At 72.3% G+C, this 91,739-nt stretch carries 90 protein-coding genes, 1 tRNA gene and 2 pseudogenes; 39 read left to right on the plus strand and 54 right to left on the minus strand.

Annotated features, from left to right (window positions below; all coding sequences use genetic code 11):
• A pseudogene (locus tag ACWD0Y_RS12400) lies at positions 1–97 on the plus strand (serine hydrolase); the annotation flags it as partial.
• 31 nt (positions 98–128) lie between these two features.
• Here the strand turns inward: ACWD0Y_RS12400 and soxR are convergent.
• Positions 129–623, minus strand: a complete 495-nt coding sequence (soxR, locus tag ACWD0Y_RS12405; protein ID WP_450260303.1) for a redox-sensitive transcriptional activator SoxR — start codon at positions 621–623, stop codon at positions 129–131.
• A 120-nt stretch (positions 624–743) separates the two neighbouring features.
• Here soxR and ACWD0Y_RS12410 point away from each other — a divergent pair, with 120 nt between their 5' ends.
• Entirely contained in the window at positions 744–1,205 is a 462-nt protein-coding gene (locus ACWD0Y_RS12410) for a MaoC family dehydratase (protein WP_450260304.1), read from the plus strand.
• Between the two features lies 1 nt (position 1,206).
• On the opposite strand, the gene ACWD0Y_RS12415 is transcribed toward ACWD0Y_RS12410, so the two are convergent.
• From ACWD0Y_RS12415 to ACWD0Y_RS12430, 4 genes are all read right to left on the minus strand, one after another.
• On the minus strand, positions 1,207–1,845 hold the full coding sequence (locus tag ACWD0Y_RS12415; protein WP_450260305.1) for a TetR/AcrR family transcriptional regulator: 639 nt from the start codon (positions 1,843–1,845) through the stop codon (positions 1,207–1,209).
• Between the two features lie 81 nt (positions 1,846–1,926).
• Positions 1,927–2,214, minus strand: a complete 288-nt coding sequence (locus ACWD0Y_RS12420; protein ID WP_450260306.1) for a YiaA/YiaB family inner membrane protein — start codon at positions 2,212–2,214, stop codon at positions 1,927–1,929.
• Positions 2,215–2,275: 61 nt separating this feature from the next.
• Complete coding sequence (locus ACWD0Y_RS12425) at positions 2,276–3,232, minus strand: D-2-hydroxyacid dehydrogenase family protein (RefSeq protein WP_450260307.1); 957 nt, start codon at positions 3,230–3,232, stop codon at positions 2,276–2,278.
• A 39-nt stretch (positions 3,233–3,271) separates the two neighbouring features.
• Entirely contained in the window at positions 3,272–4,423 is a 1,152-nt protein-coding gene (locus ACWD0Y_RS12430; protein ID WP_450260308.1) for an acyl-CoA dehydrogenase family protein, read from the minus strand.
• Positions 4,424–4,496: 73 nt separating this feature from the next.
• Here ACWD0Y_RS12430 and ACWD0Y_RS12435 point away from each other — a divergent pair, with 73 nt between their 5' ends.
• On the plus strand, positions 4,497–5,162 hold the full coding sequence (locus ACWD0Y_RS12435; protein WP_450260309.1) for a TetR/AcrR family transcriptional regulator: 666 nt from the start codon (positions 4,497–4,499) through the stop codon (positions 5,160–5,162).
• A 14-nt stretch (positions 5,163–5,176) separates the two neighbouring features.
• Entirely contained in the window at positions 5,177–5,932 is a 756-nt protein-coding gene (locus ACWD0Y_RS12440) for an ArsR/SmtB family transcription factor (protein WP_450260310.1), read from the plus strand.
• Positions 5,933–6,014: 82 nt separating this feature from the next.
• Here ACWD0Y_RS12440 and ACWD0Y_RS12445 read toward each other — a convergent pair whose 3' ends face one another.
• Positions 6,015–6,749, minus strand: a complete 735-nt coding sequence (locus ACWD0Y_RS12445) for a transporter substrate-binding domain-containing protein (RefSeq protein WP_450260311.1) — start codon at positions 6,747–6,749, stop codon at positions 6,015–6,017.
• 122 nt (positions 6,750–6,871) lie between these two features.
• Between ACWD0Y_RS12445 and ACWD0Y_RS12450 the strand changes: the two genes are divergently transcribed.
• Both ACWD0Y_RS12450 and ACWD0Y_RS12455 read left to right on the plus strand, forming a co-directional pair.
• Positions 6,872–7,045: a hypothetical protein gene (locus ACWD0Y_RS12450; protein ID WP_450260312.1), complete on the plus strand. Its 174-nt coding sequence runs from the start codon at positions 6,872–6,874 to the stop codon at positions 7,043–7,045.
• Entirely contained in the window at positions 7,042–7,833 is a 792-nt protein-coding gene (locus ACWD0Y_RS12455) for an isocitrate lyase/PEP mutase family protein (RefSeq protein WP_450260313.1), read from the plus strand. Before ACWD0Y_RS12450 ends, ACWD0Y_RS12455 begins: the two co-directional genes overlap by 4 nt.
• 22 nt (positions 7,834–7,855) lie before the next feature.
• Here ACWD0Y_RS12455 and ACWD0Y_RS12460 read toward each other — a convergent pair whose 3' ends face one another.
• Positions 7,856–11,047, minus strand: coding sequence for a BTAD domain-containing putative transcriptional regulator (locus tag ACWD0Y_RS12460; protein WP_450260314.1), 3,192 nt, complete (start codon positions 11,045–11,047; stop codon positions 7,856–7,858).
• A 150-nt stretch (positions 11,048–11,197) separates the two neighbouring features.
• Here ACWD0Y_RS12460 and ACWD0Y_RS12465 point away from each other — a divergent pair, with 150 nt between their 5' ends.
• From ACWD0Y_RS12465 to helR, 5 genes are all read left to right on the plus strand, one after another.
• Positions 11,198–12,226 (plus strand): NADP-dependent oxidoreductase, encoded by a 1,029-nt coding sequence (locus tag ACWD0Y_RS12465; RefSeq protein ID WP_450260315.1) that lies wholly within the window; start codon positions 11,198–11,200, stop codon positions 12,224–12,226.
• Positions 12,223–12,795 (plus strand): NAD(P)H oxidoreductase, encoded by a 573-nt coding sequence (locus tag ACWD0Y_RS12470; RefSeq protein ID WP_450260316.1) that lies wholly within the window; start codon positions 12,223–12,225, stop codon positions 12,793–12,795. Before ACWD0Y_RS12465 ends, ACWD0Y_RS12470 begins: the two co-directional genes overlap by 4 nt.
• 70 nt (positions 12,796–12,865) lie before the next feature.
• Positions 12,866–13,483: a cysteine hydrolase family protein gene (locus tag ACWD0Y_RS12475; RefSeq protein WP_450260317.1), complete on the plus strand. Its 618-nt coding sequence runs from the start codon at positions 12,866–12,868 to the stop codon at positions 13,481–13,483.
• Positions 13,484–13,636: 153 nt separating this feature from the next.
• Positions 13,637–14,851 (plus strand): glycosyltransferase, encoded by a 1,215-nt coding sequence (locus ACWD0Y_RS12480; protein WP_450260318.1) that lies wholly within the window; start codon positions 13,637–13,639, stop codon positions 14,849–14,851.
• 240 nt (positions 14,852–15,091) lie between these two features.
• On the plus strand, positions 15,092–17,263 hold the full coding sequence (helR, locus tag ACWD0Y_RS12485) for an RNA polymerase recycling motor ATPase HelR (protein WP_450260319.1): 2,172 nt from the start codon (positions 15,092–15,094) through the stop codon (positions 17,261–17,263).
• A 101-nt stretch (positions 17,264–17,364) separates the two neighbouring features.
• On the opposite strand, the gene ACWD0Y_RS12490 is transcribed toward helR, so the two are convergent.
• The 3 genes from ACWD0Y_RS12490 to ACWD0Y_RS12500 form a co-directional block, all read right to left on the minus strand.
• Positions 17,365–18,699 carry an MFS transporter gene (locus tag ACWD0Y_RS12490; RefSeq protein WP_450260320.1) on the minus strand — a complete coding sequence of 445 codons (1,335 nt, stop codon included), beginning with the start codon at positions 18,697–18,699 and terminating at the stop codon, positions 17,365–17,367.
• Positions 18,700–18,934: 235 nt separating this feature from the next.
• The gene (locus ACWD0Y_RS12495; protein WP_450260321.1) at positions 18,935–20,023 is read right to left on the minus strand and encodes a Zn-dependent alcohol dehydrogenase; all 1,089 of its coding nucleotides are present in this window, start codon (positions 20,021–20,023) and stop codon (positions 18,935–18,937) included.
• A gap of 19 nt (positions 20,024–20,042) precedes the next feature.
• On the minus strand, positions 20,043–21,437 hold the full coding sequence (locus ACWD0Y_RS12500; protein ID WP_450260322.1) for an aldehyde dehydrogenase family protein: 1,395 nt from the start codon (positions 21,435–21,437) through the stop codon (positions 20,043–20,045).
• A 137-nt stretch (positions 21,438–21,574) separates the two neighbouring features.
• Between ACWD0Y_RS12500 and ACWD0Y_RS12505 the strand changes: the two genes are divergently transcribed.
• The gene (locus tag ACWD0Y_RS12505) at positions 21,575–21,736 is read left to right on the plus strand and encodes a carbohydrate-binding protein (RefSeq protein ID WP_450260323.1); all 162 of its coding nucleotides are present in this window, start codon (positions 21,575–21,577) and stop codon (positions 21,734–21,736) included.
• Here the strand turns inward: ACWD0Y_RS12505 and ACWD0Y_RS12510 are convergent.
• Complete coding sequence (locus tag ACWD0Y_RS12510; protein ID WP_450260324.1) at positions 21,733–21,930, minus strand: DUF397 domain-containing protein; 198 nt, start codon at positions 21,928–21,930, stop codon at positions 21,733–21,735. The genes ACWD0Y_RS12505 and ACWD0Y_RS12510 overlap by 4 nt on opposite strands.
• A complete protein-coding gene (locus ACWD0Y_RS12515; protein WP_450260325.1) occupies positions 21,927–22,757 on the minus strand; it encodes a helix-turn-helix domain-containing protein in 831 nt (276 codons plus the stop codon). Before ACWD0Y_RS12515 ends, ACWD0Y_RS12510 begins: the two co-directional genes overlap by 4 nt.
• Before the next feature lie 158 nt (positions 22,758–22,915).
• On the opposite strand from ACWD0Y_RS12515, the gene ACWD0Y_RS12520 reads away from it, so the two are divergent.
• Positions 22,916–23,362: an ATP-binding protein gene (locus ACWD0Y_RS12520; RefSeq protein ID WP_450260326.1), complete on the plus strand. Its 447-nt coding sequence runs from the start codon at positions 22,916–22,918 to the stop codon at positions 23,360–23,362.
• Here the strand turns inward: ACWD0Y_RS12520 and ACWD0Y_RS12525 are convergent, their stop codons facing one another.
• Complete coding sequence (locus tag ACWD0Y_RS12525) at positions 23,363–23,812, minus strand: DUF3574 domain-containing protein (protein WP_450260327.1); 450 nt, start codon at positions 23,810–23,812, stop codon at positions 23,363–23,365.
• A gap of 118 nt (positions 23,813–23,930) precedes the next feature.
• Positions 23,931–24,374 carry a class F sortase gene (locus tag ACWD0Y_RS12530; protein ID WP_450260328.1) on the minus strand — a complete coding sequence of 148 codons (444 nt, stop codon included), beginning with the start codon at positions 24,372–24,374 and terminating at the stop codon, positions 23,931–23,933.
• On the opposite strand from ACWD0Y_RS12530, the gene ACWD0Y_RS12535 reads away from it, so the two are divergent.
• Positions 24,355–24,624, plus strand: a complete 270-nt coding sequence (locus ACWD0Y_RS12535; RefSeq protein ID WP_450260329.1) for a hypothetical protein — start codon at positions 24,355–24,357, stop codon at positions 24,622–24,624. The genes ACWD0Y_RS12530 and ACWD0Y_RS12535 overlap by 20 nt on opposite strands.
• 135 nt (positions 24,625–24,759) lie before the next feature.
• Here ACWD0Y_RS12535 and ACWD0Y_RS12540 read toward each other — a convergent pair whose 3' ends face one another.
• The 5 genes from ACWD0Y_RS12540 to ACWD0Y_RS12560 form a co-directional block, all read right to left on the minus strand.
• The gene (locus ACWD0Y_RS12540; RefSeq protein WP_450260330.1) at positions 24,760–25,404 is read right to left on the minus strand and encodes a hypothetical protein; all 645 of its coding nucleotides are present in this window, start codon (positions 25,402–25,404) and stop codon (positions 24,760–24,762) included.
• A 180-nt stretch (positions 25,405–25,584) separates the two neighbouring features.
• Positions 25,585–26,808, minus strand: coding sequence for an MFS transporter (locus ACWD0Y_RS12545; protein ID WP_450260331.1), 1,224 nt, complete (start codon positions 26,806–26,808; stop codon positions 25,585–25,587).
• Complete coding sequence (locus tag ACWD0Y_RS12550; protein WP_450260332.1) at positions 26,808–28,214, minus strand: CitMHS family transporter; 1,407 nt, start codon at positions 28,212–28,214, stop codon at positions 26,808–26,810. The genes ACWD0Y_RS12545 and ACWD0Y_RS12550 overlap by 1 nt, the downstream gene beginning before the upstream one ends.
• Positions 28,215–28,334: 120 nt before the next feature.
• On the minus strand, positions 28,335–30,560 hold the full coding sequence (locus tag ACWD0Y_RS12555; RefSeq protein ID WP_450260333.1) for a molybdopterin-dependent oxidoreductase: 2,226 nt from the start codon (positions 30,558–30,560) through the stop codon (positions 28,335–28,337).
• 90 nt (positions 30,561–30,650) lie between these two features.
• Complete coding sequence (locus tag ACWD0Y_RS12560) at positions 30,651–31,259, minus strand: TetR/AcrR family transcriptional regulator (RefSeq protein WP_255306158.1); 609 nt, start codon at positions 31,257–31,259, stop codon at positions 30,651–30,653.
• A gap of 117 nt (positions 31,260–31,376) precedes the next feature.
• On the opposite strand from ACWD0Y_RS12560, the gene hmgA reads away from it, so the two are divergent.
• The 4 genes from hmgA to ACWD0Y_RS12580 all read left to right on the plus strand — a co-directional run bounded on the left by hmgA (position 31,377) and on the right by ACWD0Y_RS12580 (position 36,073).
• Positions 31,377–32,705, plus strand: coding sequence for a homogentisate 1,2-dioxygenase (gene hmgA / locus ACWD0Y_RS12565; protein ID WP_450260334.1), 1,329 nt, complete (start codon positions 31,377–31,379; stop codon positions 32,703–32,705).
• Between the two features lie 21 nt (positions 32,706–32,726).
• On the plus strand, positions 32,727–33,476 hold the full coding sequence (locus ACWD0Y_RS12570) for a GntR family transcriptional regulator (protein WP_450260335.1): 750 nt from the start codon (positions 32,727–32,729) through the stop codon (positions 33,474–33,476).
• Positions 33,477–33,509: 33 nt separating this feature from the next.
• Positions 33,510–34,742 (plus strand): type ISP restriction/modification enzyme, encoded by a 1,233-nt coding sequence (locus ACWD0Y_RS12575; RefSeq protein WP_450260336.1) that lies wholly within the window; start codon positions 33,510–33,512, stop codon positions 34,740–34,742.
• Between the two features lie 128 nt (positions 34,743–34,870).
• The gene (locus ACWD0Y_RS12580; RefSeq protein ID WP_450260337.1) at positions 34,871–36,073 is read left to right on the plus strand and encodes a CaiB/BaiF CoA transferase family protein; all 1,203 of its coding nucleotides are present in this window, start codon (positions 34,871–34,873) and stop codon (positions 36,071–36,073) included.
• A gap of 28 nt (positions 36,074–36,101) precedes the next feature.
• Here the strand turns inward: ACWD0Y_RS12580 and ACWD0Y_RS12585 are convergent, their stop codons facing one another.
• Positions 36,102–36,365 carry a hypothetical protein gene (locus tag ACWD0Y_RS12585; RefSeq protein WP_093801570.1) on the minus strand — a complete coding sequence of 88 codons (264 nt, stop codon included), beginning with the start codon at positions 36,363–36,365 and terminating at the stop codon, positions 36,102–36,104.
• A 310-nt stretch (positions 36,366–36,675) separates the two neighbouring features.
• Between ACWD0Y_RS12585 and ACWD0Y_RS12590 the strand changes: the two are divergent.
• Positions 36,676–37,077: pseudogene (locus ACWD0Y_RS12590) on the plus strand (protein kinase domain-containing protein); the annotation flags it as partial.
• Positions 37,078–37,117: 40 nt separating this feature from the next.
• Positions 37,118–37,396, plus strand: coding sequence for a hypothetical protein (locus ACWD0Y_RS12595; RefSeq protein WP_450260387.1), 279 nt, complete (start codon positions 37,118–37,120; stop codon positions 37,394–37,396).
• On the opposite strand, the gene ACWD0Y_RS12600 is transcribed toward ACWD0Y_RS12595, so the two are convergent.
• Positions 37,380–38,189: an SGNH/GDSL hydrolase family protein gene (locus tag ACWD0Y_RS12600; RefSeq protein WP_450260338.1), complete on the minus strand. Its 810-nt coding sequence runs from the start codon at positions 38,187–38,189 to the stop codon at positions 37,380–37,382. The two genes, ACWD0Y_RS12595 and ACWD0Y_RS12600, sit on opposite strands and share 17 nt — an antisense overlap.
• Positions 38,190–38,374: 185 nt before the next feature.
• Here ACWD0Y_RS12600 and ACWD0Y_RS12605 point away from each other — a divergent pair, with 185 nt between their 5' ends.
• The 6 genes from ACWD0Y_RS12605 (at position 38,375) to ACWD0Y_RS12630 (ending at position 46,816) form a co-directional block, all read left to right on the plus strand.
• Positions 38,375–38,782: a hypothetical protein gene (locus ACWD0Y_RS12605; protein WP_450260339.1), complete on the plus strand. Its 408-nt coding sequence runs from the start codon at positions 38,375–38,377 to the stop codon at positions 38,780–38,782.
• Between the two features lies 1 nt (position 38,783).
• Positions 38,784–39,893: a GNAT family N-acetyltransferase gene (locus tag ACWD0Y_RS12610; RefSeq protein WP_450260340.1), complete on the plus strand. Its 1,110-nt coding sequence runs from the start codon at positions 38,784–38,786 to the stop codon at positions 39,891–39,893.
• Positions 39,894–40,247: 354 nt separating this feature from the next.
• Positions 40,248–41,066 (plus strand): glycosyltransferase family 2 protein, encoded by an 819-nt coding sequence (locus ACWD0Y_RS12615; RefSeq protein WP_450260341.1) that lies wholly within the window; start codon positions 40,248–40,250, stop codon positions 41,064–41,066.
• Positions 41,063–42,091, plus strand: a complete 1,029-nt coding sequence (locus ACWD0Y_RS12620; RefSeq protein ID WP_450260342.1) for a glycosyltransferase family 2 protein — start codon at positions 41,063–41,065, stop codon at positions 42,089–42,091. The genes ACWD0Y_RS12615 and ACWD0Y_RS12620 overlap by 4 nt, the downstream gene beginning before the upstream one ends.
• Before the next feature lie 20 nt (positions 42,092–42,111).
• Positions 42,112–42,888, plus strand: a complete 777-nt coding sequence (locus tag ACWD0Y_RS12625) for a polysaccharide deacetylase family protein (protein ID WP_450260384.1) — start codon at positions 42,112–42,114, stop codon at positions 42,886–42,888.
• Positions 42,881–46,816 carry a lipopolysaccharide biosynthesis protein gene (locus ACWD0Y_RS12630; RefSeq protein ID WP_450260343.1) on the plus strand — a complete coding sequence of 1,312 codons (3,936 nt, stop codon included), beginning with the start codon at positions 42,881–42,883 and terminating at the stop codon, positions 46,814–46,816. Before ACWD0Y_RS12625 ends, ACWD0Y_RS12630 begins: the two co-directional genes overlap by 8 nt.
• A gap of 28 nt (positions 46,817–46,844) precedes the next feature.
• Here the strand turns inward: ACWD0Y_RS12630 and ACWD0Y_RS12635 are convergent, their stop codons facing one another.
• Positions 46,845–48,269: a xylan 1,4-beta-xylosidase gene (locus tag ACWD0Y_RS12635; RefSeq protein WP_450260344.1), complete on the minus strand. Its 1,425-nt coding sequence runs from the start codon at positions 48,267–48,269 to the stop codon at positions 46,845–46,847.
• A gap of 140 nt (positions 48,270–48,409) precedes the next feature.
• Between ACWD0Y_RS12635 and ACWD0Y_RS12640 the strand changes: the two genes are divergently transcribed.
• Positions 48,410–49,519, plus strand: a complete 1,110-nt coding sequence (locus ACWD0Y_RS12640) for a DUF5925 domain-containing protein (RefSeq protein WP_450260345.1) — start codon at positions 48,410–48,412, stop codon at positions 49,517–49,519.
• 55 nt (positions 49,520–49,574) lie between these two features.
• Here the strand turns inward: ACWD0Y_RS12640 and ACWD0Y_RS12645 are convergent, their stop codons facing one another.
• Positions 49,575–49,949, minus strand: a complete 375-nt coding sequence (locus ACWD0Y_RS12645; protein WP_450260346.1) for a GntR family transcriptional regulator — start codon at positions 49,947–49,949, stop codon at positions 49,575–49,577.
• A gap of 70 nt (positions 49,950–50,019) precedes the next feature.
• Between ACWD0Y_RS12645 and ACWD0Y_RS12650 the strand changes: the two genes are divergently transcribed.
• Positions 50,020–50,943: a GNAT family N-acetyltransferase gene (locus ACWD0Y_RS12650; RefSeq protein WP_450260347.1), complete on the plus strand. Its 924-nt coding sequence runs from the start codon at positions 50,020–50,022 to the stop codon at positions 50,941–50,943.
• Positions 50,924–51,412: a DUF402 domain-containing protein gene (locus tag ACWD0Y_RS12655; RefSeq protein WP_450260348.1), complete on the plus strand. Its 489-nt coding sequence runs from the start codon at positions 50,924–50,926 to the stop codon at positions 51,410–51,412. Before ACWD0Y_RS12650 ends, ACWD0Y_RS12655 begins: the two co-directional genes overlap by 20 nt.
• 7 nt (positions 51,413–51,419) lie before the next feature.
• Here the strand turns inward: ACWD0Y_RS12655 and ACWD0Y_RS12660 are convergent, their stop codons facing one another.
• From ACWD0Y_RS12660 to ACWD0Y_RS12685, 6 genes are all read right to left on the minus strand, one after another.
• Positions 51,420–52,076 (minus strand): hypothetical protein, encoded by a 657-nt coding sequence (locus ACWD0Y_RS12660; RefSeq protein ID WP_450260349.1) that lies wholly within the window; start codon positions 52,074–52,076, stop codon positions 51,420–51,422.
• Positions 52,073–53,194, minus strand: coding sequence for a methyltransferase domain-containing protein (locus ACWD0Y_RS12665; RefSeq protein ID WP_450260350.1), 1,122 nt, complete (start codon positions 53,192–53,194; stop codon positions 52,073–52,075). Before ACWD0Y_RS12665 ends, ACWD0Y_RS12660 begins: the two co-directional genes overlap by 4 nt.
• A 160-nt stretch (positions 53,195–53,354) precedes the next feature.
• The gene (locus tag ACWD0Y_RS12670) at positions 53,355–53,855 is read right to left on the minus strand and encodes a GNAT family N-acetyltransferase (RefSeq protein WP_450260351.1); all 501 of its coding nucleotides are present in this window, start codon (positions 53,853–53,855) and stop codon (positions 53,355–53,357) included.
• Complete coding sequence (locus tag ACWD0Y_RS12675) at positions 53,852–55,351, minus strand: tripartite tricarboxylate transporter permease (RefSeq protein ID WP_450260352.1); 1,500 nt, start codon at positions 55,349–55,351, stop codon at positions 53,852–53,854. The genes ACWD0Y_RS12670 and ACWD0Y_RS12675 overlap by 4 nt, the downstream gene beginning before the upstream one ends.
• Before the next feature lie 3 nt (positions 55,352–55,354).
• Positions 55,355–55,885: a tripartite tricarboxylate transporter TctB family protein gene (locus ACWD0Y_RS12680; protein ID WP_450260353.1), complete on the minus strand. Its 531-nt coding sequence runs from the start codon at positions 55,883–55,885 to the stop codon at positions 55,355–55,357.
• Positions 55,882–56,865 (minus strand): Bug family tripartite tricarboxylate transporter substrate binding protein, encoded by a 984-nt coding sequence (locus ACWD0Y_RS12685; RefSeq protein ID WP_450260354.1) that lies wholly within the window; start codon positions 56,863–56,865, stop codon positions 55,882–55,884. The genes ACWD0Y_RS12680 and ACWD0Y_RS12685 overlap by 4 nt, the downstream gene beginning before the upstream one ends.
• A 143-nt stretch (positions 56,866–57,008) precedes the next feature.
• On the opposite strand from ACWD0Y_RS12685, the gene ACWD0Y_RS12690 reads away from it, so the two are divergent.
• Positions 57,009–57,713 carry a response regulator gene (locus ACWD0Y_RS12690; protein WP_450260355.1) on the plus strand — a complete coding sequence of 235 codons (705 nt, stop codon included), beginning with the start codon at positions 57,009–57,011 and terminating at the stop codon, positions 57,711–57,713.
• Positions 57,714–57,847: 134 nt separating this feature from the next.
• Here ACWD0Y_RS12690 and ACWD0Y_RS12695 read toward each other — a convergent pair whose 3' ends face one another.
• Both ACWD0Y_RS12695 and ACWD0Y_RS12700 read right to left on the minus strand, forming a co-directional pair.
• Positions 57,848–58,411: a flavoprotein gene (locus ACWD0Y_RS12695; RefSeq protein WP_450260356.1), complete on the minus strand. Its 564-nt coding sequence runs from the start codon at positions 58,409–58,411 to the stop codon at positions 57,848–57,850.
• 4 nt (positions 58,412–58,415) lie between these two features.
• Positions 58,416–58,667: a hypothetical protein gene (locus tag ACWD0Y_RS12700; protein WP_450260357.1), complete on the minus strand. Its 252-nt coding sequence runs from the start codon at positions 58,665–58,667 to the stop codon at positions 58,416–58,418.
• 330 nt (positions 58,668–58,997) lie between these two features.
• Here ACWD0Y_RS12700 and ACWD0Y_RS12705 point away from each other — a divergent pair.
• The 3 genes from ACWD0Y_RS12705 (at position 58,998) to ACWD0Y_RS12715 (ending at position 62,601) form a co-directional block, all read left to right on the plus strand.
• Positions 58,998–59,072, plus strand: a tRNA-Trp gene (locus tag ACWD0Y_RS12705).
• A 1,172-nt stretch (positions 59,073–60,244) separates the two neighbouring features.
• Entirely contained in the window at positions 60,245–61,363 is a 1,119-nt protein-coding gene (locus tag ACWD0Y_RS12710; protein ID WP_450260358.1) for a lytic polysaccharide monooxygenase auxiliary activity family 9 protein, read from the plus strand.
• A 215-nt stretch (positions 61,364–61,578) separates the two neighbouring features.
• A complete protein-coding gene (locus ACWD0Y_RS12715; protein WP_450260359.1) occupies positions 61,579–62,601 on the plus strand; it encodes a DUF3533 domain-containing protein in 1,023 nt (340 codons plus the stop codon).
• 91 nt (positions 62,602–62,692) lie between these two features.
• Here the strand turns inward: ACWD0Y_RS12715 and ACWD0Y_RS12720 are convergent, their stop codons facing one another.
• From ACWD0Y_RS12720 to ACWD0Y_RS12735, 4 genes are all read right to left on the minus strand, one after another.
• Positions 62,693–63,775, minus strand: a complete 1,083-nt coding sequence (locus tag ACWD0Y_RS12720; protein WP_450260360.1) for a S1 family peptidase — start codon at positions 63,773–63,775, stop codon at positions 62,693–62,695.
• Between the two features lie 251 nt (positions 63,776–64,026).
• Positions 64,027–64,929, minus strand: a complete 903-nt coding sequence (locus ACWD0Y_RS12725; RefSeq protein WP_450260361.1) for a S1 family peptidase — start codon at positions 64,927–64,929, stop codon at positions 64,027–64,029.
• Between the two features lie 302 nt (positions 64,930–65,231).
• On the minus strand, positions 65,232–66,023 hold the full coding sequence (locus tag ACWD0Y_RS12730; RefSeq protein WP_450260362.1) for a DUF1684 domain-containing protein: 792 nt from the start codon (positions 66,021–66,023) through the stop codon (positions 65,232–65,234).
• Positions 66,024–66,081: 58 nt separating this feature from the next.
• On the minus strand, positions 66,082–67,284 hold the full coding sequence (locus ACWD0Y_RS12735; protein ID WP_450260363.1) for a DUF5685 family protein: 1,203 nt from the start codon (positions 67,282–67,284) through the stop codon (positions 66,082–66,084).
• A gap of 300 nt (positions 67,285–67,584) precedes the next feature.
• Here ACWD0Y_RS12735 and ACWD0Y_RS12740 point away from each other — a divergent pair, with 300 nt between their 5' ends.
• Positions 67,585–68,025, plus strand: coding sequence for a cell division protein SepF (locus tag ACWD0Y_RS12740; protein ID WP_093801549.1), 441 nt, complete (start codon positions 67,585–67,587; stop codon positions 68,023–68,025).
• A 13-nt stretch (positions 68,026–68,038) separates the two neighbouring features.
• Here the strand turns inward: ACWD0Y_RS12740 and ACWD0Y_RS12745 are convergent, their stop codons facing one another.
• Both ACWD0Y_RS12745 and ACWD0Y_RS12750 read right to left on the minus strand, forming a co-directional pair.
• A complete protein-coding gene (locus tag ACWD0Y_RS12745; protein WP_450260364.1) occupies positions 68,039–69,229 on the minus strand; it encodes an acyl-CoA dehydrogenase family protein in 1,191 nt (396 codons plus the stop codon).
• Between the two features lie 84 nt (positions 69,230–69,313).
• On the minus strand, positions 69,314–71,032 hold the full coding sequence (locus tag ACWD0Y_RS12750; RefSeq protein WP_450260365.1) for an MFS transporter: 1,719 nt from the start codon (positions 71,030–71,032) through the stop codon (positions 69,314–69,316).
• A 432-nt stretch (positions 71,033–71,464) separates the two neighbouring features.
• Between ACWD0Y_RS12750 and ACWD0Y_RS12755 the strand changes: the two genes are divergently transcribed.
• The gene (locus ACWD0Y_RS12755; RefSeq protein ID WP_450260366.1) at positions 71,465–72,499 is read left to right on the plus strand and encodes a phosphatase PAP2 family protein; all 1,035 of its coding nucleotides are present in this window, start codon (positions 71,465–71,467) and stop codon (positions 72,497–72,499) included.
• Positions 72,500–72,619: 120 nt separating this feature from the next.
• On the opposite strand, the gene ACWD0Y_RS12760 is transcribed toward ACWD0Y_RS12755, so the two are convergent.
• From ACWD0Y_RS12760 to ACWD0Y_RS12775, 4 genes are all read right to left on the minus strand, one after another.
• Positions 72,620–72,835, minus strand: coding sequence for an I78 family peptidase inhibitor (locus ACWD0Y_RS12760; protein WP_450260367.1), 216 nt, complete (start codon positions 72,833–72,835; stop codon positions 72,620–72,622).
• Between the two features lie 503 nt (positions 72,836–73,338).
• Complete coding sequence (locus ACWD0Y_RS12765) at positions 73,339–74,346, minus strand: helix-turn-helix transcriptional regulator (RefSeq protein WP_450260368.1); 1,008 nt, start codon at positions 74,344–74,346, stop codon at positions 73,339–73,341.
• 71 nt (positions 74,347–74,417) lie between these two features.
• A complete protein-coding gene (locus tag ACWD0Y_RS12770; RefSeq protein WP_450260369.1) occupies positions 74,418–75,263 on the minus strand; it encodes a transferase in 846 nt (281 codons plus the stop codon).
• Complete coding sequence (locus ACWD0Y_RS12775; RefSeq protein WP_450260370.1) at positions 75,260–76,543, minus strand: glycosyltransferase family 4 protein; 1,284 nt, start codon at positions 76,541–76,543, stop codon at positions 75,260–75,262. Before ACWD0Y_RS12775 ends, ACWD0Y_RS12770 begins: the two co-directional genes overlap by 4 nt.
• A gap of 781 nt (positions 76,544–77,324) precedes the next feature.
• Here ACWD0Y_RS12775 and ACWD0Y_RS12780 point away from each other — a divergent pair.
• Together ACWD0Y_RS12780 and ACWD0Y_RS12785 are read left to right on the plus strand one after the other, a co-directional pair.
• The gene (locus ACWD0Y_RS12780) at positions 77,325–78,113 is read left to right on the plus strand and encodes a hypothetical protein (RefSeq protein WP_450260371.1); all 789 of its coding nucleotides are present in this window, start codon (positions 77,325–77,327) and stop codon (positions 78,111–78,113) included.
• 154 nt (positions 78,114–78,267) lie between these two features.
• Positions 78,268–78,615 carry a hypothetical protein gene (locus tag ACWD0Y_RS12785; RefSeq protein ID WP_450260372.1) on the plus strand — a complete coding sequence of 116 codons (348 nt, stop codon included), beginning with the start codon at positions 78,268–78,270 and terminating at the stop codon, positions 78,613–78,615.
• Positions 78,616–78,637: 22 nt separating this feature from the next.
• Here ACWD0Y_RS12785 and der read toward each other — a convergent pair whose 3' ends face one another.
• The 5 genes from der to aroH form a co-directional block, all read right to left on the minus strand.
• On the minus strand, positions 78,638–80,098 hold the full coding sequence (gene der, locus ACWD0Y_RS12790; RefSeq protein ID WP_093801539.1) for a ribosome biogenesis GTPase Der: 1,461 nt from the start codon (positions 80,096–80,098) through the stop codon (positions 78,638–78,640).
• Between the two features lie 69 nt (positions 80,099–80,167).
• Entirely contained in the window at positions 80,168–80,755 is a 588-nt protein-coding gene (locus ACWD0Y_RS12795; RefSeq protein ID WP_450260385.1) for a lysophospholipid acyltransferase family protein, read from the minus strand.
• A gap of 53 nt (positions 80,756–80,808) precedes the next feature.
• On the minus strand, positions 80,809–81,516 hold the full coding sequence (gene cmk, locus ACWD0Y_RS12800) for a (d)CMP kinase (protein ID WP_093801538.1): 708 nt from the start codon (positions 81,514–81,516) through the stop codon (positions 80,809–80,811).
• 134 nt (positions 81,517–81,650) lie between these two features.
• Positions 81,651–82,736 (minus strand): prephenate dehydrogenase, encoded by a 1,086-nt coding sequence (locus ACWD0Y_RS12805; protein ID WP_450260373.1) that lies wholly within the window; start codon positions 82,734–82,736, stop codon positions 81,651–81,653.
• A complete protein-coding gene (gene aroH / locus ACWD0Y_RS12810; RefSeq protein WP_450260374.1) occupies positions 82,733–83,095 on the minus strand; it encodes a chorismate mutase in 363 nt (120 codons plus the stop codon). The genes ACWD0Y_RS12805 and aroH overlap by 4 nt, the downstream gene beginning before the upstream one ends.
• Before the next feature lie 107 nt (positions 83,096–83,202).
• Between aroH and ACWD0Y_RS12815 the strand changes: the two genes are divergently transcribed.
• Together ACWD0Y_RS12815 and ACWD0Y_RS12820 are read left to right on the plus strand one after the other, a co-directional pair.
• Complete coding sequence (locus ACWD0Y_RS12815; protein WP_450260386.1) at positions 83,203–83,856, plus strand: DUF6529 family protein; 654 nt, start codon at positions 83,203–83,205, stop codon at positions 83,854–83,856.
• Between the two features lie 18 nt (positions 83,857–83,874).
• Positions 83,875–84,576: a nucleotidyltransferase domain-containing protein gene (locus ACWD0Y_RS12820; protein WP_450260375.1), complete on the plus strand. Its 702-nt coding sequence runs from the start codon at positions 83,875–83,877 to the stop codon at positions 84,574–84,576.
• On the opposite strand, the gene ACWD0Y_RS12825 is transcribed toward ACWD0Y_RS12820, so the two are convergent.
• The 8 genes from ACWD0Y_RS12825 to ACWD0Y_RS12860 all read right to left on the minus strand — a co-directional run.
• Positions 84,565–85,398: a nucleotidyltransferase domain-containing protein gene (locus ACWD0Y_RS12825; protein ID WP_450260376.1), complete on the minus strand. Its 834-nt coding sequence runs from the start codon at positions 85,396–85,398 to the stop codon at positions 84,565–84,567. The genes ACWD0Y_RS12820 and ACWD0Y_RS12825 overlap by 12 nt on opposite strands.
• Before the next feature lie 3 nt (positions 85,399–85,401).
• Positions 85,402–86,403 carry an ADP-ribosylglycohydrolase family protein gene (locus ACWD0Y_RS12830; protein WP_450260377.1) on the minus strand — a complete coding sequence of 334 codons (1,002 nt, stop codon included), beginning with the start codon at positions 86,401–86,403 and terminating at the stop codon, positions 85,402–85,404.
• Complete coding sequence (locus ACWD0Y_RS12835; RefSeq protein WP_450260378.1) at positions 86,400–87,149, minus strand: NUDIX hydrolase; 750 nt, start codon at positions 87,147–87,149, stop codon at positions 86,400–86,402. Before ACWD0Y_RS12835 ends, ACWD0Y_RS12830 begins: the two co-directional genes overlap by 4 nt.
• Positions 87,146–88,225, minus strand: a complete 1,080-nt coding sequence (locus ACWD0Y_RS12840; protein ID WP_450260379.1) for an AAA family ATPase — start codon at positions 88,223–88,225, stop codon at positions 87,146–87,148. The genes ACWD0Y_RS12835 and ACWD0Y_RS12840 overlap by 4 nt, the downstream gene beginning before the upstream one ends.
• A complete protein-coding gene (gene pnuC / locus ACWD0Y_RS12845) occupies positions 88,222–88,875 on the minus strand; it encodes a nicotinamide riboside transporter PnuC (protein ID WP_450260380.1) in 654 nt (217 codons plus the stop codon). The genes ACWD0Y_RS12840 and pnuC overlap by 4 nt, the downstream gene beginning before the upstream one ends.
• A 127-nt stretch (positions 88,876–89,002) precedes the next feature.
• Positions 89,003–90,226: a pseudouridine synthase gene (locus ACWD0Y_RS12850; protein WP_450260381.1), complete on the minus strand. Its 1,224-nt coding sequence runs from the start codon at positions 90,224–90,226 to the stop codon at positions 89,003–89,005.
• Positions 90,226–90,852, minus strand: coding sequence for an SMC-Scp complex subunit ScpB (gene scpB / locus ACWD0Y_RS12855; RefSeq protein ID WP_450260382.1), 627 nt, complete (start codon positions 90,850–90,852; stop codon positions 90,226–90,228). Before scpB ends, ACWD0Y_RS12850 begins: the two co-directional genes overlap by 1 nt.
• Positions 90,849–91,739 (minus strand): segregation and condensation protein A (locus ACWD0Y_RS12860; RefSeq protein WP_450260383.1); only part of this gene is annotated, 891 nt, incomplete at its 5' end. The genes scpB and ACWD0Y_RS12860, both read right to left, overlap by 4 nt.

Below are 91,739 nucleotides of genomic sequence, written 5' to 3' on the forward strand. Positions count from 1 at the left end.
CAAGACCTTCACCGCGACCGTGGTGCTGCAACTGGTGGCCGAGGGCAAGATCGGGCTGGACGTCCCGGTGGCCGGCCACCTGCCCGAGTTCGGGCCGCCCACCGCGTCGCCGGCGGCGCTGCCGCGGCTCAGGCGCTCGGCTGCTTCCGGCAGTCCTGCGACGCGCTCCGGCGTTCGGGGAGCAGCCGGGAGCCGGCCATGCGCTCGCCGAAGACGTCGTCCGGGTTGGACAGCACACAGGTCTCCAGCGACAGACAGCCGCAGCCGATGCAGTCGGTGAGGTGGTCGCGGAGCCGGCCGAGCTGCTTGATCCGCTCGTCCAGTTCCGAGCGCCACGCCTCGGAGAGCCGTGCCCAGTCCTCGTGGTTGGGGGTGCGCTCCTCGGGGAGTTCCGCCAGGGCGTTCCTGATCGTCGCGAGCGGTATGCCGACGCGCTGCGCCGCGCGCACGAAGGCGACGCGGCGCAGCGCGTCACGGCTGTAGCGTCGCTGGTTGCCCGTGGTCCGGCGGCTGGTGATCAGGCCCTTGGACTCGTAGAAGTGGAGGGCGGACACGGCGGCGCCGCTGCGCGCTGACAGCTGGCCGACGGTGAGCTCGTGGATCTTCTCTGGTATCTGCGGCACTCCTCGAACCCTACTGGCCCCGTCGTTGACAGAACACTGGAGCCGAACCATGCTGAGCAAGCGCTTAGACAAGCTGTCGGAACGCGAGTATGCAGCCGCATGAGAGGCAGGGGCCGGGACATGGCAGAGCCGAGGATCTTCACTTCCGCCGAGGAGCTGCGCGCCGGGGTGGGCGAGCAGCTGGGGCACAGCGAGTGGCTGGACGTCGACCAGAAGCGGATCGACCTCTTCGCCGAGGCCACCGGCGACCACCAGTGGATCCACGTGGACCCGGAGAAGGCCGCGGCGGGCCCGTTCGGGACGACGATCGCGCACGGCTACCTGACGCTGTCGCTGCTGCCGGCGCTCGTCCCGCAGATCATGCGGGTCGAGGGCGCGAAGATGGGCATCAACTACGGCACCAACAAGGTGCGCTTCCCGTCCCCCGTGCCGGTCGGCTCGCGGCTGCGCGCGACGGCGGTGCTCAAGGAGGTCACGGAGGCGGGCGGCGGCGTACAGGTGACGGCCGTCGTCACGGTGGAGCGCGAGGACGGCGACAAGCCCGCGTGCGTGGCGGAGTCGGTGTCCCGCTACTACTTCTGAACTACTTCTGAGCGGTGACCATCCGCAGAACGAGGTCGGCGTACAGCGCGCCGACCTCGTCAGGCGTCCTGCGCCCCTGCGCGTTGAACCAGCGCGCCACGTCGATGCACAGCGACAGCACGGCGAGGGTGGTGCCCGGGACGTCCGGGACGTCGAACTCCCCCGCCTTCACACCGTCGTTCAGGATCCGGCGTACGGCGGCGTCGCTGCGGCGGCGCAGTTCGACGATCTCCGTGCGGTGCTCCTCGCTGAGCGCGTCGAGCTCGTACTGGACGACGCGCGCCGTGGTGTGCCGCTCCGCGTGCCAGCGGACGAAGGAGCGTACGGCGCCGTCGAGCCGCTCGGCGGCCGTGCCGGGGCCCTCCGCCGCGGCCTGGAGGATCTTCAGGGCCTTGTCGTGCCCGATGCGGCTGATCCGGTGAAGGAGCTCTTCCTTCGTCTTGTAGTGGATGTAGAGCGCGGCAGGGCTCATCCCCGCGCGGCCCGCGATGTCGCGGGTCGTGGTCGCGTGGTAGCCCCGCTCGGCGAACGCCTCGACAGCGGCGACCAGCAGCTTCCTGGCCGCCTCGGGGGTGACCTCGCCCCACGGCTTGTCCACGCCGCCGGCCGTCTCGCCGGCCGTCTCGTCCGCCGCACTCATGGCTCGCCCCTTCCGTCTTCCGTCCCGCAGGAACGAACACCATACCCCGAAGGTGAGCAAGCGCTTAGAGCTTGCCCGGGCTCAGAGCTTCTGGAACGGGTCGTGCTCGGCGAGGAGCTTCTCCAGGCGGGCCTGGTCGACGCGGCTCACGATCTGCCCGGCCTCCTGCCGGTCCCTGACCACCTTGGCGAGGGTGAAGGCGGAGGTCACCAGGTACAGGACGCCGACGCCGAGGAAGGCGCGCACCCAGGGGTCGGCGTCCATGGAGAGGATGCCCAGGGACACCGCGCCCAGGGCCGTCACGAAGGCGGCGACGGCCTGCCCGTAGTACGCCGTCGTGTTCTGCTGCTTCACCGGTGTGTCACTCATGGCCGCCAGCATGGGCGGGGGCGGCGCGGGCCGCATCCGCTCCCGTACTCACTTCGCGTACTCACAGCCGCCGGACCGGGTTCCCCTCCAGGAAGGCCGCGATGTCCTCCACCGCCTGCTCGTAGTAGGTGCGGTAGTTGCGTTCGGTCACGTAGCCGAGGTGCGGCGTGGCGAGCAGGTTCGGCAGCGAGCGCAGCGCGTCGCCGTCGGGGAGCGGCTCCGTTTCGAACACGTCCACGCCGGCGCCTGCGATCCACCCCTCGCGCAGCGCCCGGACGAGCGCGGCCCGGTCCACGATGGCGGCGCGCGAGGTGTTGACGAGGTAGGCCGAGGGCCGCATCCGCCTCAGCTCGTCCGGGCCGAGCAGCCCGCGGGTCCGGTCGCCGAGCACCAGGTGGACCGAGACGAAGTCGCTGGTTTCGAGCAGCTCCTCCTTGGTGGGCGCGAGCCGGACGTCCTCGGCCCGGGCCCGCTCGGCGGTCAGGTTCTGGCTCCAGGCCGTCACGTCCATGCCGAAGGCCCTGCCGATCCGCGCCACCCTGCTGCCGGTCCTGCCGAGTCCCAGCAGCCCCAGGCGGCGGCCGTACAGGTCGGTGCCGACGGTGCTCTGCCACGGGCCGTGCTCGCGCAGGGCCGTGCTCTCCCGGACCACCTGCCGGGCCAGTCCGAGGATCAGCGCCCAGGTGAGCTCGACCGGAGGCTCGGAGCTGCTCGCCGTCCCGCACACCGTGACTCCGTGGAGCGCGGCGGCGCCGAGATCGATGGAGGCGTTGCGCATTCCCGAGGTGACCAGCAGCCTGAGGCGGGGCAGCCGGGCGAACAGCCCGGCGGTGAACGGGGTGCGCTCCCTCATCACGACGACGATCTCGCAGTCGCCGATCGCTTCGGCCAGTTCGCCCTCGTCGGCGAAGTGTTGCCGCAGCGACGTCACTTCCACCGCGTCGGCCACCCGGGACCAGTCGGCGGTGGACAGCGCGACGCCCTGGTAGTCGTCGAGCACGGCACAGCGCAGCTTCATCGTCGTCCCTCCGTCACGGAGCTTGGAGCGTACGCCGGTTCAGAAAGCGGAGACCCCCGTCAGGGCGCGGCCGATGACGAGCTTCTGGATCTGGCTGGTGCCTTCGTAGAGCGTCATCACACGGGCGTCGCGCAGCAGCTTGCCGGCCGGGTACTCGTCGATGTAGCCGTAACCGCCGAAGACCTGGAGGGCGTTGTTCGCGGCGCGCACGGCGGCCTCGGAGGCGAAGAGCTTCGCCTTGGACGCCTCGGTGACGAACGGCTCGCCGCGGTCGATCAGGTCGGCGACGCGCCAGGTCAGCAGGCGGGCGGCGTCCACGTCCACCGCGATGTCGGTGATGAGTTCCTGGACGAGCTGGTGGTGGGCGATGGTCCTGCCGAACTGCTCGCGCTCGGTCGCGTACTTCACCGCCGAGTCCAGGGCCGCCTGCGCGATGCCGACACAGCCCGCCGCGACCGACATGCGGCCCTTGGCGAGGGCGGACATGGCGACCGAGAAGCCCTTGCCCTCGGGCGCCACCATCGCGGAGGCGGGGACCCGTACGTCCTCCAGGAACAGCTCCGCGGTGGCCTGGCCGCGCAGGCCGAGCTTGCCGTGGATCTCGCGGCGGGTGAGGCCGGGAGTGTCGGTGGGCACCAGGAAAGCGGAGACGCCCTTGTGGCCGGGGGCGTCGGTGGAGCGGGCGAAGAGCAGCACCACGTCGGCCCAGGTGCCGTTGGTGATGAACATCTTGGAGCCGTTGATGACGTACGCGTCGCCGTCGCGCACGGCGCGGGTGGCGAGGCTGCCCGCGTCGGAGCCCGTGCCGGGTTCGGTGAGCCCGAAGCAGCCGACCAGATCGCCGGAGGTGAGGCCGGGCAGCCACTGCCGCTTCTGCTCCTCGGTGCCCCAGTGCGCGACGGTCTTGGCGACCAGACCGAGCGATACGGACACGATGCCGCGCACCGAGGAGTCGCCGCGGCCGAGTTCCTCCGTGACGAGGCAGTACGCGAGGTGGTCGCCGCCGGAGCCGCCGTACTCCTCGGGGATCGTCAGGCCGAGGAAGCCGAGGGCGCCGAGCTTCTTCACGACGGCGCGGTCGACGCTCTCGGCCCGGTCCCAGGCGACGGCGTGCGGTGCGATCTCGCGGTCGGTGAAGTCCTTGGCGAGCTGCCGCACCGCGGTCTGTTCCTCGCTGAGCTCCAGATTCATCCCGGCACCCCACTTTTCATGAGCGTTTAATTAGCACTGCTAGTTTCTTGTTGGCACGCCTACTATGTGCCGCATGGCCCGACCGCGCAAGCCCCTCCTCAGCCGTGACCGCATCGTGGGCGCGGCAGGTGCGCTCGTGGACTCCGAAGGGCTCGACGCGGTCTCCACGCGCCGGCTCGCCGCCGAGCTCGGGGTCAGCGGGCCGTCCCTCTACAACCACTTCCGCAACAAGGACGAGATCCTCGACGCGGTCGCCGACACGGTCAGCGCCAAGGTCGACCTGTCGATGTTCGACCCGTCGGACGGCCGCGACTGGCGGACCGCGCTGCACGACTACGCCGTCTCCTACCGCGCGGCACTCACCGAGCACCCCAACATCGTCCCGGTGCTGGCCCGGGGGCCGGGGCGGCGGCCCGCGGGGCTGCGGGTCGCCGACGCCGTGTTCGGCGCGATGGTCAGGGCGGGGTGGCCGCCGGCCCAGGCGACGTACATCGGTGCGCTGATGCGGTACTTCATCACCGGCTCGGCGCTCGGCTCGTTCGCGAGCGGCTTCGTCGACGACGAGACGGCGTACGACCCGGCGGACTATCCGCACCTCGGCCAGGCCCATCTGCTCGCCGAGCGGCGGCAGAAGGTCGACGAGGGCGCCTTCGAGACGGGGCTGCGGGCGCTCGTCGACGGCTTGGCCCTCCAGTACGCGCAGTTGGGGACGGTCCGGCCCTCGCCGAACCGTTCCTGACGCACCCTGGGGCCATGGCGCACCACGACTCCCCCGCTCCTTCCCCCTCCCCCGCCGCCCGCCTCGCGGCGCTCGCCGCCCTCCTCGCCGACGAGACCCGGGCCTCCTTCTGCCTGGCACTGCTCGACGGGCGGGCCTGGACGGCCGGCGAACTGGCGCGCCATGCGGGGGTGGCCGCGTCGACCGCGAGCGAGCACCTCGGCAGGCTCGTCGGCGGCGGGCTCCTCGCCGAGGAGCGGCAGGGCAGGCACCGGTACGTCCGGCTCGCCGACGCGCGGGCGGCGCACCTCGTCGAGGACCTCGCCGCACAGGCGGCGCCACCGGCCGGCGAGCGGCCGGACCCGCCCCGTTCACTGCGGGCGGCGAGTGCGAGCGGCGCGATGGCCCGCGGGCGCACGTGCTACGACCACCTGGCCGGGCGGATCGGCACCGTGATCGTGGACGCGATGACCGCGCGCGGCCTGCTGCGGCAGGACGCCGGTTTCGCCCTCACGGACGGCGGAGTGGACTGGTTCGGCGCGCTGGGCATCGGCCTGGAGCGCACGGGCCGACGGCCGCTGGTGCGCGCCTGCCTCGACTGGACGGAGCGCCGGCCGCACCTGGCGGGGGTGGCGGGAGCGGCGCTGTGCCGTCATGCGCTGGACGCGGGGTGGTGCGTACGGATCGGTTCGGGGCGGGCGGTGAAGGTGACGCCGAAGGGGGAACGGGCGCTGCACGAGGCGCTGGGGATCGAGCCGGGGACACTCCTGCGGACGCCGGCCCGCGACTGAGGCGGGCCGGGTCCGGCCGTGCCCGGCCCCGCGCCCGCACGCGGGCGGAGAGCGCGTCCCCCTTGCCCGGCGGCTCGTCAGGTCATGCCACCGGAGGCCCGGGCGGGGCGACCAGGGCCTCGGACTGGTTCGCGCGCCGAAGGGCGTCGGCGACGAAACCGCCGGCCTTCAGCTCCTCGACGACGTCCCTGAGGAACTGGACGGTCCCGGGCCGTCGGGTCCTGGTCGTGCCCACCGCCTGCTGGATCCGCATGAACCGGTCCTCGATCAGCCGGACTCCGGGATGCGTCGCGACGAACTCGGTCATCGGCTGCCTGATGCCGGCCGCGGCCTCCAGACCCTGGGCGCGGAACACGTCGACTCCTTCCTCTCCGCGCACGACGCTCGCGTGCTGGAGGGTGCTGGAGAGGAAGAGGTCGTAGGCGGACCCGCGCTTCACGCCGATCCGCACCCCCGCACGGTCGACGTCGGCGGCCGTGACGCAGGGCGAGTCGCCGGGCACGGCGAACACCCCCTCGATCACGACGTACGGCGCGGTGAAGGCGACCTCGGCCTCACGTGCGGGCTCGACGGCCAGGAAGCACAGGTCGGCCCGGCCCGCCGTCATCGCCTCGTACGACTTGCGCGCCGCGTCGAAGCAGACCAGTTCCACCGGCACGCCCAGCCGCGCGCCGATCTCGCGGGCGATGTCGACCGTGACGCCGGCCGGCGCCGTCGGGGTGCCCCGGGCCAGGACCGGGTTGCCCAGATCGACGGAGGCGCGCAGCACGCCCTTCGGCGCCAGGTCCCCGGCTACGGCAACGTTCAGGATCGTCATGACGCGGAGTGCAGGGCGCCTTGTGACCGGGCGGCCGGCGCCCCCACCGGGGCCGGCGGGCGGGGAAGAGCTCCCGCACTCTTCGGTGAGCGCCGAACTGCCACGGCGTTACGTTCGGGGGCATGACAACGTCCGCACCGAACGCACGTGCCGTGCTCCGTGACTTCCGGTTCGTCGTGCCTGAGGCGCCCGCCGGCGGCGCACCCGGGACCGTGCGACGGCTGCGCGGCGCCGTGGCACCGGCGTGCGGCGCACTCGGCGCACTCGGCATACTGCTGGAGGAGACCGCCTCATGAACCGCTGGGAAGCGTTCCGCGCCCTGCACCACCGCCCCGGCGCCCCGCTGGTCCTCCCCAACGCCTGGGACCACGCCTCCGCCGCCGCGCTCGCCGAGGCCGGTTCCGCCGCCGTCGGGACGACCAGCCTCGGGGTCGCGTCGGCCGCCGGAAAACGGGACGCGACCGGCACGGCACGCGAGGAGACCGTCCGCCTGGGCACCTCGCTCGCCCGGCTGCCGGTACCGGTCACCGTGGACATCGAGGGCGGGTTCGGCATGGACCCGGCCGGGGTCGCGGAGCTGGCGGCGGATCTCCTGCGGGCGGGGGTGGCCGGGGTGAACATCGAGGACGGACGCCCCGGCGGCACGCTCGCGCCGGTGGCGTACCAGCAGGAGCTGATCGGCGCGGTGAAGGAGGCGGCGCCGGCGCTCTTCGTCAACGCCCGCACGGACACGTACTGGCTGCCGGGCCACGCGGACGGGACGGCGCGCCGGCTGTCCGCCTACCAGGAGGCGGGCGCCGACGGCCTGTTCGTGCCGGGGCTGCAGGACGAGTCCGTCATCGCCGCCCTGACGGCCGGGTACGAGGCACCGCTCAACATCCTCTACGCACCGGGGCGGCTGACGGTCGCACGGCTGGCCGGGCTGGGCGTGGCCAGGGTCAGCACGGGGTCCCTGCTGTTCCGGGCGGCCGTTCAGCACGCGGTGGACGTGGCGGGGGCGGTGGCCCGGAGCGGCGGGGTGGACGGGGCGGGCGTGCCGTCGTACGCGGTGGCTGACGGGTGGGCGGACTCGTACGGGAGGTAGGAGGCGAGCCCGCCCCGCGGGGTCAGCCGTGCGCTTCCGGCGACAGCCCTCGCCCCCGGGCCGTCGCTTCCCCGAACGCCCCCTCCCCCAGCGCCGCCGTCGCCAGCGCCCGCGCCCTGTCCACGTCGGCGCGTTCCGACAGCGGCAGGCTCGCGTCCACCGACTCGCGGAGGGCGGCGGCCGTGCCCAGGAGTTCGGCGGCGCGGGTTGCCTCGCCCATCGCCGCCCGCGCACCCGCCAGGCCCTCCAGGGCCAGGGCCACCGCGCGGGGATCCGCCGTCCTGCGGGCCGCCGCCAGGCCCTCCAGGTGCAGCGACAGCGCGCGCTCCGCGTCCCCGCGCTGTTCGGCGGCGTAGCCGAGCTGCGCGAGGATCAGCGCGGCGCCGGAGTCGACGCCGAGGCGGCGGTTCCACTCCAGCCAGGGGCGCAGGTGCTTCTCGGCGGTGTCGAGGTCGCCCCGGCGGCGGGCGCCGAGGGCGAGGCCGGTCTCGGCGAACTGTTCGGCGGGGCGGTGGGACTGCTCCGCCGCGAGCCGCCGCGCCCGCTCGTGGTAGTCGGTGGCGCGCGCGTCGTCGCCGGTCAGCAGTGCGACGCGGCCGAGGCGGGCCAGCAGGAAGGACACGTCGGTCCACAGCTGGAGTTCCTGCGCGCTGCGTACGCCCTCCTGGTGCAGGCGGGCCGCCTCCTCGTACGATCCGGCGATCTCCGCCAGTACGCCCAGGTGCTCCGAAGAGCGCAACTGGCCCCAGCGGTCGCCCAGTTCACCGAACAGCGCCGCGCTCTCCTCCGCGCTGGCGCGCATCGCGGGCAGGTCGCCCCGGTAGCCGGCCCTGGTGGCGCGGGCGACCAGTACCGCCGCCACGCCCCAGCGGTCGCCGGCCGCCCTGAACTCCTCCAGTATCGCGCCGAGTCCGCCGTCCCGGAGCTCCACGCTGTCGAAGCCGCACCGTGCGAACTCCAGCAGCAGACGGGCCCGCGGGTCCGCCGCGCCGAAGGACCCGTCCAGGTCTCCGCCCAGCAGCGAATCGTCCCCGGTGAGCAGGGCGAAGGCCGCGCGTCTCGCCCCGGCGCCGGCCCGGGCCCCCGCCGGTCCGCCCGCGCACCCCAGCGCGAGGTCCAGCGCCCGGCACGCCTCGCCGAGGCGCCCGCGCAGGAACCAGTACCAGGACATCGCGTTGACGAGCCGCAGCGCGAGCGCCGCGTCTGCCCGCTCCACCGCCGTGTCCAGCGCGGCGCGCACGTTGTCGGCCTCGCCGTCGATCCTGCGCAGCCACCGGTGCTGCTCGCTGCCGTAGAGGCGGGGCTCGGCCTGTTCGAGCAGGTCGGCGCAGTGGGCGGCGTGGCGGAGCCGTGCCGGCAGGGACTCGCCCGCCTCCTCCAGGCGCTCCCCGCTGTACGCCGTCACGGATTCGAGCATCCGGTAGCGGGCCTCGTACGCGCCGGACGGCACGTCCTCGACCAGGACCGGGACCACCAGCGAGCGGTCCACGAGGCGGGTGACCAGGTCGAGGACCTCGTCGGCCCGTACGTCCCCGGACGCGCACACCGCTTCCGCCGCGTCGAGGCCGAACCCGCCGCGGAACACGGCCAGCCGGCGCAGGACGCTCTGCTCGGGGGCGGTCAGCAGATCCCAGCTCCAGTCGATCACCGCGCGCAGGGTGCGCTGGCGCGCGGGGGCGTCGCGGCGTGCCTGGTTGAGGAGCCGGAGGCAGTCGTGCAGGCGGTCGGCGACTGCGTGGACGCCCAGGGCCCGTACCCGGGTGGCCGCGAGTTCCAGGGCGAGCGGGATGCCGTCGAGGCGGCGGCAGACGAGGGTGACGGCTTCGGCGTTGCTCTCGTCCAGGACGAAGCCGGGCGCGGCCGCCGCAGCGCGGGCCGCGAAGAGCCGTACCGCGTCGGCCTCGGTCAGTGGCGCCACCGCGTCCAGGGTCTCGCCCGCGATGGCCAGCGGCTCCTGGCTCGTGGCGATGATGTGCAGGTGCGGCGCCCGGCGCAGGAGTTGTTCGGCGAGGGCGGCGACGGGCCCGACGACGTGCTCGCAGTTGTCCAGGACGAGCAGCAGCCGCCGTGGACCGACCGCTTCGGCGAGACGGTCCGCCGTGGCTCCGGAACCGGCGCCGCCGCCTCCCCCGTCGCCCGGGATGTCGTCGCGTACGCCCAGGGCCGCCGCCACGCTCTCCACGACCGAGGCCGTCCCGCCGCCCCGCGCGCCCGCGAGTTCGACGAGCCACACGCCGTCGGCGAAGGTGCCCGCGAGCCGCGCCGCCGCCTCCAGGGCCAGGCGCGTCTTGCCCACCCCGCCGGGGCCGGTGAGCGTCACCAGACGGGCTTCGGCGGCCAGCGCGCACACCCGGGCCACCGCGTCGTCACGCCCGACCAGCCCGGTCACCGGCGCGGGCAGGTTCGTACGCGGCCGCCGGACCTCGGCAGGGGCCGGAGCGGACGCGGGGGCCGGCGCGGGGGCCAGCGCGGGGTCCTGCTCCAGGACCGCCTGGTGGAGGGCGGTCAGTCCGGGGCCGGGATCGAGCCCCAGCTCCTCGGCCAGCCGGTCCTTGAGGTCGCGGTAGGCGTCCAGCGCCTCCGTCGGACGCCCGGCGCGGTAGAGGGCCCGGATGTGGGCGGCCCGCAGCCGCTCCCGCAGCGGGTGCAGCGCGACCGGGCCCGCCAGCTCGTCGGCCAGTGCGCCGTGTTCGCCCAGCTCCAGGCGCAGTTCGGCGAGTTCTTCCACCGCCGTCAGCCGCTGTTCCTCCAGCCGGGCCGCCTCCGCCCGCACGAATCCGGTGTCACGGAAGTCGGCGTACGCGTCCCCGCGCCACAGGCCCAGCGCGTCCGCGAGCAGTGACGCCTTCGTACGCCCGTCACCGGCCGCGCGCGCACGGGCGGCCAGCGCCCCGAACCTGGCCGCGTCCACCGCCTCGTCCGCGACGCGCAGCGCGTAACCGGCCGGACCGTACGCCACCAGGGCCCTGGCTCCGGGCTCGGCCTTCTCCAGCGCCCTGCGCAGCTGCGAGACCTTGGTCTGGAGGGTGTTGCCGGGGTTGCCCGGCACGGCGCCCTCGCCCCACAGGTCGTCGATCAGCCGGTCCACCGGAACGGGCCGCCCGTGGTGCACCAGCAGACGGGCGAGCAGCGCGCGGACCTTGGGCTCGGGAATGACGACGGGTGAGCCGTCGTCCGTCGTCACGTCCAGCGGGCCCAGCACTTCGAATCGCATGGCGCCCACGCTAATGCGCGCGCCGGCACCGGAGCCGGGGCGGGCCGTGCGCCGCCGTGCGCGGTCCGTCAGCGGTCCGTGCGCGGCCCGCCCCAAGGTGGTCACATCAGCCCGACCCAAGCAGTACTGGCCGAAGAGGAAGCAGACACCATGTCCGACACCGCCCCCGTCTCCCGGGAGATCCGGCTCGTCTCCCGCCCCGCCGGCACCCCCGTCCCCGAGGACTTCGCCCTCGTCACCACCCCCGTTCCGGAGCCCGCCGAGGGCCAGGTCCTCGTCCGCAACACCTGGATGTCGGTGGACCCGTACATGCGCGGCCGGATGGACGACGTCCCCGCCTACATCCCGCCCTTCGCGCTGGACACCGCGATGGACGGCAGCGCGATCGGCGAAGTGATCGCCTCCCGCGACGCTTCCGTACCCGTCGGCGCGACCGTCTCGCACTTCCTGGGCTGGCGGGAGTACGCCGTCCTCGACGCGGCGGCCGCGACCGTGGTGGACCTGTCCCTGGCCCGCCCGCAGGACTACCTGGGCGCACTGGGCACCACGGGCCTGACCGCGTACGCCGCGCTCACCCGCACCGCCCCGGTCCGCGAGGGCGACGTGGTGTTCGTCTCCGCCGCGGCGGGGGCGGTCGGCAGTGTCGCCGGGCAGCTGGCGAGAAAGCTCGGCGCGTCCCGGGTGATCGGTTCGGCGGGCGGCCCGGCCAAGACCAAGAAGCTGCTCGACGGTTTCGGTTACGACGCGGCCGTCGACTACCGCCAGGGCGCCGTCGCCGAGCAGCTCGCGCAGGCCGCCCCCGAAGGCATCGACGTCTATCTGGACAGCGTGGGCGGCGACCATCTCCAGGCCGCGATCGGCGCGATGCGCACCGGCGGCCGGATCGCGCTCGTCGGCGCGATCAGCGGTTACGACGCCACCGGACCGGCACCGGGCCCCGACAACCTCTTCCGGGCCGCCGCCCGGGAAGTCACCTTGCGCGGCATGCTCGTCAGCAGCCACTTCCCGCTCTTCCCCGAGTGGACCGCCAAGGCGGCGGGCTGGCTCGCGGACGGTTCGCTGCGCACCGAGGAGACCGTGGCCGACGGCATCGAGCAGGCGCCGGCCGCTTTCCTCGGCATGATGCGCGGTGCGAACACCGGCAAGATGCTGGTCCGTCTCGAAGGCGGCCGGCGATGAGCAAGCACGCACTGCTGGTGGTCGCCCACCCCCGGCCCGACTCCCTCACCGCGCAGCTCGCGGAGCGGGCCCGCGTCCGTCTCGCGGCGGACGGCTACAGCGTCGACGTACTGGACCTGCACGCCGAGGACTTCGATCCGCGGATGGCCCCGGCCGACGAGCCCGACTGGGCGGACCAGGAGAAGGAGTACTCCCCCGAGGTACGGGCCCACATGCGCCGCGTCGAAGCGGCGGACACGGTCGTCGTGGTCTTCCCGCTGTGGTGGTTCGGGCTGCCGGCCGTCCTCAAGGGCTGGATCGACCGGGTGTGGAACCACGGCTTCGCGTACGGGCGGCCCGTTCCCCGCCTGCGCGGCAAGCGGATGCTGTGGCTCGCTCTGGCCGCCTACGAGGAGGAGGCGTTCACGGGGGCGGGGTGGGACGAGCTGGTCGGCCGTCAACTGCGGGTCGGGATCTCGGAGTACTGCGGCATCGAGGACGCGGAGGTGCACTTCGTGTACGACTCGCTCAAGGCGGGGGCGGACGCCCTGAAGGAGGCGGACGTGGCACTGGACGCGCTCGGCGCGTAGCGCGTGCGGGGGCAGGGCGGGGGCGCGCATCCATGTGGAGGTACGCGGCGCCGGCGGTCATGATGACCGCATGAGCAATCGCGTACTTCCCGTGGAAGCCCTGATCGTTGTGGACGTTCAGTCCGCCTTCGTCTCCGGTGACGGGGCGGTGCCCGGGGCCGCCCTGCTCCTGGACCGGACGGCGGACCTGATCGCACGGGCACGGAGGAGCGGGGCGCTCGTCGTCCACCTTCAGAACGACGGGCCGGCCGGAGCGGACGACGAGCCCCACACGCCCGGCTGGGAACTCCACCACCCCGTCGAGGCCGGCCCCGCCGAGGCCGTGATCCGCAAGGCCCACGACGACGGCTTCGAAGAGACCTCTCTGCGCGGCCTGTTGGACGGCGCGGGGGTACGGGCGCTCACCGTCTGCGGCCTGATGTCCGAGATGTGCGTCCAGGCGACGGCCCGCACGGCCCTGGAACTGGGGTACCGGGTCGTCGTCCCGCACGACGCCCACGCGACGCACGACATCCCCGCGGCGCCCGGAATCAGTGACGGGGTCCCTGCCGCCATGGTCGCGCGGGTCGCCGAATGGGCCCTCGGCAGCGAGGTCGAGATCACCGCTCACGCCGCAGACGTCACGTTCACCGCCCCGCCCTCGCGTCGCGAACCGACGGCAAGGGCAAGGGCGACGGCAACGGCCTGACAGCCTCCGGTACCGGCAAAAAGAAAAGGCAAGGAGATTACCCGCTCCTTGCCACTCTTAACTTATAGCGCACTGGGGGGCTTGCGGCAAGGCCCCCGTCGTGCCGCAGAATCATCGGCCGAAGCCAGGATCTGCGGAAATAGGAGTCTCTGAATGCGTGTGCTGTTGTCTACGTACGGGTCGCGCGGGGACGTCGAACCGCTGGTGGGACTCGCGGTGCGGTTGCGGGAACTCGGCGCGGAGGTGCGGGTGTGCGCGCCGCCGGACGAGGACTTCGCGCAGTTGCTGGCCGGTGTCGGCGTGGAGCTGGTGCCGGTCGGCCGGTCGGCGCGCGCGCTGATGACCGGGGCACCGCCGTCGCCGGCGAACCTGCCCCAGCGTGCGGCCGAGTTGATCGCCGACCAGTTCGAGGTGGTCACCGCGGCGGCCGAGGGGTGCGACGTGCTGGTGGCGACCGGCGCGATGCCGGCCGCGGCCGGCGCGCGGTCGGTGGCCGAGAAACTGGGCATCCGTTCGGTGTCCGTGACCTTCCAGCAGCTCACCCTGCCCTCGCCGCACCACCCGCCGCTGGCGTATCCGGGCCGGCCGTTCCCGCCGGAGGTGACCGACAACCGGGAGCTGTGGGACCTGGACGCCCGGAGCATCGACGCGCTGTTCGGCGAGGCGCTCAACACGAACCGGGTGTCGGCCGGCCTGCCCCCGGTGGACAACGTCCGCGACTACGTCATCGGTGACCGGCCGTGGCTGGCGACGGACCCGGTCCTGGACCCGTGGCTGGAGACGCCGGACCTCGACGTCGTGCAGACCGGCGCGTGGATCCTGCCGGACGAACGCCCGCTGCCGGCCGAGCTGGTGGCGTTCCTGGAGGCCGGCGAACCACCGGTGTACGTGGGCTTCGGCAGCATGCCGATGCGCGCCTCGCAGGACGCCGCCCAGGTGGCCGTCGAAGCGGTCCGCGCACAGGGCCGCCGGGTAGTCGTCTCCCGCGGCTGGGCCGGCCTGGGCCTGATCGACGACCGGGACGACTGCTTCGGCGTCGGCGAGGCCAACCACCAGGCGCTGTTCGGCCGGGTGGCCGCCGTCGTGCACCACGGCGGCGCGGGCACCACGACGACGGCCGCCGGGGCCGGCGCGCCGCAGGTGGTGGTGCCCCAAGGGGTGGACCAGCCGTACTGGGCCGGCCGGGTGGCCGCTCTGGGCACCGGCGCGGCGCACGACGGTCCGGTGCCGACCTTCGAGTCCCTGTCGGCCGCGCTCAGGACGGCCCTGGCCCCCGAGACCCGCGCACGGGCGAAGGCCGTGGCCGGAACCGTCCGCACCGACGGGGCGGCGGTGGCCGCGAAGCTGCTGCTCGACGCGACCGGCTGAGAAAGGCCGCCCGGGCCCGCGTGCGCCACGCGGGCCCGCCGGGCCGGGACCCGGAACACGCGGGCACGGGCCGGGGCCCGGGACACGAGAAACCGCACACCCTGGCGACCGGAACCGACCACGGCCGTGGGGACCACGTCGGGCAGAGCGCTGCCCGACGTGGTCCCCGGGTTCGTCACGCGGTCCAAACGTCTTGTCGCGCGCAACGGCCGCAAGCGGCCTCTTATCGGAGCTGATGACGTGAACCCCCTGACCACCAGTGCGTTCGACCTTCCCGACCGCCTCTCCCCCAAGGCCGACCCGACACTGATCGCCGGCGACGAGCAGCACTTCGCGGCCATCGCGGAGTGCCTCGAGCAGACGATCGCCGACCTGTCCGACCGCCTCGCCGCCGAGCGCAGGGCGCCCGGCGGTCTGGGCCGGCAGGCGATGGAGCGGGACACGGAGATCCACCGGCTGACCACTCGCCTGCGCGCACTGCGCCGCTTCGGCCTGGACCTGTGCCTCGGGCACATGGTCGGCGCGGACGGCTCCGAGCCCGTGTACGTCGGACGGCTCGGCCTGACGGACAGCGCGGGCCGCCGGCTGCTGCTCGACTGGCGCTCCCCGGCGGCCGAGCCGTTCTTCGGAGCCACCCACGCCAACCCGATGGGGCTGGCGAGCCGCCGCAGGTACCGCTGGACCCGCGGCCGGATCAGCGACTACTGGGACGAGGTGTTCACCCCGGACGGGTTCGCCGGGCACGCCGCGCTCGACGACCAGTCCGCCTTCATCGCCAGCCTGGGCAGCAACCGGTCGCCGCGGATGCGGGACGTGCTCGGCACCATCCAGGCCGACCAGGACGCCATCATCCGCGCGGGATCCCGCGGCGCCCTCGTCGTCGACGGGGGTCCGGGTACGGGCAAGACCGTCGTCGCCCTGCACCGCTCCGCCTACCTCCTCCACTCCGACCCCCGGCTCGGTCACCGCCGGGGCGGCGTACTGTTCGTCGGTCCGAGCCGGCCCTACCTGAACTACGTCGCCGACGTCCTCCCCAGCCTCGGAGAGGAGGGCGTGCAGACCTGCACCCTGCGGGACCTCGTCGCCGAGGGAGCCTCGGCAGTGGTCGAGGCCGATCCGGACGTGGCCCGTCTGAAGTCGTCCGCGAACCTGGTGAAGGCGGTCGAGACGGCCATCAGGTTCTACGAGGAGCCGCCCGCCAAGGGGATGACGGTCGAGACCCCCTGGTCCGACGTCTGGCTGAGCGCCGACGACTGGGCCGCGGCGTTCGAAGCGGCGGAGCCCGGCACTCCGCACAACGAGGCGCGCGACCAGGTCCGGGAGGAGCTGCTCACGATCCTGGTGGACAAGCACGACGAGGACGTCCCGGCCGACCCGCTCCGCACGTCGCTGCGGCAGAACAGGGAGCTGCTCACGGCCTTCGACCGCGCGTGGCCGCTGCTCGAAGCGGCCGACCTCGTCTCAGACCTGTGGTCGGTACCCGCCTACCTGCGGAAGTGCGCTCCCTGGCTCAGCCCCGACGAGGTCGGGAAGCTTCAGCGCAGGGAGGACCCCCAGGCCTGGACGGTGTCCGACCTGCCGCTCCTGGACGCGGCACGGCAGCGGCTCGGCGACCCGGAGACGGCCCGGCGCAGGCGTCGGCACGAGGCCGTCCTCGCCGCCCAGCGCGAGCGCATGGCGCAGGTCGTCGACAACCTGATCGAGGCCGCGGCCGACTCCGGCGCCGACGGTGACGACGGCGAAGGGCTGGTGACGATGTTGCGCGGCGAGGACGCCCGGGTCAGTCTGGTCGACGAGTCCGAACTGCCCGCCGCCGACCCGGACCTGCTCGCCGGCCCGTTCGCGCACGTCGTCGTGGACGAGGCGCAGGAACTGACCGACGCCCAGTGGCAGATGCTGCTGCTCCGCTGCCCGTCCCGGAGCTTCACCATCGTCGGGGACCGCGCCCAGGCCAGGCACGGGTTCACGGAGTCGTGGCGGGAACGGCTGGAGCGGGTCGGGTTCGACCGGGTCGGCCTCACCTCCCTGAGCGTCAACTACCGGACGCCCGAGGAAGTCATGGCGGAGGCCGAGCCGGTCATCCGGGCGGTGCTCCCGGACGCGAACGTGCCGGTCTCCATCCGCAGCGGCGGCGTCCCGGTCGTACACGGACCCGCTGCGGAGCTGAGCCAAGTCCTCGACACCTGGCTCGCCGCGCATGCCGAGGGCGTCGCCTGCGTCATCGGCGATCCCGCGTTCCGGACGACGTCCCGCGTCCGGTCGCTGACCCCGGAGCTGTCGAAGGGGCTCGAGTTCGACCTGGTCGTCCTCGTCGACCCTGAGGCGTTCGGCGAGGGAGTCGAAGGGGCGGTCGACCGCTATGTCGCGATGACCCGGGCGACCCGGCAGCTCGTCGTCCTCACGAGCTCCTGACGCCGCCCGGGCGGGCCCGGGGCCCCGCACCACGCCGGCCCACGCCCCGGGCCGCGCGCTTACGGCTTCGGGGCCCTCGCGAACCCCGCCGGGCCCCCGCCCTAGCCGGCGGCCGCCTCCCGTGCCCGGTTCGCCAGGATCCTGATGGAGATCAGGGCGATCACCGCGAGGCCGATGATGTACGCCGACACCGCCATCGACGTACCCGTCGCCTCCAGCAGCAGCACCATCATGAACGGGGCGAGCCCGCCGCCGAACACGGCCGCGATCTGGTAGCCGAGCGACGCGCCCGTGTAGCGCATCTCCGCCGTGAAGAGCTCGGCGAAGAGGGCCGCCTGGGGTCCGTACATGACGCTGAGGAAGCAGCTGGTCACGAACGTTCCGACGGCCAGCCACAGCAGTGACTTCGTGTCGATGAGCAGGAACATCGGCACCGCCCACACCAACAGCCCCACCGCGCCCGCCGCGTAGATCCGCAGCCGGCCGATGCGGTCGGAGAGGACGGCGGAGGCGGGGATCAGGACGAGCTGGGTGAGGCTGACGCACAGCGAGACGGTGAGGACCGCGCCGCGCTCCATGTCGAGTTCGCGGGTCGCGTAGTCCAGGACGCCGGTGATGATGATGTAGAAGGTCGCGGTGTTGACCGCGAAGGACCCGCCGGCCAGGAAGACCGTGCCGAGGTGCTTGGTCAGGATCGTACGGAGCGGCGAGCGGGCCGCTCCCTTCTCCTGCTCGGCCAGGGCGCGTTCGGCCTCGCGGAACGCGGGGGTCTCCTCGACGCGGGTGTGGATGTACCAGGCGAGTACGAGCACGAGGACGCCGACGAAGAACGGCACCCGCCAGCCCCAGGACGCGAAGGCGCTCTCGCTGGTCGTGGCGCCCGCGACGAGGAAGACCGTGTTCGCGGTGACCACGCCGATGGGGACGCCGAGCTGGACCAGGCTGCCGTACAGGCCGCGCTTGCCCTCGGGGGCGTACTCGGTGGCCATCAGCATCGCGCCGCCCCACTGGGCGCCGACGGCGATGCCCTGCACCACGCGGAGCAGGACGAGCAGGACGGGAGCGGCGATGCCGATCGTCTCGTACGTCGGCAGGAGGCCGATGCCGGTGGTCGCGAGGCCCATCATCGTCAGGGCCAGGACCAGCATCGGCTTGCGGCCGCGCTTGTCGCCGAGCTGTCCGGCGATGACGCCGCCGACGGGGCGGGCGAGGAAGCCGACGGCGAAGGTGGCGAAGGCGGCGAGCACGCCGGCCGACGAGCTGCCGGACGGGAAGTACAGGTCGCCGAGGACGAGGGCCGCGGCGATGCCGAAGACGAAGTAGTCGTACCACTCGACGGCGGAGGCGAGGGCGGCCGCGGTGGCCACCTTGCGCCGGTGGCGGTCGGCCGGTGCGGCTGCCGTGGCGTCCGTGAGCGGGGAAGGTGCCGTGTCCATGCGGTGCACACTCCGGTGGGTGCGGGGGACGAAAGAGGGGGTGGCGCCGTGATGTGCCGGGACCGTACCGACCGGATGGTACGGAGGTCAACGGGTCCGGCGGCAGGACTTTCCCCCGCCGCGCCGCCCGTACGGAACGGCGTGCGGGCAGCACGAGCGCCCCGGCCGCGTGGAAGCGGCCGGGGTGCTCGTGGGGGGGGTGCCCGTGGGCGTCCGCGTGCCGGAGGAGCCCGCTCTAGAAGACGACCAGGGCGCGGCCCCCCTTGCCCGCCAGCATGTTGTCGAACGCGGCGGGGATGCCGTCGAGGCCGATCTGTTCGGTGACCATGCTGCTCAGGTCGAGGCGGCCGGCGCGGATGTGTCCGGCCAGTACGGGCAGATCGCGCGCCGGGTCGGAGTTGCCGTAGACGCAGCCCGAGAGCGTACGGCCGAAGTGGAAGATCTCCAGGGCGTTGAAGGTGACCTGCTGGTCCTTGCCTCCGATGCCGACGACCGTGGTGCGTCCGCCGCGGCGGGTCGATTCCCAGGCCGTGCGGATGGTGACGGCCCGCCCCACGCACTCGATCGCGACGTCGACGCCCTGCGCGCCGCCGGTCAGCTTGCGGATCTCCTTCGCGGTGGTCTCCGAGGCGACGACGAAGTCGGTGGCCCCGGCGGCCCGCGCCAGCTCCTCCTTCTCCGGCGAGACGTCGACGGCGACGATCTGTCCCGCCCCCGCGATACGGGCCGACTGGAGGACGGCGAGGCCGACCCCGCCGGCTCCGAAGACCGCGACCGACTCCCCCGCGCGGACCCGCGCGCTGTGGTGGACGGCTCCGTAACCCGTGAGGACCGCGCAGCCGAGCAGCGCCGCGTCCGTGAGCGGGATGCCGTCGGGGACCGGCAGGACGCAGTTCGCGGCGACGACGGTCTCCTCGGCGAACGCCGCGACGTTCAGGCCGGGATGGAGGTCGGTGCCGTCGGCGGTACGGGCGTGGACGCCGCCGGCGCCGGACAGGGCATTGGCGCACAGCCACACCTCGCCGATGGAGCAGTGGTAACAGCTGCCGCAGGAGGGAGCCCAGTTGAGGACGACGGGGTCGCCGGGGGCGACGTGCGTGACGCCCTCGCCGACGGAGACGACGGTGCCGGCGCCCTCGTGGCCGAGTACGGCGGGGACCGGCACGCGCATGGTGCCGTTGGTCAGGGAGAGGTCGGAGTGGCAGACCCCGGCGGCGGCGAGCCGGACCCTCACCCGGCCGGGGCCGGTCTCCGGTAGCTCGATGTCGGTTATCTCCAGCGGAGCACCGACGGCGGACAGGACTGCGGCGCGGACACGGGCCATGGTGTGCGTTGCTCCCGGATCAGAACTGGAGGGACTTGGTCTGGAGGTACTCGGAGAGGCCGTGCGGTCCCAGCTCGCGGCCGACGCCCGACTGCTTGTAGCCGCCGAAGGGGGCGAGCGGGTTGAAGCGGCCGCCGTTGATGTCGACCTGGCCGGTGTCCATGCGGCGGGCGAAGGCGACGGCCTCCGCCTCGTCGGCCGCCCAGACGGCGCCGGCGAGACCGTAGACGGTCCCGTTGGCGATCCGCAGGGCCTCGTCCTCGTCGGCGTACTTCAGGATGCAGACGACCGGGCCGAAGATCTCCTCCTGGGCGACGGTCATGTCCGGGGTGACGTCCGCGAAGACGGTCGGGGCGACGTAGTAGCCCGTGTCGAGCGGGACCTCGGGGCCGCCCGCGACGAGGCGCGCGCCCTCTTCGACGCCCTTCTCGATGTAGCCGCGCACGCGCGCCTGCTGCTTGGCGTTGACCAGCGGGCCGACGCGGTCGCCGACAGTGTACTTCGTCACGGCGGCGGCGGCCGTGGCCACCGCCTCGTCGTACTGGTCCTCGTGGACCAGCATCCGGGTCCAGGCGCTGCACGTCTGGCCGGAGTTGCCCATGACGTTGGCGATGCCGACATTGACCGCCTTGGCCAGGTCCGCGCCCGGCAGGATGACGTTCGCCGACTTGCCGCCCAGTTCCAGGGCGACGCGCTTGACGGCGGCGCCCGCCGTCGCGCCGATCTTCCTGCCCACGGCGGTGGATCCGGTGAAGGACACCAGGTCCACGCCCTCGTGCCCGGCGAGCGCCTGGCCGGCGACCGGGCCGAGTCCGGTGACCAGGTTGAAGACACCGGCGGGGATGCCCGCCTCGTCCACGGCCTCGGCGAAGAGCTGGGCGGTCAGCGGGGTGTCCTCGGCTGGCTTGAGGACGACCGTGCAGCCGGCCGCGAGCGCGGGGGCCACCTTCGCGACGATCTGGTGCAGCGGGTAGTTCCACGGCGTGATCGCGCCGACCACGCCCACCGGTTCCAGGAACACGGTGGAGTTCCCGATCTTCTCCTCGAAGGAGTACGTCGCGGCCAGCTCGGCGTACGAGCCGGCGACCAGGACCGGCACGCCCGCGTGCACCGTCTGCGAGAAGGCGGGCGGCGCGCCCAGTTCGGCGGTGACCGTCTCGGCGATCTCGTCCTTGCGGGCCACGAGCACGTCGCGCAGCGCGGCGATCTTCGCGGCGCGCTCGGCGGGCGGGGTCCGCGCCCAGCGGGGGAAGGCGTCGCGTGCGGCGCGTACGGCCGCGTCGACGTCTTCGGCGGTGCCGGCCGGCACGTGGCCGATGACCTGCTCGTCGGCCGGGTTCACGACCGCGATCGTGTCCTGGCCTGCGGCTTTCTGCCACTGGCCGTCGATGTACATCGCGTCGCGGGGCTTCATCGCATTCCTCCAGGGGTGGCGTTTGACGTCCACACCCCAAACTAGCGCTGTTAGTTTTTGGGCGCCAGAGGTCCCGGCGCCATGGGACGATGCACCGGGGCCGGCAGCGAGCCGGTCCGGTGAAAGGACGTCGTCACATGGCAGCCGGGTTCTCGGAGTGGAAAGTCAATCGGCAGTACGCGGCGAACGACCGTGTCGCGCACCTGGGCAAGCAGTACCGCTGCCTGGTGGCGCACAGGTCGAATTCCGCGTCCAACCCGAAGACGGCCGTCACGATGTGGCAGAAGTACGCCGCCTAGCCGCCGTGGCCGCCGCGCGCGGCGAGGGTGAGGAAGTCCGTCCAGGCGCGGGGCGGGAGGGCGAGGGCGGGGCCGTCCTTGTCCTTGGAGTCGCGGACGTGGACGGTGCCGGGGCAGGCGGCTACCTCGACGCAGTTGTCGCCCTGGGTCCCGCTGTAACTGGACTTGAACCACGCCAGTTCCGTGGTGCTCATAGCGCTCCTCTGACTCGCTCCAGCAGGCCCACGGAGTCCAGAGGGCTGAGGGCCTGTGAGCGGAGTGTGGCATACCGATGGTGCAGCACGGCGGCCTGTTTCGGGTCAGCGATCAACCGCCCGGACTCCTGCCCCTCCGAGTAGGCGAAACGCCTACTGTCCGGAGTCTCCAGCAGAGCGAGGGGGCCGTCCAGCCCCGCGTGGTGCTCGCTGCGCGTCGGCATGATCTGCACCGACACATTCCGCAGCTGGGCGTACGCCAGGATGTGGTCGAGCAGCCCACGGGTGACTTCCGCACCGCCGAGCCGACGCTGGATGATGTGCTCGTCCATGACGAAACTGAAGGATGTGTTGGGCCGCTCACGCATCAGTCTCTGACGGTCCATCCGTGCGGCCGCTTGAGCCTCCAACTGCTCGTCCGACAACGGCGGGATGCTGTTCCCGAACGCCGCTCGCGCATACCCATCCGACTGCAACAACCCCGGCACCAAGCGGCACTCGTAGTTGCCCAAAGTGGTGGCCTGCTGTTCCAGCCGCGCCCACTTCCTGAACCACGCCGCCAGCCCCGGCTGCCGCGTCAGATGCCCGAACGCCCTGCGCAGCGCTCCCGTACCCCCCAGCGCCACCTCCGCCCGTTCCACGAAGTCCTTGTCCGGCATCCGCCTCCCCAGCTCGACCGACTCGATCGTGTGCTTGGAGAACTGCACCAGCGCCCCGAATTCCTCCCTCGTGAAACCCGCGTGTTCGCGCAACCCCTGGACGAACGCCCCGAAGGTCTTCAAGCTGTCCGACGATTCCGGCTCGTCGTGTTCCCAGTCCCCGGCCATGCCCGGCCACCTCCCAGTGAGCGGATCTCCCCGCACTCAGCTCACCCAGGGTTACGGCATGCCCGACCGTACTGCCCACAGCGCGCGTCCGTACGGTGACCCAGCGTACGGACGTGTCCGCTGGTGAACGGCGTCGGCGACCCGCCACGGCGGGGTCCATGCAGACCGAGACGCAGCAGCACGAGGCCCAACCTCCCACTACCGTACGTGTGTTCCAGCAGCGGTTCTCCGCCACCCGCAAAGCCGCCAGACTGGCGCGACTGCTGGCCGCGCACCAGCTCCACGCGTGGGGCATCCCGTACGGCAGCGACTCCTCCGACGTCGCCTCGCTGATCGTCGCCGAGCTGGCCGCGAACGCCGGCACCCACGGTCGCGTCCCCGGCCGCGACTTCGAGCTGCTGCTGGCGTTCGACGCCGACGGCCTCCTGCGCATCGAGGTCACCGACGCGCGCACGGAACGGCGGCTGCCCGCGCCGCCGCCCGTGACCCCGCCCTCCGACACGGAGACAGGCCGTGGCCTGCTGCTCGTAGCGGCACTGGCCGACACGTGGGGCGTCACCGGCCGGCAGGTCGGCAAGACGGTGTGGGCGACGCTCCGGCCGTGATCAGAAGTCGGCGCGGACCGGATCGTCGAGGCGCGCCACGGACTCCTGGGCGTACGCGCGCTCGTAGGCGTCGCGGATCCGCTCGATGTGCGGGTCGCGGGCCTTCGCCTGCGACGCCGGGTACAGCAGGATCAGCTCGTACGAACGCTCTCGCTCGATCGTGCCGTCGGCGTTCCGCCACTGCCCACGGCCGTCCTGCACGGTGAGCCCCTCCGGGAAGCCGCGCGTCACCTGCCGGTCGACGAAGTCCGCGAACTGCCGGTCGGTGACGTCCGGGCCGCCGCCGGGGCGCCCGGTCCCGAAGAACAGCCGCGTTTGCACGTACGCCTCGCCCCGGACAGCGGCGGCCGGGGCTTCGTCGCCCAACACGGCGTACGCGGCGGGGGCGCCGGCGGCGAGGAGTACGGCGCCGGTGGCGGCCAGGCGGGCGGATGCGGTCCGGAACGGCATGGTGAAACCCTTCGGTCGGGCAGAAGCCGCGGTACGGGAAAGCCCCCGGCCGGACCGGCGACCGGGCCGGCGACCGGACCGAGGGCTTTCCCGTACCGCGGGACCGGAACCGGACCCGTCAGGCGTATTTCACGTCCGTGAGGTGGGCGAAAACGACGACGTTGGAGCCGTAGCCGGTCTTCTTGTCGAAGTCCCCGCCACAGGTCAGCACCCGCAGCTCCGGGCGTCCGGTCTTGTTGCCGTACACCTCCCTGTCGGGGAAGGCGTCCTTCTTGTACGTCCGCACGGCGTCGACGGTGAACACCGCGGTCCGGCGGTCCTCCCGTACGACGTTGATGACGTCGCCGGGGTCGAGTGCGTTCAGGTTCAGGAAGATGGCCGGTCCGGTCCGGGTGTCCCGGTGACCGACGAGCAGGGACGTCCCGGCCTCCCCGGGGGTCGGGCCGTCCTTGTACCAGCCGACCAGGCGGGGGTTGTCCACCTGCGGGGTCGCCAGACGGCCCCCCGGGTCGAGTCCGAGACCGACGACGGGCGCTTCGATGGTGAGGTCGGGCACAGCCACCCTCAGCACGGGAGAGGGCGGCAGCGGCGGATGCGACGCCGGGGCCGGTCTCGGTGTCGGTTTCGGCGTCGGCGTCGGCGTCGATGTCGGCGTCGGCGTCGGCGGCTTGGACGGCGCGAGTGTCGCGACCGGCCGGTTCTCCAGCGGCGTTTCCGTCGGCGTCGGCGTCGGAGCCGCCGGCTCGGGCACCGGCGGCTCCGGACTCGGTGACCCCGGTTCCGGCGCCGGATTCTTGGCGGTCGTGTCGTGAGCGGCCGCGACCGGAGCTTCGGGGGGCGTGTCACCGCACCCCCGGACGACGCCGGTCACCAGCGACACCGTCGCGGCCGCCGTCATCGCCAGGCGGCAGCCCCGGCTCGGTCCGCGCCGACGGCTGTAGGGGGTGCTACGCGGCGCCATGGGCGCGGCGGCGGGCCCGTCGGACGAAGATCAGCCCGGCCACCCCGGCAGCGCCCGCGACCAGTGCGGGTGCCACGGCGCCCGACGAACCGGCGTCGGACCCGGTGCCCGTACCCGAGGCTCCGCCGCCGCCCGCGGGAACGGGGCCGCGCGGGGTGGGCTTGTCGGCGGGCTTCTCGGTGGGCTTCTCCACGGCCTTGTCGTCGTTCTTCGCGCAGTCGACCTTGAAGATCTTCTGCTTGGAGACGCCGCCCGGGAACGTCCAGTTGAGCTGGTAGTGCCCGTTCGGGAGCGAGAAGTCCGCGGTGTGCCCCTCGCCCTTCACCATGACGATGCCTCCCGTCAGGATGGGCTCGGCGGGCGCCTTCGGCTGCGGAGGGGTGATCGTCCAGTTGACCAGCTGCACCGTCTCGAAGTTGGAAGCGGCCAGGTTGAACGTGCAGACCTCGTAGTGGTCCTTGGTGTCGGAGAAGCTGGTTCCAGCCTTGTGGATCTTGATTTCTCCGCTGTCACCGGCCACGGCGAGAGCCGCCGACGCGCCCCACAGGGACACCCCTGCGAGAGCCAGCGTGGCGAGGGCGGCCGTGCCCGGACGGACACCGTGGGAGCGGAGAGATGCCGAGGTGGTCATGCGGGGCTCCTTCAAGCCGAGATGATTGTCGTACTGATCACTCGATCGCCTGATTAGATGTCACATATCGGGCGTGAAGAAGCGTCGAAACGCTGAGGAAATGTCAGATATGACCTGACTGGCCGACAGGAACCGTCTGCCACCCGAGGGACCGAAGCGTCCGCGCCCCCGCGGGATCCCCTACTGCGCCGGGGTACGGCGAGGCGCGGGCGCGGCCGGTGCGCCGGCGGCCTGCTGCGCGGGGCGGGGGCCCTTGTCACGTACCGCCAGGGCCGAGGCGCCCAGGAGCAGGACCGCCAGCATCACGAACGGGGCCGCCGTGCCCGCCACTCCGGCGACCAGGCCCGCCGACGCGGGTGCGGCGACCTGGCCGAGGCGGTTGCCGGTCAGCCGCAGCGCGAGCGCCGTCGAACGCGCCTCCGGCGGGGCCGCCCGGACCACCGTCGTCATCGACAGGGGCTGCCCCACCCCCAGGCAGAACCCGAGGACGGCCAGCATCAGCGCCATGGCCCACACCGGAACCGGCAGCGCGATGCCCGCGCACAGCAGCCCGGCCAGCAGACAGGTGACGGTCATCAGCGCGGTGCGGCCGAGCAGCCGGATCATCGGCGTCATCACCAGCCGGCAGGCGATCGTCGCCGCGGCCCGCAGGCTCAGCAACAGGCCGATGACCGAAGGGGAGATCCCCCGGTGTTCGCCGACGACCGGGAGGTACGCGGTGAGGACGTCGGTCGCGGAGAGCACGGCGAGGCTGATGAAGATCCCGGCCGGTACGCCACGGGTGCGCAGGATGCGGTGGACGGGCACCTTGGCGGGGTCCGTACGCTCCACGCGCTCCGCCCGGTGTTCGATCCGCCAGAGCGAGGTGAGCGAGACCGCCGCGACGCCCGCCGAGACGATCAGGGCGAGGGCGCTGGTGCGGGCCATCGCGCCCTCGTGTCCGTCGACCAGCAGTCCGGCGGCGACGGGGCCGACGAGCTGGCCGAGGGAGGCGCCGATGGTGAAGTGGCCGAAGTTGCGGTCCTGTTCGGCCGGGGCGGACTGGCGGGCGACGATCGACTGGGCGCCGATGACGAAGCACAGGTGCCCCAGGCCCATCACGCCGCTCCAGGCGGCCATCGCCGCAAGGGAGTTCGCCGTACCACTGGCCGCGCACCCGCCCCCGATCAGGAGGACGCCGACGGGCAGCAGGGGACCGCACCGCCCGCGGTCCGTCCTGCGCCCCAGCGGTACGGCGGCGAACAGGGGCAGCAGCGCGTACACGCCCGCGATCACACCGACCGCGCGCTCGTCCGCGCCCAGCGCGAGGGCCCGGTACGAGACGGCCGGGCGCGCCATCGACACCGCCGCCTGCGCGAAGCCGAAGGCGATGACGAGGCGCAGCAGCCACCCCCTGCCACGCATCAGATGATGCCGAAGAGGATTCCGGCGCCGAGCACCACCAGCGAGGTGAGCGCGGCCCATTTGACGGTGAACCTGGTGTGGTCGCCGAACTCGACCTTGGCCATGCCGACCAGGACGTACACGGCGGGCACGAGCGGGCTGGACATGTGCAGGGCCTGGCCGACGAGGGACGCGCGGGCGATCTCCAGCGGCGAGACGCCGTGCGCCGCGCCCGCTTCGGCGAGTACGGGCAGGACGCCGAAGTAGAAGCCGTCGTTCGACATGAAGTAGGTCAGCGGGAGGCTGAGCAGACCGGTGACGATCGCCATGTGCGGGCCCATGCCCTCGGGGATGGCGCCGACGAGCCAGTCGGCCATGTGCTTGACCATGCCGGTGCCGGTGAGCACGCCGGTGAAGACGGCGGCGGCGAAGACCATGCCGGAGACGTTGAGGACGTTGTCGGCGTGGGCGGCGATACGTGCCTTCTGGTCGGCCATGTTCGGGTAGTTGACCGTGAGGGCGAGGGCCGCGCCGATGAGGAAGAGCACCGGGATCGGCATCAGCTGCATGATCATCGCGGTGAGCAGCGCGACGGTGAGTCCGGCGTTGAACCAGTAGAGCTTGGGGCGCAGGGTGGCGCGGTGGGGGTCGAGCCCCTGGAAGCCGTCGCCGTCGGCGGAGTACGCGGGACCGGCGTCCGCGTCGGCGGCGTCCCCCGCGCCCCCGGCACTCCTGCGCGGCTCTTCGCCGCCGCCGGCGGTGACCAGGACCTCCGCGTCCGCCTCCACCTGGACGGCCTCGTCCAGCGTGAGGTAGCCCAGCCGCTTGCGCTCCCGCCGGCCCAGCACGTACGCCAGGACGAAGACGAAGACCAGGCCCACGCCGAGCGCCGGGATCATCGGCACGAAGATGTCGGCCGCGTCCAGCTTCAGCGCGGTGGCGGCGCGGGCGGTCGGCCCGCCCCAGGGGAGGGTGTTCATGACGCCGTTCGCGGTGGCGGCGACGCCGGTCATCACGACCAGGCTCATCCCGAGCCGCTTGTACAGCGGGTACATCGCCGAGACCGTGATCATGAAGGTGGTCGAGCCGTCGCCGTCGAGCGAGACGATCGCGGCGAGTACGGCCGTACCCACCACGATCCGCATCGGGTCCGCCTTGCAGAAGCGCAGGATGCCGCGCACGATCGGGTCGAAGAGACCGACGTCGATCATCACGCCGAAGTACACGATGGCGAACATCAGCATCGCCGCTGTGGGCGCGAGGTTGCCGACGCCTTCGAGGACGTAGTCCCCGAGCTTGGCGCCCTGTCCGACGAACACGCAGAAAAGTGCCGGGATCAGTACCAGCGCCGCGATCGGCGACATCTTCTTCATCATGATCAGGACCAGGAAGGTCGCAATCATGACGAATCCGAGGATTGTCAGCATATGGGAAACCTCACGTTCGCCCTTGAACTTCCACCAGACCAGGCGGTTCGTTGACGTTAGGTCCCGCTGCGAGGCGTTAACAAGATGTTGACGTGCGAGCAATAAGCGCAAAACCCCAGGTCACGATATGGGTGCTACGTCGACGGGGAATCCGTTGAGCACCGCCGTGCCGGACAGCGGGTCGAGCCGGCTCCCGTCGAGCAGCTGGTTGACGTTGACGCCGGGGGTGGCGGCGGCGACCGTCATGCGGGCGCCTTCCCGGTCGTGTCCCCAGCCGTGCGGCAGGCTCACCACTCCGGCGCGTACCGCGTCCGTCACCTCCACCACGGCCTCCAGCCCGCCCCCCTCGGCGCTGACGCGGGCGGGCACCCCGTCGGTGAGACCGAGCCGCGCCGCGTCGTCGGGGTGGACCTGGAGCGTGCAGCGGTTGCTGCCGCCGTTGAGCTTCGCGATGTTGTGCATCCAGCTGTTGTTGGACCGCAGGTGGCGGCGGCCGACGAGCACGAGCGCGGCGGGCCGCCCGTCGAGTGCGCGCCGCAGCCGGGGCAGGTCGGCGGCGATGGGCGCGGGCAGCAGCTCGACCTTCCCGCCGGGGGTCCTGAGGACCTGCGCGAGGCGCGGCCGCAGAGGGCCGAGGTCGATGCCGTGCGGGTGCGCGAGGAGGTCGTCCAGTACGAGGTCGTACGGGCCCAGGCGCAGCATCATGTCGAGGCGCCGTTCGGGTCCGCCGCGCCCGGTGAGTGCGGCGGCGAGCTGCCCGGGGTCGCCCCCGTGGACGGGCGAGTGGGGTGTGGCGACGGCCTTGGTGAGGGCGCGCTCGACGGCGAGGTCGTCGACAGCCGAGGGGTCGGCGCCGTGCATGCCGCCGACGGCGAGGATCAGCCGGGCGTGGATCTCGCTCTCGTCCATCCGCCCGTCCTCCAGGGGGACGGCGGCCGGGGTGTAGCGCACCTGGTTGCGCACGGCGAAGGTGTTGAAGGTGAAGTCGAAGTGCGCGCTCTGCGAGGGGGGCGGCGGGGGCAGGACGACGTCGGCGTGGCGCGAGGTCTCGTTGAGATACGGATCGACGCTGACCATGAAGTCGAGGTGCCCGCTCAGGGCACGGTCGAGGCGGTGGCCGTCGGGCGCGGAGAGCACGGGGTTGGCGGCGATGGTGATCAGCGCGCGCACCCGCCCCTCCCCCGGCGTGTCGATCTCCTCGGCGAGCGCGGCCAGCGGCAGTTCGCCCTTGGTCTCGGGGTGACCGCTCACCCTGCTCTTCCAGCGGCCGAGCGCGAACCCCCTGCCGGGCCCGGCGGGGCGGGGCGCGGGGGCGGTGGCGGAGAGCGGGAAGAGGGCGCCGCCGGGGCGGTCGAGGTTGCCGGTGAGGATGTTCAGTACGTCGACGAGCCAGTTGGCCAGGGTGCCGAACTCGACGGTGGAGCTGCCGACCCGGCCGTACACCGCGGCGGTGGGCGCGGCGGCGAGCCCGCGGGCCAGCAGACGGATCTCGTCGGCGGGCACGTCGCAGGCCGCCGACACCGCTTCGGGCGTGAAGTCCCGTACGGATTCCCGTACTTCGGCGAACCCTTCGGTCCACTCCTCCAGAACGCCCGGGGCGGTCAGCTTCTCCTCGAAGAGGACCTGGGCCAGTGCGGCGAGCAGCAGCGCGTCCGTACCGGGCCTGATGGGGACGTGCCGGTCGGCGAGCCGGGCGGTGCGGGTACGGCGCGGATCGACGACGACGAGCGTGCCGCCGCGGCGGCGCAGCGCCTTGAGCCTGCCGGGGAAGTCGGGGGCGGTGCACAGGCTGCCGTTGGAGTCCAGGGGGTTGGCGCCGAGGAGCAGCAGGTGGCTGGTGCGGTCCAGGTCGGGCACCGGGATGGCGAGCGGGTCGCCGAAGAGCAGACCGCTGGACACGTGCTTGGGCATCTGGTCGACGGTGCTGGCGGTGAAGAGGCTGCGGGTGCGCAGCAGGGAGAGGAGGAGGGGCGGGTAGAGGGCGCCGGCCATGGTGTGGACGTTGGGATTGCCGAGCACGACGCCGACGGAGTCCGGCCCGTGCTCCTCGATCAGCGGCCGCAGCCGGGCGGCGACGAGGTCGAAGGCCTCGCTCCAGGTGGCTTCCCGCAGCACGCCGTCCTCGCGGACGAGGGGTCCGGTGAGCCGGTCGGGGTCGGCGTCGAGGTCCGCGAAGGCGGCGCCCTTGGGACAGATGAAGCCGTGACTGAAGACGTCGTCACGGTCGCCGCGCGCCGCGGTGACCGTGGTGCCCTCGATGGTGAGGGTCAGGCCGCAGGTGGCTTCGCAGAGCGGGCAGATGCGCAGGGCGGTGCGGGACGCTGTGGCTTCGTCTTGACCGGGCATGGGCCCTCCAGGGCGGCGGCGACGGTGACGCGGGAGCACAGCCGAGCATACCGACCAGTACGCATGGCGGGGAGGGCCGGACCGGAGAGATCAGTCGAAGATCTTGGCCAGGTAGGCGTGCAGGACGGCCCGGGTCTCGCCGATGAGGTCCGGATCGCCCGACGGCCGTACGCGGAAGGCCAGTTGGAGGAGGGCGTCGGCGGCCTCGACGGCGACCAGGACCGTCCGGCGCAGGCCGGCGTCCGGGGTGCGGCCGAGGTGGCCGCAGAGCAGCTCGGTCAGGCGGTCGGTGACGCGGTAGTCGATGTCGGCGCCCGGTTCGCCGACCGGGATCTGGACGCCGAAGTCGACGAGGGCGAAGCCGGGGGTGGTGCGCTTCATGGCGATGTACTCGTCCAGCACGGCGTCGATGGCGCCGCGCCAGTCCTCCCCCGGCATCGCGGAGATCCGGCCGCTGATCCGCTCGGCGTAGCGGTCGAGGTTGCGCAGGGCCAGGGCGTCGGCCAGGGCGCGCTTGTTGCTGAAGAAGCGGTAGACGGAGCCGATGGGCACACCCGCGCGGGCGGCGACGGCCCGGGTGCTCAGCCGTTCGTAGCCCCTCTCGTCGAGGAGCTGGGCGCAGGCGTCCAGTATCCGGGCGAGCCGGTCGGCGCTGCGTTGCTGCACGGGGGGTCTGCGGAGCGAGTTCGTCGGGGGCACGGGCCCATGATGCCGACAGTCCCGCGGGCGTGGCACCCGTTGACGGGCGCGCCCCCAAATCCTACTGTCATCCATAGGATTCACGGCAGGATCCCTACGGCACCCCGGGAGCGGACGATGAGCGGCATCGAGCAGGCGAGGAAGACGGCCGAGGGACTGGCCCACTCCTCGGGCTTCGGCAACGAACACAGCTCCGAGGCCGTCCCCGGCGCGCTGCCGCACGGCCGCAACTCGCCCCAGCGCGCACCGCTCGGCCTGTACGCCGAGCAGCTGAGCGGATCGGCCTTCACCGAGCCGCGCGCCCACAACCGGCGCTCGTGGCTGTACCGGATCAGGCCGTCGGCCGCGCACCCGCCGTTCGTGCGCACCGACAACGGCGCGGTGCGCAGCGCGCCGTTCACCGAGACCGTCCCCGACCCGAACCGGCTGCGCTGGAACCCGCTGCCCGGGCCCGCGCCCGGCACCGACTTCCTGGCCGGCCTGTGGACGGTGGGCGGCAACGGCGACGCGACCCAGCGCACCGGCATGGCCATTCACCTCTACCACGCCAACTCCTCCATGACGGACCGGGTGTTCAGCGACGCGGACGGCGAGCTGCTGATCGTGCCCGAACGCGGGGGCCTGCTCCTGCGCACCGAGTTCGGCCTGCTGCGCTGCGATCCCGGGCACATCGCGCTGATCCCGCGCGGGGTGCGGTTCCGCGTGGAGCTGCTCGACGAGAGCGCCCGCGGCTACGTCTGCGAGAACTACGGGCAGCCCTTCCAGCTCCCCGACCTCGGCCCGATCGGCGCCAACGGCCTGGCCAACGCCCGTGACTTCCTGGCTCCGGTGGCGGCGTACGAGGACACCGAGGGCCCGGTCGAAGTCGTCAACAAGTTCTGCGGGAACCTCTGGTCGGCGACGTACGACCACTCCCCCCTCGACGTCGTCGCCTGGCACGGCAACCACGTCCCGTACGTCTACGACCTGCGCCGCTTCAACGTCATCGGCACCATCAGCTACGACCACCCGGACCCGTCGATCTTCACGGTCCTCACCTCGCCGTCCGACACCCCGGGCCTGGCGGGCGTCGACTTCGTCGTCTTCGCGCCGCGCTGGCTGGTCGGCGAGGACACCTTCAGGCCGCCGTACTTCCACCGCAACGTGATGAGCGAGTACATGGGCCTGATCGAGGGCGCGTACGACGCGAAGTCCGCCGGAGAGGGAGGCTTCGTCCCGGGCGGCGGCTCCCTCCACAACATGATGTCGGCGCACGGGCCGGACCGTGAGACCTTCGACCGGGCGAGCGCCGCCGAGCTGAAGCCGCAGAAGATCGACGACGGCCTGGCCTTCATGTTCGAGACGCGCTGGCCGGTCACGGCGACCGCGCAGGCGGCCTCCGCCGGCCATCTCCAGACGGCGTACGACGACGTGTGGCAGGGTCTGCAACGCCACTTCAGGTCGTAGTACCTACGGAGAAATGAAACCGTGACCGCATTCGCCCCCGACTCGCTGGTCCTGAACCGGAAACTGCCGCTCTGGTACCAGGTCTCGCAGTCCCTGCGCGCCTCCATACTGGGCCGCGCGCCCGACGCGGCGCTGCGCCTGCCCACCGAGGAGCAGCTCGCCGCGCACTACGGCGTGAGCGTGCTCACCATGCGGCAGGCCCTCAAGGAGCTGGAGGCCGAGGGCCTGATCAGCAGGCACCGGCGGCGCGGCACCTTCATCGAGCCGGGCGCCCGGCGTGGCGCCCCGCGCCGGCTGCTCGGCTCGATCGACGCGATCGTGGCCCAGCAGTCCGGGGAGCTGACGACGATCCTGGGACACGGCCCCGCCCCCGTGCCCGGTGAACTCGTCGAGTTCTTCCCGGACACGGACGAGGTCGTCACCTACAAGCGGCTGCGCCGCGACGGGGAGAGCGGCGAGCCGACCAACTGGGCGGAGAACGCGGTGCGCCCGGAGGTCGCCGCCGGCATCGACCTCGCCGATCTCGAACGCTGGCCGATGACGAAGGTGCTGCGCGACGTGGTCGGGGTCGGCATCAGCAAGATCACGGACACGGTCGAGGCGCGGCTGGCCGACCCGGCCACGGCGGACCTGCTGAAGGTCCCCCTCCTCAGTCCGATCCTGCACTACACGGGGGTGACGTACGACCGGGAGGGGCGGGTCGTGGACGTCGCGCGCATCCGCTACCGGGGCGACCGTTTCTCCTTCTCCGTGACGGTCGACGCGCACTGACCCGCGCCCCGGCCGCGCCACTACGATGCCCGCATGATTGCCCGCAGGGCGGCGACGCGGCCCGAGACCCCACCGGACCCGCGGGCCCCGCTGCTCGGCGAACTGATGCCCTGGTCGGTGGCGCCCCCGCGGCTGGGCCGCGACTGGGTGCTCGCGCCGGACAGGCGTACGCTGCGGGCCCGCTGGGACGCTCTGGTGCGGGCCCGCGGCGCCGAGCGCGAGGAGCTGTTCGGGCCCACCCGGGCGCGTACGACACGCACTTCGGTCGCGGCACTGCCCGGCCAGTCCACCGGAACGGGCCGCCTCGCACGGGAGAGCGGCCCCTGCCCGGAGCCGGTCCGGGTCCTCCACGGCCCCTTCGACGAGCAGTGGCTGATCCCGGACCACCGGCTGATCGACGCCGCCCGGCCGGAGCTGTGGCGGGTGGCCGACGGGTCGGACCAGCTCTTCGCCGTCGAGCAGGGGTACGCGCCCGGGGCGGCGGCCGGGCCCGCGCTGCTGGTCAGCGCCCTGCTCCCGGCCGGCCGCTCCCCAGTGGGCCGCCCCGGCCGCATCCGCCCGCTGCACCGCCGCCCCGGCGGACGCGAACCGAACCTGGCGCCGGGACTGCTGCCGCTGCTGAGCGGCCGTTACGGACACGAGGTCGCGGCGGAGGAAGTACTGGCGTGGGCCGTCGCCCGCGCGGAGGCGTCACCGCCGGGCGCGGTGGTGGCGCTGCCCGCGGATCCGGACGTCTGGGCGGCGGGCGTGGAGCTGGGCCGCCGGATGACGGCGGTGCAGCTGCGGGGCGCCCGGGGCGGGGAGCGCCCGAAGCTGCCCGGCGGGCGCCGCCCGTACGTACGGGCGGCCGTTCCGGCGTGGCCCTCCGCACTGCGGTACGACGCCGAGGCGGAAGCGCTCCACATCGGAGAGGGCCGCGTCTCGCCCGTACCGGCCGCCGCCTGGGAGTTCCGGGCGGGCGGGATGCGGGTGCTGGAGCTGTGGTTCGAACGGCGTACGGCGCGGGGCGGGCCGGGCACGCTGGAGGCGATCCGCCCGTCGGCGTGGCCCCAGGAGTGGACGTCGGAGCTCCTTGAGCTCATCACGGTCCTGGCCCTGCTGGCCGGGCTGGACGCGGGCCGGGAGGAATTACGGGAGGGGAAGCAGATCACCCGTGCCGAGCTGACGGAGGCGGGGGTGCTGCCGGTGCCGGATGCGGCGCGCCGCCCGGCGTCGGTCCTGGACCACCAGGAGGAGGGCCCGGAGGGCCAGTTCGCGCTGCTCTAGGACTGCGCGGCGGGCACCCGCTGTCTCCCTGTTGTACGAGTCGGCCGGTTCGCGCGCCGCCACCGGCGGGTTTTCCGCCAACGTGTCCGAGTGACAAAGGTGTTACGTACACGATAGTCAGTGCTGTCATGAGCACTCAGCCCCAGCCCCTCCCCCTGGACGGCATCACCGTCGTCGCCGTCGAGCAAGCCGTGTCGGCGCCCTTCGCCACCCGCCAGCTCGCCGATCTCGGCGCCCGCGTCATCAAGATCGAGCGCCCGGACGGCGGCGACTTCGCCCGCGGCTACGACACCGCCGCGCGGGGCCTCGCCTCACACTTCGTGTGGTGCAACCGCGGCAAGGAGTCCCTCGCCGTGGACCTGAAGGACCCGCGCGGTCTGGACGTGGTGCGTCGGCTCGTCGCCGGAGCCGATGTGTTCGTGCAGAACCTCGCGAACGGCGCGGCGGCGAGGCTCGGCCTGGACGCCGCGACCCTGTGCGCCGCGCACCCGCGCCTGGTCGCCGTCGACATCTCCGGGTACGGCGCCGACGGGCCGTACGCCGGCAAGCGGGCGTACGACATGCTCGTCCAGTGCGAGGCGGGGCTCGTGTCCGTCACCGGCACGCCCGAGCAGCCCGTCAAGGCGGGGATTCCGGCGGCCGACATCGCGGCGGCGATGTACGCGTTCTCCGGGGTCCTGGCCGCGCTGCTGCGACGCGGAACGACCGGGCTCGGCGGACCGGTCGAGGTCTCGATGCTGGAGGCGCTCGGCGAGTGGATGGGGCATCCGCTGCACCACGGGATGCACGGGGGCGAGGCACCGGCACGCACCGGGGTCGCGCACGCCGTCATCTCGCCGTACGACGCCTACCCGACGGCGGACGGCGGCCAGGTGCTGCTGTCGGTGCAGAACGACCGGGAGTGGCGGCGCCTGGCCGGGCAGGTGCTCCGGCGGCCGGAGCTGGCGGACGATCCCGCCTTCGCCACGAACACCGCCCGTACGGACAACCGGGCCAAGACGGACGCGGTGGTCGCGCAGGCGCTGGGAGCGATGAGTGCGCCGGAGGCGATCGCGGCGCTGGACGCGGCCGGGATCGCCTGTGCCCGGCTGAACACGGTGGCCGACGTGGCGGCGCATCCGCAGTTGGCGGCGCGCGGCCGCTGGCGGGAGATCGGTTCACCGGCGGGACCGCTGCGGGCGATGCTGCCGCCGATCACGATGCCGGGCGGGGCGGACCCGCTGATGGGTCCGGTTCCCGCGCTCGGCGAACACACCGACACGCTGCTGCACGGCCTGGGGATGACGGACGTGCAGGTGTCAGCGCTGCGCCGGGACGGTGTGGTCGCCTGAGCGCGTCCGCGACTCCGGTCCGCCCGTGTCAGTGGCGGCTGCCGAAGAGCGAGCGACGCAGCCGCCGCAGCGGGGCGAAGAGCGAGACGCGCGCGCCCCTGCCCGTCCGCGAGTGCGCGACATCACGTGACGTGAGCTCGCGCATCAACAGGGTCGCCTCGGCCGTTTCACCGTGCGGTACGGCTGGTCCGCCGAGCACCGCGAGATGGCGGTCGAGGCGCGAGCTCGTCGCGCTGCTCCCGCATGTGATCGCAGGCACTCGAGGCCTGCTGCGCACCGTTATCTGTTCCATGTCACTCCCCACCCGTACGAGGGCACCCGGCCCGGGCAGGTTAACCCTATCCCCCCGTCCGGACACACATGTATCCCGCCCATGTGATTCACCACCGCAGTACGGGTGTTGACGGTCACTCTCCGAATACATCTGATTCCAGGGCGAGTTGGACAGTTTACGCACTGCGACCCCTCGAACGGGCGGATTGAGGCCCAAGAGGGCTGCATATGGCTTGAGTTGAGCTAGCTTGGAGTGTTTCTGCCGTGATGCCGCTCTCCTGCGGGCAGGAGGCCGGCCGGGGAGTGGACAGCCGGACAACGAGCAGCGGGTGGTCGCGGGGCGCTACCGCCTGCCGGCACTGCTGGGCGAGGGCGGCATGGGCGTCGTACGGCGAGCCCGCGACGACGCCCTGGGCCGCGAGGTCGCGGTCAAGGAGGTCAGGGCGCCGTCCTGGCTCGGCTCCACCGACGTGCAGCGGCTGTACGCACGGCTGGAGCGCGAGGCGTGGGCGGCCGCCCGCGTCGCGCACCGCAACATGATCACCCTGTACGACGTGGCGGCCGAGGAGGGCCGCCCGTGGATCGTGACGGAGCTGGTGCGCGGGCTGTCGCTCTCCGACGTACTGGGCGCGGACGGACCGCTTCCGCCGCAGCGGGCCGCCCGGATCGGCGCCGAGGTCCTGGCAGCCCTGCGCGCGGCGCACGCGGCGGGCGTACTGCACCGCGACGTTCACGGTCGGCCGCGTCCCGGCCGAGGTCGCCTACCGGTGGGTGACCCGGAGCGGCGAGTCGTCCGGTCCCGGCTGGACGACGCTGAGTTTCGGCGCGGACGAGGAGAAGTCGAAGCGGGTGGGCCACACCGAGCTGACGTACGAGGAGGACGGGGCCCTCCACGGCGAGATCGGTGTGGAGGTCAGGGACCCGGTCCGGATCGCTTCGGACACCGTGCCGTTCCCGGTGACCTGCGGGCAGGAGACCCCGGCCCCGACGGACGGAGCCTCCTGCCCGGCCGGCGGGACGGCGGATAAGCAGGTCAGGCAGCGGAGGTGAAGACCGGCAGGTAGCCGCCCGACTGGCCTGCCGCGGTGGGGTGGTAGGACTCTCCGATGTTGGACCACTTCACGCTGTGCAGCCACGGCGCCGACGAGCAGATCTCGTGGCCGGTGAAGGCCTCGGTCACCTGCGCGAAGGTGTAGCCGTGGTCCGCCGCGCGCTTGGCGGTGGCGGCGTTGAGGTGGTCGGAGGCGCCGTTGATCGCGGCACGTTCCCTCTCGGTGAGCCCGGCGATGCAGCTGCCGCTGAGCTTGTAGAAGCGGGGGTAGCCGAGCACGACGACGTGCGCCGCGGTGGCCTTCGCCCGGATCGCCGAGTACACGGAGTCGAGCCTGCCGGGCAGGGTGGTGTCGACGTAGGCGCGCGCCTCGGCGATCCGGGCCAGGCAGGTGGACTCGGACTGGAGTACGCACGTCGTCATGACGTCCGCGAAGCCGGCGTCGTTGCCGCCGACGGTGAGGGAGACGAGGTCGGTCGAGGCGTTGAGCGGTCCGAGCTGACCGGCTGTCACATCACCCGTACGAGCGCCCGAGCAAGCGGTGAACGCGAACGTCGAGGGTGAATGGGACGCCGCCCACAGGGCCGGATAGGCGCGCGTGCTGCGCTTGCAGGCGCCGCTGGCGCTGTCGTAGCTGCCGGCCCCGACACCCGAGGAGTAGGAGTCGCCGAGAGCCACATAGTCCGGGGATTCGGCCTGTTCGGCCGCGTGCGCCGCGCCCGCCCCGGTGAGGGCGAGCGCGGCGGCGAGCAGCAGTGAGGATGAGAACGCCGCGATTCGGGACAGTTTCATGGAACCTCCCTTAGCAGGATTTCCGCCTCAACTTTCCTAGCAGTCCCCCCACTTCACCGGAAGTGTCCATGCCAAGAACTTTGGCGGAGGATCTTCCGCACGATCTCTTCGCGTCCTTGACGCGTCCGAGTGGACTGAGCGACATTGAAGCCCGGCATCCGGCGCGTCGGGGGGCGAAGTCGCCAATGCAGGCCATCGGTAACGAGCCATCAACTGTTGTCACGGACTCGCTGCCCGTTCTCGCGGGCGCGGCGCTCGCCGTATCGGCGGTCGGCGCCGTCCTGGCGCTCGCCGACCTGGCATCGCCGCTTCGCGCGCCGTTCACTCTCTTCTTCCTGATCGTGGCACCGGCCTGCGCCGTGGCCGCGGGACTCCGGGGCCTTGAACCACTGGGCCGCCTGGTGGCATCGGCGGCGGGAGCGGTGGCGCTCAACCTGCTGGTCGCCCAGACGATGCTGGCCACGCGCATCTGGTCGATCAGGGGCGGGGTCGCGGCGATCGCCGCGATCAGCGCCCTGCTCTTCCTCCTGGCACTGGCCCGGGCACGGGTACGGCGCCCCGGCGGCCCCACGGCGAGAAGGCGGACCTCCTGACATGGACCTCGACATCGGCGTGTACCGCCCCGGCGAGCTCAGCGCCGCCGACCGGGCGGCCTGGACCGCACTCCAGTCCAAGGCCCACCTCCACGGTTCGCCGGAGCTGGCGAACCCCTTCCTCTCCCCGGAGTTCGCCCTGGCCGTCGGCCGGTACCGGCGCGGGGTGCGCATAGCCGTCGTACGCGAAGGCGGTGAGCCCGCGGCCTTCTTCCCGCACCAGAGATCCGCCGCCGGCGTCGGCCGGGCCGTCGGCCTCGGGGTCTCCGACAGCCAGGGCCTGGTGCACGGACCCGGCTTCGCGTGGGACGCGCGGGAGCTGCTGCGGGCGTGCGGGCTCGCCCTGTGGGAGTTCGACCATCTGGTGCAGGGGCAGGAGCCGTTCGAGGCCGGTGCCACGGGCGCGTTCGCCTCACCCGTGATCGACGTCCAGGACGGTTACGAGGCGTATCTCGCGTACCTGCGGAAGAACTCGCCGAAGTTCCTCAAGTCGACCCTCCTCAAGGAGCGCAGACTGCTGCGTACGGTCGACGAGCTGAGGTACGTGCACGACGAGCGCGATCCGGCGGTACTGCGCACGCTGATGCGCTGGAAGTCCGCGCAGTACCGCAGGACCGGACGCAGCGACCGCTTCACCCAGCCCTGGATCACCGGGCTCGTGGAACACCTGTTCCACACCCGGACGGACTCCTTCAGCGGACTGCTCTCGGTGCTCTACGCGGACGGCCGGCCGATCGCCGCGCATTTCGGTCCGCGTTCGGAGAGGATCATCAGCTGCTGGTTCCCGGCCTACGATCCGGAGTTCGCGAAATTCTCGCCCGGTCTGCTGATGCACCTGCGTATCGCCGAAGCCGCCGCCGCGGAAGGCATCGCGTACATCGACCTCGGGCGCGGCCAGAAACAGTACAAGGATTCCCTCAAGACCCGCGAGATAACGGTCTCCGAGGGCTGGGTGATGCGTCGTCACCCCATCGCAATCGGGCACTGGGCGCACCGCGCTCCGGCCCGGGCGTTGCGCAATACCGTGGTCGAACGGCCGGAACTGTTCGAACCCGCGGACAGGCTACTCAAACGGATCGGCGAATTCCGATCGGGACGGTTCCGTATGTGACCGTCATAGTGTGGCCGAAAACACAAAAAGCAGGGCCGGGATCCCGGTCTTGCCCTACAGTTCCCATCATCAATACCGTCGTACATCCACCCGCATCGGTCCATCATGCAGAGCGGCTCTAGGGGAGGGCTCGAGCGTCGCGATGGGGACCGGAGCGGAGCGCGGTAGGGGGGTGCCGTGCTCGGTGACCACAACTGTGCCGAGTCGCGGGCCGCGCGACCAGCAGTACCGACTCGCTCGTCCGGTACGGAGCGACATGCCGTCATGGGCCGGGTGAGAACCCCCCTTTCGAACCGGAAACTCATCCGGACCGCCCGGGGGCGGGCGGTCCACCGGTGGAGAGGGAAAAGACTCATGAGCTCATTCCTCCGCCCTGCGATCGAGGGGCAAGATCCACTCATATCCAAAATCTACCGGCCCATCTCTTCGCATCTCGCGATAGCGCCGCCCGTGAGCGTCGTGATCCCCGCCATGAATGAGGCGGAGAATCTGCCGTACGTCTTCAAGACACTCCCCGACTGGATCCACGAAGTGATCCTGGTCGACGGGAATTCGACCGACGACACCGTTCAGGTGGCCCGTGATCTCTGGCCGGGGATCAAGGTCGTCAAGCAGCGCGGAAAAGGCAAAGGCGACGCACTGATCAGCGGATTCGCCGCCAGCACCGGCGAGATCATCGTGATGGTCGACGCGGACGGCTCGGCCGACGGCCACGAGATCGTCAGCTACGTCTCGGCGCTCGTCTCGGGGGCCGACTTCGCCAAGGGCTCGCGCTTCGCCAACGGCGGCGGCACGGACGACATGACGCCGGTCCGCAAGCTCGGGAACCGGGTGCTGTGCGCCGTGGTCAACGCCAAGTTCGGCGCCCGCTACACGGACCTGTGCTACGGCTACAACGCCTTCTGGCGCCACTGCCTCGACAAGATCGACCTGGACTGCACCGGCTTCGAGGTCGAGACCCTGATGAACATCCGGGTCGTCAAGGCCGGCCTGCGGGTGCAGGAGATCCCCAGCCACGAGTACGTCCGCATCCACGGCATGAGCAACCTCAGCGCCGTGCGGGACGGGCTCCGCGTCCTCAGAGTGATCCTGAAGGAGCAGGGGAAGCGGCGCACCGGACGCCGTCGCCCGCCGGCCTTCGCGCCCGGCGCCAGCCGGGGGGAGGTGTCTTGAGCCACCTGGACGTCTCGGTGGTGATCTGCGTGTACACCGAGGACCGCTGGGAGGACATCCTCGCGGCGGTCGGCTCGGTGCGCCGCCAGTCGCGGCCCGCCGCCGAGACGCTGCTGGTCGTCGACCACAACCCGGCGCTGCTGGAGCGGCTCGGCAAGGAGTACGGGAACGCCCCGGAGGAGGTGCGGGTGCTCGCCAACGCGGGCCCCCGCGGCCTCTCCGCGGGCCGCAACACCGGCATCGCCGCGGCCCGCGGCGAGATCGTCGCCTTCCTCGACGACGACGCCGTGGCCGAGCGCGACTGGCTGCTGCACTTCGCCGAGGGGTACGACGATCCGCGCGTGATGGCCGTCGGGGGCCGGACCCTGCCCGCCTGGGCGTCCGGCCGCAGGCCGGACTGGTTCCCCGAGGAGTTCGACTGGGTCGTCGGCTGTACGTACAGGGGTCTGCCGCCCGGGCGGGTGCGGGTCCGCAACGTCCTCGGCGGGAACGCCTCCTTCCGCAAGTCGGCGTTCGACGTGGCGGGCGGCTTCGCCACCGGCATCGGCAGGGACGGCGACAAGCGGCCGCTGGGCTGCGAGGAGACGGAGCTGTGCATCAGGCTCACCCGGGCCATGCCGGACGCGGTGCTGCTGATCGACGACCGCTCGGTGATCCACCACAAGGTTCCGGCCGCCCGGGAGCGCTTCGGCTACTTCCGTACGCGGACCTACGCCGAGGGGCTGTCGAAGGCGCTCGTGGCGCGGAGTGTGGGCGCGGGAAAGGGACTTGAGTCCGAGCGCCGCTACACGACACGGGTACTGCCCGCCGGTGTCGCCCGGGGGCTGCGCGACGCGGCCCTCGGGCGGCCGGGCGGCGCGGGCCGGGCCGGGGCCATCGTGGCGGGAGTGGCGGCTGCGGCGGGCGGGTATGTGCTCGGGAGCGTCCGGGCCCGCAGGAACGGAAGCTCGTTCTCGGTGCCGGGCGCGCCCTCCGTGACCCTCCCGGCCTCCGGAAGACCGCATGCGCGAGGTGGGACAGGGTGAACGGGCCGGTACCGATCCTGATGTACCACGCGGTGGGGCACCGGCCCGCGAAGGCGACGTACGGCCTCTCGGTCTCCCCCGAGGCGTTCGCCGAGCAGATGGAACTGCTCGACGCGCGCGGTTTCACCCCGCTCACCACGGCGCAGCTGGGCGCGGCCTGGCGGGGCGGCGGCACGCTGCCGGGGCGGCCGGTGCTGATCACCTTCGACGACGGTTACGAGGGCGTGCACCGGCACGCCCTCCCCGTCCTGGCCCGGCACGGTTTCGCGGCCACCCTGTTCGTCTCGACGGGCTGGCTGCGCGGCCCGTACGCCGACGGGGGACCGCCTCTCGACACCATGCTGGACTGGGACCAGGTGCGGGACCTCGCGGCCGCCGGAACCGAGATCGGCGGCCACAGCCACACCCACCCGCAGATGGACCAGCTCACGGACGAGGAGCTGTGGTCCGAGACGCGGCGCTGCCGGGAGATCGTCACGGAGGAGGTGGGCACCCGGCCCGTCTCCTTCGCCTATCCGTACGGCTACTCCAGCCGGCGCGTGCGCCGTACGGTGCGCGAGGCCGGGTTCGCGCAGTCGCTCGCCGTGGGCAACGCGCTCGCCGAGCGGCGCCAGGGGCCTTACGCCCTGGAGCGGGTGACCGTACAGCGCAGTACCGGTATCGAGGAGTTCGAGCGGCTGGTGGAGGGACGGTCGATCGCCCGTGGCTTCGCCGGGGACCGGATCCTCACCAAGGGATACGCCATGGTCCGCAGGGCCCGGGCGGCCGGCCGGAAGGTAAGCAGAATCCGTGTCTGACACGACCACCGCCCAGGCCGGGAGCGCCGGGAGCCCGGCGACGGAGAACCGGCCGCCACCCGGGCGCCGTCTGCGCCTGCCGGGGAAGGGCGATGGGAATCCGCTCTTCCGCAACGCTTACGCGCTGATGCTCAACACGGGGATCAGCGCACTGCTCGGCCTGGGTTTCTGGCTGGCCGCGGCCCGGTACTACTCGGAGTCCGCGGTCGGCCAGGGTTCGGCGGCCATCGCCGCGATGAAGCTGCTGGCCGGCCTGACCGCGCTGACGCTCACCGGGGCGCTGGCGCGCTTCATCCCGGTGGCGGGGCGCAGGACCGGGCGGCTGGTCCTCCAGACGTACGCGGGCAGCTCCGTGGTGGTCGCGGGCGCGGCCCTGGCCTTCCTGGCCACGCTCGGCCTGTGGGGCCCTTCGTACAGCTTCCTGCACGGCCCGCTGAACGGCCTCGGGTTCGTACTGGCCGTCGTCGCCTGGTCGTTGCTCACGCTCCAGGACGGGGTGCTGACGGGCCTGCGCAGCGCTCTGTGGGTGCCCGTCGGCAACACCGTCTTCTCCGCCGTCAAGCTGGTGCTGCTGATCCTGATCGCGGCCTCCGTCCCGACCGCGGGCGTCTTCGTCTCGTGGGTCGCGGCGATCGCCGTGTCCGTGATCCCGCTGGGCTGGCTGGTCTTCCGGCGCCTGGTGCCGCGCCATGTGAGGGCCACCGAGGCCACGGCGCAGCCGCCGACGCTGCGGCAGATGGGACGTTTCCTGGCCGGTGACTACACCGGTTCGCTGTTCTCGCTGGCCGTCGTCTACGCGGTGCCGGTGATCGTCGCCTCGCAGGTCGGTTCCGAGGACAACGCGTACTTCTACATCACCACGACCATCGGCGGCACGGTCAACCTGCTCGCGATCAACATGGGCGCCTCGCTGACCGTGGAAGGCGCGCACGACCCGTCCACCCTCGCCCAGAACTGCCGGGCCGCGCTGCGCCGCATGGCGCGCATCATGCTGCCGGTCGCGGCCGTCCTGTTCTTCGGCGCCCCCTACATCCTGGGCGTGTTCGGCGAGGGCTACGCGGACGCCGCGACCCCGCTGCTGCGCTGGTTCGCCGTCGGCGCGCTGCTGCGCGTCGTCATAGAGGTGTACTTCGCGGTCCTGCGCGCCCAGAGCCGCACCTCGGGGCTCGCCTACCTCCAGGGCGGGCTGTGCGTCCTGGTGCTCGGCCTGACGCTGCTGCTGCTGCCGCGCATGGGGCTCGTGGGGGCGGGTGTCGCGGAGATCTCCAGCCTGGCGGTCGTGGCCTCGGTCGCGGGCGTGATGCTGTACCGGGTGGTGCGGTCGGCGCCGCCCGCCGCGGCCGGGGTCACGGAGGCGAACGCGGTGACTCCCGACGGTGGCCCGGAGGCCGGCGGCGACGCGGCCGGCTCCCCCGGCGGTGACCGTACGGACGGGGAAAGGCCGTCCGGCGGCGAGTCCGGAGCGCGCCGGGCACTGCGCTCGGCGCTCGGTCCGCCCACGATGCCTCTCGGGGCACGGCTGGACTTCGACCACCCGGAGCGCAGGCCCGATGTGCGGCCGGGACCGGAGACTCCGGCCGCCGGCACGCCCGCGCCGGTGAACGGCGGGAGCGGCGGAAGCGGCGCGGCCGACGCGGACGGCAGAGCGGGCAGGGCGGGCGGGGCCGACGAGAGCGGCGGCCACCGGCCGACATGGGCGCTCAGGTCACCGCTGCCCCCGCTGCCCCCGCTGCCCGGGGCGATTCCGTCACCCCGCTCCGCCCCGTCCGTACCGGCTCCCGCACCCTCTCCCGAGGCGAGCGAGAAGCCCGCGGTGCGGGGGGAGCGCACGGCGGGCGAGGGGGCCGGGGCGACGGCCGCACCGGCGCACGACGCGCCGCCCGCGCCCCACCGCACCCCGCTGCGCGCCCTGCTCCGCCTCCGCGCCCCCGAACTGGGCGTGGGGCTGCTGCTCCTGGCCGCGCTCGCCCTGTACTGGCTGCCCGCGCGGGGCATCGGCGAGGACGACCTGGAGCGCATCGGCGGCCTCGGGCTGATCTCCGTCCTTCCGCAGGCGACCCTGCTCGGCGCGGGACTGCTCGCGCTGTCCTTCGCCTCGCTGCTGTGGCTGGACCGGCCACGGACCGTACTGCTGACGGTGGCACTGCTCGCCACGGTGGTTTCGCTGCACGCGCTGCCCGCCGTGCTGGAGGCCGAGCCGCGGTTCCCGACGGCGTGGCAGCACCTGGGCTTCATGGACTACATCGACCGGACCGGCACGGCGGTGCCCGACCTCGACGCGCGCTGGAGCTGGCCCGGCTTCTTCGCCCTGGCCACCTTCGTCGCCGAGGCGTGCGGAGTCTCCGACATGTCACCGGTGATCCGGTGGTGGCCCCTGGCCATGCAACTGCTCCACCTGCCGCCGCTGTTCCTGCTGACGCGCTCGATGCGGGCGAGCTGGCGGGCCAGGTGGGCGGGGGTCTGGATCTTCGTCCTGAGCGGCTGGGTCGGCCAGGACTACTTCTCGCCGCAGGGCTTCACCTACGGGATGTACCTCGCCTTCGTGGCGGTGCTGCTCGTCTGGTTCCGCGAGCCACGGGTGCTGTGGGCCGGGCGGCGCCCCGGCGAGGCCGAGGTCAGGCCGGCCGGGCGGCGCGAGAAGGCGGTGCTGCTGCTGGTGCTGATCGGGCTCTTCGCCGCCACCGTCCCGGCCCACCAGCTCACGCCGTTCGTGATGCTCGGAGTGCTCGCCGTCCTGGTGGTGGCGGGCCGCTCGACGCTGCGCGGGCTGCCGGTGCTGTTCGCCGTCATGGTCGCGGTCTGGATCGGCTTCTTCGCCGAGCCGTACTGGTCGGGGCACTTCGACGAGCTGTTCGGCGGCGTCGGCGGCCTCGGCAACAATGTGACGTCGTCCGTCTCCGGCCGTATCGAGGGCGGGAGTTCGACGCACAAGCTGGTGCTGTACGTCCGGGTCGCGATGGCCGGCGGTGTGATGGCCCTGGCGTGCTGGGGCTGGTGGCGGCGGCGCTTCGCCGGCTACGGCGAGCGCTCGCTCCTGGTGCTGGCGTTCGTGCCGTTCCTGGGCTTCGGCATGCAGTCGTACGGCGGTGAAATGGCCCTGCGCGTCTTCATGTTCGCGCTGCCGGGCGCGGCCCTGCTGGCCGGGCTCGCGCTCTTCCCGCGGGCCGGTGCCACCACCGCCGAGCGGGAGGCGGACCGGCGGAGTCTCGCGCCGCTCGCCGCGCTGCTGACGGGGCTGCTCCTGATGGGCGGCTTCCTGGTCTCCCGCTGGGGCAACGAGTCCTTCGAGCGGACCAGGAGCGGCGAGGTCGCGGCGATGGAGTTCGTGTACGCGCACGACGATCCGTCGGTGCGGTTGCTGTGGATGAGCAGCGACACCCTGAACAGCGTGACGCCCGCGATGCCGTGGGGCGCACGGGACATGGAGAAGGTCACCTACGTGCCGACGCTCGCCCCCGTCGATCCGGTGCTGGTGGCCGGGCTGGTCAAGTCGCTCAAGGAGGCGGGCCCGAACTCGTACCTCATGGTCAACCGGAGCCAGTCGACCTATCTGCGGCTCGACTCGGGCTACTCGGACACCTGGGAGAAGCGGCTGACCGCCAATCTCGACAAGCGGCCCGAGCTCGAAAAGGTCCTGTCGAACGCGGACGTGTCGATGTACGCGCTGCGCGAGCGGCCCGACGGCCCGGTCGAGAAGCCGCAGCCGGGCCCGCCGGGTCCGAAGATCACCTGGACGCCGTGGTCGATGGTGGGCGCGCTGGCCGCGCTGACGCTGATCGTGCTGCTGGCGGCGCGGGAGGTCGTGCGGGTGGCGGTGGCGCCGGGCGTACGGCAGTTGCGGTGGCTGCAGAGCACGTTCTGGTTCTCGCTGCCGCTGCTGGCCGTACTGCTGGCCTCGCTGGTGCAGCGCTTCCTGACGATGGCGTGAGGGCGGAGGGATGCGGGCCGGCGCGGCTTCAGCGCGCCAGCCACCTCACCTCGTAGCCCCGCATGCCGAAGGAGTTCCCGTCGACCTCGGCCTGGACGGGCCGGTCGAGGGTGTTCACCACCAGGACGGTCTCGTCGTCGGCGAGGACGCGGACGTCGGATGCGTCGTCGGCGGCGACCCGCACCGCATCGTCGTACCGGGTGCCCGGCGGGAACTCCTTCGCGAACCGCGACAGCAGCTCCAGCATGGGCAGCGCCCCGCCGCCGTCGGCCAGCTGGGTGGAGCGCCACAGACAACCGGCGCACCGCGCGCCCCTGTTCTGCGGATTCCAGTAGAAGGCCGTGCTCGCGCCGCCGCGGGCCATCGCCATCAGCCCCGAGGCGTGCACGGCGACGCGGTGCGGTTCGCTCCAGCCGTCGCGGTCGTCGTCGTCGTCGCCCGGCTCGACGTAGTACTCCGCCCACCACACCGGCAGCCCGCCGGACCGGTCGCGGATCCACTCGCTCACCGCGGTCAGCTTGTCCGTGGCCCGGAACTCGTCGGGCAGCAACTCGTCGTCCCGGGTGTAGCTGGAGCCGTCGACGACGACGAAGTCGGCGCCCTTCTTGTTCTTGTTCCAGTAGGTGTAGGCGTCGAGGACCCGCTGGTCGACGCTGCCCCAGGGGCCCTTGAGAGCGGAGGCGTACGTCGTGTCACGCGGCTCGGAGCTGTCCATGACGAGGTACGGACCGCCGACGAGATTCTCCTCGTCGACCTTCTTCAGCTCGGCGTACACCAGGTTGTAGAGCTCGGTGTAACCCTCGTAGTTCCAGCGTTTGCGGCCGTCGTCGAAGAAGCCCTTGAACTCGTTCCAGACGATGAAGTGCCGTACGTCGGGGTAGCGTCTGGCCACGGTGCCGGCGAGCTTCGCGAAGTCCTCGTAGTGCTCGGGGCTCGGCGCGGTCTCCAGGGACCTCTTGCTCCAGTCGGTGTTGTCCGCCCCCGCCCTGCCGCCCTTCATCCAGTCGGGCGCGCAGCACAGCGTGATGACCGGGGTGCCGCCCGTCCTGCGGATCAGGTCGACGCGGCTGTCCAGCTCGTCGAACCGGTACCGGCCCGGAGAAGGCTCCGGGTTCTCCGCGCCCCACCCCATGATGTGCTGGATCTGGGGCAGGGGTGTCGCGGACAGCGTCTCCTCGGCTCTGCGCAGGGTGGCGGCGGTGCCCTCGTCGGCGCTGTACTGCGTGTGCGTGAAGCCCCAGCCGAGTGCGGACTCCGGCGCGGCCGACGGCACCACGGGGGTGCCGTGCACCTTGTCGCCGTCGGTGGTGGTGCCGGCGTCGCCGCCGCGGCTGTTCCCGTCGGGAAGAGTCGCGCACATCGTCAGTACGAGGGCGATCACGGCCACGCCCACGCCGATCAGCGCGGTGAACCGCCACCGCCTTGCCCCGGAGTCCCACCCATGGCGTCCCATCACCGGCCAGCGTATCGGCGGGGGGTGGCATTCCGGCAGGTATCAGAGGAACAGGCACGTAACGGCACGCCGCTCCGTGGAACGGATGAACGTGTGAAACCCGGGTGCACGGGGCGGTCCCGTGCCGGATCATGGGCGCCATGTCCGCACACCCTGAGGCCGCTCTGCCGATCCGGCTGAACGTCGACGACAGTGACTCGCCGTCGGACGTCGTCGACGCGCTGTTCCTCGGCCGCTTCGCGACGGGCGAGCAGCCGTACTCCCACAGCAAGTCGATCGACCGCGTCAAACCCGGCGCCACCCTCCTCCCGCCGTCCGCGAAGATCCTGCGCGCGGCCCGCGACGACGACCGCAGCGCGACCCTCGCCGAGGGCGAGGGATGGACGCTGCTGGTGTCCCGCTGGACCCGCGGCGCGGACGTCACCGTCACCGCCGTCACCTCGGATCTCGCGGAGGAGATCCTGAAGCAGGCCACGGACGGCGCGCAGGACGAACCCGAACCGCAGCCCGAGAACGTCACGATGGGCTTCTGGTACGTCTCCCCGCGCCGGGGCCCGCACCGCACCACCCGGCAGATCGCCGCCGGCGCGTGGGACGAGGTGCGGTCCAACTACACGGCGCCGGTGGCCGACGCCATGGACCGGCTGATGAAGGTGACACCGGACGACATCGCGGGCCGCCTGCTCCTGCTGCACGGCCCGCCCGGTACGGGCAAGACCTCCGCGCTGCGCACACTGGCCCGCTCGTGGCGGGACTGGTGCCAGGTCGACTGCGTACTGGACCCGGAGCGGCTCTTCAACGACGTCGGCTATCTGATGGACATCGCGATCGGCGAGGACGACGGCTCGGCGAAGGGGCGCTGGCGGCTGCTCCTGCTGGAGGACTGCGACGAGCTGATCAGGGGCGAGGCCAAGCACACGGCGGGCCAGGCGCTCTCCCGCCTGCTGAACCTGACGGACGGCCTGCTGGGCCAGGGCCGCAACGTCCTGGTCGGCGTCACCACCAACGAGGACCTGGAGCGTCTCCATCCGGCGGTGGTGCGGCCGGGGCGCTGCATGGCGCGCATCGAAGTCGGCCCGCTGACGCGCGCGGAGGCGGTGGACTGGCTCGGCAGGGAGGCCCACGGCCAGGAGGAAGCCGTCGGCCGCGACGGTGCGACGCTGGCGGAGCTGTACGCGCTGCGCCGCGGCAGTGGCCCGGCGTCGGTCCCGCCGCAGCACGAGGGCTCGGAGGCGGGCCTTTACCTGTAACCTCCGGCGGTTTCCCCCACCCCGCCCCCACCGCGCACCGCATCACGGCACCGCACTACGCCTCGTACGCCGCCCGCAGCGCGTCCTCGACCGCCGCCCGTGCGTCCGCCCGGCTGAGACCGAGCCGCCGGGCCCGCTCCGCGTACGCCTGCGCCGCCCCCGCCGCCTCCCTGCGAGCCGCATCCCCCGCCGCCGCGACGAACGTCCCGTTCCGCCCCCGCGTCTCGACCACCCCGTCGCTCTCCAGCGCGCGGTACGCCTTCGCGACGGTGTTCGCGGCCAGGCCCAGTTCTTCCGCGAGGCCGCGTACGGTCGGGAGTTTGCAGCCCACCGGCAGCGCACCGGAGCGGGCCTGTTCCGCGATCTGGGCGCGCAGTTGCTCGTACGGCGCGATACCCGCGTCCCCGTCAATGGCGATCTTCAAAGTCACGGTCCGATTGTCCCCCACGCGCGGAAAAAGGAGAGGCACCGGAGATCGGCCCGCGCATAGCCTGCCTCCCATGACGACGTTGACCGTTCGCGACTTCGTGCCCGCCGACACCGACGCCTGGGTCAGAGTGCGCCGTGCCGCCGTCCCCTTCATGGTCGTGACCCCGGAGTCCGTGGCCTTCGAGCGGAGCACCGCCCATCCGGACAAGAAGATGCGCATGCTGGTGGCCGAGCGGGACGGGGAGGTCATCGGCACGGCTTTCGCCGGTATCGCGTACGACAGCGCCGATCCGGGCCAGGCGTACGTCACCCCGTACATCCACCCCGACCACCGCGGCCGGGGCGCGGGGTCGCTGCTGCTGCGCGCGGCGGAGGAGCATCTCGACGCGGAGGGCGCCACGTCGGTCTACGCCTGGGTGGTGGACGCACCCCCCTCGCGCGCGTTCGCCGAGAGGCGCGGCTACCGGCCGACCCGCTCCCTGCACTTCCAACACCTCGACCTGGCGCAAGGGCCGCTCCCCCAGCGGCAGCCGCTCCCCGCCGGGGTGGAGCTCCGTACCGCCGCGGACTTCCTGGACGACCCGCGGCCGATGTTCGAGGCCGACGCGGAGACCACCTCCGACGAGCCGAGCGACATCAGCACGGACTTCACCGATTACGACGACTGGATCAACCACACCTGGAACAACCCGCTCCTCGACCACCGCCTCTCCACGGTCGTGGTGGCCGACGGACAGGTCGCGGCGTTCACGGCGGTCCACACGGACGGCCGCACCCGCTACTGGTCCGGCATGACCGGCACCCTGCGCGCCCACCGCAACCGGGGCTTCGCGAAGCTGGCCAAGACCGACTCCCTGCACCGCGCCCGCGCCGCCGGCTACACGGACGCGTACACGAGCAACGACGCGGACAACGGTCCGATGCTCGCCGTCAACCAGTGGTTCGGATACGAGATCTGCGCCTCGGAGGTACGCCATGTCCGCAAGCTCGGTTGAGATAGCCCTCGTCAAGGCAGGCCGTACGAAGATCCGCTACCCGGCGTCCGTGGTCTTCGACGACGGCACACACCTGGTGGTGCGGGCGCCGTGGGCGGCGCCGGGGGTACGGGACTTCGGCTTCGTACGGTTCGAGCCCGGCGACGTCTTCACGGAGCACTACTGGCGGGACCGGTGGTACGCCGTCAAGGAGGTCAGGACGGCGGACGGCACGCTGAAGGGCTGGTACTGCGACGTGACGCGCCCGGCGGTGGTGAGTGACGGCCGGGTGGAGGTCGAGGACCTGGACCTCGACCTGTGGCTGTCGGCGGACGGCTCCACCGTCCTGCGGCTGGACGAGGACGAGTTCGAGGCGAGCGGCCTGGCGGACCGCGATCCGCAGGCGGCGGCCGAGGCCCGTCGCGCACTCGACGCCCTGGAAGCCCTCGCCCGCCGCGGTCCGGGCTTCGCCGAGGCGCTCAGCCACTGAGGGGGGCTCAGCCGGTCGCCCCCACGTCATTGCCGGGGGCGCCGTCCCCCACCGGGGGCAGGTCGCCGCGCTCGGGCATCTCGTCCGCGCCGACGCCATCGCCGCTCCCCGGACTCTCCGGGAGCACCGCGTCCAGCTCCCGGTTGTCCGCCCGGTGCGCCTTCTCGGCGGCCTGCCGCAGGGTCTCGCGGTCCACGGTGCCCCGATCGGCGCCGACCCGCACCACATGCCCGTCGTACGCCCGCGCGTACTCGTGCGAGCTGCCCGAGGCGCGGTACCAGTGGTCGCCGTCCCGCTCGCACTCGCCTCCCTCACCGGCCCCGGACCGCGCCCCCGTGTCCGTCCCCGCCTCCGTCCTCGTCTCCATGGGCACTGGGGCGCAGTTCGTCTCGTCCAGCCTCCCCCGGTCCACTGTCAGCTGTATCTGTCCGCCGGTCCCCGGGGAGAAGTACGCGGCCGAGAAGCCGTCGTCGCCGATGACGCCGACGGACTGCTCGGCCGGCTCGTACCCGGGCACCTCGGTCACATAGATCAGCTCCAGGGCCGACTCCCCGGCCCGCGCCTGAAGTTCGGCGGACGCAGGAGCACCGGCCTTCTCCGTACCGCAGGCAGCGAGCACCGGCAAAAGCAGCAGAACGGCGAGCACCCGCGCACGCTTGCTCATGACGGTGTTCCCGGTACATCCGGTGTGCCCGTCGCCGGAAGGTGAACCGCTCGCGACCGGCCCTTCTCTTCGTGGGCGACGGAGTCACCGTCCTCGTGCCAGTGGACGACGAAGCGCTCCCCCGCCCGGTACGCGTCGAGGCCCGCGCGGCAGTAGGCGACCATGTCGGCGGGCAGGGCGCTCAGGGGGTGCCAGGCGAGCTCGGAGCACTTGTCCGGTTCCCGGTTGTACGGCTCGCCGCCGGCGCCGTACCGCGCCTCGAAGAACCAGCCCGTCCTGGGATTGCCGCCCGGCGCGCGGTGCTGCATGACCAGCGCCACGCGCAGGTCGTCCGGGGCCAGCGTGATGCCGATCTCCTCCTCCGCCTCGCGGATCATCGCCGCGCGGACGTCCTCGCCGTCCTCCACGTGTCCCGAGGGCCCGTTCAGCAGGCCGTCCGCGTACCCCGTGCCGGCCCGGCGGGCGAGCAGCACCTCGTCGCCCCGGCGGAGGATCAGGTGCACGTCGACCACTTCGGTGTGGCGGGGGCGCGGGGCCGGGCGGGCCACCACGGCGTAACGCTCGTCGTCGACGGTGCGGCCCCACAGGGACGGGTCGGCGGAAAGCCGTTCGTACCGGATGTGCGGGGCGAGCGGGGCGAGGGCGTCGGTCACCTCACACGCGGGGAGGCCCACGCCGTCCCACACCCCCTCGATCAGCAGCAGCCGCCCGCCGGGCCTCAGCAGCGAGCACCAGTGACGCAGGGCGGCGCCCGCGTCCGGCAGCAGCCACAGCACATGACGGGCCATCACCACGTCGAACTTCCGCTCCCCGACCGGCGGCCGGAAAGCGTCCCCGACGAGGACCTCGGCCTCTGCCGCTCCCGCCAGCTTGATCCGGGCGAGGTCCACCATCCGCGGCGAGCGGTCGATCCCGGTCACCCGGTGTCCCTGCTCGGCGGCGAGCAGGGACAGGCTGCCCGTACCGCAACCGAGGTCGAGCACCTCGGCCGGTCCGTCCTGCGGCAGCCACGCCCTCATCCTCGCCGCCCACGCCCCGCGCACGGCGGGGTCGAGCAGCCCGTGGTCCGGCTCCTGGTCGAAGGAGTCCGCGGTCGCGTCCCAGTCGGTCGTCCTCATGCGTCCGATCGTCGCAGCCGCCACCGACAATCGCTGACGATCAGCGGGACGCGTGGGCCGCAAATACCGGAGCGTTCAGTTCCGGACCGAGGCGGGCGGCCCGCGCCAGGAAGCCGGCCGCGCCCGGCCAGGACGCCTGCGCCGCGCCCGGCGGGCCGGCTCAGTGGCCGAAGCCCCGGGCGTCCGGACTCGGCGGCTCCTGCCCCGTCGGCGCCGGCAGCCGCTTGCGGTAGTGGAAGCGGTCGTACACGCCCTCCACCCGCCGCTCCACCAGCTCGTACCCGAACCGGGGGTACAGCTTCTGGTTCTCCCACATCTTCGCGTTCGTGTAGAGACGCACCTCCGGCAGCCCGAGCGAGAGCGCGTGCGCCTCGACGTACTCCAGCAGGCGGCGGCCCACCCCCTGCCCGTGGGCGTCGGGGTGGACCGCGATGCTGTCGAGGAAGAGGTGGTCCGCCTCGGGTACGAGCACCAGGACGCCCCGCACCGGGTCGCCCGTCACGAACACCCGCCCCGCCGCGACGTTCGCCGCGTGATCGGCTTCCATCGGGGCCGGCACGACGCCGATCCGTTCGATGTAGTGGTGGTAGGCCGCGTCGGTCACGGCCTTCACCCCCGGTACGTCGGCGGAGGTGGCGGGGCGGACGGTGTCGTCGGTCATGCCGACACGTTACGGCGACGGCTCGTCACCAGCTTCTTCAGCCAGGGCCAGGCCAGCAGGATCACGATCACGGCGTAGACCGTCACCGAGAAGGGGGTGTCGACCAGCCCCGTCGCGCTTCCGTCGCTGATCTGGAGCGCGCGCCGCAACTGCTGTTCCGCCGCCGGGCCGAGGATGACGCCGATCACCGCGGGCAGCACCGGCAGCCCGTACCGTCGCATGCCGAACCCGATCAGGCCGATGGCCAGCAGGATCACCAGGTCCAGCGCCTCGCCGCCCACCGCGTACGCTCCGACCGCCGCGAAGAAGAGGATCCCGGCGTAGAGGTACGGGCGCGGGATGCGCAGCAGCTTCGCCCAGAGGGGCGCCAGCGGCAGGTTGAGCAGGAGCAGCAGCACCATGCCGACGAAGAGCGAGGCGATCAGGCCCCACACCAGGTCGGGTTCGCGCTCGAAGAGGAGCGGTCCCGGCTGGATGCCGTACTGCTGGAAGGCGGCCAGCATGACGGCGGCGACGGCCGTCGTCGGCAGGCCGAGCGTCAGCATCGAGACGAGGGTGCCGGCGGCGGAGGCCGAGGCCGCCGACTCCGGTCCCGCCACGCCCTCGATCGCGCCCTTGCCGAACTGCTCCTTGTGCTTGGAGAGCCGCTTCTCGGTGACGTACGAGAGGAACGTCGGGATCTCCGCGCCTCCGGCCGGGATCGCGCCGAACGGGAAGCCGATGACGGGGCCGCGCAGCCAGGACTTCCAGGTGCGCCTGAGATCGGCCCCGCCGAGCCAGGGACGGCCGACCGGAATGGGTTCGGCGGCCGTGCGCCGCAGGTGCGCGGCGACCCACAGCGCCTCGCCGATCGCGAAGAGGCCGACCGCGACGATCACCACGTCGATGCCGTCGGCGAGCTGGAGCGAGCCGAAGGTGAGGCGCTGCTGGCCGGTCATCTGGTCCAGTCCGACGAGGCCGATGGTCAGACCGATCAGCAGCGACGCCGCGCCCCGGATGCGGGACGAGCCGAGCACGGACGTCACGGCGATGAACGCCAGCACCATGATCGCGAAGTAGTCCGGCGCGCCGATGTCCACCGCCAGCGAGGCGACGGTCGGGGCGAGCGCCACCAGCAGGACCGTGCCGATCATGCCGCCCGCGAAGTGGCCGATGGCGGCGGCCGCCAGCGCCTGCGCGCCGCGTCCCGCCTTCGCCATCGGGTTGCCCTCGATGGCCGCCACCACGGCCGCGCTCTCACCCGGGGTGTTGAGCAGGATGGAGGTCGTGGAGCCGCCGAACATGGCGCCGTAGTAGATGCCAGCGAACATGATGAACGCGCCGGTGGGCTCCAGCCCGTACGTCACGGGGAGCAGCAGGGCGACGGCCATCGCGGGTCCGATGCCGGGCAGGACGCCGATGGCGGTGCCGAGCAGGACGCCCAGCGCGGCCCAGAGCAGGTTGACCGGGGTGAGGGCCGTACCGAAGCCGTCGATAAGGGAGTTGAGGGAGTCCATGACTCAGAGCACCTCCATCAGGGGGCCACCGGGGAGCGGGACTCCGAGCAGGTTGTTGAAGACGAAGAAGGTGACGAGGGAGAGACCGGCCGCGATGAGCGGGTCCCGGTCGTAGTGGCGGCTGCCGAGGGCGTACGCCGATCCCCAGAAGAGCAGGGCTCCCGAGACGGGGAAGCCGAGCGGGCCGATGAGGACGGCGTTGCCGAGGAAGACCCCGGCGAGGAGCAGGACCGTACGCCAGTCACTCGGCTCGCTCAGGTCGATGTCCTCGCCGCCCTCGGCCTCGCCGCGGCCGCCGCGCAGGACGTCGGCGGCGAGGAGTACGGCGACGAGCAGCAGGGCGACGCCGACGACGACCGGAACGGTCCTCGGTCCGACGGGGCCGCGCTGGGTGATGTCGACGTCCATGGTGAGGGCGTCGGTGAGGACGAGAACGCCGAGCAGCAACAGCAGGGCACCGACGCCGAGTTCGGAGTGTTCGCGCAGCCATCCGCCGCGGCCGGCGGGCGCGGGGGTTTCGGTTCCGGTCGTCACAGCCCCAGCTCCTTCAGCACCGAGTCCACGCGCTCGTCCTGCTCGTCCAGGAAGTCGCCGAACTCCTCCCCGGTCAGGAACGCGTCGTCCCAGCCGTTCTTCTTCATCGACGCCTGCCACTCGGGCGAGGCGTGCAGTTTCTCGATCAGCGCGACGAGCTTGTCGCGCTCGGCGTCGGTGAGCCCCGGCGGCGCGACGATGCCGCGCCAGTTGGTGAACTCGGTGTCGAGGCCCGACTCGCGCAGGGTCGGGGCGTCGAGGCCCTTGACCCGCTCGGGGCCCGTGACAGCGAGCAGGCGCAGCTCCCCGGACTTGATCTGGTCGAGGTACTCGCCGACGCCCGAGACGCCGAAGGCGACCTTGTTGCCGAGGATGGAGGCGAGGAGCTCGCCGCCACCGTCGAAGGGGATGTAGTTGACGGACTTCGGCTCGATGCCCGCGGCCTTCGCCATCAGCATCGGGGCGAGATGGTCGGGCCCGCCGGGTGAGGAGCCGCCGCCCACGGGGAGCTTGGCGGGGTTCTTCCTCCAGGCGGCGACGAGGTCGTCGATGGTCTTGTACGGGGAGTTCTTGCCGACGACGACGATGTCCTGCTCTTCGGTGAGCCGGGCGATCGGTGTCGTGTCGCCCAGCGTCCTGGGCGACTTGTTGGTGTGTACGGCGCCGACGACACCGAGCCCCATCGACATGGCGAGCTTGCCGTTGCCGTGTTCGCCGACGAGCCGGGTGAGACCGACGGTGCCGCCGGCGCCCGGCAGGTTGAACACCTCGATGTTGTGGGTGAGTCCGGCGTCCTCGGCGTTCTTCGCGGCCGTACGGGCCGTGATGTCGTAACCGCCGCCGGGGGTATTGGGAACCATGAAGCGCAGGCCGGGGATCTGCGTGCCGGTGTCGGCGCCGCTGCCTGTCGTGAGCAGCGGCGGCCCCACCAGTACCAGCAGTGCCGCCCCGAGCAGGGCGAGGGGAGTGCGCACGCGCACCTGGGCCACCACCTGTCCGTTTGAACTGGGAATTCAGGGAAATTTGTGAAGTGGCCCACATGTTGCCCGCACGTTAACAAGCTGTCTCCCTTCCGCAATCAACGGACGTTGTGGTCGTTGTGGTCGCGCCCTAGCCTTGCGCGGTGACCAAGGTGCTGGTGGTGGACGACGACTTCATGGTCGCGAAGCTGCACAGCCGCTGCGTGTCCGCGATGGACGGTTTCACGGTCGTCGGAGTGGCGCACAGCGGTGCCGAGGCGCTGCGCGCGGCCGAACGGCTCCGCCCCGATCTGGTCCTGCTCGACGTGTATCTGCCCGACATGGACGGGATCAGTGTGCTGCGCGAGCTGCGCGCGGCGGAGGAGCGGGCCGCCGGCACGGAGGACAGGCACACCGTGGACGCGCTGTTCATCACGGCCGCCCGCGATGCCGGGATCATCAGGGCCGCGCTGCGGGCCGGCGCCCTGCACTATCTGATCAAGCCGTTCAACCGGGCAGCCCTTCAGGAGCAGCTGCGGCACGTGGCGTCGGTGCGTACCCGCTTCGACGAACTCGCCGAGCAGGGCGAGGCGCGCCAGGCGGACGTCGACCAGATCTTCGGTCCCCGCCCGCCGGGCTCGCGCGAGCTGCCGAAGGGCCTCGCGGCGCCCACGGCGGAGCTGGTCGAGCGCACCTTGCGCGAGCACCCCTCGGGTCTTTCCGCCACCGAGTGCGCCGAGTCCGGATCGCTGTCCCGCGTCAGCGCACGCCGCTACCTGGAGTTCTTCGCGGACACGGGCCGCGCCGAGGTGACGCTGCGGTACGGCGGGACGGGGCGGCCGGAGCGCCGCTACCGGTGGATCGGCTGACGGTTCTTAACCATCGCTGACTTCGCAATGAAGTCATGCGCGCGGAGCAGTGACCGTGTGGCCGGGAAGCACGAAGGCCCCGGACAGAGTCTCCGGGTCCTTCTTCCGTGACCGTCAGGTCCCTTGGCGGCCCGTCAGGGAGCCAATGAGCCGACGGCAGCGAGAATGGCATCCCAGGGCAGCCCGCGCCCACCAGTTCCCTCGCGCGGCTCGTACAGCGGCCAGACGTCCGGCCCGTACACCAGCCGGACATCCGCTTCGCGAAGCGTGTCGATGTGCCGCCGCCACGCGGGATGGCGGGCGTGGGCAGCGTTGACGCGCGGGAAGACGACGACCGGCAGGTCCAGGGTGCCGATCGCCTCGCCCACCTGCGTGAGTGCCTGGTTGTCCGCGATACCCGCAGCCAGCTTGGCCACGGTGTTCGCGCTCGCCGGGGCGACGACGAAGCAGTCCACGGGAGGGTGCGGCCGCGCCTCGCCCGGAAGCCGCGGGGTGACCCGTACGGGCAACCCGGTCAGCTTCTCCAGTTCCTCGACCTCCCCGATGGACCGCAGCCACTCGCCGGCCGTCGGTGTCAGGGTCACCGCGACCCGCCAACCGCGTTCGACAGCGGGTTCGACCAGACCAGTCCGCAGGCTTTCCACCCCGTCGGCCCCCGTGCCGACAACACCGAGCACTCCGCGCGTATGCGTACTCACCGACTTACTGCACCGCCTTGCATCGCTGCGCCATGACGAACACCTCGGACGAGCGGGCACGGCCGCTCACGGACGACTGCCTGATGAGATCCCGCAGCGTCTCCCGCACACGGGGATTGTTCCGTACGAGCTGCGGGGACGTGCGCTGGGCCGTGCACAACTCGGTGAAAGCGTCGTCTCCACGGCCTGCCAGGGTGAGCGCGCGGGCGCAGTCGATGCGAGGTGAGACACCGTGTTCAGGCTGCGTGAGGTCCACGTCCGGCATGCTGGCCTGCGGGTCGTGCTCCGTCTCCCACCCAGTAGGTGGCACCGCTGCGGAGGGTGGCCAGAGCTATCACGGACGCCTCGTCGTCACCGGCCAACAACGATTCCAGCAGATGCCGTTCCATGGTCACCCCCGCCTGGATCCTGCGGTACAGCAGCCAGGTACCGCAACCCCAGCAACCACCCGCGTCCGGTAGCGCCCCTCCGGGGCCTGGTAGCGGCCGGAATGGCCGTCACTGACCGACCCGGCCAGAGTTACGGATCAGAAGGTTCGGCGCACCGGTCCGTCCTGAAGCGCGACGGGGCTAGGATCGCAGCGGGCGAAGCCGTAGCGCAGGGGTGGTCGCGCGCGGTCTCCAAAACCGCGAGGACGCCGGTTCGAATCCGGTCGGCTTGGCCTGCCCCCGCTACGCGTCCAGGACGACGGACGTCCGTGCCGGACATGCGCCAGAACAGTGGGCGACCGGGACGGCCTTTCCGCAGCTCAAGCATCCTGTATCAACATGCGTGCCCGGTGATTCCCAAGCTCAGGGCTCAAGCTCTCGGCCCAGGGCTCATGCAAGGGGCCGCTCAGCGTGTGGATCTCCATGGGGGTCTCGGCGCGCTCGGAATGTCACGGGGCGCCGGTCGTGCGCTCTCGCTGCGTGGAGGGAAGTCAACCCACCCTGTTGAGGTGTCCGTAGGCGAGAACAAAGCTGGCTTCAGGGGGCGCGGTGGGTGAGTGGAAGCAGGGTAAGTGCGGGTGGCCTCTCAAGGGCGGAGGCCGCTGTTCGAACTTGACCATGAAAGACACCTCCCGGTGCTGGCGACACCAAGGGGAGTGGACCAAGCGGGGGCAGGCGGAGCGGAAGAAGGCCGGCAGGCGCCGCAAGCAGTGAACCGTGTTGTGCAGCAGGGCCAGAAAGGGCACCGGTCCGCGCCCAGCACCAGCGGGCATCGATCACTACTGGGCGCCCCCGCGTGTGAAGTGCGTCGGCTCTTGACCTGAGTCCTACGTTTGCGCGGGTCAGAGTCGATTTCAGCCACTGACTACCCATGCCCTCCGAAGTCGCTGCTGTATGGCATCGGTTCGCTCTTCCGAGGTGAGCGGTCTCCTGAGAACCCGTCATTACAACGTCGGCGACTCGTCGGCCCGCCCCTACGCGTCGCTCCATCAGGTCGACGCCTCGACGCCTCGACGTCCGACTCGTCCATCTGATTTCGAGCGGGTGCCGAGTTCATCCGCGAGGAGCCCCACGGGAGCCGAACAGGGAGCCGAACAGGGAGCCGCCCCGGGCGACATCAGGTGACTCCGCCTGGACTCCCACGGACGGTCAACCCTGGACTCGCTGCTGAGCGGGCTCCTGTGGCCTCGTCTTCCTGAGCCCCTTCTTAGCGTCGTCTTAAAGGCACCATAAGGATCGGCGTCCCCCGCCTCGGGCAGGGGATTTCGCTGTTTCCGGGGGCTAGCGTGCTGATCGCCGGGGCGGGGTTCAGCCCGTCGGCGCCGCTTGTTCTCGGAGGGCCGCTCCGCCGGGCTCGATCCCCGCCCCGCGCCCCAGGTGTCCCCACCGCAAGGAGAACGTTCCGATGACCGCTCGTCGCACGGACCGCAAGGGCAGCAAGAACAGCAAGGCTGCCGTAATCGCCGCCCTCGGCATCGCGCCGCTCGCGCTGACCGCCCTGTCGGCCGTTCCGGCCTCCGCCCACGGTTCGATGACGGACCCGGTCTCCCGGGTGTCGGCCTGTTACGCGGAGGGCCCGGAGAGCCCCGACTCGGCGGCGTGCAAGGCGGCGGTCGCGGCCGGCGGTGTGCAGGCGCTCTACGACTGGAACGCGGTCAACATCGCGAACGCCGCCGGGAACCACAGGCAGCTGATACCGGACGGCGAGCTGTGCAGCGCCGGCAACGACAAGTACAAGGGCCTGGACCTGGCGCGTGCCGACTGGCCGTCGTCGAAGCTGGCCGCCGGCAAGCACACCTTCCGTTACAAGGGCACGGCTCCGCACAAGGGCTCGTTCGAGCTGTACGTCACCAAGGACGGCTACGACCCGACGAAGCCGCTGAAGTGGTCCGACCTGGAGGAGAAGCCCTTCGCCGCCGTCACGGACCCGAAGATGGAGAACGGCGACTACGTCTTCGACGGTACGGTCCCGAACAAGTCGGGCCGTCACCTCGTCTACAGCGTCTGGCAGCGCTCGGACAGCCCCGAGGCCTTCTACACCTGCTCCGACGTGGTCTTCGGCAAGGACACCGGCGGGTCGGGCACCGCCCCGGCGCCGATCGCGTCCGCCCCCACCGATCAGGAGGTCGCGGACGGTGCCGGCAAGTCGTCCGTGGAGCACAACGGCCACGGTGACGACGACCACGAGACCGGCGCCGGGGTGACGGCCCCGGCCACCGACCAGGCCACCGACCAGGGCGCCGGCCAGGAGGCGGGTCAGGCGGGCCGGGACACCGGTGAAGACACGGGTGAAGACTCCTCCCCGCCTGCCACGGGCCGGTCCGCCGACGAGCCCGCCGCCAACGCGCCGGAGGCGAACGGCACCGGCGCCGCGCGGCCGGTCGCCGCCGCCGCCGGTGAGAACCTGGCCGAGACCGGTGGCGACAGCACCACCCCGTACATCGCGATCGGCGGCGCCGCCGCCCTCGCCGTCGGCGCCGCGGTGATGTTCGGCTCCGTCCGCCGCAAGGCCGCCCGCCGCTGACCCGGCCCCGGCACCAGCACCAGCACCAGCACCAGCACCAGCACCAGCACCAGCAGCCCCGGTCGGCCGTACGACCGCCGCCGCCCCCGCCTCGTTTCCCGGGCGGGGGCGGCGGCTCTGCGGCAGCCGTCGGGCGACGGCGCCGGTGGTCCCGGTCTCAGCCGATCGGCCCAGCCCCGCCTGCGCGAACGCCGAGGGCCCCCGAGCGTGGGGGCATGACTTTCGTCGACGAGGTGAAGACCGCAGTCACGCCAAGGGCCGCACTGCTCGTCACAGGTGTGCTCGCCCTGCAACTGCTGTTCATCACGTCCTACGTGGGAGCGCTGCACAGCCCGAAGCTCCGGGACGTGCCCTTCGGCGTCGTCGCCCCCGAGCAGTCGGCCGCGCGCCTCGTCGGCCGGCTCCAGAGCCTCCCGGGCGACCCCCTGGACCCGCGCACGGTCCCGGACGAGGCCACCGCCCGCCGGCAGATCATGAACCGTGAGATCAACGGCGCCCTGATCGTCTCCCCCACCTCGAAGACCGACACCCTGCTGGTCGCCTCCGGCGGAGGCACCGTGCTGTCCTCGGCCCTGACCGCGCTCATCACCAAGGTCGAGGCGTCCCAGCAGCGCACCGTGGAAACCGTGGACGTGGCCCCGGCCTCGGACCGGGACTTCAACGGCCTCTCCGCCTTCTACCTGGTCGTGGGGTGGTGTGTCGGGGGCTACCTCTGCGCCTCGATCCTGGCGATCAGCGCGGGCTCCCGGCCCGCCAACAGGGAGCGAGCACTGATCAGGCTCGGCTCCATGGCGCTCTACTCGATCGCGGGCGGGCTCGGCGGCGCGATCATCGTCGGCCCAGTCCTCGGCGCCCTGCCCGGCAGCCTCGTGGCCCTGTGGGGTCTCGGCTCCCTGCTCGTCTTCTCCGTCGGCGCGATCACGCTCGCCCTCCAGGCGCTCACCGGCGTCGTGGGGATCGGCCTGGCTGTGCTGATCGTCGTGATCGCGGGCAATCCGAGCGCGGGCGGGGCGTTCCCGCTGCCGATGCTGCCGCCCTTCTGGGAGACGATCGGCCCCGCCCTGCCGCCGGGCGCGGGCACCTGGGCGGCGCGCTCGATCGCGTACTTCCGGGGCAACGCGGTCTCCGGACCGCTTCAGGTCCTCAGCATCTGGGCGATCGCGGGCACCGTCATCACCCTGATCATGGCCTCGCTGCGCAGACCGGACACGGACGGCTCCCTCCCGTCCGGCACGTGAGGACCGGCCCCTGGGCAGCGCCCCGTCCGGCACGCACGCGCACCGGACGGGGCACCGGCGGGCCGGCCGGGCCGGTACCAGGACCCGGGGCTCAGCCGATCTCCGCCTCCAGCACCTTCAGCGCCGCCGGCACCGGCTGGAAGAACGTCTCACCGCCCGCCGTGCAGTTGCCGCTGCCGCCCGAGGTGAGACCGATCGCCGTGTCCTCCGTGAAGAGCGAGCCGCCGCTGTCGCCGGGCTCACCACAGACCGTGGTCTGGATGAGCCCGCTGACGACGCTGCCGTTGCCGTAGTTCACGGTGGCGTCCAGCGCGGTGACCTTGCCGTCGTGCACCTTGGTGGTGGAGCCGCTGCGCCGCACCGCCATGCCGACGATCGCCTCGCCCGCCTTGGTGATCGGCTGCGTACTGCCGTTGTAGAGGTTGACCTCGCTCGGGTGCTCCACCCCGTCGTCGTACTTGACGAGCGCGAAGTCGTTGCCGGGGAACGTCGAGACGGCCGTCGTGCCGAGCGCGCCGCCCTTGGAGTCCGCCCACTGGCTGCCGGCCTTGCCGCAGTGGCCCGCCGTGATGAAGTGCGGTGCGCCGCCCTTGACCACGTTGAAGCCGAGCGAACAGCGCGCGCTGCCACTGAGGATCGCGTCTCCGCCCGCGACGAGCGGCTTGAACTCCCCGGCGGACTTCTTCAGTGCGGCCTTCTGGCCGAACGCGCCGACGGCCTTCTCCAGCTTCGCCCACGTGTCGCCCCCGACCGTACGGTCGGCCGTCACGACCACCTTGTTGGTGACCGGGTCGGTGGCCCACGCGGTGCCGGGGATGGTGGCCTCGCCGGCGAGGGTGGACCGTACGGCGGTCAGTTCGGCCAGGGAGTTCTTGACGATCCTGGGCTTGCCGCCCGCTTTCCGTACGCTCTGGGCCGCCGTCTCGTTCATGACGTTGACCACGAGTACCTCGGACTCGCTGTCGTAGTACGCTCCGGCCGCGTCGTCGCCCAGGACCGACTGGAGGTCGGAGGCGAGCTTTTCGGCCCCCGTCGCGGTCAGCCTCTTGACGGTGTGCCGGGGGGTTTCGTCACTGGCGTTCGCGGTCTGGAAGGTGACTCCCGCTGTCATCAGAGCCGCGACACCGGCTCCCGTCACGGCCACGCGCCGCTTGATTGTGCGTCGGTGCTTCACGTAATGACCTCCTGTGGGGGGTTCGGCCCTGCAAGGTGGGGACAGGGCCGTAGTGCGCCCCCCGTGTCTTCACCCTCCGAGTTCTGCCCAGTCGGTCACGTTCGCGAACACGGGGTGCGACCATCTGGGCGGCAGCGAGTGAGGACCCGCCCTGGCCGGTATTCGTCCGCACGACGGCGAGTCCCCGCCCGGTCGGCCGGGCGGGGACTCGTCTGCTGCCGACCGTGGTCGGTCTTCGGGGTGAGTTCTTCTCAGTAGACGCTCACGCCGTACGCGCTCAGGGCCTCGGTGACCGGCTGGAAGAAGGTCGTACCGCCGGAGGAGCAGTTGCCGCTGCCGCCCGAGGTCAGGCCGATGGCGCGGGTGCCGGAGTAGAGCGGGCCGCCGCTGTCGCCGGGCTCGGCGCAGACGTTGGTGCGGATCATGCCGTAGACGATGTCGCCGCCGCCGTAGTTCACCGTGGCGTTGAGGCCGGTGACGGAACCGCTGTGGGTGCCGGTGGTGGAACCGCGGCGGGTGACGGACATGCCGACGGTGGCGTTGGCCGCGCTGGTGATGTCCTGGCTGCCGACGGTGCCGGGGTGCGGGACCGAGGTGTTGGCGTACCGCACGAGGCCGTAGTCGTTGCCGGGGAAGCTGGATCCGGCCGTCGGGCCGATGCTCGTGGTGCGGGCGGAGTTGGTGTACCAGGGCGGGTTGCCGTCGGTGCAGTGGCCGGCGGTCACGAAGAAGTAGGTGCCCGCGCTGTTGCGGACGTTGAAGCCGGCGGAGCAGCGCCAGCTGGTGGCGTAGATCGCGTCGCCGCCGGAGATGAGCTTGGAGAACTTGCCGGGGGTCCGCTCGACGCGGATGGCGCCCGCGTTCGTCCCGGCTTCCCGCTTGATCTTGGCGATCTCGGCGCCGGAGACGGTGCTGTCGGCCGTGACGACCAGGGTGTCGGTCGACTTGTCGATGTGCCAGGCGGTGCCGGCGACATCGGCCTCCAGGACCGCGTCACTCGCGGAGGAGAGCTGGTTGGCGCTGTACGTACGGGCCGTGTCGGCGCTGGCGTTCGGTACGGCGAGCGCGGCGGTGGCGACGAGTCCTGCCGTGACGGCGACCAGGCGGGATCGTCTCGCCACACCGGTGCGGGGGGTGGTGCGCTTGTTCCTCACTTCTCGTTCCTCCCGAGGGGAAGTAGGGGGCCCGCCCGTGGGGTGAAACGGACCCGTGAGGCGCAGTCAGTGAACCCGTCGTCCGGATTCCGGACAGGTTGTGCCCCTGACAAGCGCTGTTCGGGAGTATTCGGGGCGTCAACTGCCCGCGCAAGGGCGCCTTTCGGCCGACCGGGCACCACGACAGGCGGCCCCGGCGGCGCTGGGGCCGACGGGGCTGTGCGGTGTCCGGCGCGGCGTTCCGCGTGATGCCGCGCTCCACGGCGCCGTTCCGTACGGTGCCGTTCCGGTGCTGGGACGGATCAGCGGTCGATCCGGTTCCTCTCCCCCGCCGGGACCGGGACCGGCAAGGTGTTGCCCGGCGGCGGGAACGGGCAGATGAAGTGGTCGGCGAACGCGCACGGCGGCAGCAGCGCCCGGTTGAAGTCGACGGTCACCGTGGAGTCGGCCGCGGGCGCGGGCGGCCGCAGGAACCGGAAGCGGTACGTACTGTCTCCGCTGGTCGCGTCGGCGAAGACCGCCCAGAGCGAGCCGTCGTTCTCGACCGCGACCTGAAGCGTGTACTCGACGCCGTCGATTTCGAAGGCGATCTCCCCGGCGAGGCCCAGTCCGCGCTCGCGCCCGTCCGCGTTCTCGACCTGGATGGTGGTACGCCCTTCCTCGTACGGACGGAAGCGGCCCGGCAGCACCCACTTCGCGTCGTACGGCGTCACTTCCAGGCCCGCGAAGGCGCGTCGCGCCGACGCCCGGGGGTCGAAGACGCGGACCGCCCACAGCCCTTCGCGGCGCAGCACGACCAGCCGCCGCCCGTCGGCCGCGACGCGGGACTCCGGGATCGGCCCGGTGTCCGCGGTCAGCCTGGCCTCACCGGTGAGCGGCTGTCCGTCGACGGTGATCCCGTCCTCGGGCGCGGCGGTCAGGACCACCTCGTCACCGTCGGCCGTCCACTTCCCCGGCACGGCCGGAATTCGACCTTCCGGATAGTCGGAGAGCCAGTGGGTGCCGGTGAGCGAGAGCGGGCCGTACGGCCCGGAGACCGTCTCGACGCGCTGCTCGTGCCAGTGCTTCCAGTCCTGCTGGGGGTCTGTGCTCATGCGCTCAACTTTTCCACACGGGCGCTGCGGGCACGGGGAGCCCGGGACGCCGCCCGCGTCAGCAGTCGCAGCCGCAGTCCGGGCAGTCGCACTTGTGGCAGCAGCCCTCGCGCTTCTTCCTGGACCAGGGTCCTTCGTACTCCGCTGCGCAGCACCACTTGCAGGTGCAGCACAGCCCGACCGCGACGGCGCACCCGGCCCAGAAGCCGCGCCTGCCGGGCCTGCGCGGCTCGCCCGTGAACCCGGGCGGCATCCCACCGGGACCGCCGGGACCGCCGCCGGGCATCCCGGGACCGCCGCCGTAGGGATTGTTCGAGCCGTACGGGCCGTACGGGCCGCCACCGCCGTTCCCGGACGCGGGCGGCGGCGTCCCGTACGCCTGCGCCCGCGCCTGATGACCGCAGGCCGCCGTCCCGAAAGCCCGGTCCACGGCCCGCTCCAGCTCGTGCGCCAGCAGTACGTGCGCCAGCTTGGCGTCCGTGAAGTGCGCGTCGCGCAGCGCCAGCCGTACGCCGTGCACCGCGTCGTCGCACAGCCGGCGCGCCTCGGCGAGCCCGGTGCCGGTCGCGGTGAGCGGGTTCCACGCGCCCGACGCCGCGTCGGCCTGCAGGTCCTCCACGGCGTCCAGCAGGTGCGCGAGCCGCCCGAAGAGGCGCCCCGCCTCCGCGAGCGGCGCCGCGTTCTGCGGCTTCCCGGCGAGCACGGCGGTGTGCGCGAAGGCCGCCGCGGTCGCCGTCTCGGCCGGTTCGGTGACCGTGAGGACGGAGGTGCCGGGGCCCGCCAGCGCCTCGATGCCGGCCTGGCGGTCGACCGCGTCGACGAGCAGCGCGGTGTCGAAGCCCAGCGAGGCACCCGTACGCGCGCCCGCCCTGTCCCAGCCGGCGGCGACCCGGCGCGCGGCCGCGGCCACCGGCCTGCGCGCCAACACCCCGTCCCGGTCGGCGACGTGGTCCCGTACCTTCGCGGAAGCCAGGACCAGTGAGACGGCCGCCGCGAGCCTGGCCCCTTCGCCCTGGGCGACGGGCGCGGTCCGCATCGCGCGCAGCGGGCAGGGGCCGGCGGTGCGCCGCCACCCCGTGACGCGCTCGGACTGAGCCTCCGTCAGGACCGAGACGATGAGCCCGTCGTAGTTGGTGACGACCCTGGCGAGCTGCCCGTGGTCACCGCGAAGTGCCAGGCACAGACCGCAGAGATGGGCCGTCCACTCGGCCCTGAGCCCCTCCGGGAGCCGATGGCTGCAGGGCCTGACGATTCCGAACACGGCCTTCCCCCAGGTGTCGTTCGACGGTGCGTCCGCATCGTACCGAGAGGGTTCGAAGGGGCCCGAGCGGGCACCTGTTCACCCGTCCGTCCCCCTCGTCACCCATGTGGCCCGACGGTCGTATTTTTCACCCTGTCAGCAGCCTTACACGGTGGGAACCTTGACGAATCGCCACAAGTTCTGCACCAGTACCGTCACGAATCACCTGCGCGGCGACTATCCACTTGGCGCGCAATCCGCATGATGGACGACCATAGGGGGAGCGGAACACAGACACGACCGCGGTGAAAGGAGGCGTCCATGGGATCGGTGCGCAAGGCCAGTGCCTGGCTCGGACTCGTCGAGGACAGCGACGACGACCGCTACTACGACGACGAGTACGCCGAGGGAAACAACGAGACAGCCGAGCCCTGGGTCACGGACCCGCGGGTCCGGGTGGCCTCCGAACCGGCCGGGGACAAGAGCCCCAGGATCGCCACGGTCACCCCGGACGGATTCCGGGACGCGCGTGCCATCGGCGAGCTCTTCCGGGACGGCGTCCCGGTCATCATGAACCTCACGTCCATGGAGCCCTCCGACGCCAAGCGCATCGTGGACTTCGCCGCCGGCCTCACCTTCGGTCTGCGCGGTTCGATCGAGCGCGTCGCGACCCGGGTCTTCCTGCTGAGCCCCGCCGACACCGAGGTCGTCAGCGGCGAGGCCGCGGGCCGCGACACGAACGGCTTCTTCAACCAGAGCTGATGGGCGGGGCCGCTCACCGGAAGGCGTCCAGGCCGGTGAGCGCCTTGCCCAGTACGAGCTGATGCATCTCGACGGTGCCCTCGTAGGTGAGCACCGATTCGAGGTTCGTCGCGTGCCGCATCACCGGGTACTCCAGCGAGATACCGTTCGCGCCGAGGATCGTCCTGCTCGTACGGCAGATCTCGATCGCTTCGCGCACGTTGTTGAGCTTGCCGAAGCTGACCTGCTCGGGCCGCAGGCGCCCCGCGTCCATGCGCCGCCCCAGGTGGTGGGCGAGCAGGATGCCCTTGTGCAGCTCGACCGCCATGTCGGCGAGCTTGGCCTGGGTCAGCTGGAACCCGCCGATCGGCTTTCCGAACTGCTCGCGGGTCTTCGCGTAGTCGACCGCGGCCTCGAAGCTGGCGCGGGCCGCTCCCATCGCGCCCCACACGATTCCGTACCGCGCGTGACTCAGACAGCTCAGCGGTCCCTTGAGTCCGGTGACGTCCGGCAGTACGGCGTCGGCGGGCAGCCGCACCTCGTCCAGGACCAGCTCGCTGGTGACCGAGGCGCGCAGCGACCACTTGTGCTTGATCTCGGGCGCCGAGAAACCGGCGGCGTCGGCCGGGACGACGAAGCCGCGGATGCCGTCGTCCGTCTGCGCCCAGACGACGGCCACCCCCGCCACCGACCCGTTCGTGATCCACATCTTGCGCCCCGTCAGCACCCAGTCGCCGCCGTCCTTCTTGGCGTACGTCCGCATCCCGGCCGGGTCGGAACCATGGTCGGGCTCGGTCAGGCCGAAGCAGCCGATGATCTCGCCCGCGGCCATGCCGGGCAGCCAGCGCCGCTTCTGCTCCTCGGAGCCGAAGCGGTGGATCGCGTACATGGCGAGCGAGCCCTGCACGGAGACCAGCGAGCGGATGCCGGAGTCGGCGGCCTCCAGCTCCAGGCAGGCCAGACCGTACTGGACGGCGGACGCGCCCGCGCAGCCGTAACCCTCCAGGGACATGCCGAGGGCTCCGATCGAGCCGAGCTCGCGGGCCAGTTCGCGGATGCCGGGGAGTTCGCCGCGCTCGTACCAGTCGGCGATGTGCGGCAGGACGCGGTCGGCCGCCCAGGACCGTACGGTCTCGCGGATCGCGAGGTCCTCGGGTGCCAGCAGATCGTCGATGCCGATCGGGTCGGCGGGGTCGAACGGCGGAAGCTTCGAAGTGACGGACATTCCTGGCCCTCCGGCGGCTGCTCGGCTTACGGTGCTGCGCAAAACTAGCAGTGGTAGTTACTGCTCGCCGCCGACGTTACGGGGTCAGCGCGCGGCCCGTCCAGACCCGGCCCGCTCCACCGGCTCCCGGCGCGCCGGGACCTTCACCCGGAGTCCGGGTTCCTGGTGTACGGGCGTCTGGGGACCGGGTACCCGGGTGTCCGGCACCGGACGGTCCGGCCCCTTCTCCGGTTCGCGCGCCCCGCAGTCCATCAGCCGCGGCAGCCTCAGCGCGGCCAGCGCCCCGAGCAGCAGCAGGCCCGCGCTGACGAAGAGCGTCACGTGCAGGCCGTGGACGAAGGCGTGCCGCGCCGTGGAACGCAGTGTCTCACCGGCGGTTCCGCCGAGCTGGGACGCGACCGTGTACGCCTCGCCGAGCGAGTTCGCCGCGCCCGCGCTGTCCGCCGGGGAGACCCCGGGAATCGCGGTGACCCCGGGGGCGTAGGCGGCGTTCATGACACTGCCGAGCAGCGCGATGCCCATGCCGGCGCCGAGCTGGTAGGAGGTCTCGCCGATGGCGGCGGCGCCGCCCGCGTGCTCGGCCGGCGCCTCGCTGAGCATCGACTCGTACGCGCCGAAGAGCGTGGTCTGGAGCCCGAAGCCGAGCAGCACGAAGCCGGCGGTCAGGAGGGCGGGCCGGTCGTGCTGCCCCATCTGGGTCAGTACGAGAACGGCCGCGGCGGTCAGCGCGAAGCCGAACGACACCATGGCGCGCGGGCCGAGGCGCTGGAGGGTGTACGAACCGGTGGCGCCGGCCGCCATCGCGGCGAAGGTCAGCGGCAGCAGCCGCAGCCCGGTCTCCAGCGGGCCCAGCCCGAGCACCAGTTGGAGGTACTGGACGGCTATCAGCTCCAGGCCGACCAGCGCCAGCATCGCCAGGACGATGCATCCGACGGAGGTGGAGAAGGCGGGCCTGGCGAACATCGTCACGTCGACGAGCGGATGCGCCCGTGTCTTCTGCCGCCGCACGAAGAGGACGAGCAGTACGGAGCCGACGAGCAGCGGCAGCAGCGTCCTGACGTCGGCGACGCCCTCGCCGGCGCCCGCCCGCTTCACACCGAGGACCACGCCGAGCACACCGGCCGCCGCCATCAGCGCGCCGAGCACGTCCCAGGGCCCCTGGCCGCTCCCCCGGGATTCGGGCAGCAGCCAGCGGCCGGCCGGCAGGATCAGCGCCATCAGAGGGATGTTGATGAGGAAGACCGAGCCCCACCAGAAGTGCTGGATGAGGAAGCCGCCGAGTACCGGCCCGGTGGCGGCGCCGACGGCCGCGACCGCGGTCCAGATGCCGATGGCGACGGCGCGCTCGCGCCGGTCGGGGAAGGCGTGACGGAGTATCGAGAGCGTCGCGGGCATGATCATCGCGCCGCCGACGCCGAGCAGGGCGCGGGCCGCGACGAGGACGTGCGGGGTGTCGGCGAAGGCGGCGAGCGCGGACGCGGCGCCGAAGAGTCCGTAACCGAGCAGCAGGACGCGGCGGCGCCCGACGCGGTCGCCGAGCGTGCCGAAGAGGATCAGCAGCGAGGCGCAGACCAGCGGATAGGCGTCGACGATCCAGAGCAGTTCCATCGCGCCGGGGCGCAGGTCCTCGGAGACGGCCGGGACGGCGATGTGCAGGATCGTCGCGTCGAGGGCGACCAGCAGGAGACTGGCGCACAGTACGACCAGTACGGCCCAGCGGTTGCCGGAGACGGCCGTCGGGTCCGGCCGATGCCGGGGGGCGTCCGCAGACCGCTGTGTTCCGGCCGTGGTCGTCCCTGACATGTACGTACCTCCCAGTAAAATCCCTCGCGCTCGGCGGACCGGCGGGGACGGCGTGTCCAACGCCTCCGCGGGGCCCGGCATCGACGGGCGAGTGGGCCGTCAGAGTACGCGAGTTCACACCCGTGCCGCGTGGCGCACCTCTCATCAGGGCGGACGGCGCGGTGTGGCGTACACCACGCGGCGGAGCCCGTTCTTGATCTTGATCCCTTCATGAGCGGGCGGGAAATTCCGCGTTGAGTTCCGGTGAACCGAATTCGTCGGCACGCATTCACCCTTACGCGCGAACCTCCGAATGAATAGGACGCAAGGCCGCTCCGCTTTCCTGGGACGGCCGGGATAAACTCCCCGATGAGACGCACCCCACATCACATCGTCATCACAAAGATGCCGGATGGGCCGGGCTTGTCACTCACCCGCTGTAACGTCGATTCAGTGCGTACCGACCGAATCTTTGCCCGGCTGGACCGGGAACCGGAGCCGCCGAAGATAGAGATCCCCGGGATGAGCCGTACCCGCACGATCCTCTTCGGTTCGACGATGGCGTTCTACATCGCCATCGTCTGGGCCGTGCTGATCACGTCCTGGCTGGTGGCCCTCGACTGGAAGGTGATGCTGTTCCGGCCGTACGAGCAATGGCCGGAACTCCATCCCTTCCTCGACTACTTCGTGGTGCTCGGCCAGCGCGGGCCCACCGCCGTGATGGTGGCGGCCTGGCTCGGCTGGCGCTCCTGGCGCCAGCACACGCTGCGCCCGCTGCTGGTACTGGGCGCCGCGCTCCTCCTGCTGAACGTCACGGTGGGCGCGGTCAAGCTCGGCCTCGGCCGTCTCGGCCCGCACTACGCGACGGAGATCGGCTCGGCCGAGATGTTCGCGGGCGGCGATATATTTCCTTCCGGCCACACCGCGAACGCCGTGGTCACCTGGGGCATCCTGGCCTACCTGGCCACCACCCCGCGGGCCCGGCGCCATCTTTCGGTGCTCTCCGCCGTCGTCGCGCTGGGCGTCGGCGCGACCACCGTCTACCTGGGCACCCACTGGCTGAGCGATGTGCTCCTCGGCTGGGCCGCGGGGCTGCTGATCCTGCTGAGCCTGCCCTGGTTCGAGCCGCTGATCGGCCGCACCGAGGCCTGGATCTTCGCGGTGCGCGCGGCCTGGCGCGGCGGACGTCGCAGGCTCGGCGCCGCGCAGCCCGCACCGGCCGGCGGCCGCCTGGCGCCGGCTCCCTTCGCGCACCGGCATCCCGCCGCCCCGAACGAGAAGCCGGCCCGCGAGCCGGTGGGCGCGGGCAGCGGGAGCGGCGGCCGCGCCACGGGCGCCAGGGTCACCGGTCACCTCACGCCACGGCCGCACACGGCCCGTTCGGAGCGGACCCCGGTCACACCGGCCGGCAGCCGCCGCCCGCCGCACGCCGACCGTACGGGCGCGACCCGCCCCGGGACGTCGCCCCGGCCGGTGGCCGGCGGCTGACCCACCGCAGGACCCGCGGGGACGGTACGCACAGCCTCCCCCGCACGCGAAGGCCCCGGACGGCTCCCATGGAGCCGTCCGGGGCCTTCGCCGCGTCCCGGGGCCTTCGCGTGTCTGCGGTCAGCCCTGCCAGCAACGGATGACGGTGTCCTTCTCGACCTCGAAGTTGAGGCGCCCCCCCACGTACTCCATGGTGATGATCGAGCCGGGCGGCAGCGCCCTGACGGTGCTCCAGCCCCGGTCTCGGGCCAGTCGCTCCGCATCGGCCGCGTCGAGGCCGACGTAGGACTCGGGGGCGTCGTCGGGCTGTACGGAAGGGTTCGGTACGGGTGCCATGGAACTCACCGTAGGCCGCCGGAGACGGGGACGGAAGCCCGGGGCGCGAGCTGTGTGTCACCGTCCCAGGTGCCTCAGCGGTCACACTTGTGTCACAGGATCACGACGGGCGTTTGACATGAACTCCTTCACCTGAAAGGACCGCCCGGCGTGTCGGGAGGCGAATTGCGCTCCCCGCGAATGATCACGCAATAACAGGTTCTGAATTCATTCCCGGAACCTCGCGGGCGCCTCCCCCCGCAATTGCGCCCGCGAGTCGTCCGGGGAAAATGACAGTCCGTAGCGAATTCACGGGTCCCGCACAGAATCCGCACCACCCGGTTCGGTCCCCACGACCCCACGGCTCCACGGGTCTCACGACCCCACGGGGGTATCCGGTCCCGCGCCACCCCTGCCGGACCGAGGGCAGTACGAGGGGCACGGGGAGCACGCCGGCCGCACGGTCGTGGGCCGCGGACGTTCACGACGCACGGCGGGAGAGCCGGCGCCGGCGGTCCGTGGGGCTACGGCCGTTCACTCGCGTCCGCGGGCCTCCTGCCCGCCGGTGCGTCCGGGCCCAGAGCGCGCGCGAGGAGGTCACGGGCCGACCTGATCCGCTCGGTGAGCTCCGGCGGCTCGACCACCTCGAAGTCGAAGCCCATGAGCATGATGTGAATGACCAGCACGTCCAGGCTCACCGCCCCGGCCCGCAGCAGGCAGCTGTGCGCGTCGACGGCTTCCAGCACGCCGGCGCTGGGCGAGACCGCTTGCGCCGCCTCCTCCAGCGGCACCCGCAGCCGGACCACCGCCGTAGCGGCGTACACCCCGGTGGACACGCCCTTCGAGACGTACGCCGCGAGGTCCTCGGCCGGGGGGTCGCGCGGCACGAAGCGCGGGCCGTGCGGCGGCGCCGGGGTGATCCGGTCCGCCCGGAACGTACGCCAGTCCGCGCGGTCCAGGTCCCAGGCGACCAGGTACCAGCGGCGCTCGGTGCACACCAGGCGGTGCGGCTCGACGGTTCTGCGCGACACAGTCCCGCCGTGGTCGCGGTACTCGAAGCGCAGCCGCTCGCTGTCCCGGCAGGCGTTGGCCAGCTCCGTCAGCACCGAGGCGTCGACGGTGGACGCCTGCGGGCCGCGCAGCATGGGGACGGTGAAGGCGTTGAGCGCGCCGACGCGGCGGCGCAGCCGGCCGGGCAGCACCTGTTCGAGCTTGGCCAGAGCCCGTACGGACGTCTCGCCGATGCCCTCGATGCCCTGCCCCGCGGCGGTACGCAGACCGACCGCGACGGCCACGGCCTCCTCGTCGTCGAGCAGCAGCGGCGGCAGTTCGGCGCCCGCGCCGAGCTGGTAGCCGCCGCCCGTGCCGGGGCTGGCGTTGACGGGGTAGCCCAGCTCGCGCAGCCGGTCGACGTCGCGGCGCACGGTGCGCGGGGTGACGCCGAGCCGTTCGGCCAGGTCGGGCCCCGTCCATTCCCGGTGGGCCTGGAGCAGCGAGAGCAGGCGCAGCAGACGTGCCGAAGTCTCCAACATGAGGGCGAGTCTGCCAGTGTTCGAGGACAGCTACTGTCCTCGAACACCGGCCGCTCCGCCCCTGCTTCCTCTCACTTCGCGGTGTGCTTCGCGGTGTCGAGACGCACGCTGAGGTCGTTGTCGGCGGTGAAGTACGGGTAGGCCGTGGTCGGCCGGGTCACCCGGGGGCCCTCGACCGGCAGCACCGGGTAGCGGAAGACGGTCTTCTTGTCCCAGACGTCGTCCAGGATGCGCCCGATCCGGATCCCCGGCGAGCCGTCGGCCGGGCACAGCCACAGGTCCCACAGCCGCTGCTCGTCCTCGCGCCCCTCGGCCAGCGGCTCGTACGCCAGCGTGAAGGTGAACATGCCGTCCTCCCCGCCCGTCACCAGCGCCCGGCGCACGTCCTTCTTCGCCCCGCGCAGCCTGGCCTCGACGGCCGCGCCCTCGCCGAGCCCGGCCCCGTACAGCCGTCCTTCCACCGTCATCGCGCCGGGCGCGAAGGTGACGGCCCCCGCCTCGGCGTGCGGCGCGCGCAACCAGCTGCGCACCGCGAGCTTGCCGTCGAGGGTCGGGTACGGGATGCGTACGGCGACCTGGGCGCGCCCGGGGTCGGGGGCGCGGTCGACGAGCGAGCGCAGGTCCCTGCGGCCGGGCTCGATGCGCTGTTCGCCGGTCTCGTCCCCCTGGGTGGTGAAGGCGTCCCAGCGGCCCTCGGCCAGCTCGACCGTGCTGGGCAGCACGGCGCGCAGCCGGCCCGCCCCGGCGGGGGTGAGCGGCAGCCGCATCACGTCCGCGGCCGTCTTCCCGCCGCGCCGCCGCAGTACGAGCACGGCGCCCGGCGACGCGTCGCCCACGATGTCGAAGGTGACGCCGCCCGCGGAGTCCGCGATGCAGTGGGCGCGCGGCGGCTCGGTACGGGTGGGGGTGCTGGTCATGCGGTCTGCCCTTTCCGGAGCGCGGAGGCGGCCTTGTGGCGGAGGGTGTACGCCTTGTCGAGTACCGCCCCCCGGGAGAGGTACAGCGCTTCGTGGACCCGGCTGCGCGAGCGGCCGTGTGCGCCGCGCGAGACCAGTTCGGTGAACAGCGCCTCGTGGCGCTCGGCGATGGACCCCGGGTCGAAGCGGGCCGAGTTCTGGAGCGCGGCCGCTCCCATGGTGCGCCGCAGTTCGTCGTCGTCGATGAGGCCGAGGAGCGCGTCGGCGACCGCGCCGGCGTCACCGACCGGCACCAGCCGTCCGTCGGTCCCGTCGGCGATGATCTCGCGGGGTCCGTGCGGGCAGTCGGTGGAGACGACCGGCAGGCCGGAGCGCATCGCTTCGACGATGGTCATGCCGAAGGACTCGTGGCTGGAGGTGACCGCGGCGATCGAGCCCTTGACCCATTCGGGCTCTATGGGGTTGGCGGATCCCATCAGGAAGACGTGGTTGTAGAGCCCGAGTTCGTTGATGAGGGCGCGCAGCTTGTCCTTCTCGTTGCCGCTCGCGTCGCCGCCGCCGTAGATGCGCAGCCGCCAGTCGGGGCGGGCGGCGACGACCTTCGCGAAGGCCCTGATCAGCAGGTCGTACCGCTTGACCTTGGTGAGCCGGCCGGCCGCGACGACCCACTTGGCACTGGCGTCGGCCGGGGCGACGGTGGGCGCGGGCACACTGTTGGGCACGGCCTCGATGCGTACGCCGGGCAGCTTGAGACGGGTGCGGTAGGCGTGGGCGTCGGCTTCGGTGACGGTGGTGACGGCGTCCAGCAGGCCGTAGCGGTGGCTCAGTTCGCGGCGCAGCCGGTAGCTGTGGCCGTCGAGGGTGAGGTGCTCCTGGCCGACCCGCACGGGACCGCGCCTGGCCTGCCGGGTGATGTGCACGTTGAGTCCGGGGCGGGTGCCGACGACGACGTCCGCCTCCAGGGACTTCAGGTGCGCGGCGATCCGGGCGTCGGTGAGGCGGCTGTACTGCTTGTAGCGGCCGTCACCCTCCGGGAAGACCTTGGCGGGGAGCGCGAACCGCTCGTCGTGGCCGTCGTATCCCTGACTCTTCTTCCGGTGGTCCACCAGGTAGTCCAGCCGTACGCCGGCGGGGGCGCCCAGCACCGGCTCGTCGCGGTGGCGGAAGACCGAGACGATCTCGACGTCGTGGTGCTCGGCCAGCGCCTGGGCGAGGTTGAACGTCGTACGGATCGTGCCGCCGATGCCGTAAGCGTTGTGGAGCAGGAAAGAGATGTGCATACGCCGACGTGACTCCCCGTTTTCCCGCGGACCGTGGTGTGGTCGGTGATCCGCGTGCGTGTCAGAAAATGACTGTAACTGGGCAAAACATGATTGGTCTGGTCCGCGCCAAATCGTTCTAATACGGTTGTGACATCGATAGCGCTGACGGAGCAACCAAACTGCCGTTCCATGCATCGGGCCCGGTGGGAAATCCGGGGCACGGCCGCGCCGAACTCCGCCCCGGTACAGCCGTGTTCGGCGCGGAGGCGTCCGGGCCGCAGTCCGTTCCGCCCCGCCCTCCGCCGGCGGAACGACCAGCACGGCCCCGGTCCCGGGCCGGTCCGGGCCGGGGCCGGCCGCCTTCGCGCCGGGCCGGGCCGGTGGAGCGCCTTCCGTCCCCGGGCGGCGAGCACCTTCCCCGCGGCCTCGATCCGCCGCGCTCCCCCGCGTCGACTGCCGGAACAGCGGTCCCTGTAGCGTCCGTTGCCGGTCCGGCCCGCGGCGCGGTCCCGCAGCCCGTGGCCGACGCCGGCATCGGCGGGCGGCGGCGGAACGGGCGGCTCCGACACGGCCCGCGCGCCCGCCTGAAGGAGGGTCAGGACTGCGGCGGGCGGACCGGCCGGCGACCGCCCGGGGCACCGGCACGTTCGAGCCGCCCGCCCGGCGCTCGTTCCGCGCTCCGCGCCGGTCGGTTCGATTCTGTTCGCCTGTTCGCGTGACTCCGGCCACGACTCGCCCGTTGTCTTCCTTGACGAGCCGGGAACCTCCCGGCACCCGCACCGAGCCCGAGGAGTCCCCCGTGCCGCGCATGCTCGACGTCAGCGACGACGTACGCGCCGAGATCGGCGACGAAGAAGCCGACCGGCTGCTCGCCGGCGAGAACGCCCCGGGCAGCTACGACTGCACCTCCTGCCGCACCCAGGGCGACTCCGACACGGAACGCACCAGCACCGTGCTGTTCGTCGGAGACGAAACCGCTGTGCTCGCGTTCGCCCACGCCACCTGCATCCCCTCGCAGGTCGTCCAGGTGGCCGAGGAGCAGCTCCAGGGGGCCGTACGCAGCATCACGGGCGGCAGCCCCGACCTCCCCGGCGCCCAGCACGCCGGCGCGCCCGACCAGGCCGTGCTCGGGGTCACCAGCGGTCTCGTACTGATCGGCGGCCAGCTGCATCCGGCCCTGGTGGTCGAGCCGACCGGCCCCGTCGCCCGTCCGGGCTCCGACGGCAGCACCGACGAGTTCCTCCCGCTCGTCATCGAGCAGGGGTTCCAGCCGGTCGCCGATCTGACCCAGGTGCCCGCCGCGCTGCCCGGCTGGTCCGTCCTGCTCGCCATGGGCCAGCTGCACGCCGTACTCCAGCCCGGGGCCGGCGGTGGCAGCCCGGTCTCCTGGTGGCAGGCCCACCAGCCGCTCCAGGTCACCGACGGATGGCGGACGGCGGCCAACAAGTCGAGCACCGTCCTCGTCTTCGCCGCGCCCGCCGGTGCCATCGGCCAGCAGCCGCGCGAAGACCTGCTGCGCAACGCGCTGGAGAAGGCAGCGGCCCACGGTGTGCTGGCCGCCGCGGCCATGCCGCTGGCCGGCACCTGACGGGCCGTACGCCCGGACGGCGCGCCCGGCGTGCCCCCGCCGAGCGGGTAACCCCCTGCTCGGCCCGCATCCGACGGGCGCTGGGGTCGTTGGCACGTACGTGCACTCATACGACCCCCCACGCCCCCAGCCGTACCAGAGCCAGATCCCCGCGATGCGCCCTTCGCGGGAATCTCAGACCGACCACTCGCACACCCCGATCTACGACGCGCTCTACTCGGAGTACCGCAGGTCCTTCCGGGCCCTGCCCGGCGACCGCAGCGGCGAGGAGCATCTGGGGTTCACGGCCTTCGGCACCGGGGTGCACCGCAGCCCCGGCCCCACCGGTCGCACCGGCCAGGGAACGCACGGCGGGCGCGGCGGTCCCTGGCAGAGCGCCGGCAACGGCAGCCACCACGGCAGCGGCGACGCCGTCGGCAACAGCCCCCACAGCAACGGGCGGCAGCACACCGGGAACCGATTCCCGGCAGCGCTGCCGCCCGCTCCCCGCAGGGGGCTCTAGACCCGCCGGCAGGTCTCCCGCGTCACTTGTTGCGGCCGCGCTTCTCGCGCACCCGCACCGAGATGTGGATCGGGGTGCCCTCGAAGCCGAACTCCTCGCGCAGCCGGCGCTCGATGAAGCGCCGGTAGCCGGCCTCCAGGAAGCCGGAGGCGAAGAGAACGAACCGCGGCGGCTTGGTCCCTGCCTGCGTCCCGAAGAGGATGCGGGGCTGCTTGCCGCCGCGGACCGGGTGCGGGTGGGAGGCGACGATCTCGCCGAGGAAGGCGTTGAGCCTGCCGGTCGGGATCCGGGTCTCCCAGCCCGCCAGCGCCGTCTCGATCGCCGGGACCAGCTTCTCCATGTGCCGGCCGGTCTGCGCCGACACGTTCACCCGCGGCGCCCACGCGACCTGGGCGAGCTCGGTCTCGATCTCGCGCTCGAGGTAGTAGCGGCGCTCCTCGTCGAGGGTGTCCCACTTGTTGTACGCGATGACCAGCGCGCGGCCCGCTTCGACGGCCATCGTGATGATCCGCTGGTCCTGCACGCTGATGGACTCGCTCGCGTCGATCAGTACGACCGCGACCTCGGCCTTCTCGACGGCGGCGGCGGTACGCAGCGAGGCGTAGTAGTCCGCGCCCTCCTGGAGGTGGACACGGCGGCGGATGCCGGCCGTGTCGATGAACTTCCAGGTGATGCCGCCGAGCTCGATCAGCTCGTCGACCGGGTCGCGGGTGGTGCCGGCCATCTCGTTGACGACGACGCGGTCCTCGTTCGCCACCCGGTTCAGGAGCGAGGACTTGCCGACGTTCGGGCGGCCGATGAGCGCGATGCGGCGCGGGCCGCCGACGGCCTGGCCGAAGGTCTGGGCCGGTGCCTCGGGCAGCGCTTCGAGTACGGCGTCCAGCATGTCGCCGGTGCCGCGGCCGTGCAGCGAGGAGACCGGGTGCGGCATGCCGAGGCCGAGCGACCACAGCGCGGTGGCGTCCGCCTCTCCGCTCTGGCCGTCGACCTTGTTGGCGCAGAGCACGACGGGCTTGCCGGCCCGGCGCAGCAGCTTGACGACGGCCTCGTCGGTGTCGGTGGCGCCGACCGTGGAGTCGACGACGAAGACGACGGCGTCGGCCGCCTCGATCGCGTACTCGGCCTGGGCGGCGACGGACGCGTCGATGCCGAGGACGTCCTGCTCCCAGCCGCCGGTGTCGACGACCTTGAAGCGGCGGCCCGCCCATTCGGCCTCGTAGGTGACACGGTCACGGGTGACGCCGGGCTTGTCCTCGACGACGGCCTCGCGGCGGCCGATGATGCGGTTCACCAAGGTCGACTTGCCGACATTGGGGCGGCCCACGACGGCGAGGACGGGCAGCGGGCCATGACCGGCTTCGCCGATCGCGCCTTCGACCTCTTCGGCGTCGAAGCCTTCCAGCGCGGCGAGCTCCATGAACTCCGCGTACTCGGCATCGCCAAGTGCTCCGTGCTCGTCGCCGGAGTGAATCTGGTCGTTCATGAAGTCCGTTCCTCGTTCATCATCGATGGACCACCGGTCATTCCGCGCGGTCCACTACTCAAGTCTCACTCAGCGCCCGGTGAAACGCCGGGCACTTTCCAGGTGGGCGGTCAGCCGCTCCTGGATCCGTACGGTGGCCTCGTCCAGCGCCTTGCGCGTGCGCCGTCCGCTGCCGTCGCCGGCCTCGAAGGGGTCGCCGAACACGACGTCCACCCGGCTGCGCAGCGGCGGCAGGCCCGGTATCAGCCGGCCGCGGCGGTCCGTGGAGCCGAGCACCGCCACCGGGACGATCGGCGCCCCGCCGCGTACGGCGAAGTACGCGAGCCCGGCACGCAGCGACGCGAAGTCGCCCTCGCCCCTGGTGCCCTCCGGGAAGATTCCCAGCACCCCGCCGTCCGCGAGGACGCCCAGCGCGTTCGAGATCGCCGTGCGGTCGGCGGTCGCACGGTCCACCTTCAGCTGACCGATTCCGCGCAGGAACGGGTCGAGGGGACCGACGAACGCCTCTTTCTTGACCAGGAAGTGCACCGGCCGGGGGGCCGTCCCCATCAGCATGGGCCCGTCGACCATGTGCGAGTGATTCACGGCCAGGATCACCGGACCACTCACGGGCACCCGCCAGGCGCCGAGGACGCGGGGCTTGAACAGCCCGTGCATCAGGCCGATGCCGATGCCCCGTCCGACCGCCGCGCCACGCAGCGTGGGCGCCGTCACTTCGCGGCCCGCTTCCCCTCGACCAGGGTGACGACACACTCGATGACCTGGTCCAGCGTGAGGTCGCTGGTGTCGACCTCGACCGCGTCGTCCGCCTTGGCGAGCGGCGAGGTCTTGCGGCTGGAGTCGGCCGCGTCCCGCTTCAGCAGGGCCTCACGGGTCGCGGACACGTCCGCGCCCTTCAGCTCGCCGCTGCGGCGGGCGGCGCGCGCCTCGGGAGAGGCGGTCAGGAAGATCTTGAGGTCCGCGTCCGGCAGCACGGTCGTACCGATGTCGCGTCCCTCGACGACGATACCGAGTGCGGCGCCCTTCGCGATGGACCGCTGCAGGTCGGTGATCAGGGTGCGCACCTCGGGCACGGCGCTCACGGCGCTCACCTTGGAGGTGACCTCCTGGGTGCGGATCGGCCCGGAGGCGTCGACGCCGTCCACCGTGATGGTCGGAGCGGACGGGTCGGTGCCGGAGACGATCACGGGCTTGCCCGCGGCGTCCGCGATGGCGACGGGGTCCGTGACGTCGATGCCGTTGCTCAGCATCCACCAGGTGATCGCCCGGTACTGGGCACCGGTGTCCAGGTAGCTGAGACCGAGCTTGGCGGCGACGGCCTTGGAGGTGCTGGACTTGCCCGTGCCGGAGGGGCCGTCGATGGCGACAATCACTGCTGCCGGGGCGGTCCGGGCGGCGGTTTCCACGGTGTAGGACACCTTCCTGGTACACGGGCTTGGGCGGGCGGGGACCCGACGGGCCCCACACAAGGTTACCGAGTCCCCGGCCCCGCCCTCGACGCCCCTGCGAAGCCACCGCAAACCGGACACCGCGGCGGTGCGCGAAGGCGCCGCTACTGGCGGATCGACCAGCCCCGCTCGCGCAGTGAGGCGCTCAGCCCGGGTGCGGCCGACGGCTCCACCATCAGCTGCACCAGGCCCGCCTGCTGCCCGGTCGCGTGCTCGATGCGCACGTCCTCGATGTTGACGCCCGCACGCCCCGCGTCCGCGAAGATCCGGGCCAGTTCACCGGGACGGTCGCTGATGAGGACGGCGACGATCTCGTACGCCGCCGGGGCGGCCCCGTGCTTGCCCGGCACGCGCTCGCGGCCCGTGTTGCCGCGCCGCAGGACGTCCTCGATGCCGTCGGCGCCGCCCCTGCGCTTGTCGTCGTCGGCGGACTGGAGGGCCCGCAGCGCCCGGACGGTCTCCTCCAGGTCGGCCGCGACACCGGTGAGCACGTCCGCCACGGGCCCCGGGTTCGCGGAGAGGATCTCGACCCACATCCGGGGGTCGGAGGCGGCGATGCGGGTGACGTCCCTGATGCCCTGACCGCACAGCCGTACCGCCGTCTCGTCCGCGTCCGCCAGCCGCGCCGCGACCATCGACGAGACCAGCTGCGGGGTGTGCGAGACGAGCGCGACCGCGCGGTCGTGGGCGTCGGCGTCCATCACCACGGGCACGGCCCGGCACAGCGCGACCAGCTCCAGCGCGAGGTTGAGGACCTCGGTGTGGGTGTCTCGGGTCGGGGTGAGGACCCAGGGGCGGCCCTCGAAGAGGTCGGCGGTCGCGGCCAGCGGGCCCGAACGCTCCTTGCCGGACATCGGGTGCGTGCCGATGTACGAGGCGAGGTCGCAGCCCAGCGCCTCCAGCTCCCTGCGCGGTCCGCCCTTGACGCTGGCGACGTCGATGTACGCGCGGGCGGCCTGGCGCCGCATGGCGTCGGCCAGCGTCGTGGCCACGTGCGCCGGCGGTACGGCGACGACGGCCAGGTCGACGGGGCCTTCGGGCACCTCGTCGGTGCCGGCGCCGAGCGCGGCGGCGGTGCGGGCCTGCGCCGGGTCGTGGTCGGTGAGGTGGACGGTGACACCGCGCCCGGCGAGGGCGAGGGCCGCCGAGGTGCCGATCAGGCCGGTTCCGATGACGAGGGCGGTTCTCACTGGGCGATGTCCTTGCGGAGGGCGCCTGCGGCGCCGAGGTAGACGTGGGAGACCGACGACTTGGGCAGGTCCGACTCGACGTGCGCGAGGATCCGCACGACGCGCGGCATGGCTCCCGCTATGTCCAGTTCCTGGGCGCAGATCAGCGGTACGTCGACGATGCCGATCTTGCGTGCCGCGGCGGCCGGGAAGTCGCTGTGGAGGTCCGGGGTGGCCGTGAACCAGATGCTGATCAGGTCGTCGGAGGTGAGCCCGTTGCGCTCCAGGACGGCCGAGAGCAGCTCGCCGACCTGCTCGTCCATGTGCCCGGCTTCGTCCCGTTCCAGCTGGACGGCCCCACGCACCGCTCGTACTGCCACGTCGTGCTCCTCGTTCCGTACCTCATGTGCCCTGCTTGATCCAGCGTAGTTGGGCAGGTCCCGGCGGGGCCCGGCGCGTTCCGCAGGTGAGACGCGCGGGTCCGGCCGTGCCCGGCGCCGTCCACGGCCCGCCCGGATTGGGCTGTCGGACGTACAGCGGCCGCGTGATGCGGCATTCGCGCCCGGGATGCTTCTTCTGCGGGGCGATGAGCGCGAAGATGCTGCCCTTCGCGCCGAACCTCCGGTGCGACGGGCAGGAGGAGCACGTGATGGGCAAGGGTACGAGCCGCCGGGCGGTCCTCGCGGCCGGAGCCGCGGCCGCGGGCACCGCGCTGGTGGCGGGTTGCGGCAACGGCGGCGGGGAAGAGACCGGCGACGGCCTGAACGGCGGCGCCGAGGAGACCGAACCGGCACCCTCGGATTCGCCCGCCCCCTCCGGTGGTGCGTCACCCACCGGGGAGGTTCCCGATGGCGGTGCGGCGCTCACCAGGACCTCGGAGATCCCGGTGGGCGGCGGCAAGGTCTTCGCGGGCGAGAAGGTGGTGGTGACCCAGCCGGAGCCGGGCACCTTCATGGCCTTCTCCGCGGTGTGCACGCACCAGGGCTGCACCGTCAGCAGCGTCGAGGACGGCACCATCAACTGCGCCTGCCACGGCAGCAGGTTCCGGGTCGCGGACGCCTCGGTCGCGGGCGGCCCGGCCCGCAAGCCGCTCCCGCCGCGGCAGATCACCGTGGAAAGTGGTTCGATCCGGCTCGCCTGACGCGGCACAATCCGGAGCATGAACCCGCCCGCCGCCCCGCCGACGCCCGAAGACCTCGTACGCCACCACACGGTCTACTCCTGTGTGATGGGCTCGCGCGCCTTCGGCCTGGCGACGGACGGCAGCGACACGGACCGGCGCGGCGTCTTCGTCGCGCCGACGCCGCTGTACTGGCGTTTCGAGAAGCCCCCGACGCACGTCGAGGGTCCGATGGACGAGCAGTTCTCCTGGGAGCTGGAACGCTTCTGCGAGCTGGCCCTGCGCGCCAACCCCAACATCCTGGAGTGCCTGCACTCCCCGCTGGTCGAGCGCGTCGACGCCACCGGCCACGAGCTGGTCGCCCTGCGGGACGCGTTCCTCTCCCGCCGGGCCCACCAGACGTTCGTCCGGTACGCGGCCGGCCAGCGCAGGAAGCTGGAGGCGGACGTACGGCAGCACGGCGCCCCGCGCTGGAAGCACGCCATGCATCTGCTGCGGCTGCTCGGCAGCTGCCGCGATCTGCTGCGCACGGGCGAGCTGGTGATCGACGCCGGCGAGGAGCGCGAGCGGCTGCTGGCGGTCAGGCGGGGCGAGGTGGCGTGGCCGGAGGTCGAGCGCCGGATGGAGCGCCTCGCGGCGGAGGCGGACGCGGCCGGGGCGAAGAGCCCGCTCCCGCCGGAGCCGGACCGCCCCCGCGTGGAGGACTTCCTGCTCCGTGTACGCCGCGCCTCAGCCCGCTGAAAGAGCGGCCGGCGCGCCTCCCCGGCCCGGGGTGTCCTGCGTGTCGCGGGTGAGCCTGGCCCGGACGACGAGGTCGTCCAGCTGCTCGTACGCCGCCGCCTCGGCCGGAAGCCGTGACGCCGCCTGCGCCGCGTCGAGCACGGCGTGGAGGGCGTCGACGTCCTCACGCAGCCGGTCGCGGTCCGGTCCCGGGGCCGCCCCGTGCTCGGCTTCCGCCTTGGCCGCGATCAGTTCCCCCAGGTACGCCGGGGCGTCCACCTGGGCCAGCAGCGTGGGCAGATGGGCCTGCACCTCGCCGCTGCGCATCAGGTGGATGCCGGTGAGCAGCACCCGGAAGGTGTAGAGCAGCGGCTTCAGCTCCCCCGTCCTCTCGAAGAGCCGCCACTGCGTGAGCGCGAACCCGCGGTAGTGATGCGCGTGGTGGCTGGTCAGCACGGACGGCGCGAGCGCCGCCAGCTCCGCGTGCGCGTCGCTCGTGCGCACCACCAGCGGCGAGAGCAGCTGCTCCAGCACATAGCCGTTGCGCCGCAGCATCAGCCGTACGAACTTCCGCAGGTCGTGCGTGACCAGGTCCATCTCCACACCGTCGCGCACCCACATGCGGCTCCGCGTCTCCTCCGGCTCCCCCAGGCCGACGAGGGCCGGCACGGGCAGCAGGTGCGCGCCGCGCAGGTCCACGTCCGAGTCCCGGGACGGGAACCCGTACAGGTGCGCCCCGGAGACGGACGCGAACAGCAGCGGATCGGTCTCGTCCGCGAGGACGGGGGCGAGGTCGGTGTCCGGCAGCCCGGCCTCGCGCAGACGCTTCTCGTACGCACTCATGGATCAAGCGTCCCAGAGCGCTCCCAGGGCCAGCAGTTCCCCCCTGTACTCGATGCGCTCCGCCCACCGCGCGGGCCACGCCTCCGCCCCCAGGTGCGCCCCGGCGAAGGCTCCCGCCAGGCAGGCGATCGAGTCGGAGTCGCCCTGTGTGCACGCCGCCCGCCGCAGCGCGGTGACCGGCTCCCCGGGGAAGAGCAGGAAGCACAGCAGCGCGGTCGCCAGCGCCTCCTCCGCGATCCACCCGTCCCCCGTCGCCAGGCACGGGTCGGTCTCCGGCGACGGCGTGCGCAGCGCCGCGGCCAGTCGTTCCAGTACGGCCAGGCACTCGTCCCAGCCCCGCGCCATGAAGTCCTCGGGCGACGCGTCGTGGGCGTGCGTCCACAGGTCGCCGAGCCAGCGCTCGTGGTAGCGGGTGCGGTTCTCGTACGCGTACGAACGGAGCTGCCCCACCAGTCCCGTCGGCTCCGTGCCCTGCGCCAGCAGGTACACCGCCCGGGCCGTCAGGTCGCTCGCCGCCAGCGCCGTGGGATGCCCGTGCGTGAGCGCGGACTGCAACTGCGCGGCTCCGGCGCGCTGTTCCTCGCTCAGCCCCGGTACGAGACCGACGGGGGCGACCCGCATGTTGGCCCCGCACCCTTTGGAGCCCAGCTGACTGGCCTGCTGCCACGGCCGGTCGCTGTCGAGCAGCCGGCAGGCGACGAGGCAGGTGTTGCCGGGGGCCCGGTTGTTCTCCGGGGAGTGGTACCAGTCGACGAATTCCTCGCGCACCGGCCGCGCCAGTCCCGGCGGCCCGAGCACCCCGCGGTCCATCGCGGTCCGTATCCCCCGCCCGAGCGCGAGCGTCATCTGGGTGTCGTCCGTGACGATCGCGGGCTTCGGCAGTTCCATCTCCCGCCACGGCCCGCACTTCGTGAGAATCGCCGGTACGTCGCTGAACTCGGTGGGGAAGCCGAGGGCGTCCCCGAGCGCGAGCCCGACGAGGGCCCCGGTGGCTGCCTGCTTCATACGGACCGTTCTCCTTCGGATCGACGTTCGGGGCGCAGAAGTGCCGGATGCAGGGTGGTGGCGTTCCCCGCCCGGTAGAGCGCGGCGGGCTTGCCGCGTCCTCCGGTACGCCGGGGCGCCCCCTCCACCGGCTCCACGAAGCCGGGCGAGGCGAGTACCTTGCGCCGGAAGTTGGGCCGGTCCAGTTCGACGTCCCAGACCGTCTCGTACACCTGCTGGAGCTCGCCCAGCGTGAACTCGGGCGGGCAGAAGGCCGTGGCCAGGCAGGTGTACTCGAGCTTGGCGCGGATGCGCTCGCGCGCGTCCGCGATGATCCGCGCGTGGTCGAAGGCCGGCTCCGGCAGAGCGCCCACGGGCGTCCACTGCGCGTGCGCGGCGTCGCCGCCGCCGCGCGGCTCCGGCAGCTCCGGCACGAGGGCGGTGTACGCGACGGAGACGACGCGCATGCGCGGGTCGCGGTCGGGATCGCTGTACGTACGCAGCTGCTCCAGGTGGAGCGCGGCGGCGGACTCCTGCGACAGACCGGTCTCCTCCGCCAGTTCCCGGCGGGCGGCGGCCTCGGCGGACTCCCGGGGCAGTACGAAGCCGCCGGGCAGCGCCCACGCCCCGGCGTACGGGTCCTGGCCGCGCCGGATCAGCAGGACGTGCAGCCGGCTCTCGCGGACGGTGAAGACGGCGAGGTCGACGGTCACGGCGAACGGCTCGAAGGCGTGCGGGTCGTACGGCGGCCGGCTTGCGTCGCTCATCGTTTCTCCGGCAGTGGGTCGGTGAAGCCCCAGTCTTCGGCGAGCAGCGCGTCGACGGCGGCCACAGCGGCCGCGAGCCGCCGCTCGTGCGGTCCGACAAGAGTGACGAAGGGGCGCCCGGTACGGACGAGTTCCTCGCGGAAGCGTCCCGTCATCCAGGGCCGCAGGTGTTCGCCGTCGCGCAGGCCGTCGTCCTCGAAGGGCACGTCCGTGTGGTCGGTGAGCAGCCACAGGTGCTGCCCGCCGCGGGCGGCGATGCGGGCGACGTCGGGGCTGGGGGCGCCGAGGTAGCGCTCGTGCCACACCGTGGTGGCGAAGGCGTCGGTGTCGCAGAACAGCACGGGAGAGCCCGCGCCGGCCGCCTCGTCCTCGGTTTCGCACTGCCGCCGCGCGATCAGCGGGAACTCCTCCGTGCCGAAGACGACGTCCGTCCAGTCGGCTTCAGGACGTTCCGCGCGCAGGGCGGCCAGCTTCTGTTCGCTGTGCTCCCTGCCGTACTCGGGAACGCACCGTGTCCGTTCCCAGACGCCGCCGCGGGCCCGGTAGTGCGCCGTGAGCGCCCGTGCCATGGTCGTGGTCCCCGTCGACTCGGCCCCCAGGACGACGACGCGCCGGGCGAGGGCGGCCCGTACGGGCGCCTCCAGGAAGTCCCAGTGGCGGACGGGGTCCGCGCGTACGGCCGTTCCCGAGACCGGAAAGGCCGTGCGGTCCGGGTCGACGCACACCGCCTCCGCGCCGAAGCGCCGGCCCAGCTCCTCGCCGTACGCCTCCGAGGTGAAGACGGCGTCGACGGCCTCGGGAACGGCGGCCAGGAAGACCGCCATGTGCGCGTCCCACACGGCGGGGTCGGTGATGTCGACCGGGATGTCGTCCAGGGCGCCGACGACAACGGCGTCCGGGTGTACGGCTTTCATCCATGCCACCCTCTCGTCGAGCGGTACGGACTCGACGGAAGACGCGCACACGAGAACGGTGAGCCGTTCGCAGCGTTCCCGCGCGGTGCGCACGAGGTGGTGGTGTCCCGCGTGCGGCGGATAGAACTTCCCGAGCACGAGGCCGTGCTTGTAGTCCGTCATACGGCGGCCTCGGCGAACGGCTCTTCCCGGGAAGCGGCGCCGCGCCGCCAGTTGAGCAGCCCGAGCACGCACAGGGCCATGAAACCGACGTACAGCAGTGAGGTCAGGTACAGCTCCTTGTAGGCGTACAGCGGGACGTACACGACGTCCGCCGCGATCCACAGCCACCACGATTCGAGGCGCTTCCGGCACTGCCCGTACGTCGCCATCAGGGACAGCGCGGTCGTCAGGGCGTCCCAGAAGGGAACGGTCGAATCGGTGGCGCGGTCGAGGAGCAGCGTGAGGAACAGGGTCCCCGCCGCCCCCGCCGCCAGCAGCCAGGTCCACTCGGTACGGCTGGTGCGCCGTACCGGGAGGGACGAGGAGCCTGGTCCACCCCCGTGGGTCCAGGTCCACCAGCCGTAGGCGGCGAGGGCGATGAAGACGACCTGCAGGCCGGCGTCGGCGTACAGGCCCGCCTGGGTGAAGAGGAGGACGAAGAAGATGTTGTTGGCGATGCCGATCGGCCAGTTGGCGATGTGCTGCCGGGCGACGAGCCAGACGCAGAGCGCTCCACTGCCGAACCCGAGTACCTCTGTCCAGCTCACCGGGGTGTCCAGGACGGTCACCAGAGGTCGCTGGAGCGGTTCGAGCATGTCCGCGAGACTCACGCCCGCCTCCTTTATAGTCATCGTGACTATAAAGGCTTGAGGGCCCGCACCACAAGCGGCAAAAGGCCCCGGCCGGTTCCTGTACGTACAGGAACCGGCCGGGGCCTCGAAGCGGAGAGGGCGTCGGTTACAGACCGACTTCCTTCATCAGCATGCCGACCTCGGTGTTGGTGAGGCGGCGCAGCCAGCCGGACTTCTGGTCGCCCAGCGGGATCGGCCCGAAGGAGGTCCGCACGAGCCGCTCGACCGGGAAGCCGGCCTCGGCCAGCATGCGGCGCACGATGTGCTTGCGGCCCTCGTGGAGGGTCACCTCGACCAGGTAGTTCTTGCCGGTGTTCTCGACGACGCGGAAGTGGTCGGCGCGGGCGTACCCGTCCTCCAGCGCGATGCCGTCCTTGAGGCGCTTGCCCAGGTCGCGCGGGAGCGGACCCTGGATGGCGGCGAGGTAGGTCTTCTTCACGCCGTACTTGGGGTGGGTGAGACGGTGGGCCAGCTCGCCGTGGTTGGTGAGCAGGATGATGCCCTCGGTCTCGGTGTCCAGCCGGCCCACGTGGAAGAGACGCGTCTCACGGTTGTTCACGTAGTCGTTGAGGTTCTGACGCCCGTCCGGGTCGCCCATGGTGGCGACGACTCCGGCCGGCTTGTTGAGCGCGAAGAAGAGGTGCGACTGGGTGGCGACCGTCAGGCCGTCGACCTTGACCTCGTCCTTGTGGACGTCGACCCGGCGGCCCTGCTCGGTGACGACCTCGCCGTTGACCTCGACGCGGGCCTGCTCGATGAGCTCCTCGCAGGCACGCCGCGAACCCATGCCGGCGCGGGCGAGGACCTTCTGCAGGCGCTCGCCCTCCTGCTCGGCTCCCGGGAACGTCTTGGGCGTCTTCACCTGGGGCTTGCTGTGCCGCTCGCGGACGCGCTCCTCGAGCTTGGCGTCGAGCTCGCGCGGGCGGGATTCGCGCTGGCCGTGCGGGCCACGGCGCGGAGCCGCGCCCCTGCTGCTCTGCGGGGCCTTGGGGCCGCCCTTGGCGCCACCGCGCGCGGACGCGCCACGGCCACTGCCGGCGGTGCTGCCGCCACGCCCGGCACCCGCACCGCTGCCACCACGTCCGGCACCCGCAGCACTGCCACCACGTCCGGCACCCGCAGCACTGCCACCGCGTCCGGCGCCGCCACCACTGCCGCCACGGGCACCGGGGGCGTCACGGCCGACGTCGTAACGGCGCTCCTCCGGGCGGGGGCGGTCCGGGCGGTCCGGGCGGTCGCCGCGCTTCTGCCTGTCGTCGCGCCCCTTGCCCGCGCCCCGCTGATTCCGGTCGTTGCCGCTTCCGCTGTTCCTGCCGCTGCTGCTTCGCATCAAAATTCCGTCTTGTCGTCTGCGTCGGTGTCCGGGGCGTCCGGATCGAACGACGGCGCACCCTCTAGCGTCTCAGCCTCGATCGCGTCCGCCTCCGGGAGGAATGGCGCGAGCTCCGGGAGCTCGTCCAGGCCACGCAGGCCCATCCGCTCCAGAAAGTAGTTCGTCGTCCTGTACAGGATCGCACCTGTTTCGGGTTCCGTGCCCGCCTCCCCCACCAGGCCGCGCTGGAGGAGGGTGCGCATCACGCCGTCGCAGTTCACGCCGCGTACGGCCGAGACCCGTGACCGGCTCACGGGCTGCCGGTACGCGACGACCGCGAGGGTCTCCAGGGCGGCCTGGGTGAGGCGGGCCTGCCGGCCGTCCAGCAGGAAGCTCTCTACCGCCGCCGCGTACTGGGGCCGCGAGTAGAAGCGCCACCCCCCGGCGACCGGTCTGAGTTCGAATCCGCGCCCCTGTACGGCGTACTCGCCGGCCAGCTCCCGCAGGGCGTCCGCGACGGCTCCGCGGGGCCGCTCCAGGATCTTGGCGAGGTGCTCTTCGGCGGCGGGCTCGTCGGCGACCATGAGGACCGCCTCCAGGGCGGGCTTGAGGCCGAGGTCCGCGACCGCGGGGGACTCGCTCACCGTGTCTCCTCCACCACTTGATCGAATTCGTCCGTGACGACGGGCTGCGCCGTCTCCGTGCCGGTCCACCGCACCCTGAGCTCCCCCAGGGCCTCCTCCTGGTCCATGACGACGGCCTTCTCCCGGTAGAGCTCCAGCAGCGCCAGGAACCGCGCGACCACGGTGAGCGTGTCCGGGGCGTCCTCCGTGAGCGTCCGGAAATCCGCCTCCCCCATCTCCCGCAGCCGCGCGACGACCACCTCGGCCTGCTCCTGCACGGACACGAGGGGCGCGTGGATGTGATCGACGTACACCTGCGGCTCGGCCCTGGGCCGCATCGCCTTCACGGCGAGCCCGGCGAAGCCGTCGGGGCCGATGCTGATGACGACCTCGGGCAGCAGCGCGGCGTGGTGCGGTTCGAGACCGACCGTACGCGGGTACCGCCGGGACTCCGCGTCCAGCCGCTCGCTGAAGATGTCGGCGATCTTCTTGTACGCGCGGTACTGCAGCAGCCGCGCGAACAGCACGTCCCGCGACTCCAGCAGCGCGAGGTCCCCCTCGTCCTCCACCTCGGCGGCGGGCAGCAGCCGCACGGCCTTGAGGTCGAGCAGGGTGGCGGCCACGACGAGGAACTCGGTGGTCTGGTCGAGGTCGCCGTCGGGCCCCATGGCGCGGATGTGCGCCATGAACTCGTCGGTGACCTTCGAGAGGGCGACCTCGGTGATGTCGAGCCTGTGCTTCGCGATGAGCTGGAGCAGCAGGTCGAAGGGCCCCTCGAAGTTCACCAGCCGGACGGTGAACCGCCCGTCCCCCACGACCGGCCCATCGGACGGAGGCGTGCTCCCCGGGGCGCCCGCCCCCGTCTCCGGCGCGTCCGCGGCCTCCGGGGCCGCCTCCGGGGCCGCGGG

It is taken from the genome of Streptomyces altiplanensis (assembly GCF_053591575.1).

Excerpts from the sequence above, each read along its gene's own strand:
- ACWD0Y_RS12410 (WP_450260304.1), top strand. The coding sequence starts at position 744 with ATGGCAGAGCCGAGGATCTTCACTTCCGCCGAGGAGCTGCGCGCCGGG.
- ACWD0Y_RS12415 (WP_450260305.1), bottom strand. The coding sequence starts at position 1,845 with ATGAGTGCGGCGGACGAGACGGCCGGCGAGACGGCCGGCGGCGTGGAC.
- ACWD0Y_RS12420 (WP_450260306.1), bottom strand. The coding sequence starts at position 2,214 with ATGAGTGACACACCGGTGAAGCAGCAGAACACGACGGCGTACTACGGG.
- ACWD0Y_RS12425 (WP_450260307.1), bottom strand. The coding sequence starts at position 3,232 with ATGAAGCTGCGCTGTGCCGTGCTCGACGACTACCAGGGCGTCGCGCTG.
- ACWD0Y_RS12430 (WP_450260308.1), bottom strand. The coding sequence starts at position 4,423 with ATGAATCTGGAGCTCAGCGAGGAACAGACCGCGGTGCGGCAGCTCGCC.
- ACWD0Y_RS12435 (WP_450260309.1), top strand. The coding sequence starts at position 4,497 with ATGGCCCGACCGCGCAAGCCCCTCCTCAGCCGTGACCGCATCGTGGGC.
- ACWD0Y_RS12440 (WP_450260310.1), top strand. The coding sequence starts at position 5,177 with ATGGCGCACCACGACTCCCCCGCTCCTTCCCCCTCCCCCGCCGCCCGC.
- ACWD0Y_RS12445 (WP_450260311.1), bottom strand. The coding sequence starts at position 6,749 with ATGACGATCCTGAACGTTGCCGTAGCCGGGGACCTGGCGCCGAAGGGC.
- ACWD0Y_RS12450 (WP_450260312.1), top strand. The coding sequence starts at position 6,872 with ATGACAACGTCCGCACCGAACGCACGTGCCGTGCTCCGTGACTTCCGG.
- ACWD0Y_RS12455 (WP_450260313.1), top strand. The coding sequence starts at position 7,042 with ATGAACCGCTGGGAAGCGTTCCGCGCCCTGCACCACCGCCCCGGCGCC.
- ACWD0Y_RS12460 (WP_450260314.1), bottom strand. The coding sequence starts at position 11,047 with ATGCGATTCGAAGTGCTGGGCCCGCTGGACGTGACGACGGACGACGGC.
- ACWD0Y_RS12465 (WP_450260315.1), top strand. The coding sequence starts at position 11,198 with ATGTCCGACACCGCCCCCGTCTCCCGGGAGATCCGGCTCGTCTCCCGC.
- ACWD0Y_RS12470 (WP_450260316.1), top strand. The coding sequence starts at position 12,223 with ATGAGCAAGCACGCACTGCTGGTGGTCGCCCACCCCCGGCCCGACTCC.
- ACWD0Y_RS12475 (WP_450260317.1), top strand. The coding sequence starts at position 12,866 with ATGAGCAATCGCGTACTTCCCGTGGAAGCCCTGATCGTTGTGGACGTT.
- ACWD0Y_RS12480 (WP_450260318.1), top strand. The coding sequence starts at position 13,637 with ATGCGTGTGCTGTTGTCTACGTACGGGTCGCGCGGGGACGTCGAACCG.
- ACWD0Y_RS12490 (WP_450260320.1), bottom strand. The coding sequence starts at position 18,699 with ATGGACACGGCACCTTCCCCGCTCACGGACGCCACGGCAGCCGCACCG.
- ACWD0Y_RS12495 (WP_450260321.1), bottom strand. The coding sequence starts at position 20,023 with ATGGCCCGTGTCCGCGCCGCAGTCCTGTCCGCCGTCGGTGCTCCGCTG.
- ACWD0Y_RS12500 (WP_450260322.1), bottom strand. The coding sequence starts at position 21,437 with ATGAAGCCCCGCGACGCGATGTACATCGACGGCCAGTGGCAGAAAGCC.
- ACWD0Y_RS12505 (WP_450260323.1), top strand. The coding sequence starts at position 21,575 with ATGGCAGCCGGGTTCTCGGAGTGGAAAGTCAATCGGCAGTACGCGGCG.
- ACWD0Y_RS12510 (WP_450260324.1), bottom strand. The coding sequence starts at position 21,930 with ATGAGCACCACGGAACTGGCGTGGTTCAAGTCCAGTTACAGCGGGACC.
- ACWD0Y_RS12515 (WP_450260325.1), bottom strand. The coding sequence starts at position 22,757 with ATGGCCGGGGACTGGGAACACGACGAGCCGGAATCGTCGGACAGCTTG.
- ACWD0Y_RS12520 (WP_450260326.1), top strand. The coding sequence starts at position 22,916 with ATGCAGACCGAGACGCAGCAGCACGAGGCCCAACCTCCCACTACCGTA.
- ACWD0Y_RS12525 (WP_450260327.1), bottom strand. The coding sequence starts at position 23,812 with ATGCCGTTCCGGACCGCATCCGCCCGCCTGGCCGCCACCGGCGCCGTA.
- ACWD0Y_RS12540 (WP_450260330.1), bottom strand. The coding sequence starts at position 25,404 with ATGACCACCTCGGCATCTCTCCGCTCCCACGGTGTCCGTCCGGGCACG.
- ACWD0Y_RS12545 (WP_450260331.1), bottom strand. The coding sequence starts at position 26,808 with ATGCGTGGCAGGGGGTGGCTGCTGCGCCTCGTCATCGCCTTCGGCTTC.
- ACWD0Y_RS12550 (WP_450260332.1), bottom strand. The coding sequence starts at position 28,214 with ATGCTGACAATCCTCGGATTCGTCATGATTGCGACCTTCCTGGTCCTG.
- ACWD0Y_RS12555 (WP_450260333.1), bottom strand. The coding sequence starts at position 30,560 with ATGCCCGGTCAAGACGAAGCCACAGCGTCCCGCACCGCCCTGCGCATC.
- hmgA (WP_450260334.1), top strand. The coding sequence starts at position 31,377 with ATGAGCGGCATCGAGCAGGCGAGGAAGACGGCCGAGGGACTGGCCCAC.
- ACWD0Y_RS12575 (WP_450260336.1), top strand. The coding sequence starts at position 33,510 with ATGATTGCCCGCAGGGCGGCGACGCGGCCCGAGACCCCACCGGACCCG.
- ACWD0Y_RS12580 (WP_450260337.1), top strand. The coding sequence starts at position 34,871 with ATGAGCACTCAGCCCCAGCCCCTCCCCCTGGACGGCATCACCGTCGTC.
- ACWD0Y_RS12585 (WP_093801570.1), bottom strand. The coding sequence starts at position 36,365 with ATGGAACAGATAACGGTGCGCAGCAGGCCTCGAGTGCCTGCGATCACA.
- ACWD0Y_RS12600 (WP_450260338.1), bottom strand. The coding sequence starts at position 38,189 with ATGAAACTGTCCCGAATCGCGGCGTTCTCATCCTCACTGCTGCTCGCC.
- ACWD0Y_RS12605 (WP_450260339.1), top strand. The coding sequence starts at position 38,375 with ATGCAGGCCATCGGTAACGAGCCATCAACTGTTGTCACGGACTCGCTG.
- ACWD0Y_RS12610 (WP_450260340.1), top strand. The coding sequence starts at position 38,784 with ATGGACCTCGACATCGGCGTGTACCGCCCCGGCGAGCTCAGCGCCGCC.
- ACWD0Y_RS12615 (WP_450260341.1), top strand. The coding sequence starts at position 40,248 with ATGAGCTCATTCCTCCGCCCTGCGATCGAGGGGCAAGATCCACTCATA.
- ACWD0Y_RS12625 (WP_450260384.1), top strand. The coding sequence starts at position 42,112 with ATGTACCACGCGGTGGGGCACCGGCCCGCGAAGGCGACGTACGGCCTC.
- ACWD0Y_RS12635 (WP_450260344.1), bottom strand. The coding sequence starts at position 48,269 with ATGGGACGCCATGGGTGGGACTCCGGGGCAAGGCGGTGGCGGTTCACC.
- ACWD0Y_RS12640 (WP_450260345.1), top strand. The coding sequence starts at position 48,410 with ATGTCCGCACACCCTGAGGCCGCTCTGCCGATCCGGCTGAACGTCGAC.
- ACWD0Y_RS12650 (WP_450260347.1), top strand. The coding sequence starts at position 50,020 with ATGACGACGTTGACCGTTCGCGACTTCGTGCCCGCCGACACCGACGCC.
- ACWD0Y_RS12655 (WP_450260348.1), top strand. The coding sequence starts at position 50,924 with ATGTCCGCAAGCTCGGTTGAGATAGCCCTCGTCAAGGCAGGCCGTACG.
- ACWD0Y_RS12660 (WP_450260349.1), bottom strand. The coding sequence starts at position 52,076 with ATGAGCAAGCGTGCGCGGGTGCTCGCCGTTCTGCTGCTTTTGCCGGTG.
- ACWD0Y_RS12665 (WP_450260350.1), bottom strand. The coding sequence starts at position 53,194 with ATGAGGACGACCGACTGGGACGCGACCGCGGACTCCTTCGACCAGGAG.
- ACWD0Y_RS12670 (WP_450260351.1), bottom strand. The coding sequence starts at position 53,855 with ATGACCGACGACACCGTCCGCCCCGCCACCTCCGCCGACGTACCGGGG.
- ACWD0Y_RS12675 (WP_450260352.1), bottom strand. The coding sequence starts at position 55,351 with ATGGACTCCCTCAACTCCCTTATCGACGGCTTCGGTACGGCCCTCACC.
- ACWD0Y_RS12710 (WP_450260358.1), top strand. The coding sequence starts at position 60,245 with ATGACCGCTCGTCGCACGGACCGCAAGGGCAGCAAGAACAGCAAGGCT.
- ACWD0Y_RS12715 (WP_450260359.1), top strand. The coding sequence starts at position 61,579 with ATGACTTTCGTCGACGAGGTGAAGACCGCAGTCACGCCAAGGGCCGCA.
- ACWD0Y_RS12730 (WP_450260362.1), bottom strand. The coding sequence starts at position 66,023 with ATGAGCACAGACCCCCAGCAGGACTGGAAGCACTGGCACGAGCAGCGC.
- ACWD0Y_RS12740 (WP_093801549.1), top strand. The coding sequence starts at position 67,585 with ATGGGATCGGTGCGCAAGGCCAGTGCCTGGCTCGGACTCGTCGAGGAC.
- ACWD0Y_RS12745 (WP_450260364.1), bottom strand. The coding sequence starts at position 69,229 with ATGTCCGTCACTTCGAAGCTTCCGCCGTTCGACCCCGCCGACCCGATC.
- ACWD0Y_RS12750 (WP_450260365.1), bottom strand. The coding sequence starts at position 71,032 with ATGTCAGGGACGACCACGGCCGGAACACAGCGGTCTGCGGACGCCCCC.
- ACWD0Y_RS12760 (WP_450260367.1), bottom strand. The coding sequence starts at position 72,835 with ATGGCACCCGTACCGAACCCTTCCGTACAGCCCGACGACGCCCCCGAG.
- ACWD0Y_RS12765 (WP_450260368.1), bottom strand. The coding sequence starts at position 74,346 with ATGTTGGAGACTTCGGCACGTCTGCTGCGCCTGCTCTCGCTGCTCCAG.
- ACWD0Y_RS12770 (WP_450260369.1), bottom strand. The coding sequence starts at position 75,263 with ATGACCAGCACCCCCACCCGTACCGAGCCGCCGCGCGCCCACTGCATC.
- ACWD0Y_RS12775 (WP_450260370.1), bottom strand. The coding sequence starts at position 76,543 with ATGCACATCTCTTTCCTGCTCCACAACGCTTACGGCATCGGCGGCACG.
- ACWD0Y_RS12785 (WP_450260372.1), top strand. The coding sequence starts at position 78,268 with ATGCGCCCTTCGCGGGAATCTCAGACCGACCACTCGCACACCCCGATC.
- der (WP_093801539.1), bottom strand. The coding sequence starts at position 80,098 with ATGAACGACCAGATTCACTCCGGCGACGAGCACGGAGCACTTGGCGAT.
- ACWD0Y_RS12795 (WP_450260385.1), bottom strand. The coding sequence starts at position 80,755 with ATGCACGGGCTGTTCAAGCCCCGCGTCCTCGGCGCCTGGCGGGTGCCC.
- ACWD0Y_RS12820 (WP_450260375.1), top strand. The coding sequence starts at position 83,875 with ATGAACCCGCCCGCCGCCCCGCCGACGCCCGAAGACCTCGTACGCCAC.
- ACWD0Y_RS12825 (WP_450260376.1), bottom strand. The coding sequence starts at position 85,398 with ATGAGTGCGTACGAGAAGCGTCTGCGCGAGGCCGGGCTGCCGGACACC.
- ACWD0Y_RS12830 (WP_450260377.1), bottom strand. The coding sequence starts at position 86,403 with ATGAAGCAGGCAGCCACCGGGGCCCTCGTCGGGCTCGCGCTCGGGGAC.
- ACWD0Y_RS12835 (WP_450260378.1), bottom strand. The coding sequence starts at position 87,149 with ATGAGCGACGCAAGCCGGCCGCCGTACGACCCGCACGCCTTCGAGCCG.
- ACWD0Y_RS12840 (WP_450260379.1), bottom strand. The coding sequence starts at position 88,225 with ATGACGGACTACAAGCACGGCCTCGTGCTCGGGAAGTTCTATCCGCCG.
- ACWD0Y_RS12850 (WP_450260381.1), bottom strand. The coding sequence starts at position 90,226 with ATGCGAAGCAGCAGCGGCAGGAACAGCGGAAGCGGCAACGACCGGAAT.